117 protein-coding genes, 2 tRNA genes and 1 riboswitch (1 of these 120 cut by a window edge) are annotated in these 115,343 nt (G+C 41.2%); of the genes, 31 read left to right on the forward strand and 88 right to left on the reverse strand.

Features of this window, described 5'->3' with window-relative positions; translation table 11 throughout:
• Positions 1-184: 184 nt before the first annotated feature.
• The 5 genes from lysS to xerD form a co-directional block, all read right to left on the reverse strand.
• Positions 185-1,726, reverse strand: coding sequence for a lysine--tRNA ligase (lysS, locus tag PAUR_RS15900; RefSeq protein ID WP_192508731.1), 1,542 nt, complete (start codon positions 1,724-1,726; stop codon positions 185-187).
• Between the two features lie 27 nt (positions 1,727-1,753).
• Positions 1,754-2,852 (reverse strand): peptide chain release factor 2 gene (gene prfB / locus PAUR_RS15905; RefSeq protein ID WP_192508732.1). Its coding sequence is split into 2 segments (ribosomal slippage): positions 1,754-2,776 and positions 2,778-2,852, totalling 1,098 coding nucleotides; the frame shifts between segments, so codons are not numbered across the junction.
• 121 nt (positions 2,853-2,973) lie between these two features.
• Positions 2,974-4,698: a single-stranded-DNA-specific exonuclease RecJ gene (gene recJ, locus PAUR_RS15910; RefSeq protein ID WP_192508733.1), complete on the reverse strand. Its 1,725-nt coding sequence runs from the start codon at positions 4,696-4,698 to the stop codon at positions 2,974-2,976.
• Between the two features lie 74 nt (positions 4,699-4,772).
• Positions 4,773-5,507 carry a bifunctional protein-disulfide isomerase/oxidoreductase DsbC gene (gene dsbC, locus PAUR_RS15915; RefSeq protein ID WP_192508734.1) on the reverse strand — a complete coding sequence of 245 codons (735 nt, stop codon included), beginning with the start codon at positions 5,505-5,507 and terminating at the stop codon, positions 4,773-4,775.
• A 62-nt stretch (positions 5,508-5,569) separates the two neighbouring features.
• A complete protein-coding gene (gene xerD, locus PAUR_RS15920) occupies positions 5,570-6,496 on the reverse strand; it encodes a site-specific tyrosine recombinase XerD (RefSeq protein WP_192508735.1) in 927 nt (308 codons plus the stop codon).
• An 80-nt stretch (positions 6,497-6,576) separates the two neighbouring features.
• Here xerD and fldB point away from each other — a divergent pair, with 80 nt between their 5' ends.
• The gene (fldB, locus tag PAUR_RS15925; RefSeq protein WP_192508736.1) at positions 6,577-7,098 is read left to right on the forward strand and encodes a flavodoxin FldB; all 522 of its coding nucleotides are present in this window, start codon (positions 6,577-6,579) and stop codon (positions 7,096-7,098) included.
• Between the two features lie 69 nt (positions 7,099-7,167).
• Here the strand turns inward: fldB and PAUR_RS15930 are convergent, their stop codons facing one another.
• On the reverse strand, positions 7,168-7,674 hold the full coding sequence (locus PAUR_RS15930; protein ID WP_192508737.1) for a hypothetical protein: 507 nt from the start codon (positions 7,672-7,674) through the stop codon (positions 7,168-7,170).
• A gap of 176 nt (positions 7,675-7,850) precedes the next feature.
• Positions 7,851-8,552, reverse strand: a complete 702-nt coding sequence (locus tag PAUR_RS15935) for a tRNA1(Val) (adenine(37)-N6)-methyltransferase (RefSeq protein WP_192508738.1) — start codon at positions 8,550-8,552, stop codon at positions 7,851-7,853.
• 68 nt (positions 8,553-8,620) lie between these two features.
• On the opposite strand from PAUR_RS15935, the gene srmB reads away from it, so the two are divergent.
• Complete coding sequence (gene srmB / locus PAUR_RS15940; RefSeq protein ID WP_192508739.1) at positions 8,621-9,853, forward strand: ATP-dependent RNA helicase SrmB; 1,233 nt, start codon at positions 8,621-8,623, stop codon at positions 9,851-9,853.
• A gap of 27 nt (positions 9,854-9,880) precedes the next feature.
• On the opposite strand, the gene PAUR_RS15945 is transcribed toward srmB, so the two are convergent.
• Genes PAUR_RS15945 through PAUR_RS15955 form a run of 3 tightly spaced genes read right to left on the reverse strand, consistent with a single transcriptional unit; the run spans position 9,881 to position 12,794 of the window.
• Positions 9,881-11,095 (reverse strand): NAD(P)/FAD-dependent oxidoreductase, encoded by a 1,215-nt coding sequence (locus PAUR_RS15945; RefSeq protein WP_192508740.1) that lies wholly within the window; start codon positions 11,093-11,095, stop codon positions 9,881-9,883.
• Positions 11,092-12,483, reverse strand: coding sequence for an FAD/NAD(P)-dependent oxidoreductase (locus PAUR_RS15950; RefSeq protein WP_192508741.1), 1,392 nt, complete (start codon positions 12,481-12,483; stop codon positions 11,092-11,094). Before PAUR_RS15950 ends, PAUR_RS15945 begins: the two co-directional genes overlap by 4 nt.
• Positions 12,480-12,794 carry a 2Fe-2S iron-sulfur cluster-binding protein gene (locus tag PAUR_RS15955; RefSeq protein ID WP_192508742.1) on the reverse strand — a complete coding sequence of 105 codons (315 nt, stop codon included), beginning with the start codon at positions 12,792-12,794 and terminating at the stop codon, positions 12,480-12,482. The genes PAUR_RS15950 and PAUR_RS15955 overlap by 4 nt, the downstream gene beginning before the upstream one ends.
• A 221-nt stretch (positions 12,795-13,015) precedes the next feature.
• Here PAUR_RS15955 and PAUR_RS15960 point away from each other — a divergent pair, with 221 nt between their 5' ends.
• On the forward strand, positions 13,016-13,804 hold the full coding sequence (locus tag PAUR_RS15960) for a hypothetical protein (RefSeq protein WP_192508743.1): 789 nt from the start codon (positions 13,016-13,018) through the stop codon (positions 13,802-13,804).
• Here PAUR_RS15960 and PAUR_RS15965 read toward each other — a convergent pair.
• Genes PAUR_RS15965 through yaaA form a run of 3 tightly spaced genes read right to left on the reverse strand, consistent with a single transcriptional unit; the run spans position 13,801 to position 16,037 of the window.
• Entirely contained in the window at positions 13,801-14,970 is a 1,170-nt protein-coding gene (locus PAUR_RS15965; RefSeq protein ID WP_192508744.1) for an MFS transporter, read from the reverse strand. The genes PAUR_RS15960 and PAUR_RS15965 overlap by 4 nt on opposite strands.
• Positions 14,971-15,000: 30 nt before the next feature.
• Positions 15,001-15,261 (reverse strand): hypothetical protein, encoded by a 261-nt coding sequence (locus tag PAUR_RS15970; RefSeq protein WP_192508745.1) that lies wholly within the window; start codon positions 15,259-15,261, stop codon positions 15,001-15,003.
• Positions 15,258-16,037, reverse strand: a complete 780-nt coding sequence (gene yaaA / locus PAUR_RS15975) for a peroxide stress protein YaaA (protein ID WP_192508746.1) — start codon at positions 16,035-16,037, stop codon at positions 15,258-15,260. The genes PAUR_RS15970 and yaaA overlap by 4 nt, the downstream gene beginning before the upstream one ends.
• Positions 16,038-16,295: 258 nt before the next feature.
• Here yaaA and tal point away from each other — a divergent pair, with 258 nt between their 5' ends.
• A complete protein-coding gene (gene tal, locus PAUR_RS15980; protein WP_192508747.1) occupies positions 16,296-17,246 on the forward strand; it encodes a transaldolase in 951 nt (316 codons plus the stop codon).
• 214 nt (positions 17,247-17,460) lie between these two features.
• Positions 17,461-17,652, forward strand: a complete 192-nt coding sequence (locus tag PAUR_RS15985) for a DUF3545 family protein (protein WP_192508748.1) — start codon at positions 17,461-17,463, stop codon at positions 17,650-17,652.
• Positions 17,653-17,723: 71 nt separating this feature from the next.
• On the opposite strand, the gene ung is transcribed toward PAUR_RS15985, so the two are convergent.
• The 21 genes from ung to PAUR_RS16090 all read right to left on the reverse strand — a co-directional run bounded on the left by ung (position 17,724) and on the right by PAUR_RS16090 (position 36,370).
• Positions 17,724-18,383 (reverse strand): uracil-DNA glycosylase, encoded by a 660-nt coding sequence (ung, locus tag PAUR_RS15990; RefSeq protein WP_192508749.1) that lies wholly within the window; start codon positions 18,381-18,383, stop codon positions 17,724-17,726.
• 45 nt (positions 18,384-18,428) lie between these two features.
• Positions 18,429-19,277, reverse strand: a complete 849-nt coding sequence (locus tag PAUR_RS15995; protein WP_192508750.1) for a cobalamin-binding protein — start codon at positions 19,275-19,277, stop codon at positions 18,429-18,431.
• A complete protein-coding gene (gene cobO / locus PAUR_RS16000; RefSeq protein WP_192508751.1) occupies positions 19,277-19,909 on the reverse strand; it encodes a cob(I)yrinic acid a,c-diamide adenosyltransferase in 633 nt (210 codons plus the stop codon). The genes PAUR_RS15995 and cobO overlap by 1 nt, the downstream gene beginning before the upstream one ends.
• A gap of 8 nt (positions 19,910-19,917) precedes the next feature.
• Positions 19,918-21,393 (reverse strand): cobyric acid synthase, encoded by a 1,476-nt coding sequence (locus tag PAUR_RS16005; protein WP_192508752.1) that lies wholly within the window; start codon positions 21,391-21,393, stop codon positions 19,918-19,920.
• 11 nt (positions 21,394-21,404) lie between these two features.
• Complete coding sequence (gene cobU, locus PAUR_RS16010; RefSeq protein WP_192508753.1) at positions 21,405-21,935, reverse strand: bifunctional adenosylcobinamide kinase/adenosylcobinamide-phosphate guanylyltransferase; 531 nt, start codon at positions 21,933-21,935, stop codon at positions 21,405-21,407.
• Positions 21,932-22,753, reverse strand: a complete 822-nt coding sequence (locus PAUR_RS16015) for an adenosylcobinamide-GDP ribazoletransferase (protein ID WP_192508754.1) — start codon at positions 22,751-22,753, stop codon at positions 21,932-21,934. Before PAUR_RS16015 ends, cobU begins: the two co-directional genes overlap by 4 nt.
• Positions 22,698-23,762 (reverse strand): nicotinate-nucleotide--dimethylbenzimidazole phosphoribosyltransferase, encoded by a 1,065-nt coding sequence (cobT, locus tag PAUR_RS16020; RefSeq protein ID WP_192508755.1) that lies wholly within the window; start codon positions 23,760-23,762, stop codon positions 22,698-22,700. The genes PAUR_RS16015 and cobT overlap by 56 nt, the downstream gene beginning before the upstream one ends.
• 33 nt (positions 23,763-23,795) lie before the next feature.
• Positions 23,796-24,785, reverse strand: a complete 990-nt coding sequence (locus PAUR_RS16025) for a FecCD family ABC transporter permease (protein WP_192508756.1) — start codon at positions 24,783-24,785, stop codon at positions 23,796-23,798.
• A complete protein-coding gene (locus tag PAUR_RS16030) occupies positions 24,782-25,597 on the reverse strand; it encodes an ABC transporter ATP-binding protein (protein ID WP_192508757.1) in 816 nt (271 codons plus the stop codon). Before PAUR_RS16030 ends, PAUR_RS16025 begins: the two co-directional genes overlap by 4 nt.
• A gap of 153 nt (positions 25,598-25,750) precedes the next feature.
• Positions 25,751-25,870, reverse strand: a riboswitch (cobalamin riboswitch).
• Positions 25,871-25,883: 13 nt separating this feature from the next.
• On the reverse strand, positions 25,884-26,483 hold the full coding sequence (locus PAUR_RS16035) for a histidine phosphatase family protein (protein ID WP_192508758.1): 600 nt from the start codon (positions 26,481-26,483) through the stop codon (positions 25,884-25,886).
• Between the two features lie 94 nt (positions 26,484-26,577).
• Complete coding sequence (gene nqrM, locus PAUR_RS16040; RefSeq protein ID WP_192508759.1) at positions 26,578-26,790, reverse strand: (Na+)-NQR maturation NqrM; 213 nt, start codon at positions 26,788-26,790, stop codon at positions 26,578-26,580.
• 92 nt (positions 26,791-26,882) lie between these two features.
• On the reverse strand, positions 26,883-27,902 hold the full coding sequence (locus tag PAUR_RS16045) for an FAD:protein FMN transferase (protein WP_192508760.1): 1,020 nt from the start codon (positions 27,900-27,902) through the stop codon (positions 26,883-26,885).
• Positions 27,903-27,998: 96 nt separating this feature from the next.
• Positions 27,999-29,225 (reverse strand): NADH:ubiquinone reductase (Na(+)-transporting) subunit F, encoded by a 1,227-nt coding sequence (gene nqrF / locus PAUR_RS16050; RefSeq protein ID WP_192508761.1) that lies wholly within the window; start codon positions 29,223-29,225, stop codon positions 27,999-28,001.
• Positions 29,226-29,242: 17 nt separating this feature from the next.
• A complete protein-coding gene (gene nqrE / locus PAUR_RS16055; protein ID WP_192508762.1) occupies positions 29,243-29,851 on the reverse strand; it encodes an NADH:ubiquinone reductase (Na(+)-transporting) subunit E in 609 nt (202 codons plus the stop codon).
• A gap of 10 nt (positions 29,852-29,861) precedes the next feature.
• Positions 29,862-30,494, reverse strand: a complete 633-nt coding sequence (locus PAUR_RS16060) for an NADH:ubiquinone reductase (Na(+)-transporting) subunit D (protein ID WP_192508763.1) — start codon at positions 30,492-30,494, stop codon at positions 29,862-29,864.
• Entirely contained in the window at positions 30,494-31,240 is a 747-nt protein-coding gene (locus PAUR_RS16065) for a Na(+)-translocating NADH-quinone reductase subunit C (protein WP_192508764.1), read from the reverse strand. Before PAUR_RS16065 ends, PAUR_RS16060 begins: the two co-directional genes overlap by 1 nt.
• Positions 31,233-32,432, reverse strand: coding sequence for an NADH:ubiquinone reductase (Na(+)-transporting) subunit B (locus PAUR_RS16070; RefSeq protein ID WP_192508765.1), 1,200 nt, complete (start codon positions 32,430-32,432; stop codon positions 31,233-31,235). Before PAUR_RS16070 ends, PAUR_RS16065 begins: the two co-directional genes overlap by 8 nt.
• A gap of 1 nt (position 32,433) precedes the next feature.
• Positions 32,434-33,777 (reverse strand): Na(+)-translocating NADH-quinone reductase subunit A, encoded by a 1,344-nt coding sequence (locus PAUR_RS16075; protein ID WP_192508766.1) that lies wholly within the window; start codon positions 33,775-33,777, stop codon positions 32,434-32,436.
• A gap of 376 nt (positions 33,778-34,153) precedes the next feature.
• On the reverse strand, positions 34,154-35,344 hold the full coding sequence (gene fabV / locus PAUR_RS16080; protein WP_192508767.1) for an enoyl-ACP reductase FabV: 1,191 nt from the start codon (positions 35,342-35,344) through the stop codon (positions 34,154-34,156).
• 71 nt (positions 35,345-35,415) lie between these two features.
• Positions 35,416-35,730 carry a BolA family protein gene (locus PAUR_RS16085; RefSeq protein ID WP_192508768.1) on the reverse strand — a complete coding sequence of 105 codons (315 nt, stop codon included), beginning with the start codon at positions 35,728-35,730 and terminating at the stop codon, positions 35,416-35,418.
• A gap of 52 nt (positions 35,731-35,782) precedes the next feature.
• Positions 35,783-36,370 (reverse strand): alpha-ketoglutarate-dependent dioxygenase AlkB family protein, encoded by a 588-nt coding sequence (locus PAUR_RS16090; RefSeq protein WP_192508769.1) that lies wholly within the window; start codon positions 36,368-36,370, stop codon positions 35,783-35,785.
• A 43-nt stretch (positions 36,371-36,413) separates the two neighbouring features.
• On the opposite strand from PAUR_RS16090, the gene PAUR_RS16095 reads away from it, so the two are divergent.
• From PAUR_RS16095 to PAUR_RS16110, 4 genes are read left to right on the forward strand one after another with little or no spacing between them, the layout of a single operon-like run.
• Positions 36,414-37,556: a methyltransferase gene (locus PAUR_RS16095; protein ID WP_192508770.1), complete on the forward strand. Its 1,143-nt coding sequence runs from the start codon at positions 36,414-36,416 to the stop codon at positions 37,554-37,556.
• Positions 37,557-37,559: 3 nt separating this feature from the next.
• Positions 37,560-38,117, forward strand: a complete 558-nt coding sequence (locus PAUR_RS16100; RefSeq protein ID WP_192508771.1) for a YajG family lipoprotein — start codon at positions 37,560-37,562, stop codon at positions 38,115-38,117.
• A 1-nt stretch (position 38,118) separates the two neighbouring features.
• On the forward strand, positions 38,119-38,742 hold the full coding sequence (locus tag PAUR_RS16105) for a peptidylprolyl isomerase (RefSeq protein WP_192508772.1): 624 nt from the start codon (positions 38,119-38,121) through the stop codon (positions 38,740-38,742).
• Positions 38,743-38,761: 19 nt separating this feature from the next.
• The gene (locus PAUR_RS16110; protein ID WP_192508773.1) at positions 38,762-40,144 is read left to right on the forward strand and encodes an AmpG family muropeptide MFS transporter; all 1,383 of its coding nucleotides are present in this window, start codon (positions 38,762-38,764) and stop codon (positions 40,142-40,144) included.
• Positions 40,145-40,197: 53 nt separating this feature from the next.
• Here the strand turns inward: PAUR_RS16110 and PAUR_RS16115 are convergent, their stop codons facing one another.
• Together PAUR_RS16115 and erpA are read right to left on the reverse strand one after the other, a co-directional pair.
• Complete coding sequence (locus tag PAUR_RS16115) at positions 40,198-40,440, reverse strand: helix-turn-helix domain-containing protein (RefSeq protein ID WP_192508774.1); 243 nt, start codon at positions 40,438-40,440, stop codon at positions 40,198-40,200.
• Positions 40,441-40,982: 542 nt separating this feature from the next.
• Positions 40,983-41,321: an iron-sulfur cluster insertion protein ErpA gene (gene erpA, locus PAUR_RS16120; RefSeq protein WP_010362831.1), complete on the reverse strand. Its 339-nt coding sequence runs from the start codon at positions 41,319-41,321 to the stop codon at positions 40,983-40,985.
• Between the two features lie 259 nt (positions 41,322-41,580).
• On the opposite strand from erpA, the gene PAUR_RS16125 reads away from it, so the two are divergent.
• The 5 genes from PAUR_RS16125 to PAUR_RS16145 all read left to right on the forward strand — a co-directional run bounded on the left by PAUR_RS16125 (position 41,581) and on the right by PAUR_RS16145 (position 48,117).
• Positions 41,581-43,263 (forward strand): chloride channel protein, encoded by a 1,683-nt coding sequence (locus tag PAUR_RS16125; protein WP_192508775.1) that lies wholly within the window; start codon positions 41,581-41,583, stop codon positions 43,261-43,263.
• Between the two features lie 13 nt (positions 43,264-43,276).
• Complete coding sequence (locus tag PAUR_RS16130) at positions 43,277-43,711, forward strand: CopD family protein (RefSeq protein WP_192508776.1); 435 nt, start codon at positions 43,277-43,279, stop codon at positions 43,709-43,711.
• Between the two features lie 105 nt (positions 43,712-43,816).
• The gene (locus PAUR_RS16135; RefSeq protein ID WP_192508777.1) at positions 43,817-44,833 is read left to right on the forward strand and encodes an aspartate carbamoyltransferase; all 1,017 of its coding nucleotides are present in this window, start codon (positions 43,817-43,819) and stop codon (positions 44,831-44,833) included.
• 16 nt (positions 44,834-44,849) lie between these two features.
• Complete coding sequence (gene hemL, locus PAUR_RS16140; protein WP_192508778.1) at positions 44,850-46,130, forward strand: glutamate-1-semialdehyde 2,1-aminomutase; 1,281 nt, start codon at positions 44,850-44,852, stop codon at positions 46,128-46,130.
• 145 nt (positions 46,131-46,275) lie between these two features.
• Positions 46,276-48,117: a methyl-accepting chemotaxis protein gene (locus PAUR_RS16145; RefSeq protein WP_192508779.1), complete on the forward strand. Its 1,842-nt coding sequence runs from the start codon at positions 46,276-46,278 to the stop codon at positions 48,115-48,117.
• A 24-nt stretch (positions 48,118-48,141) separates the two neighbouring features.
• On the opposite strand, the gene mrcB is transcribed toward PAUR_RS16145, so the two are convergent.
• The 4 genes from mrcB to PAUR_RS16165 all read right to left on the reverse strand — a co-directional run bounded on the left by mrcB (position 48,142) and on the right by PAUR_RS16165 (position 53,606).
• The gene (mrcB, locus tag PAUR_RS16150) at positions 48,142-50,502 is read right to left on the reverse strand and encodes a penicillin-binding protein 1B (protein ID WP_192508780.1); all 2,361 of its coding nucleotides are present in this window, start codon (positions 50,500-50,502) and stop codon (positions 48,142-48,144) included.
• Between the two features lie 119 nt (positions 50,503-50,621).
• On the reverse strand, positions 50,622-51,851 hold the full coding sequence (locus tag PAUR_RS16155) for an ammonium transporter (RefSeq protein ID WP_192508781.1): 1,230 nt from the start codon (positions 51,849-51,851) through the stop codon (positions 50,622-50,624).
• A 10-nt stretch (positions 51,852-51,861) separates the two neighbouring features.
• Complete coding sequence (locus PAUR_RS16160) at positions 51,862-52,200, reverse strand: P-II family nitrogen regulator (RefSeq protein ID WP_192508782.1); 339 nt, start codon at positions 52,198-52,200, stop codon at positions 51,862-51,864.
• Positions 52,201-52,373: 173 nt separating this feature from the next.
• Complete coding sequence (locus PAUR_RS16165; protein WP_192508783.1) at positions 52,374-53,606, reverse strand: GGDEF domain-containing response regulator; 1,233 nt, start codon at positions 53,604-53,606, stop codon at positions 52,374-52,376.
• A 275-nt stretch (positions 53,607-53,881) separates the two neighbouring features.
• Between PAUR_RS16165 and PAUR_RS16170 the strand changes: the two genes are divergently transcribed.
• On the forward strand, positions 53,882-55,390 hold the full coding sequence (locus PAUR_RS16170; protein WP_192508784.1) for a S10 family peptidase: 1,509 nt from the start codon (positions 53,882-53,884) through the stop codon (positions 55,388-55,390).
• A 129-nt stretch (positions 55,391-55,519) separates the two neighbouring features.
• Positions 55,520-56,335: a DUF2797 domain-containing protein gene (locus PAUR_RS16175; RefSeq protein ID WP_192508785.1), complete on the forward strand. Its 816-nt coding sequence runs from the start codon at positions 55,520-55,522 to the stop codon at positions 56,333-56,335.
• Here the strand turns inward: PAUR_RS16175 and PAUR_RS16180 are convergent.
• Positions 56,308-58,824: an EAL domain-containing protein gene (locus tag PAUR_RS16180; protein WP_192508786.1), complete on the reverse strand. Its 2,517-nt coding sequence runs from the start codon at positions 58,822-58,824 to the stop codon at positions 56,308-56,310. The two genes, PAUR_RS16175 and PAUR_RS16180, sit on opposite strands and share 28 nt — an antisense overlap.
• 76 nt (positions 58,825-58,900) lie before the next feature.
• On the opposite strand from PAUR_RS16180, the gene PAUR_RS24000 reads away from it, so the two are divergent.
• Entirely contained in the window at positions 58,901-59,203 is a 303-nt protein-coding gene (locus PAUR_RS24000) for a DUF4144 family protein (protein ID WP_192508787.1), read from the forward strand.
• Positions 59,204-59,218: 15 nt separating this feature from the next.
• Here the strand turns inward: PAUR_RS24000 and PAUR_RS16190 are convergent, their stop codons facing one another.
• The 6 genes from PAUR_RS16190 to PAUR_RS16215 form a co-directional block, all read right to left on the reverse strand.
• Positions 59,219-60,136, reverse strand: a complete 918-nt coding sequence (locus tag PAUR_RS16190; RefSeq protein WP_192508788.1) for a histone deacetylase family protein — start codon at positions 60,134-60,136, stop codon at positions 59,219-59,221.
• A gap of 102 nt (positions 60,137-60,238) precedes the next feature.
• Positions 60,239-61,795 carry a serine hydrolase gene (locus PAUR_RS16195; protein WP_192508789.1) on the reverse strand — a complete coding sequence of 519 codons (1,557 nt, stop codon included), beginning with the start codon at positions 61,793-61,795 and terminating at the stop codon, positions 60,239-60,241.
• Positions 61,782-62,312: a gamma-glutamylcyclotransferase family protein gene (locus tag PAUR_RS16200; RefSeq protein WP_192508790.1), complete on the reverse strand. Its 531-nt coding sequence runs from the start codon at positions 62,310-62,312 to the stop codon at positions 61,782-61,784. Before PAUR_RS16200 ends, PAUR_RS16195 begins: the two co-directional genes overlap by 14 nt.
• A gap of 13 nt (positions 62,313-62,325) precedes the next feature.
• Positions 62,326-62,949: a LysE family translocator gene (locus PAUR_RS16205; protein WP_192508791.1), complete on the reverse strand. Its 624-nt coding sequence runs from the start codon at positions 62,947-62,949 to the stop codon at positions 62,326-62,328.
• On the reverse strand, positions 62,933-63,727 hold the full coding sequence (locus tag PAUR_RS16210; RefSeq protein WP_192508792.1) for a hypothetical protein: 795 nt from the start codon (positions 63,725-63,727) through the stop codon (positions 62,933-62,935). The genes PAUR_RS16205 and PAUR_RS16210 overlap by 17 nt, the downstream gene beginning before the upstream one ends.
• A gap of 3 nt (positions 63,728-63,730) precedes the next feature.
• Complete coding sequence (locus PAUR_RS16215) at positions 63,731-64,201, reverse strand: CreA family protein (protein WP_192508793.1); 471 nt, start codon at positions 64,199-64,201, stop codon at positions 63,731-63,733.
• Between the two features lie 66 nt (positions 64,202-64,267).
• On the opposite strand from PAUR_RS16215, the gene PAUR_RS16220 reads away from it, so the two are divergent.
• From PAUR_RS16220 to PAUR_RS16235, 4 genes are all read left to right on the forward strand, one after another.
• Positions 64,268-64,597, forward strand: a complete 330-nt coding sequence (locus PAUR_RS16220; RefSeq protein ID WP_192508794.1) for a 5-carboxymethyl-2-hydroxymuconate Delta-isomerase — start codon at positions 64,268-64,270, stop codon at positions 64,595-64,597.
• A 57-nt stretch (positions 64,598-64,654) separates the two neighbouring features.
• Complete coding sequence (locus tag PAUR_RS16225) at positions 64,655-65,365, forward strand: pseudouridine synthase (protein WP_192508795.1); 711 nt, start codon at positions 64,655-64,657, stop codon at positions 65,363-65,365.
• Between the two features lie 125 nt (positions 65,366-65,490).
• On the forward strand, positions 65,491-67,122 hold the full coding sequence (locus PAUR_RS16230; protein WP_192508796.1) for a methyl-accepting chemotaxis protein: 1,632 nt from the start codon (positions 65,491-65,493) through the stop codon (positions 67,120-67,122).
• 462 nt (positions 67,123-67,584) lie between these two features.
• A complete protein-coding gene (locus PAUR_RS16235) occupies positions 67,585-68,217 on the forward strand; it encodes a hypothetical protein (protein ID WP_192508797.1) in 633 nt (210 codons plus the stop codon).
• Positions 68,218-68,261: 44 nt separating this feature from the next.
• Here the strand turns inward: PAUR_RS16235 and PAUR_RS16240 are convergent, their stop codons facing one another.
• From PAUR_RS16240 to PAUR_RS16255, 4 genes are all read right to left on the reverse strand, one after another.
• Positions 68,262-69,437, reverse strand: coding sequence for a mandelate racemase/muconate lactonizing enzyme family protein (locus PAUR_RS16240; protein WP_192508798.1), 1,176 nt, complete (start codon positions 69,435-69,437; stop codon positions 68,262-68,264).
• A gap of 8 nt (positions 69,438-69,445) precedes the next feature.
• On the reverse strand, positions 69,446-70,213 hold the full coding sequence (locus PAUR_RS16245; protein WP_192508799.1) for a class II aldolase/adducin family protein: 768 nt from the start codon (positions 70,211-70,213) through the stop codon (positions 69,446-69,448).
• Between the two features lie 133 nt (positions 70,214-70,346).
• Positions 70,347-70,670, reverse strand: coding sequence for a c-type cytochrome (locus tag PAUR_RS16250; RefSeq protein WP_192508800.1), 324 nt, complete (start codon positions 70,668-70,670; stop codon positions 70,347-70,349).
• 204 nt (positions 70,671-70,874) lie between these two features.
• Positions 70,875-71,414, reverse strand: coding sequence for a DUF2058 domain-containing protein (locus PAUR_RS16255; RefSeq protein WP_192508801.1), 540 nt, complete (start codon positions 71,412-71,414; stop codon positions 70,875-70,877).
• A 244-nt stretch (positions 71,415-71,658) separates the two neighbouring features.
• On the opposite strand from PAUR_RS16255, the gene PAUR_RS16260 reads away from it, so the two are divergent.
• Entirely contained in the window at positions 71,659-72,804 is a 1,146-nt protein-coding gene (locus PAUR_RS16260) for an MFS transporter (RefSeq protein ID WP_192508802.1), read from the forward strand.
• On the opposite strand, the gene PAUR_RS16265 is transcribed toward PAUR_RS16260, so the two are convergent.
• Entirely contained in the window at positions 72,771-73,271 is a 501-nt protein-coding gene (locus PAUR_RS16265) for a prolyl-tRNA synthetase associated domain-containing protein (protein ID WP_192508803.1), read from the reverse strand. The genes PAUR_RS16260 and PAUR_RS16265 overlap by 34 nt on opposite strands.
• On the reverse strand, positions 73,268-73,660 hold the full coding sequence (locus tag PAUR_RS16270; protein WP_225738460.1) for a hypothetical protein: 393 nt from the start codon (positions 73,658-73,660) through the stop codon (positions 73,268-73,270). The genes PAUR_RS16265 and PAUR_RS16270 overlap by 4 nt, the downstream gene beginning before the upstream one ends.
• Positions 73,661-73,793: 133 nt before the next feature.
• Here PAUR_RS16270 and PAUR_RS16275 point away from each other — a divergent pair.
• Positions 73,794-73,869, forward strand: a tRNA-Ala gene (locus tag PAUR_RS16275).
• Positions 73,870-73,921: 52 nt separating this feature from the next.
• Here the strand turns inward: PAUR_RS16275 and PAUR_RS16280 are convergent.
• Complete coding sequence (locus PAUR_RS16280) at positions 73,922-75,169, reverse strand: glutamate-5-semialdehyde dehydrogenase (RefSeq protein WP_192508804.1); 1,248 nt, start codon at positions 75,167-75,169, stop codon at positions 73,922-73,924.
• Positions 75,170-75,671: 502 nt separating this feature from the next.
• Here PAUR_RS16280 and PAUR_RS16285 point away from each other — a divergent pair.
• Complete coding sequence (locus PAUR_RS16285; protein ID WP_192508805.1) at positions 75,672-77,531, forward strand: cation:proton antiporter; 1,860 nt, start codon at positions 75,672-75,674, stop codon at positions 77,529-77,531.
• A gap of 53 nt (positions 77,532-77,584) precedes the next feature.
• Here the strand turns inward: PAUR_RS16285 and PAUR_RS16290 are convergent, their stop codons facing one another.
• From PAUR_RS16290 to PAUR_RS16340, 11 genes are all read right to left on the reverse strand, one after another.
• On the reverse strand, positions 77,585-78,199 hold the full coding sequence (locus tag PAUR_RS16290) for a tetratricopeptide repeat protein (RefSeq protein ID WP_192508806.1): 615 nt from the start codon (positions 78,197-78,199) through the stop codon (positions 77,585-77,587).
• Positions 78,200-78,313: 114 nt separating this feature from the next.
• A complete protein-coding gene (locus PAUR_RS16295) occupies positions 78,314-79,630 on the reverse strand; it encodes an adenylosuccinate synthase (protein WP_192508807.1) in 1,317 nt (438 codons plus the stop codon).
• A 171-nt stretch (positions 79,631-79,801) separates the two neighbouring features.
• Positions 79,802-80,680 carry a protease modulator HflC gene (gene hflC / locus PAUR_RS16300; RefSeq protein WP_192508808.1) on the reverse strand — a complete coding sequence of 293 codons (879 nt, stop codon included), beginning with the start codon at positions 80,678-80,680 and terminating at the stop codon, positions 79,802-79,804.
• A 5-nt stretch (positions 80,681-80,685) separates the two neighbouring features.
• Positions 80,686-81,852: an FtsH protease activity modulator HflK gene (hflK, locus tag PAUR_RS16305; protein ID WP_192508809.1), complete on the reverse strand. Its 1,167-nt coding sequence runs from the start codon at positions 81,850-81,852 to the stop codon at positions 80,686-80,688.
• 103 nt (positions 81,853-81,955) lie between these two features.
• Positions 81,956-83,242 carry a ribosome rescue GTPase HflX gene (gene hflX, locus PAUR_RS16310; protein ID WP_192508810.1) on the reverse strand — a complete coding sequence of 429 codons (1,287 nt, stop codon included), beginning with the start codon at positions 83,240-83,242 and terminating at the stop codon, positions 81,956-81,958.
• Positions 83,243-83,260: 18 nt separating this feature from the next.
• Positions 83,261-83,527, reverse strand: a complete 267-nt coding sequence (hfq, locus tag PAUR_RS16315) for an RNA chaperone Hfq (protein ID WP_192508811.1) — start codon at positions 83,525-83,527, stop codon at positions 83,261-83,263.
• 76 nt (positions 83,528-83,603) lie between these two features.
• Positions 83,604-84,494 carry a tRNA (adenosine(37)-N6)-dimethylallyltransferase MiaA gene (gene miaA / locus PAUR_RS16320; RefSeq protein ID WP_225738473.1) on the reverse strand — a complete coding sequence of 297 codons (891 nt, stop codon included), beginning with the start codon at positions 84,492-84,494 and terminating at the stop codon, positions 83,604-83,606.
• Positions 84,495-84,513: 19 nt separating this feature from the next.
• Complete coding sequence (mutL, locus tag PAUR_RS16325; protein WP_192508813.1) at positions 84,514-86,433, reverse strand: DNA mismatch repair endonuclease MutL; 1,920 nt, start codon at positions 86,431-86,433, stop codon at positions 84,514-84,516.
• A 3-nt stretch (positions 86,434-86,436) separates the two neighbouring features.
• Positions 86,437-87,729 carry an N-acetylmuramoyl-L-alanine amidase gene (locus PAUR_RS16330; RefSeq protein WP_247670926.1) on the reverse strand — a complete coding sequence of 431 codons (1,293 nt, stop codon included), beginning with the start codon at positions 87,727-87,729 and terminating at the stop codon, positions 86,437-86,439.
• Between the two features lie 55 nt (positions 87,730-87,784).
• Positions 87,785-88,246, reverse strand: a complete 462-nt coding sequence (gene tsaE / locus PAUR_RS16335) for a tRNA (adenosine(37)-N6)-threonylcarbamoyltransferase complex ATPase subunit type 1 TsaE (protein ID WP_192508815.1) — start codon at positions 88,244-88,246, stop codon at positions 87,785-87,787.
• A gap of 2 nt (positions 88,247-88,248) precedes the next feature.
• On the reverse strand, positions 88,249-89,745 hold the full coding sequence (locus PAUR_RS16340) for an NAD(P)H-hydrate dehydratase (RefSeq protein ID WP_192508816.1): 1,497 nt from the start codon (positions 89,743-89,745) through the stop codon (positions 88,249-88,251).
• Between PAUR_RS16340 and queG the strand changes: the two genes are divergently transcribed.
• On the forward strand, positions 89,728-90,891 hold the full coding sequence (queG, locus tag PAUR_RS16345; protein WP_192508817.1) for a tRNA epoxyqueuosine(34) reductase QueG: 1,164 nt from the start codon (positions 89,728-89,730) through the stop codon (positions 90,889-90,891). The genes PAUR_RS16340 and queG overlap by 18 nt on opposite strands.
• Before the next feature lie 2 nt (positions 90,892-90,893).
• On the opposite strand, the gene PAUR_RS16350 is transcribed toward queG, so the two are convergent.
• The 3 genes from PAUR_RS16350 to PAUR_RS16360 all read right to left on the reverse strand — a co-directional run bounded on the left by PAUR_RS16350 (position 90,894) and on the right by PAUR_RS16360 (position 94,868).
• Entirely contained in the window at positions 90,894-92,021 is a 1,128-nt protein-coding gene (locus tag PAUR_RS16350) for a response regulator (protein WP_192508818.1), read from the reverse strand.
• Positions 92,022-92,099: 78 nt separating this feature from the next.
• Positions 92,100-94,046, reverse strand: coding sequence for an ATP-binding protein (locus PAUR_RS16355; RefSeq protein WP_192508819.1), 1,947 nt, complete (start codon positions 94,044-94,046; stop codon positions 92,100-92,102).
• Positions 94,047-94,373: 327 nt separating this feature from the next.
• Positions 94,374-94,868, reverse strand: a complete 495-nt coding sequence (locus PAUR_RS16360) for a GNAT family N-acetyltransferase (protein ID WP_192508820.1) — start codon at positions 94,866-94,868, stop codon at positions 94,374-94,376.
• A gap of 72 nt (positions 94,869-94,940) precedes the next feature.
• On the opposite strand from PAUR_RS16360, the gene PAUR_RS16365 reads away from it, so the two are divergent.
• From PAUR_RS16365 to PAUR_RS16380, 4 genes are all read left to right on the forward strand, one after another.
• Positions 94,941-95,486, forward strand: a complete 546-nt coding sequence (locus tag PAUR_RS16365) for a glutathione peroxidase (RefSeq protein ID WP_192508821.1) — start codon at positions 94,941-94,943, stop codon at positions 95,484-95,486.
• Positions 95,487-95,563: 77 nt separating this feature from the next.
• Entirely contained in the window at positions 95,564-95,845 is a 282-nt protein-coding gene (locus PAUR_RS16370; RefSeq protein ID WP_010362781.1) for a peptidylprolyl isomerase, read from the forward strand.
• A gap of 68 nt (positions 95,846-95,913) precedes the next feature.
• Positions 95,914-96,492 carry a glutathione S-transferase family protein gene (locus PAUR_RS16375; protein WP_192508822.1) on the forward strand — a complete coding sequence of 193 codons (579 nt, stop codon included), beginning with the start codon at positions 95,914-95,916 and terminating at the stop codon, positions 96,490-96,492.
• Between the two features lie 27 nt (positions 96,493-96,519).
• Positions 96,520-96,870, forward strand: coding sequence for a DUF2750 domain-containing protein (locus PAUR_RS16380; RefSeq protein WP_192508823.1), 351 nt, complete (start codon positions 96,520-96,522; stop codon positions 96,868-96,870).
• Here the strand turns inward: PAUR_RS16380 and PAUR_RS16385 are convergent.
• Both PAUR_RS16385 and PAUR_RS16390 read right to left on the reverse strand, forming a co-directional pair.
• Complete coding sequence (locus PAUR_RS16385) at positions 96,847-97,236, reverse strand: VOC family protein (RefSeq protein ID WP_192508824.1); 390 nt, start codon at positions 97,234-97,236, stop codon at positions 96,847-96,849. The two genes, PAUR_RS16380 and PAUR_RS16385, sit on opposite strands and share 24 nt — an antisense overlap.
• Positions 97,237-97,695: 459 nt before the next feature.
• A tRNA-Arg gene (locus PAUR_RS16390) sits at positions 97,696-97,770 on the reverse strand.
• A 259-nt stretch (positions 97,771-98,029) separates the two neighbouring features.
• On the opposite strand from PAUR_RS16390, the gene PAUR_RS16395 reads away from it, so the two are divergent.
• Positions 98,030-98,212 carry a helix-turn-helix domain-containing protein gene (locus tag PAUR_RS16395; RefSeq protein ID WP_192508825.1) on the forward strand — a complete coding sequence of 61 codons (183 nt, stop codon included), beginning with the start codon at positions 98,030-98,032 and terminating at the stop codon, positions 98,210-98,212.
• On the opposite strand, the gene PAUR_RS16400 is transcribed toward PAUR_RS16395, so the two are convergent.
• The 16 genes from PAUR_RS16400 to trmJ form a co-directional block, all read right to left on the reverse strand.
• On the reverse strand, positions 98,209-99,000 hold the full coding sequence (locus PAUR_RS16400) for a phosphotransferase (RefSeq protein WP_192508826.1): 792 nt from the start codon (positions 98,998-99,000) through the stop codon (positions 98,209-98,211). The two genes, PAUR_RS16395 and PAUR_RS16400, sit on opposite strands and share 4 nt — an antisense overlap.
• Complete coding sequence (pnuC, locus tag PAUR_RS16405) at positions 98,993-99,622, reverse strand: nicotinamide riboside transporter PnuC (RefSeq protein WP_192508971.1); 630 nt, start codon at positions 99,620-99,622, stop codon at positions 98,993-98,995. Before pnuC ends, PAUR_RS16400 begins: the two co-directional genes overlap by 8 nt.
• Positions 99,618-99,872, reverse strand: coding sequence for a YkoF family thiamine/hydroxymethylpyrimidine-binding protein (locus PAUR_RS16410; protein WP_192508827.1), 255 nt, complete (start codon positions 99,870-99,872; stop codon positions 99,618-99,620). The genes pnuC and PAUR_RS16410 overlap by 5 nt, the downstream gene beginning before the upstream one ends.
• 63 nt (positions 99,873-99,935) lie before the next feature.
• Entirely contained in the window at positions 99,936-100,436 is a 501-nt protein-coding gene (locus tag PAUR_RS16415; protein ID WP_192508828.1) for a nuclear transport factor 2 family protein, read from the reverse strand.
• Positions 100,437-100,458: 22 nt separating this feature from the next.
• Complete coding sequence (locus PAUR_RS16420; RefSeq protein WP_192508829.1) at positions 100,459-101,832, reverse strand: Gfo/Idh/MocA family protein; 1,374 nt, start codon at positions 101,830-101,832, stop codon at positions 100,459-100,461.
• A 106-nt stretch (positions 101,833-101,938) separates the two neighbouring features.
• Positions 101,939-103,012, reverse strand: coding sequence for a phosphotransferase enzyme family protein (locus PAUR_RS16425; protein ID WP_192508972.1), 1,074 nt, complete (start codon positions 103,010-103,012; stop codon positions 101,939-101,941).
• 46 nt (positions 103,013-103,058) lie between these two features.
• Positions 103,059-103,964, reverse strand: a complete 906-nt coding sequence (locus PAUR_RS16430) for an NTP transferase domain-containing protein (protein WP_192508830.1) — start codon at positions 103,962-103,964, stop codon at positions 103,059-103,061.
• A 77-nt stretch (positions 103,965-104,041) separates the two neighbouring features.
• Positions 104,042-105,475 (reverse strand): NAD-dependent succinate-semialdehyde dehydrogenase, encoded by a 1,434-nt coding sequence (locus PAUR_RS16435; RefSeq protein WP_192508831.1) that lies wholly within the window; start codon positions 105,473-105,475, stop codon positions 104,042-104,044.
• 259 nt (positions 105,476-105,734) lie between these two features.
• Positions 105,735-106,073, reverse strand: a complete 339-nt coding sequence (gene fdx / locus PAUR_RS16440) for an ISC system 2Fe-2S type ferredoxin (protein WP_010362769.1) — start codon at positions 106,071-106,073, stop codon at positions 105,735-105,737.
• Position 106,074: 1 nt separating this feature from the next.
• Entirely contained in the window at positions 106,075-107,937 is a 1,863-nt protein-coding gene (hscA, locus tag PAUR_RS16445; protein WP_192508832.1) for a Fe-S protein assembly chaperone HscA, read from the reverse strand.
• A gap of 48 nt (positions 107,938-107,985) precedes the next feature.
• Entirely contained in the window at positions 107,986-108,513 is a 528-nt protein-coding gene (hscB, locus tag PAUR_RS16450) for a co-chaperone HscB (protein WP_192508833.1), read from the reverse strand.
• A gap of 113 nt (positions 108,514-108,626) precedes the next feature.
• Positions 108,627-108,950, reverse strand: a complete 324-nt coding sequence (gene iscA, locus PAUR_RS16455; RefSeq protein WP_010362766.1) for an iron-sulfur cluster assembly protein IscA — start codon at positions 108,948-108,950, stop codon at positions 108,627-108,629.
• Positions 108,951-108,962: 12 nt separating this feature from the next.
• On the reverse strand, positions 108,963-109,346 hold the full coding sequence (iscU, locus tag PAUR_RS16460) for a Fe-S cluster assembly scaffold IscU (protein ID WP_010362765.1): 384 nt from the start codon (positions 109,344-109,346) through the stop codon (positions 108,963-108,965).
• A 58-nt stretch (positions 109,347-109,404) separates the two neighbouring features.
• Positions 109,405-110,628 (reverse strand): IscS subfamily cysteine desulfurase, encoded by a 1,224-nt coding sequence (locus tag PAUR_RS16465; RefSeq protein ID WP_192508834.1) that lies wholly within the window; start codon positions 110,626-110,628, stop codon positions 109,405-109,407.
• Positions 110,629-110,652: 24 nt separating this feature from the next.
• A complete protein-coding gene (iscR, locus tag PAUR_RS16470) occupies positions 110,653-111,144 on the reverse strand; it encodes a Fe-S cluster assembly transcriptional regulator IscR (protein ID WP_010362763.1) in 492 nt (163 codons plus the stop codon).
• Between the two features lie 212 nt (positions 111,145-111,356).
• Complete coding sequence (gene trmJ, locus PAUR_RS16475; protein WP_192508835.1) at positions 111,357-112,082, reverse strand: tRNA (cytosine(32)/uridine(32)-2'-O)-methyltransferase TrmJ; 726 nt, start codon at positions 112,080-112,082, stop codon at positions 111,357-111,359.
• Between the two features lie 215 nt (positions 112,083-112,297).
• Here trmJ and suhB point away from each other — a divergent pair, with 215 nt between their 5' ends.
• Positions 112,298-113,101, forward strand: a complete 804-nt coding sequence (gene suhB / locus PAUR_RS16480) for an inositol-1-monophosphatase (protein ID WP_192508836.1) — start codon at positions 112,298-112,300, stop codon at positions 113,099-113,101.
• Between the two features lie 62 nt (positions 113,102-113,163).
• Here suhB and PAUR_RS16485 read toward each other — a convergent pair whose 3' ends face one another.
• The gene (locus tag PAUR_RS16485; protein WP_192508837.1) at positions 113,164-113,967 is read right to left on the reverse strand and encodes a substrate-binding periplasmic protein; all 804 of its coding nucleotides are present in this window, start codon (positions 113,965-113,967) and stop codon (positions 113,164-113,166) included.
• 146 nt (positions 113,968-114,113) lie between these two features.
• Positions 114,114-115,343, reverse strand: partial view of a GGDEF domain-containing protein gene (locus tag PAUR_RS16490; RefSeq protein WP_192508838.1) — the 3' portion only. It continues 585 nt past the right edge of the window; only the last 1,230 of its 1,815 coding nucleotides appear in the window; the start codon falls outside the window, past its right edge; its stop codon occupies positions 114,114-114,116.

Here is a 115,343-nt window from a genome sequence, read left to right on the forward strand (position 1 = left end):
GCCAGTTCTAGATTTAATGGCATATGCAGTACGTATTTCATCTGCATAGACTAGCCAGTTGTTTTATTTGAGTAATTCATCTAATTAGCATTAGACTAAAGTCGCATACTGAGATATATCGCACGCAAATAACAGAAAAGCGCCATGAAGGCGCTTTTCTCAATCGTATCACTCTCTGGTGTACTTAGTCCGTTTGCGGTCTCATATGAGGAAACAAGATCACATCTTTAATCGTTGATGAATCAGTAAATAGCATCACTAAACGGTCAATACCAATACCTTCACCTGCCGTAGGCGGTAATCCATACTCTAATGCACGAATGTAATCTTCGTCATAATGCATTGCTTCATCATCACCCGCATCTTTCTCTTCAACCTGACGTGCAAAGCGTGCAGCTTGATCTTCAGCATCATTTAGCTCAGAAAATCCGTTTGCCAATTCACGTCCACCAACGAAGAATTCAAAACGGTCAGTAATGAATGCGTTGTCGTCATTACGACGCGCAAGTGGAGACACTTCCCACGGGTATGCCGTAATGAAAGTCGGTTGAATAAGTTTATGCTCTGCCACTTCTTCAAAAATTTCACATAAAAACTTACCAGGTCCCCATACACAGTTTTCAGGGATTTTAACGTGTACTTGTTTAGCAAACGCTTTTAGCGCGTCAAAATGATTTTCAGGGTCTTGGAAAATTTCAGCTTGCTTAGCCGCTTCTTCACTGTGCTCAATAATCGCATCGGCCATTGTTAAACGCACAAACGGCTGACCAAAGTCATACTCAACGCTATCAGTAACTTCACCTTCCGCATTCTTAGTGGTATTCACAACCGTCGTCGTACCCAGCACATCTTGTGCCACAGTACGTAGCATATCTTCAGTTAAATTCATCAAGTCATTGTAATCAGCATACGCTTGATAAAATTCAATCATGGTGAATTCAGGGTTATGGCGTGTTGATAAACCTTCGTTACGAAAGTTACGGTTTATTTCAAATACACGGTCAAAGCCACCCACAACTAAACGCTTTAAGTAAAGTTCAGGCGCAATACGCAAGTACATATCAATGTCGAGTGCATTATGGTGTGTCGCAAACGGGCGAGCTGTCGCACCACCAGGAATAACCTGTAACATAGGCGTTTCAACTTCCATAAACTCACGTTCAGCAAGGAAGCGGCGAATACCTTCAATCACTTTTGAACGAATGCGGAATGTTTCACGCGTATCAGTATTGGTGATCAAATCAACATAGCGCTGACGGTATTTGGCTTCTTGGTCTGTTAAACCATGAAACTTCTCGGGTAGCGGGCGCAATGATTTAGTCAACAATTCATATTGAACCATATCAACGTATAAATCGCCTTTGCCTGACTTGTGTACAGGCCCCGTTACACCAATAATATCGCCAATATCAAGCTGACCATATTTTGCTTTTAGATCTTTTTGAACATCTTTAGACGCATACGCTTGAATACGGCCTTTCATGTCTTGCAGCACTAAGAAAGGGCCACGCTTTGCTAAGACACGCCCAGCAATTGACGCCTGCTGGTTTAATTCAACAAGTTCTTCTTTCGATTTATCACCAAACTTAGCTTGTAGATCAGCCGTATAATCTTCACGGCGGAAGCTGTTAGGGTGGCCATTGGCACTGCAATTCTCGCGAATCGCATCCAACTTAGTACGACGCTCAGCAATGAGTTTATTTTCGTCTTGGATTTGATCTGTCATTTTATAGCTCTTAGTTTAGCTTGTTGATTAAAGGCCTGATTTCAGGCTAGCTTCGATAAATCTATCTAGGTCACCATCAAGTACGGCTTGCGTATTTCGATTTTCGACACCAGTACGTAAATCCTTAATTCGAGAGTCATCCAATACATAAGAACGTATTTGACTGCCCCAACCTATGTCTGACTTGGCGTCTTCTTGTGACTGCTTTTCTGCGTTCTGAGCTTGCATTTCAAGCTCAAACAACTTGGCTTTTAATTGCTTCATCGCTTGCGCTTTGTTTTTATGCTGCGAACGCTCATTTTGACACTGTACAACAGTATTTGTTGGTAAGTGCGTAATACGTACTGCTGATTCAGTGGTATTTACGTGCTGACCACCCGCGCCTGACGCTCTGTATACATCAATGCGCAATTCAGCAGGGTTAATATCTATTTCAATATTGTCATCAACTTCCGGATAAACAAACGCTGACGCAAATGAAGTATGGCGACGACCACTTGAGTCAAATGGACTTTTACGAACCAAACGATGTACGCCTGTTTCTGTGCGTAACCAGCCATAGGCATATTCACCACTGAAACGTACCGTGGCGCCTTTAATACCGGCAACATCACCATCGGTGGCTTCTACGAGCTCCACTTTAAAACCTTTTGCTTCACCCCAACGTAAATACATACGTAGTAGCATATTACACCAGTCTTGTGCTTCAGTACCGCCTGAACCGGATTGCAAATCGAGATATGCATCATTGTCATCGTGTGGGCCTGAGAACATTCTACGAAACTCTAGCTTTTCAAGGCTTGCAACCAAACCTGCAAGCTCCTGCTCTGCTTCATCAAAAGTTTCTTGATCTTCCGCTTCAACGGCCAACTCAACTAACCCTTCCACATCATCAGCACCGGCCACCAAAGTGTCAATGGTTTCAACCACAATTTCTAAAGCCGATTTTTCACGGCCTAGCGCCTGTGCTCTTTCTGGTTCATTCCATACTGCCGAGTCTTCAAGTTCAGCGTTAACTTCTTCTAAACGCTCTTGTTTAAGAGCATAGTCAAAGGTACCCCCGAAGCAGCTCAGTACGTTCGCGAATGTCCTTGATTTGGTTAATCACAGGATTCACTTCAAACATGCACATTACTCCAAAAATTTCACTACAATGATTGGTTATTGCACTCACCCAGCGGTAATCTGCAACAGCCTAATTGTTAAACGCGCCATACTAACAAAATTTGTTCCTGCTATAAATGTCTTTATGCCGTTATTGCGCTGATTTCTCGCACGATTAACTGTAATGTAAATTTACCGCGAAACTCATTGATATCTAATTGATACGCAACTTGTGCCAATTGCGCTTGATTATTAGGCCAAGCCCTTACATCAACATTAAATGCAATTGCATCGACTAATTTTCCTGATGAATGCTTCAACACCAATTTAAGGTGTTTTTCTCCAACAATACGTTGTTGAATTAATTCAAATTCTCCACAAAAAACAGGCTCTGGGAAATGCTGCCCCCAAGGGCCTGCTTGTTGTAAAAGCTGTGCGAAATCCATGGTAAAACACTCAGCAGGCAAGGCCCCATCGGTCAACAATACGCTCTGTTTATGCTCTTCAGACAACAATTTACTGACTGTGGCTTCAAAGACAAGTTTAAACTGCGCAAAACTGTCTTCATATATCGTCAAACCTGCAGCCATTGCATGACCACCAAACTTTAAAATTAAACCTGGATGTTGGGTGTTAAGCTGTTCCAATAAATCTCGCATATGTAATCCATCGATTGAACGACACGAGCCTTTTATTTCGCCATTATCACCTTGAGCAAAAATCACAGCGGGACGATGATACTGCTCTTTTAATCGACCTGCCAAAATACCTATTACGCCTTGATGCCAATCATCTTGATACAAACAAACTGCATCAGGAACCCCCTGACTACTTAACACTAAGCGTTCGAGCACCGAGTGTGCTTCTTGTTGCATACCTTGCTCTATTTCACGACGCTCATGGTTTAAACCATCAAGTTCACCCGCGATACGACGGGCTTGATTCATATCTTTTGATAACAAACACGCTATACCCAAACTCATATCATCTAATCGACCTGCAGCATTCAGTCTCGGCGCAAGTGAAAAACCAAAATCGCTTGCACTTAAACGCGCGGCATTACGATTGGCAACTTCAATCAATGCTTGAATGCCAGGCCTGGTTTTACCACTTCGGATCCGTGCAAGCCCCTGATATACCAACGTACGATTATTTGCATCAAGTGCGACCACATCCGCAACGGTCCCTAACGCAACAATGTCCAATAATGCGGCCAAATTAGGTTCAGTGTTTGTTGTAAAATAACCCTGCTCTCTCAACTTATTACGCAGCGCAATTAATAAATAGAAGGCAACTCCCACACCGGCGATTGATTTAGATGGAAATCCACAGTCATGTTGATTTGGGTTCACAATGGCATCTGCATTAGGCAAGTGCGCTCCCTGTAAGTGATGATCCGTTACGATCACGGTGATCCCTGCTTGTTTAACAAGATCAATACCTGCAATACACGAAATACCATTATCAACTGTGATCACTAAATTAGGTTTAAGCGCCACGATTTGCTCTGCTAAAGCAGGACTTAATCCGTACCCTAAACTAAATCTATCTGGTACCAAGTAATCGACATGCGTAAAACCAAATTGGGGAAGCCCTTCCATCAATACTGCGGTGCTTGTTGCGCCATCCGCATCAAAATCCCCCACAATCAATACGGTCGCGTTTCTAGCCAACATCTCTACAAGGATATTGCTGGCCTTATCCATATCTTTAAATAACTTAAAATCAAGTAACGTTTTTGCACTGTTATCTAATTCACTTGCGTCTAAAACGCCTCTCGTTGCATAAATTTGTTTGATAACAGGATGTAAGTGGGCGGGTAAATGACTATCTTCTACAAATGGGCGAGTACGGATCTCTGTGTTCATTTAACATCTCAAATTTTTTAGGCAACAAAAAAGGCCTTACGGCCTTTTCTAATTATAGAATGAGTATACCAAACTTAAGATTTTTTGCTGTTCTCTTCTAACGCTTTAGACAGTGCTGCTGCAGGCTGATAGCCTGGGATCAACGAGCCATCTTCTAAAATAATCGCAGGCGTACCTGTGATACCAAAGCTTTGGCCTAGTTCATAATGCTCCGAAACCGGCGCACTACAGTTTTCAACTTTAGCAACTGTTTGTCCTGCTTTAGCATCTGTCAGTGCTTGTGCTGCATCTTTTGCACACCAAACATTGCGTAAGTCTTCATAACCTGACCCACGTAAGCCTCCCCGTGGGAACGCCATATATTTAACCGTAATACCTGCGGCCAAATAATCATCTAGCTCACGGTGTAACTTACGACAATAGCCACATGTAATGTCTGTAAATACCGTTATTTGGTGTTTTTCATTTTCAGCTTTATATACAATCATCGAATCTTGATAATCGGCAACACCTTCTTTGCGTAATCCACTCAACGCCCCTTCCGTCAAGTTCTCACGGTTTTCAAGGTCAATCACCGTACCCTGAATAAGGTACTTACCATCCGCGCTCGCATATAAAACACCTTTATCGGTGATCACTGTTTTAATACTTGGGATTGGGCTATCTGATATACTTTTAACTGTCACACCTAAACCAGAAAACTGCTCAATAATAGGGTCAGCCAACAATGGGGTTGGTGTTTCTGGTATCGTATTCGCTAAAGTTGAAAAGCTACACGCCAATGCGGCAGCTAAAATTAGTTTTTTCATATTCTGCTCATTAATTATTATGCGGTTACCCACTAAGACCGGAAAACCTCTAAAAAATTCCACTATGCTCTGGGATGATGTTGCTGATGTAACGATTTTAACCGTTCACTGGCAACATGGGTATAAATTTGTGTCGTCGATAAATCACTGTGACCTAGCATCATTTGGACGACACGTAAGTCCGCACCATGATTAAGCAAATGTGTTGCAAAAGCATGACGCAACGTGTGTGGTGATAATGGCGACGTTACATTAGCCAAAATAGCATAGTGTTTAATACGATGCCAAAAGGTTTGTCGAGTCATACCAACTCCTCGCTTTGATGGAAAAACGAAGTCAGTCGCATGTTTTATCATTTGCGGTCGACCCAGCTTCAAAAACTGTTCGATCCAATGCAATGCTTCTTCGCCCATAGGTACCAATCGTTCTTTACCGCCTTTTCCTCGAACCAAGACAACGGCTTGTCGCAAATTCACTTGTTCAATACGCAACCCGACCAATTCAGTTACGCGTAATCCCGTAGCATATAAGAGCTCCAGCATCGCTTTATCCCTGAGACCCAAAGGTTCATCAACCTCAGGAGCATCAAGCAAAGCTTCCACTTCTAGCTCTGTTAATGTTTTAGGTAGCGACTGTATTATTTTGGGTTGCGCAATACTGAGCAATGGCGTCGCTGTTATTTTTTGTTCTTTTACCCAATATAAAAAAAATCGTTTTAGTGCACTAATTGACCGTGCTGTGCTACGTGACTTCAGCCCTAGGTCAACTCGATACGCTAAATATGCTTCAATATCGCTACTTTGCACCTCCATCAAAGAAATGTCTCGCTGCGACTTTATCAAAAACTCGGTAAACTTGCCTAAGTCAGATCGGTATGCTGCTAAAGTATTGTCACTCAGCCCCTGTTCTAAAAACAAAGTATCTAAGAATGCCTCTATATAGTCATCATTACTCGATATATGGGTATTGTCGTTGGGAAATTCGCTCACAGGCTTCCTGTATCAATTTTTAACATCATAGGGTAGACTTCGCGCCTATCATAACAGTCAATTAGAAAGTGATAAATACAATGCAAATAGCGTTATTTTATGGTTCAACAACCTGCTATACAGAAATGGCAGCTGAAAAGATTCGTGACATTATTGGTGAAGATACAATTTCATTACATAACATCAAAGATGAGCCATTAATAAATGCAGAGCAATATGACTTTTTAATTTTAGGCATTTCTACATGGGATTTCGGAGAACTTCAAGAAGATTGGGAGTCTAGCTGGGATGACATTGAAAGTGTGAACCTTACAGGCAAAACCATTGCGTTATTCGGTATGGGTGATCAACAAGGCTATGGTCAATGGTTTCAAGACGCTTTAGGCATGCTACATGATAAAATACAGCCTCAAGGTGTTAATTTTATTGGTTATTGGCCCAATACAGCTGACTATGAATTCGAAGCATCAAAAGCACTCACTGAAGATGCGAGTCACTTTGTAGGATTGGCACTCGATGAAGACAGTCAGTATGAAAAAAGCGATGAACGAATCGCCAGCTGGATAGAACTGATAATGACCCAATACGGCGATTCACTATAGCTCTCTCACTGAATGGTTTTTCATTCTGTCATACATTCGGGCCATTTTATGTAACGTCTCCCAATGCAGTTAAACCGTAGCGGGATCCGCCCATGATACTTCTCGGATCCAAGTCTTGAGTGCCGGAAAGTCTTCAATAGAATCAATCATCTCCCATGCGGCTAACAATGGTTGGCCGTACAATTCATTCTTTTCAAAAACCATAATCAGATTCTCACTGGACCCTTTGTAACCACCTGGGTGTAATACGACACTGGTTGGCAGACCGATATGTTGAATAGCAGCCACGGACCATGCGATTGCCGCAATTTCCTCACCCTTCATCCAGTTTTTATTACTGCGACTTTTGTATACATCACCACTTAACAAGTGGCGCTCAGTCGGCTCACATACGGCGATATGGCCAGCCTCATGTAATATATCACCGGCATAACTCAATTTTTCAACATCAATCAGTAATACACCTTGCTGTAACTTCAAACCGGGTAAAAACGTATCACTTGTTAAACGACTCAGCTGAAAGGGTACCTCAATAGTTTCTAAAAATGTCAAAATCTTGCGTATGGTCTGATCCATCAAATATCCCCTTCACGTTATCAATCAAAATTCGCATTCTATGCTATTTTGAAGCACTTCCTCTTATAAATAAAGTCATTGTAAGATCCTGTAATTTTAGATAATAATAAGTTATCTATAATTATTTCTCCTATATTTACTCAGTGTTATTGATGATAAATAGAATAGCGTTGTCATTACATCTTCAAGTAAAAATCCCGACATAATGCAATATACTCCGGTGTATAGGTATTATTGCTATTACGCACACATAGCGCACTCATCAGTGTTGTATCACACGACGTTAATGAAAATTCCATAAGGCGACGACTCACTGGTTTATTTGGTGTCATTTTTACATTGCAGACTCTGTGTAAATATAAGCCCATCACACGGCCACATTCGATAAAAATATCAGCTTCAGAACAAGGTAAAATGACCGTCAAAGTACTCTTTGCATGGCTCACTTGAATATAAGCGCTGAGTAATTCACTGAAACTCAAGCCATCAGTATGTCGCGCTTTATTTCTTTGCTTATCAGGGCTTTTTAGACTGTTGTTAAAATATGGAGGGTTGCTAATAACGCAATCAAATGTATGATTTGATTCAAATACTTGAATTGCACATTGATGAACCATAATATCAGGCCATGGACTCTGTGAGATGTTATGCCGCGCATCATTAACTGCCTCCGCATCAATTTCAACAGCATCAATGATTAAGTCTTGATTACGCTGTTTACACATCAGCGCCAATAACCCAGTGCCTGTTCCTATGTCTAATAAACGCTGTGCACCTACTAAATTAGCCCATGCCCCCAACAAAATACCATCAGTTGATACCTTCATGGCGCTCTTGTTCTGTTGAACCTTAAACTGTTTAAATGCAAAGCTAGTCATTATTCACCTTTTCGAAAATCACCATCACGCGTATAATTGAGACCATTGTCCTTTATTTATGATGTGCTATGCAATTTTCTGAATTTGATCTTGATACCAAAGTGTTGAACGCGATTGACAAAATGGGTTATCAATCCGCTACCAGTATACAACAGCTGGCAATTCCTGAAGCGTTAATCGGGCGTGATATATTAGCCTCCGCCCCAACTGGTACAGGGAAAACCGCTGCATTTTTAATCCCTGCAATTCAGCATTTGCTTGACTTTCCTCGTAAAGACCCTGGTTTTGCACGTGTGTTAATAATGACACCAACACGAGAACTTGCTTATCAAATACATGAACAATGCCAGTTACTCGCTGCAAACACACACTTGAAGATTGGTGTGGTAACGGGAGGCATTAACTATGGTACACATAAAGAGATCTTTGAAAAGAACAATGACATTTTGATCTCAACACCTGGTCGGTTGATGGAATACCTTGAAACAGAAAACTTCCACGCAGAAAATGTTGAACTGTTGATTCTAGACGAAGCTGACCGCATGCTTGACCTTGGTTTCAAAAAAGAAATGCTCCGTATTTGTGAAGAAGCCAAAAACCGTCGTCAGTGCTTTTTATTCTCTGCAACATTAGAAGGCGATAGCGTTGAATTATTTGCTGAACGTATTTTAAATGATCCGGCTTTACTGGAGGCAGAATCATCTCGCAAAGAAAAAGCCAAAATACACCAATGGGTGCACTTAGCGGATAACTATACCCATAAACTAGAATTACTACTGCATTTATTACAAAGTGAAACTGAAGTACAAAAAGCCATCGTATTTGTAAAGACCCGAGAACGCTTAGAACAACTTGTTGGAGAGCTCTATACGCATGGCGTAAAAACCACATGGCTACGCGGTGAAATGCCGCAAGATAAGCGTATGACCGCCATGGCCAATTTCCAAAGTGGCCGCACGCGTATTTTGATTGCAACCGATGTTGCAGCCCGTGGTATTGATGTTCCTGACATTACGCATGTTATTAACTTTGATTTGCCACGCACAGCAGATGTGTACGTTCACCGCATTGGTCGTACTGCTAGAGCTGGTAAAAAAGGCACAGCCATCTCATTTGTCGAAGCCCATGACGTAGCCATTTTAGCCAAAATTGAGCGTTATATTGACTTAGGCCTTAAACGAAGAGTGATAAAAGGCTTAGAAGCACAAAATAAAGAAGCGCGCCCACCGAAGAAGAAGAAAGATCCGCTCAAAATGAAAGCGAAAAAGAAAGCAAAAGCCAAGATCAAGAAAAAGAAATAAATATGAAAGGCCTCTATGAGGCCTTTTTTATTCTGCAGTAAAAAAACGCGTCACACTAAATGGCGTTAAATCTAATGTAGTGTCTTGTCCTGTTACCAGCTCGGTGATCAACTGACCTGTGATAGCTGAAGTCACAATGCCTGTTCGAAAATGCCCACATGCATTAATGTATCCTGCAATGCCAGGGACATGACCTAATATCGGCAACTCATCTGGCGTACCAGGGCGTAACCCAGCCCAACAGCGCTTTATATTACTTTCTTTTAAGATAGGTAAACATTTTAATGCCCCTTGGGACAGTTCGGTAATTTTATCCAAACTATTTGTCGTATCAAAGCCCTTTTCTTCCGTGGAGGAGCCAATTAAAATTTCACCATTATCTTTTTGCGCAATGTAGCAGTCACTGGTACTGATACAACCATTGAGTACTTTCGGTAAACGTTCAGACAAAACAATTTGTCCTTTCACTGGGTATACTGGCATGTGCAACCCAGTTGCCTGATTAAACAACGTATCAGCCCATGCACCAGCAGCATTAATGAGCGTGTCACATAGATACGTTTCTTCATTGGTCGTCACACCAGTGACACGATTTCCCTCGCGTAAAACCGATGTCACTTCATTGTTTAAAACCAGTTCAACACCATTTTGTCTTGCCCCTTCGATGTACGCATCCACTAGCCGATAAGGATTAACTTGATGATCACAAATAAAATCTATTGCACCAATCGCATCCGGTGTGACATAAGGCTCTTCGGCTTTTAACTGTGCTGCATCTAACCACCGAACTTGATCAGCAAGATGAGGAATACCGCTGGTAATTTGGTCAGCATAAATACGATCATCTTCGTTATACATGATGAACTTTAGCCCCGTGCGCTCAAACTTAAAATCGACACCATGTCGCTCAAGCATTTCTTGATGAAGTGCCGGATACATAGCGTTTGAAGTTAAGGCGAACTCAAAGAAACAATCTGGCAACTGGTGAGGCCGCATAACAGGGATCTCTTTGCCTTTTGCTTCACTTTGCAACTTAGATAAAGTTTTGAAAAAAATAACGCCACAACCTAACCCAACAGATTCACCAATAGCCCATAATCCACCAGCAGAAGCTCGCGACGCGTTCCCCGGTTTTTTTATATCGATGAGTGCAATCTTCAAATCCGTATCTCGACTTAAAAAATAGGCACACGCGGCACCAATCACACCGCCTCCTGCAATAACAATATCGAATTTTTTCATTCGTGCTCTTCCAAAAAAGTAAATGGGATTGGATCTAATGGGAAACGTGGTTTAATAGTCCCAATATCATCTATACACCCTGCTTGATGTAATCTATCTACCGCATAACTTGAACACGTTTTACCTTGGCAATCTCCCATGCCAATGCGCGTACGCATTTTCAAGCTTGTAATATCTTTAACACCTTGAGCGAGTGCAATATCGACTTGTGCACGTGTTGTTTTTTCACATCGACACACAATCGTTTCCGGTTGGGCAAGTGCCATTAAACCTTTTTGCCGCGCTGAGAATCGATCAAAACCATACCGAAATCGCTTAATTCGATCTAACTTCCTCATCACCTTTCCAGCATGCTGTGCCGCCTGTTTCGCATTGAGCACCCCTCTGCGTTCAGCAATGCGTATGGCTGCGATTTGTCCTTCACAAATCGCGGCATCAGCACCCAATAACCCACTGCTATCACCAGCGATATATACATTTTTTACATTACTATGTTGCCAGCGATCTAGAATCGGAATACTGCCACTGACATTACTATATTCATGCTCAACACCCAATAACATCGCCAATTGACTACGCGCCACAAACCCATAGCCAACCCCAACAGCGTCGACTTCTATGGTTTTAGTATTTTGCAAATCGGCTTGCCACTGAGCATTGTAAGGCGCAACAACCACGCTACTAACTGAATGGTCTCCTAGTGCTTTAACAACCCCCCAGCCATAGTGAAAAGGAATATCGTGCTTTTTCAAATACCCCATCATGCTTAAACCAGATAAAGTGAGCTTGGGTTTATTGAGTAAAGCAACGGCTTCTTTGGCTAATTTACCAAATTGACTTGCTTCATAGACACCAGCGACTTCAACCCCTGACTTATGTAATTGACACGCAACTAACGGTAATAGAGGCCCCGTTCCCACCAATGCCATTTTACTCCCTGGCTTTACCAACCCACTTTTGAGTTGTAACTGCACTCCTCCCATCAACATCACCCCCGGTAGCTGCCACCCTTGAAACGGAATACTCCTTTCATGACAGCCCGTGGCTACCACAAGCTCTTCGTAGGCTAAATTTTCTAACCTCTCATCTTTGCTTACCAGTAAGTTTTTCTTACCTTCAGGCCCCAAAACTCGTGTATTCGTCAATAACCTAATATGTTTCACATTATTATCATAACGCCTTTGTAAGGCCGCCATGGCGCGTTTTAAATTATCGTCTAGATGCGGCAATGTTAGTGTGCTACGTAATGGCCCTCGATAAATCACCCCGCCAATTTTTGATGCTTCATCCACGACTGTACTCGTAATACCAAACTTTCCTAGGTGAGCAGCTGTCGCGGTACCAGCGGGGCCGCCGCCGACAATGACCACAGGGTGATTATGTGTCATTTTATCCCCTCTTCGAAAAATCGATTCACCAGCGTCTCGACTGTCATTTGTGGCTGAACAACCGTTTGACAAGCACGCTTTTTAAATCGTTTGTTCACTTTTACATGACAGCAATGGCATACGCCCATGCCACAATACGCCCCTGAAACACCTTGATGGTCATTCACCATCAACTCCTTATGCTCCGTTGCGAGCAAAACCGATAAAATAGTTTCCCCTTCGCTTACCGCAACCTTTTGATGATTTACGGTTATTTCAAATGACGGTGATGTGATGGGCGTAATGTCCTTTGTTCGCCTTAAACATTTCATAACTTGCCTCTGCTAAATAAATTATCTTGAATAAATTTTAATTTACTCTTCGATGCGCAGATTAATAACAATAAAAACAAAAAACAAACACATTAATTACGTAAAATTAACTTTGTTGCGATTTGTTGATCTAGATCTTGATTTACTATTATTTATCACTGTTTACGCGGTATATTAACCAGCTGAAATGATGATACAAAATCCTAAGGACAACATAAAATATGGAAATTTCTAGCCACCAATTAAATTTACTGTGTGGTGCGCTTGCACAGTTACGTTTACAGGCTGATTTAATCTTAGCGCCCAAATACCCTACATTTGCAGGCAAACCATACCCACTTGGTCGCTGTAAAGAAATTCGTGATGAAGTATATTTGTTGTTAAAAGACCAGAATAGCTACAAAAAACATCCCGTTTTAAACCTCCTCAAAACACAGGGGCAAGCGTATCCAAACATAAAAAAAGTGTGGGGTTCACTGCGTGACGAGTATTTTCAAAATGCCATGATAATTGAGCAATGGTATATAGATGTGGCCAATGATACGGTCGATGCAAATAAGCCAAGAGTCGAAATGGTTCTGTCATCTCATGCTGGATTTGGCCCCATCACCAGCTTTACCCAATTTGCCAATATTGCCCGGCCATACTGGCAAGTAGATTTATATCGAAATGACGTTTGCCCTGCATTGGCTCCTTTTCTGCCTATCGTATGTGTCGGAAAGAATAACGTAAGTTGGCTTGCCGCTGCCAATGACGACATGCTCAATTTAGCAATGCAAAGCGAATTTAAAGCATCTGAAGATATTTTAAATAACCTGCCTCAGCTACCTATGAATATTCGTAACAAATGGCAAGCACTATTGACAAAACACGCTGCAACACAACTACTTACATCAGAAGGTCAAGCTGTGACTTTTTGTCAAAAATATAGGGCACAGTCATTACATTTAGACCTGTCATTTAGAGACAACATTGTTATTGCATATAGCCAATTACCAAAAGGTGTTTAAGCTACCTCAAGCACCTTTTGCTGCACAGTACTAAACCAATATATAATACCAAGCGCTAATATCATGATAGGAATTGTCCACATATTTAGCGTTTGCCATCCCACGACAGCTTCTAGCCATCCCGCACCTAAAGATGATATTGCCACCATACTAAATACCAAAAATTCATTACTTGCTTGTGCCTTTGCTCGCTCACAAGGGTGATATGTCTCACTGACCATCTGTGTGGCAGAAATAAACATAAAGTTCCATCCTATTCCCAGTAAACACAAGGCAAACAGAAAATGTTCATGGCTCACACCTTGTAAATTAACTATACAACACAGCAAAATAATCAATGCACCCACCGCCATTATTTTGGCTTGACCAAATCGCTCAATTAACTTACCAGTGAAAAATGAAGGTACAAACATCCCCAATACGTGCCACTCGATAACCAATGCAGACTCAGCCAAATCAAACCCGTGGCGATGCATCGCCAACGGCGTAGCCGTCATCAATAAATTCATGATGGTATAACTCAACATGGCAATCACGACCGCAGTAATAAATTGTGGTTGAGCCACTATCTCTTTCAATGATCGCGCGCTTGCGTTACTACTTGTTTTTGCCACCTCATTAAATGTCACGACTTGTAATAAACACAGAGCTAATAAATACAAGCCACTCAATGAGATAAAGACATTAGCATAATTTAGGCTCGGGAAGTTATTTGTCACCCATACGGCTAAATTGGGCCCCAGTATTGCGGCAATAACGCCACTGGCCATTATTGTAGATATTGCCGTTGCGGGATTATCGCTCGCTTCAATTGCTGCAAAACGATATAAGGTTGCAAATCCAATACCTACCCCGATTAACAACGTCGCCGCACAAAATAGTAAAAATGCACTTTGGCTCAATGCGACATAACCCAAAAATGTGCCAATAAGCCCAATGAAATTACCAAAGCTAAATCCCCAGCGACGGCCTATTTTCGCCATCAGCAACGATGCTGGAATCGTCGCGATTAATAACCCGAACATTTGTGTAGCAACAGGCAAAGTTGTTAATGCTGCTGACGGACTCAGAGCTTGCCCCACTAAAGCTGCAATGGTGACTAACAAAATATTACCCGTCGTAATTAACCCTTGGCACATAGCCAATAACAACACATTCTTATTCATTGCATTCTTTACCGTTGTTAAGCAAGTATTTTACCACCCCATACTGGGTGTTGGCTGGCTATTTGGATCATTTGGCGATACACGGCAACGATTTAATGCTTCGAAACACTTATCTAGGCAGCTATTCTGCTGTGCACCCGGTATCGATGTATCATCACGGCAGTAATTCGCACAATTTGCATGTGCTTGCTCACAGCTAACCGTACCATTTGTGACCGATGTGCCAAATTGAGCACTACACCCTATTGCCGTTAATACAATAAATATCACTATGACACTTTGTTTTATCATGCTTGCTCCGCTCTTAGAAATACAGGTTCATTGGCTTTCATTGTCGCTTCTTCACTGAAGTAGTACCCTGCTACATTAAACGCTTTTAGTGCTTCTAAGCTCGTAATATTTTGTTCGATTATGTAGCGTGCCATCATGCCTCGTGCTTTCTTTGCATAAAAGCTAATCACTTTAAATTGGCCGTTTTTGCAATCTTTAAAAATAGGCGTAATAATTTCCGCGTTGAGCACTTTTTTATTGACGGCTTTAAAATATTCATTGGATGCTAAATTGACCAACTGAGAAGCTTGCTGCGCTGCCAATGTTGCATTTAAATTTTCAGCAATGGTCGTGCCCCAAAACTCATACAGGTTCTTACCTCGGCTATTCTCTAATTTTGTGCCCATTTCTAAACGATACGGCTGCATTAAATCCAGTGGCCGCAATACTCCATATAAGCCAGACAATATACGGAGAGTGTTTTGCGCATAATTAAGCGCGTCATCACTCAAACTCGTCGCATCTAATCCGGTATAAACATCACCGTTAAATGCCAGTACAGCCTGTTTCGCATTATTTGCAGTAAATGGTTGCGACCATTCACTAAATCGCGCGGCATTTAACCCTGATAGCTTGTCGCTAATTTTCATTAAGCTGCCTATCTGCTGCGGTGACAAGGTTCGACATACTGCCATTAATTCTTCGCTATGATCGAGTAATTGCCCTTGTGTATGGCGTGAAATATGCGCAGGAGTATCGAAATCTAAATTTTTTGCAGGAGATATTACCGTGATCATGGCTAGCCTATTGACTTGAAAATTGTTTAGTGTCAATTTCAACACTATCCCCGCAGGACTTCAAGCTTTGAATAACCCTTGAATCTCTAAGGGATAGCCCTAAATTCGTGTAATGACCCGCTAGCTCCTTCTGGTTGCGCTTACCTTGGTCTGTATCTGTTTAGATACGGACAATTGACCTATTAAAGCTAATCACAGTATTGCAACATAGCGGAATTACACTTTTATATTTGCTGCAAATAGGAATGAGGACAGCTAATGACATCAGCACTAGATAGGCTTAAACAGCATTCATCCATTGTTGCCGACACCGGCGACATCGAAGCCATACGTAAGCATCAGCCTGAAGATGCAACGACCAACCCATCGCTATTACTCAAAGCAAGTGAAATGCCTGCATACCAAGCTTATTTACAAAAAGCATGGGACTTTGCCAAAAGTAACGAAGTAAACCCAGAGCAACAAGTAGAACTCGCCTGTGATTATTTTGCTGTACTCATTGGTAAAGAGATTGCCGAGATTGTGCCAGGCTATATATCTACCGAAGTGGATGCTCGCTTGTCTTTCGATGCACAAGCTATGGTTGCTAAAGCAAAAACATTGCTTAAGCTCTATGAGCAAGAAGGTGTGAGTAAAGACAAAATACTCATTAAAATTGCTTCAACTTGGGAAGGCATAAAAGCCGCGGAGCAACTTGAAAAAGAAGGTATTAAGTGTAACTTAACCTTACTATTCAGCCAAGCACAAGCGCGTGCCTGTGCCGATGCAAATGTATTTTTGATTTCACCGTTCGTTGGCCGAATCTTAGATTGGCATGTGGCGAATGGTCTTGAGAAGCCTACCGATCCACTTAACGATCCTGGTGTACAATCTGTTTGTAGTATTTATGAGTTCTATAAACGCCATGATTATAAAACCGTGGTTATGGGGGCGAGTTTCCGTAATACTGGCGAAATCATTGCGCTTACCGGGTGCGACAAGCTCACCATCAGCCCTGGACTACTTGAAGAACTTGGCAACCTAACCGATGCACAAGAATACTTGCTAGAAAGCAATTACCCTGTGGAAGCTAAACCTGCGCCGCTAACTGAAGCCCAATTCCGCTGGTTGCATAACCAAGATGCCATGGCGACTGAAAAACTGGCTGAAGGCATTCGTTCATTCGCAGATGCCCAAGAAACACTTGAGACACGCTTTAAAGCGCTATAAACCACCCAGTTTATCTACCTCAAAAAAACGCTGCCTATGCAGCGTTTTTTTATTCTACCATTTTGACCTTCATCAAACTGTCACTTTATTTTAACCTAGATGACACATAGTTGTTTTATTTTTAGCCGTGTTGTGATATACCAAAGTTGCTTGTAGTGCAGGCATGCACACTGAGCTCGCGTTATTGAGGTTAATAATCAATTAGGAGATATTCATGGATAGCCTAGACGATATGATTGAACTACTAGAAGGTCCTGAAACAAAAAAACGTGCCTCTCAAAAAAGTAAAAAACGAAAGTGGCGTGAAATCGAAGCGCTGAAAGACAAACAGCGTCTTCGCAAAGAACTACAGGAATTAGACTACTTTGCAGACAACCTAAACTTAGACGACTTAGATTTGGTCTAAGTCCATAAAAAAGGCTCCGATGGAGCCTTTTTAAATACTAAAAACCTAAAAAATCAGCCTATCTAGCTTCTTCATACTTGCCAATCAATCACTTTTTTACCCATCTTTATCAACAATTGATTCGTTTTAGAAAAGTGGCTACACCCGAAAAAGCCTCGATGTGCAGACAAAGGGGATGGATGAGGCGCATGCAGTACATGATGACGGTCAGTATCAATTTTTTTGCCCTTTTTCTGGGCATGTGCACCCCATAATAAGAAAATTGTACCTTGAGTGTGTTCATCAAGGTGTGCGATAACTGCATCTGTGAAACGCTCCCACCCTAGCTTTTTGTGAGAATGCGCAGCACCTTGCTCAACGGTTAATACGGTATTGAGTAACAATACCCCCTGCTCTGCCCAAGGTAATAAGTAACCATGTTGGGGAATCGTAAAGCCATTAATATCTTGCGCGAGTTCTTTATACATATTCGCCAATGAAGGTGGCGGCTTTATACCTGGCAGTACTGAGAAGCATAAGCCATGTGCTTGATCCGGTCCATGGTAAGGGTCTTGCCCAAGAATAACGACTTTGACTTGCTCTAGTGCGGTGGCATTTAACGCCTCAAAAACATGCTGCTCCTGCGGATAAACAATCACACCTTCCGCACGACGCTGAGCCACATAGTCCAACGTCTCTTGCAAATAAGGTTGCGCCTGTTCATGTGCCAGTAACGCTTGCCAGCTATTCATTAATACCCCCTTCTTTTATAAAGTGTACAACCAAAGCTGATCACCTTATTTCACCTGTGCTTGATAAAAAGCCTTTGATGCCAAAATTTTATCACACATATCTGTCACCCCATCAAGCACACGCGTGCTATAACGGTGTAATAAGTCGGCATTCACCGTTATAAATTGGTCATACGCTACTGCGGGGATCTCCGGCCACTTATACCAATCCACCATTTCAACCTGCTTCTTGGTTTTTTCATCAGGGACAATGATCACTTGAGGGCTTGCTTTAATCACATTCTCGATACTGATTTGTGGGTAATCAGTGGCATTATTTGCAAATGCATTCTCTACACTGCACACCGTCAATAATTGATGGATCCAAGTGTTTTTATTCACCGTCATCATAGGCTCAGGCCAAAGTTGATAAAACACTTTAAGAGAAGGTGTGTCTGCGTAGCGCCCTTTTATCGCATTAAATTGCGCTGTAAAAGCACGTGCCGCCCCCTCTGCCTGTTGAACGTTTCCCGTCAACTGACCAAATAAACGCAGTTCGTCTGCGACCTTATTGATGTCTTTGGCTTCGCTATACACCACTTTAATGCCCAGCTTTTCTACTTTCTCTAAATCAATTTTTTTACTGCCTGTTTGCCAAGCAATGACTAGGTCAGGTTTAAGCGCCAATAACTTTTCAAGTTGAATACCATTATAACCACCAATTCGCGGGATCTTGTTTGCTTGCGCAGGAAAGTCAGCGTAGTCAACAGTCCCCACGATTAAATCACCCGCGCCTACCGTGAATAAGTTTTCAACAATATGAGGTGCTAAAGCGACGATACGCTTTGCCTCAGCAGCTTGGCTATTAACGCTGATGAGTAATAGCATCAAAAGTAAAGAGCTGTAACGTCGCATTAAAAATCAAACCCTTTTTGCGCTTTGATTCCTGCTTCAAAAGCATGCTTTACGTTGCGAACTTCACTGACCGTATCAGCAAGCTCTGTTAAACGCCGATGTGCCGCTCTACCTGTGATTATCACTGACTGCATTTTAGGACGATTTTCAATTGCAGTAATGACCTCATCTAAATCAATATATTCGTAGGTCACCATATAGGTCAATTCATCAAGTAAAACCAGATCTATACTGTCATCTGCTAACCAAGCTTTCGCTTGAATCCAGGTGTCTTGTGCTGCTTTCGTGTCGGTAACACGGTTTTGCGTTTCCCAAGTAAACCCTGTTTTCATCACCGAAAATGGCACCCCCGCTTTTTCCAGTAAATTGCGCTCTCCACACTCCCACATACCTTTAATAAATTGTGCTACTGCCGCATTCATACCATGGCCAACACAACGGGCTACCGTACCAAACCCAGAAGTCGACTTGCCTTTCCCATTGCCAGTAATCACTTGAAATATACCTTGCTCTGTTTGTGCAGCCGCCACTTTTGCATCAACACTTTCTTTTACTTTCTGCTGACGTTTCTGGTGCTTATCATGCCTTTCCTGTTGCGACTGTTGTGTATTCTCTTGCTTATTTGTACTCATAAAGCCCTCTATTGACCATATGTTATGGCGGTGATTTTTGGTATATCTAAATATTGTTCACATACATCGGCAAGACGCTCTAGTTGTGCCTCGCGATGCGTATTGAGATCAAACATTGTATTTTGTAATTGGCCATTGCTCGCCCAGCCTAATATTGACTGGGCAGCGCAGGCACTGTCGAACAAGCCATGTAAGTAAGTACCCGCCATCTGATTATCATCAGAAATAAAACCATCATGCTCGTAACCATTGGGATGATCTGTAAAAGATAAAAGAGGCTGACACATCGCAGGGCCAGTACTGTACCCACAATGGATTTCATAACCCGAAATACTCACCTTTTCGTCATCTAGATGACATTTTCCGCTGACTTGCGTCAACACTTTATCCGCGGTTAATACCGTTTTGAACTGTGCTAACCCTAGTCCCTGAATTTCTGTTACGCTTGATTCTATCCCTAACGGATCACTGATGGACTCACCCAACATTTGCAACCCGCCGCACACCCCGAGCACTTTACCACCATAGCGTAAATGGCGCTTAATCTCCTGTGACCAAGTTTCTGACTGTAAAAAAGCCAAATCACTGATCACGTTCTTGCTACCTGGAAGAATGATCAGATCAACATTACCAATCTGTTGAGTATGACGTATATAGCGCAAATCCACATTGGGGTGTAGACGCAGTGCGTCAAAGTCAGTGTGATTGCTAATATGAGGGAATAATAATACAGCAATAGTGAGCTGTTTCTCTTCGACGACATTATCCATAGCAACCGCATCTTCGGCATCTAAATTTAATGCATGTAAATACGGCAATACCCCTAACACTGGTTTTCCTGTACGCGCTTCTAACCAATCAAGGCCAGATTGCAACAAACTGAGATCTCCACGAAAGCGATTAATGACAAACCCTTTTACGAGGGATTGCTCTTGCTCACTGAGTAACATTAGCGTGCCTACCAAATGTGCAAATACGCCCCCTTTATCGATATCTGCGATAATAATAACTGGGCAATGAACCTCAGTAGCAAACCCCATATTTGCAATATCATTTTCTCGTAAATTGATTTCTGCGGGGCTCCCTGCACCTTCCACCATAATCATATCGAATGAGGTCATTAAGCGAGTATGCGATTGTAAAACAGCCTGCATAGCCACTTTTTTATAATCATGATATTTCGTGGCTTCCATATTACTAATGGCTTTGCCGTGAATAATCACTTGTGCGCCAGTATCGCTGTTGGGCTTCAGTAAGATTGGATTAAAATCCGTATCAAGCGGAACTTTCGCTGCTACAGCTTGCAGTGCTTGTGCTCGACCGATTTCCCCACCGCATGGCGTCACTGCACTATTTAGTGCCATATTCTGCGGCTTAAAAGGTGCGACTTTACGATGTTTCCTAGCAAAAACACGACATAACCCCGCGACAAGGGTACTTTTACCAGCATCGGATGTGGTGCCTTGCACCATCAAAGTTTTCAATCGTTTTATCTCTATTTAATGCGTAAGGCACAGCCGGCCATAATAAATTCAACTCTATCCGCTAACTGTGCAATATCTTGGTGTAACCACCCAGACTGATCGACAAATACACGACTCAGCTCACCTAAGGGAACAATGCCATGTCCTACCTCGTTGCTCACTAAAATAATGCGCGCTTGGCTTTTCTCCAGCGCTGTTAAAAGCGCGGATTTTTGTTGCAAAAAAGCGTCTACCCCCTGTTCGCATAAACCATACGTTAACCAAAGTGTTAAGCAATCTACTAAAATACAGGTGTTCTTATCTGCATCCGTTATAACTTCAGGTAATGACCATGGTTCTTCAACCACTGACCAATTCTCAGACCTTGAAACGCGGTGGTGTTTAACCCGTTGCGCCATTTCTTCATCTTTTACTTGTGCCGTGGCAACATACACTAACTGGGATACCAAATTACTATGCAGCCATTGCTCTGCTTGGCGCTCGGCCAAACGGCTCTTTCCTGAACGGGCTCCGCCTAACATCAATACTATTTTTTCATTCATAACCATACCTGAACGCAAAAACCGTAAATAACCAATTCAGCGATTTGCTGTGCTGCACCGAGACAATCTCCGGTGTAGCCTCTTAATTGACTTTTAAACCAGGTAATACACAGAAAACGAGTAAGCCATAACACACAGACCAACAACAAGCACTCGATAAAAGAAAACAACTGAGTTAACCACATCAACAATAAAAGGCTACCAGCGCTATAATATAAAACCTTTAGGCTTTGCCGAGATAAAGCTTTTGCAACCGGTTTAACCTTACTTTGTGCATCTTCTTGTACATACGCTAACCTGCCAATAATACTGGTCGCCATTGCTCTGCTTAACGTATGAGCACAAATCAGTGCTGCGCTAACCCATAGCCAATGATCGGCCAACAACATAAGTAGTTCATATTTAGCTAATAACAGTAACACCAGCGATGTTGCACCGTAGGTACCTAAGCGACTATCTTTCATAATGGTCAGTTTTTGTGAGACAGACCAACCACCACCAAAACCATCCCATACATCCGCAAAGCCATCCTCATGGAAGGCCCCTGTTAATATTAACCCGCTCGCAAGCACGATGATAATCGCCATTGAATCAGGAAATAAAAACTGTAACCCACAATACAATAACGCCAATGCCGCACCAATAGCGCCACCCACAATGGCAAAATAGCGACTCGCTTCGTTCAACGCATTATCAGCAATCGGCATCTCAATGCTTACCGGTATTCGCGTTAAAAAACTCACCGCTAATAACAATCCTCGCCTATTCACCTTGTACAACCTGAGTAACTTGCGCGTCTTCAAAACTGGCCATGTCATTATATAAAGCCAGTGCACTTTGCATAATGGGTAAAGTGAGGGCGGCGCCGCTACCTTCACCTAAACGCAGGCCTAAATTGAGTAACGGTTTTACATTTAAATACTCCAGCATTTTTGCATGAGCTTGCTCACCTGAGCAATGTGCAAAAATCATATATTGCTGAGCATTAGGTGATAGCGCAATAACAATCATGGCCGCAGCAGTGGCAATAAACCCATCGACCACAATGACAGCTTGCAACCGTGCTGCCTGCTGCATAGCGCCCACCATTTGACAGATTTCAAAGCCACCTAAACAACGTAAAATGTTACGCGCATTGGTGAGCTTCGATTCATGAAGCACCAGCGCCTGTGCCAGTAGCTGTTGCTTTTTAATAACAACTTCGCCGCTCACCCCAGTTCCTTTTCCTACCGTTTCTTCTGGAGACAATCCCGAAAGCGCGGAAAAAATAGCAGCCGCTGAGCTAGTATTGCCAATCCCCATCTCTCCAAATGCATATACATTTGCACCTTTTTGACTTTGTAATGTCAGTATTCGCGCGCCAAGGGTAAGACCTTGCTCAAGCTGTGCTTCACTCATAGCTTCATATTCATGGAATGCTTGAGTTATATTGCCCAATCGTTGAGAAATCACCCCTAAATCAGCTTCTGGTACATTCAAAATACCACAATCTACAACACTCAATTGCCAACCAAATTGGCGGCACAAAACGTTAATCGCCGCGCCACCAGCTGCAAAATTAGCCACCATTTGCCCCGTCACCTCACTCGGTGCTATAGATACGCCTTGTGAGGCAATACCATGATCCCCTGCAAATACGATTAACTGGGGTGCTATAACAACCCATTTTTTTGATAAAAACTCAGCATCTGATGTGTGTTGAGAAAAAATATTCACCAACTGAAAAGCAACACATTCTAACTGCCCTAATGCGCCGAGTGGTTTGGTTTTTAAATCAATCTTTTGTTTTATTTGTGCTGAAAATTTATTATCTAATGGCTTTACCATATGTTTATTCTCATGATGTATTTCACAACCCAACTAGGCTGACCGCTTTCGAAACATCAGCAGACCTAAGAAAAAGACACTGCCAATTGCTGAAGTGATCACGCCAATCGGTAACTCTTGATTTTCTAATGCGACCCGTGCAATAACGTCAACCCAAATCATTAACAACCCACCACTCAACGCTGTTGCGAACAGCCCTAAAGTGGTCGCTTGAGACACAAAAAAACGTACAATATGTGGGATCATCAATCCTACAAACCCGACGCCACCACACATTGCGACTAACACAGCCGTTAACAACGAACTCAACAGCAACATACCTAAACGTAGCTTTTCAACGCTCACACCCAGAGTCGTGGCACTTTCATCACCCAGTAAAAGGGCGTTGATTGAACGACGTAACAGCAGCATCACCAACATGCAAGCACAAACCACAAAAGAGGGTAACCATAGCCACTGCCAATCTGCTCTGCTAAAACTGCCTAAGTTCCAAAATAAAATAGCGCTGATCGCCTGAGGATCGCTCCAATACAATAATAAACTTGTAAACGCACTGAACAGGAAGGACAACGCAACCCCAGCCAATAACATCGCCTCTACTTGAGCGGAGCCTCGCCCTTTTGCAATCAACAACAAGAGCGTCATGGCCAACAAGCTACCGGCAAACGCTGCCCCAGAAAACGCAAGACCAGCTTGAATGCCTGTCAGTGCGAACAGTAATACAACCCCAAAAGATGCGCCAGATGAAATACCAAAAAGATAAGGATCAGCCAAAGGGTTACGAGTCACCGTCTGTAAAATGAGCCCAGCCAACGCTAAGCCACTACCTGCAATAAATGCGAGAATAACGCGTGGCAAACGTAGCTCAAACACAATTTTTTGTGAGAAGTCATTTGCTTGATATTGCCAAAGTGCATTAAAGACATGCTCCCCCGTAATATCAATTGCTCCCAACTTCAACGCCATAAAAAAACTGAATACACAACCAAAGAACAGTACGCATATTGTAACGATACGCTTCATAATGCATATCCGTAATGATACCGAATATGTGGGACTTGCTCGATGCCTTCATAAGGGCATGACACAGAACTTACCGATGCACATACGCCATAAACATCCGCCAACAATTGTGCATTGAACACGTCGAGTGGTTTTCCATCAGCAACTAAAGCACCTTCCTTTAAAACGAGTATTTCATCGCACAATGCACCAGCAAGATTTAAGTCATGAAAAGAAGCGAGTACTGTGATGTTGAGTGATTTAGCAAGCTCCATTATTTGAATTTGATACTTCACATCAAGGTGGCTCGTTGGCTCATCCATAATCAAAAACACAGGCTGCTGTACTATCGCTCGTGCAATTAATACCCGCTGCTTTTCACCACCGGAAAGATAAGAAAATGGCTGGCGAGTTTTATCACTGAGACCTACTTTATCGATAGCACTGGCTACAGCCAATTTATCTTGTAAACTCACAGCACTAAATAATGACTTGTGAGGTAATACCCCCATTGCCACTACATCAAAAACACTCAAATTAAAATGGTCTGGGATCTCTTGTAACACCACTGCGACTTGCCTTGCGTAGTCTTGTCTTGAGTAATGGCATAAAGACTTACCTAAAAAGACAATTTCCCCCGTCGTTGGGGTTGTATATCGATATAGGCTTCGTAACAACGAAGATTTTCCAGCTCCATTAGGGCCAATTAAGCCAACAAACTTGCCTGTATCAATCGAGAAGTTAATATCACTGAGTATCTGATGATCATCAATTTTCAGCGCAAGATCACGTACTTCAATAACTTTCGTTTGGGACTTTTTAGCGTCTTCCACAGTGCCCCTTTAGCATCAGTTAAGCTTTAACAAGCGATTGAATAAATCAGCAGTGTACGCGTTATATTAAGGTGAGCAATATAAAGGAAAACCCATCATATCATTTGAAATATGGGTATTATGAAGCATATTGAACAACTCAGAGTACGCCCGCTCATGAGAAAGTTGTTGGTCTTGGTATCTGACTTTCGTACTCACAGTACTTTACAGTTGCGGGGACAGTTGAACATTTTCAGTTCATTCCCAAGAAATACCAACAAACAACCGTATTATGCTGTCTAGACGTCTAAAATACAACTTTAGGCCAAGCGACACCTTGTTCATCATAGTACACCTGCACTTTTATTACGCTAGCATACCCAACATCAAAAATACTAAGCTGTTTCACGCTATTACTAGGAAACTGCAGAATCATAGCCAACAACTGTTTAATAACACCTGCGTGGGTTATTACCAAGCTACACTCATCGTTTGGGATCGCTAGCTGTGATTGCCACCAAGTTTGAACTCGTAAATGAAAATTCGTCATAGACTCTGCACCTTGTGGCGTATGTGACCAAGGATCAGCCCAAAAATCACCGATGCTCGGTTTATCTGTATTGCACCATAACCACTCAAAAGGCTTGCCATCCCACAGGCCGAAGTCCATTTCTTGCAAATCATCAACTATCTCAACAGATAATTGCCTTTGTTCGCTGATTTTTGTCGCAAACTTACTGCATCTAACTAGTGGGGAACTGAAGATTTGCGTTACTGCGGTAATACCTTTCGTTACATCTTCTAGTTGCTGCCAACCGAGAGGGCTGAGATTTATATCAGAACGACCACATAATATACCTTGCTCGACGATTTCACCATGACGCAAAAAATACCATGTGCTCTGCATAACCTCCCTCCCAAAATTCAGATACAAAAATGCGAGCCTATAGCTCGCATTAAAATTAGCAACAACCTGCTACTAACGTCATTTTATTAGCATATTATAAAATTTGGTTTTCTTTCCAAATTTGCTCTTTAGCTAAGCGCTTTTTGCGTCGATCACATGGATCATCGCAGTCACATGCTTTATCAATACCAACAGAACCAAGGCCACCACAACTACTTGCCATAGATTTCTTCTGAACAATCACACCGATTGCCATTGCCGTAACAATTAAAATCAGTAAACCAAATGTAAGTAAAAACAGCGACATTGCACAGGCCTCTTAAAATGCAAAAAAACAACTCAACTATTGAGCTGACGACGGTATAAAACACCCCTCATTATAACGCGGTTATTCCTTACTCACAAATAAGGTTTAAACTGTTCACTGGCATAAGTAACTAATCCAGTATCACTTTTGCTTATCAAATATACAGCCAAGTTATATTTTTCTGCGTAAGCCTTAGCTCGTTCTGTTCCCATTACAGTGAGTGCGGTTGCCAATCCATCAGCGGTCATTGCTGAAGGGTGCAGCACAGTAACAGATACCAATTCATGCTTCACTGGCATCCCTGTCGCTGGATCAATCAAATGCGTAAACGTTTCGCCGTCCATTTCATAAAAAATACGGTAATCACCAGAAGTCGCTATACCATTATTTCCAGGTTCAATAGCTTTATGTATTTGCCTTTGACCCATAGGTGCATCAGGCTGCTCAATGGCAATTACCCACGGCTTATTATAGGCTTTAGTACCTGAAATTCTCAGCTCTCCACCAATTTCCACCATATAATTACTCAAGCCTTGCCGCTCTAATAACGTCGCGACTTTATCAATACCATACCCTTTCGCCGTTGCCGAAAACGACAGTTCTAAACCAGGTAATGTTTTGGCAAGGCCTTGCTCATTAAGCACGAGTTTTTCAACACCAATACGTGCACGCATCTCATCGAGTTGTTCCCGACTTGGTCTTTTTGTTGGTCGTTTATCGGGGCCAAACCCCCATAAGTCAATGAGCGGTCCCATGGTGACATCGAGTGTCTTTGTGGATTGGCCTAACCGAATAGATTCAGCTGCAACCGCTCGAAAATCATCACTGATCACCATAAATTGATTGGCTTCCAAGCCATTAAACTGATTAATTTCAGAGTTTTCAACCCAAGGAGACATCGATGCATTTACAGCAATGAGCGTGTCGTCTACTTGCTGCTGTAAAGCCCCCGCTTCAATTTCTTTTCCACTAGTAAACACTTTTATATTATACGTTGTACCCATCGTATTCCCGTGCAACGTAAGCGGTTCGACTGAGCGACTTGCTGAATTATCACAACCAGCTAAAAATAATCCCAACGATAATACAAATATCCCACTTATACTTTTCATTAAATTACAGCTCCCTAATAAACAAAAAGCCCTCAAGTGCATGACTTGAGGGCTAACATATATTTCAACATATGCTTATAGAATTGAGTGTGCTAATTAGCCACCGAAGTCATCTAGTAAGATGTTTTCTTCTTCTACACCCAAATCTTTCAACAAGTTGATAACTGCTGCGTTCATCATTGGAGGACCACACATATAGTACTCACAATCTTCAGGCGCTTCATGGTCACGTAAATAGTTTTCAAACAATACATTGTGAATGAAACCTGTGTAACCTTCCCAGTTATCTTCTGGTTGTGGATCAGACAATGCGGTGTGCCATACGAAGTTTTCATTATCAGCTGCTAAGCCATCAAAATCTTCTACGTAGAACATTTCACGTTTAGAACGTGCACCATACCAGAAAGACATCTTACGCTTAGAGTTAAGACGTTTAAGTTGGTCAAAAATGTGTGAACGCATTGGCGCCATACCAGCACCACCACCAACAAATACCATTTCAGCATCTGTGTCTTTTGCAAAAAACTCACCGAATGGACCTGAAATAGTTACCTTATCACCCGCTTTTAATGACCAAATGTAAGATGACATCTTACCACAAGGCAGTGTTAGGTTATTTGGCGGCGGAGAAGCAATACGTACATTGAGCATGATGATACCCTCTTCTTCAGGGTAGTTAGCCATTGAGTATGCACGAATTGTTTCATCATCAACCTTAGACTCAAGGTTAAAGAAACCAAAACGTTCCCAATCGCCACGATACTCATCAGGTACATCAAAGTCAGCATATTTAACATGGTGAGCTGGGGCTTCAATTTGGATATAACCTCCAGCACGAAACGGTACAGACTCGCCATCAGGGATACCTAATTTAAGCTCCTTGATGAAAGTTGCTTTATTATCATTAGAGATAACTTCACATTCCCATTTCTTAACACCAAAAATTGACTCTTCTAACTCAATATCCATGTCTGTCTTCACATTCACTTGACATGCTAAACGACACCCTTCTCGCGCTTCACCTTTTGAAATATGGTCAAGTTCGGTAGGCAGGATATCACCACCGCCGTTATGAATATGTACGCGACACTGGCCACATGAACCACCGCCACCACATGCAGATGATACGAAAATACCCGCGTCTGAAAGCGCGCCAAGTAGTTTAGTACCAGCTGATGTTTTGATGCCCTTTTCAGGATCACCATTAATATTAATTAATATATCACCGCTCGCTACTAGCTTAGATTTAGCCGCAATTATGACTAAAACAAGTAGTACAACGATAGCAATGAACATTCCTACGCCTAAATATACCTCAAGCATGATTTTTCCTCGCTACCTTACAGTGAAATACCAGAGAATGACATGAAGCCAAGACCCATCAAACCTACAGTAATAAAGGTAATACCTAAACCACGTAGACCATCTGGTACATCTGAATACTTCATTTTCTCACGAATACCAGCAAGCAATACAATTGCTAACGCCCAACCTACACCTGAACCAATACCAAACACCACTGATTCAGTGAAATTTAAGTTACGTTCAACCATAAAGGCTACCGCACCGAAAATTGCACAGTTTACAGTGATCAAAGGTAAGAATATGCCCAGAGCATTGTAAAGCGCAGGGAAAAACTTATCCAAAGCCATTTCTAGGATCTGTACAAGTGCTGCAATTACGCCGATGAACGTCAAAAACTTCAAGAAGCTTAAATCTGCTTCAGGAAAACCAAGCCATTCTAATGCACCTGGTGCTAATACTGCGCTATATACTAATTGGTTTACTGGAACAGCAACACCCAATACAAATACAACAGCAACACCTAAACCAAGTGAAGTGGTTACTTTCTTAGATACTGCTAAGAATGTACACATACCTAAGAAGAAAGATAATGCTAAGTTTTCAATGAAAACCGCTTTAACGAATAAACTAATATAATGTTCCATCTCTCTCCCCTTACGCCTTTGCTTCTACTTGGTCTTTCTTATAAGTACGCAGTACCCAAATGAAGAAACCAATAATGAAGAAAGAACTTGGCGGCAGGATCAGTAGACCCATAGGCTGGTACCAACCACCCTCAGAAACCAAAGGTAAAATCTCAGCACCAAACAATGTACCTGAACCACCTAACTCACGGATAAAGCCAACGGTAAGTAACACGACTGAATACCCTAAACCATTACCAATACCATCCAAAAATGACATAAGTGGTGGAGACTTCATTGCATATGCTTCTGCACGACCCATTACAATACAGTTTGTAATAATTAGGCCAACGAATACAGACAACTCTTTCGCTGTTGCATAAACAAACGCTTGTAATGTTTGATCAACAACGATAACCAAAGAAGCAATGATGGTCATTTGCACAATAATACGTACGCTTGAAGGAATATGGTTACGAATTATTGAGATAAACAGACTTGAGAATGCTGTCACTAGCGTCAAAGCTATTGACATTATTAACGCATTTTTAAGGCTTGAAGTTACAGCTAACGCAGAACAAATACCCAACACTTGCAGTGCAATTGGGTTGTTAGCGAATACTGGTCCAAACAAGACGTCTTTCATTTCTTTTGTATTAGCCATTAGTTCAATGCTCCATTACGTACATTCGCAAGGAATGGGCCAAAACCTTTGTTGCTTGTCCAAAAATCGACTGTGTTACCTACACCTACCGAAGTCAGTGTGGCACCAGATAAACCATCAACTTTATGCTTGTCAGTGCCGGCTGTACCTTTCACTAACGTAATTGGTAAAGACTTACCAACCCAAGTTGCAGTCCATTTTGGATTTTCAATTTCACCACCAAGACCCGGCGTTTCATTGTGCTTATAAAACTTGATAGCTTTAACTGTTTCAGTATCTTTATCTAATGCGATAAAACCATACATAATACCCCACAAGCCATAGCCTTGAATGGGTAAAATAATAGTCGATACTTGGCCACTTGCATCTTTAGATAAGTAAACAGGTGAATGATCAGTCATACGTTGAATGCCGGCTTTATCGTCTGCTTTGTCTAATTTAAAGCTGCGCTTTGCATCAAACTTTGTGCTTTCAAAGTCAAACGTTGTATGGTCTTGCTCAACGAACTCACCCGTTTCCATATTGACAACACGTGCTTCGATGTTTTGACCAAACATTTCTTCAACATTGGTTACATCATTAAAACCAGCAGCGGCAAGAATATTACGCTGTACATCTTGCGCTTTGTTTGCTTTTTGTAATGGACGTAATTGTACTGAAGCTACCGATACAACAACCGCACATACCAAACATAAACCAACAACAACGCCTAACGTTTTACCTATAGATTCATTGTTACTAGACACGTGCTAATCTCCTCTTAACGTTTGACTGCACAACAAAGTGGTCAAATAGTGGCGCAAATAAATTAGCGAAAAGAATTGCTAACATCATGCCTTCTGGGTAAGCAGGGTTAACCACACGGACTAACACAACCATCACACCAATCAATGCACCGTATGCGAATTTACCTTTATTTGTGAAAGACGCAGAAACTGGGTCAGTCGCCATAAAGAACATACCGAATGCAAAACCACCTAATACTAAGTGCCAGTACCAAGGCATAGCAAATGCAGGATTTGTTGTTGAGCCAATTAAGTTAAGTAACAACGACATGATAACCATACCTAGGAAAACACCTAGAACAATACGCCATGACGCAATACGCACATAAATTAAGAATAAACCACCTAGCATCAGAGCCAGTGTCGATGTTTCACCCATAGAACCTTGGATGAAGCCATAAAATGCATCCCACCAAAGAACCATATTGTTGAAATCAACAGCACCTTGTGCTACCTGGCCTAAGTAAGTTGCACCCGAGAATGAATCTACGGCTGTCCATACTGTGTCACCCGAAATATCAGCAGGGTAAGCAAAGAATAAAAATGCACGGCCAGCTAAAGCAGGGTTTAAGAAGTTACGACCTGTACCACCAAACACTTCTTTAGCAACAACAACACCGAAAGTAATACCTAACGCGGCTTGCCATAACGGAATGGTTGAAGGAAGAATAAGTGAAAATAATACTGATGTAACAAAGAAGCCTTCGTTTACTTCATGCTTACGAATAGAAGCAAACAAAACTTCCCAAAAACCACCCACTAAAAAGACGGTTCCGTAGATAGGTAAGTAGAAACATGCTCCGTAGAACATCTTCGCACCCCAACCTGCTTGTGCAGTTAACTCACCGCCTAGCGCTTGGAAAATTGCGACTTGCCATGTGTTGGCTATTTCAAAACCGTTACCAAGCGCTAATGCTGCTTGATGACCGATGTTAAACATACCAAAAAACATAGCTGGGAAAGTAGCCATCCACACTAAAATCATGATGCGTTTTAGGTCGATGTTATCACGCACATGCGTGCCGCCTTTGTTAACATAACCAGGCGTATAGAAAACAGTTGCTATCGCTTCATACAAAGCGTACCACTTTTCGTGTTTACCACCCGCTTCAAAGTGAGGTTCAATGTCTTCTAAAAATTTCTTTAAGGCCATTTTAACCTTCCTTCTCGATAGTATTCAGGCAATCACGAAGGATTGAACCGTACTCATACTTGCCAGGACACACAAAAGTACACAATGCTAAATCTTCTTCATCTAGCTCTAGCGCACCTAAGGTAATCGCACCATCTAAGTCACCTGAAATAAGGTCACGTAGCAAAGGTGTTGGTAAGATATCGAGTGGCATAACACGTTCATAGTTACCGATTGGCACCATGGCACGTTTAGAACCACCCGTAGACGTTGTCATTTTAAATAAACGACTCGGTGCAAAGTGAGAAATAAACATTCGAGTTACAGAAAACTTATTACTACCAGGGGCAATCCAACCAAATAGTTCTTTTTCGCGACCTTCAAGTAAAACAGATACTTGAACATGGTAGCGGCCTAAGAAAGCATGAGGTCCGGCTGCTGTTTTACCAGCTAACACAGAGCCAGAAATGACTCGGTTATCACCGTCTTCAAGCTCACCGGCAACTAGATCAGTTAGCGATGCTCCTAATTGAGTTTTCACTAAACGCGGGTTTTTCACACGAGGGCCAGCAAGGGCAACAACACGATCTGCATTTATCTCGCCAGTTAAAAATAACTGACCAAAGGCAATAACGTCTTGGTAGCCTAAATGCCATACCTGCTTGCTTGCAGAAACCGCGTCTAGATGATGAATATGAGTACCAACCAGTCCCGCAGGATGTAAACCACCAAACTCGTGCACTTCTACTTGAGAAAGCGACGAACTAGGTACTTGACTACCAGCTTGCTTACAAACGAATACTTTACCATCTGTTAAGCGAGATACCACAGCAAGACCCGCTTCAAATGCTTCCACATTTTCAGCGATGACCACAGCAGGATCAGCAGCTAACGGATTAGTATCCATTGCAGTTACAAACACAGAGCTAGGGTTAGCCTCTAATGCCGCAACTTTGCTAAAAGGACGAACACGAAGCGCTGGCCATTGACCAGACTCAACAAGCACCTCTTTGACTTTATCACGCTTAAGGTTGCTTAATTCAGCAGCCGAAAACTTGTCAAAAGTGATTTGCTCATTGCCTTGCACTTCAATCACGACGGATTGCAGTACACGCTTAGCACCACGGTTGATTTCTTTAACTACACCAGCAGCTGGTGCAGTAAACTTGACGCCAGGATTCTTTTTATCTACAAAAAGAACTTGGCCTTTTTTGACTTGGTCATCCACACGAACATGCATGGTTGGACGCATACCAATAAACTCTTCACCTAGCACAGCTACTCGTTTGACGGCAGAGCCATCATGAATAACTTGCTGAGGTGCGCCCTCTATGGGTAAGTCCAGACCTTTTTTTATGTTGATCATACGCACTTGCATTACATTAACGGAAAGAAATTGAAAAATCTTTAATTACCACGGCGCTTGTTGCCTCATATTCGTCAGGTATAAAAGAGCCACCTGTCCAAGTACTGAAACAAGCATCGTAGTCGTGTTCTCACATATTGCCGAGATTTTAACATTAATCCTACGGACTATGCGAGGAGAAATATTAAATTAATACGTCTTTACAATGGTTTTTATGTAGTTATGGGTCTTGTGATTATCTCAACATAGACCAAAGTCGAATTGATGAAAAATATAGAAGGGTTTTGTGCAAAAATAAAGCTAGATATTATTAAAAGTGTAGAATAAGTGAACTAGGCCTATAAAAAATAGCGCCTAGCCCTCATTAATCATGCCATTACAATAGGTGATTAATCGCTACGATTGAGTCAACTTCTTGATCATAATCAAGCGTTTCTATGCCAAAACCAAACAAACGCAGAAACTCATTATGATAACCAACATAGTCAGTTAATTCGTCAATTGTCTCTGTGGTAACTGAATCCCAAATGCCTTGGATCCGAGCTTGAACATCATCTTCCAGTTCTTTGTAATTTTGAAATAAGTGACCGCCGTCATCAAAACGTGGAGTTTCACCATACAAACTTTCACGGAATAAACCATTAATTTGCTCAATAGTACCTTCATAAGTACCATCCGCTTTCATCACTTTGAATAATGCAGAAATATAAAGCGGCATAATTGGAATAGCAGAACTGGCTTGTGTCACAACAGCATTTAAAGACGAAACATAAGCTTCACCGTTTATCGAAGCCGTAGACGCTTTTATCGCTGCAGTTGCTCTGTCTAAATCTTCCTTCGCTTTGCCAATCGTTGCATGACCGTATATCGGCCACGTCAGCTCCTTACCAATATATGTATAAGCGGTTGTTTTAAAGTTCTCGGCGAGTACATCTGCCTCTTTAAGCGCATCGACCCATAGTTCCCAATCTTCACCACCCATTACCTTTACGGTATTCGCGATTTCTTCCTCGTTTGCCGCTTCAACAGTAATATCACCAATTGCACGTTGAGAGGTATTGAGGTTCTTCGTCGTAACATCTTTGCCGATTGGCTTTAATGTTGAAGAGAACACCTCCCCAGTTTTTGGATCTGTACGACGTGGTGATGCCAAACTATAAATAACAAGGTCGACTTTACCCATTTCAGCTTTTATTGCTGCAATCGTTTTTTGCTTAATTTCCTCAGAGAACGCGTCGCCATTAATGTTTTTTGACCATAAACCTGCATCATCCGCGGCCTGCTGAAAAGCAGCGGTATTATACCACCCAGCTGAAGCTGTTTTCCTCTCAGTACCTTCTTTCTCAAAGAAAATCCCCAAAGTTTTTGCACCAGCACCAAAAGCTGCTGTAATTCGGGACGCCAACCCATACCCTGTTGAAGCACCAATAACTAATACATTTTTAGGGCCATTTGCAATGGGACCTTGTGCTTTTACATAATCAATTTGCTCTTGAACATGAGCAGCACAACCAGCTGAATGTGCATTGGTACAAATAAAACCACGAATTTTCGGCTTAACGACCATGATAAATCCTATTTATTTTTCAAAAACTGCCATAGTTTAATAGCTGATCAGACAAATACAGGTCTGATCAGCTAGTTATCAAACTTCGAACCACCTAAACAACTTGGTGAATCAGGTGTTTGTCCATTCTTTTCGCTATACTCATCAGGGGTGTAAGCATGAATTGATAACGCATGAATATGATTAGCAAGTTCATCTTTTAGCACTTCATTGATAAGGCGGTGACGAGGCAACAAACGCTTGCCTAAAAACGTCTCACTGACAATCACCACCTTGAAGTGAGATTCCTCACCTCGGCTGTGCATATGACTTTCATTCACGACGTTTAGGTGCTTACAAACAATTGCGTCGGCTAATTTGCTGTGGATCTGCTGCTGCATGGACATGCTAAGCCCTTCATTTAAGTTGCGATTAGAGGCTACTATACGCTTTTGCTTGCTATTGACCAACTGTGCGAAAGGTTAAATTTATACGCCCGCTATTCACTTTCATTTGTTTAGGTAGAGCATGTTGGTAATGACTTTGGCTCTGTCCATGCATTAATAAGCAGCTACCATTGTCTAGCATCAGATTTTGTGTTTGTTTAGAATGCGAATTTCGAATTGTAAATTTTCGGGATGCGCCAAGTGAAATAGACACAATAAATGGTTGACACCCGAGTTCTTTTTCATCATCACTGTGCCACCCCATACTGTCATGACCATTTCTATACCAATTAACTAACAAAGCATTAAAGCTATATCCGTAATGCACCTGCAACCGTCGACGCATCGCCTTTAAAGGTTCTGGCCAGCTTTCAACAACTAAAGGGTGATTAGAGTAGCTGTAATTAACCTGCTTATCAGCAATAAAGCACTGCAAACGCGGGATTTTATGATGCTTGCCAAAAATGTTGACTTCAGGTTGTTGCCAATTCAAAATCTCAGTCAAATACGTATAGAGGGACATTGCTTTGGAGTGACTCATTACTTGCTCAATATAGTCAAATCCATTCGGTAACAGCTGTTCAGGGTTTTGCAATGTCATGATACCATCTCTTTATTCTCTTTGACTGCTACTATTTATTGATATGACCACAGAAGCTTTTTTGGGTACTCACCCTCTGACATTACACCGTTTTCCTTTAGATCAAAAAAATCGCAGTCTACAAGCTTGGGATGCCGCTGATGAATACTTAATAGAGTATACCTTCGCCAATTATGAAACACCAAAGCATGCACTTATTTTCAACGATAGTTTCGGCGGATTGGCTGCAGCATTAATAGCACAGCATCCAACCATAAAAGTGACAACGGTGTCAGACTCTTTTGTAAGTCATCAAGCCTGCCAGTATAATTTAGCTGAAAATACGCTATCAAAGACGCACCTCACCCTGCAAAATAGTTTGGCGCCATTACCTTTGGATTGTGACTTAATTCTAATGAAAGTCCCTAAAAATGCGGGCTTTTTGCAACATCAGCTCGCACAGTTAAGTCATTTACCAGCCAATATCCCAGTCATTCTTGCTGGAAAAGTAAAAGAAATACACAGCTCAACATTAAAAAGCGTTGCACACTTTTTATCAGCACCCACAACCAGTTTGGCAGTAAAAAAGTCACGGCTCATCTTTACACACACCACTTGCAAACCGGTCGATGATAAATTTCCTACAGATTGGCCATTAGAAAAAACCGACTTCACAATTTCTAATCACGCCAATGTGTTCTCTCGTGACTCGCTCGATATCGGAGCTCGATTTTTTGCTAACTATTTACCTCAAGGTAAAAAACCAATTAAAGTCATCGACCTTGGCTGTGGAAATGGCGTGATTGGCTTACTTACTCTAGCAAAAATGCCCAATGCCAAACTTATTTTTGTTGATGAATCTGCGATGGCAGTAGCAAGTGCAAAACAAAATATTCAGCACAATTTACCTGAACAGATAGATAATTGTGAATTTCACCAAAATGACTGCCTAACCAACTTCACCCCAGGTTCAGTTGACTTGGTGTTATGTAACCCCCCATTTCATCAAGCTCAGGCGATCACTGATCACATTGCTTGGCAAATGTTTATACAAGCAAAGCATACGCTAAAGCAAGGTGGTGAATTGCGTATTATCGGTAACCGACATTTGGATTATCAAGACAAGCTACATCGTCTATTTGGCAATTGTAAAATTATCGGCAACAACAAAAAATTTACCGTACTGAGTGCCACAAAAAGAGGTTAATTCATGCTAAAAACTTACTTTATATCCATTGGTGTTTTTATACTATCGGGATGTACAGCACAGCCTAAGTCTGTCATTTTGAATCCAACTTACTCAGCTCAGGCAGTCAGCCATTTCAATACGCACATAAACGCACGAGTCTCTGATCATCGAACAACCAATTTTGTCATTAAAGTGCTCAATCAAGAGCCAGCTGTTTATTTACCTGATGCCAGTTTACCAATAAAAATAGAACGTATTTTTTTTGATGCTTTACGCAGTAATGGTGCAACGCTTGATACTACAGAAAACAAAAAAGTAGCTCTACAAATCAATACCTTTTATAGCAAGATTACTGAAAGCATTACCCAACATGAAAGTAACGCAACCGCTGATTTTCAGATCTTTGCATCACACAATGAACGTACTTTTGAAAAACGTTACACCGGCACATCACAATTGAAAGGGCCTTTAAAACACGAACAAGCAAAAGTGGAAGGCCAATTGAATAACTTGACGCAGAAAATAATCACTCGCATTGTATCTGATCAAGAACTTATCAATTTTTTACAAGGACAATAATATGAATCGAGTAATCATTGCTTGCGCCATTTTTATTTTTTCAAACCTATCTTTTGCTGCAAATAAGGAAGGCCGCTTTGTACAAAAAGACAACTTATTCCCTAGAGTTGAAATCACAACGAGCTTAGGGGTAATCACTCTTGAGTTAGATAGATCTAGAGCACCGATTACCGTGAATAACTTTCTCACCTACGTTGTTAATGGTGACTATAAAGGCTCTGTATTTCATCGTGTTGAACGTGATGAGGCCAATGAACAAGACTTTGTCATTCAAGGTGGTGGCTATGACAAAGAGTACGATGGCATGTTTGAACGCCCTCCTATATTCAATGAAAGTGGTAACGGCATGAAAAACGACATATACAGTGTCGCTATGGCATATCAAGATAGCAAGCCGCATTCTGGAACAAGACAATTCTTTTTTAATATGGATAACAATAAACACTTGAATCCGGGACGTGACTGGGGTTTTGCTGTATTTGGTAATGTGATTGAAGGGTACGAAACACTTGATAAAATAATGCAGGTAGAAACGGGGTTCAATGAGAAACTGGGCTATACATTTATTCCAAAGAAACCAGTTATTATATACGATGTGGCAATCTTAAAAGCGATAGAACTCTAATTTAAAAGAAGCATAAAACATGATCCTCAAAGCGAGTTTAAGTGACTACTTAAGTTATTATAAAGATCGACGTTTGATTACTATTTTCATGCTAGGGATCAGCAGTGGCTTCCCTTGGGTTCTGATCGGTTCAGTCATGTCCGCATGGCTAAAAGACGAAGGTTTAAGCCGAAGTATGATCGGTCTATTTGGGATTGTATTTGGTGCGTACACCATTAACTTTCTATGGTCTCCTTTGCTCGATCGTGTCAAGCTCCCCTTTCTAACGACACAATTAGGTCAACGCCGAAGTTGGATTGCCTTATGCCAAGTTATTACCGCACTGGCCACCATCGCAATGTCATATATTGTTATAAAAGATAACTTGTTCAGTGCCGCCCTATTGTGTTTTTTAATAGCAGCAGCATCTGCTACACATGACATCGCTATAGACGCATATAGAATTGACATATTACCTGAAAATGAGAGTGAAAAAGCCACCGCAGCTGCTGCAATGGCCACCTCTGGTTGGTGGACAGGATATGCTTTACTGGGCGCTATTCCATTTTTCCTTGCTGACTCTCCCTATTTTGATTGGCCAAAAATTTACTTACTGCTTGGCATTATTATGGGCTTATTAGTGTTGGTTACACTGTTTGCAAAAGAACCTAGCTCACAAAGAGATCATGTTCATAAACAGTTGGAATTGGCATATCAAGCAAGACTTGGCAACTCACAAAGTGTATTTAATCGAGTATTCGCTTGGTTTGCGGTGACATTGGTCGAGCCCTTTAGAAGCTTTTTTACCAAAAATGGCGTTAAAACAGCGCTCGCTTTATTGTTATTCATATTCTTATTTAAAATAGGTGAGTCATTTTTAGCGAGAATGTCCATCGTCTTTTATAAAGAGATTGGTTTCAGCAACACCCAAATTGGTCAATACTCAAAACTGGGGACGGGTGTCATTACCATTATTTTTGCATTTTTAGGCAGTATTTTTAATCATAAATACGGTATTGTAAAAGGGTTATTCATCAGTGGGATCGCAATGGCAGCATCCAACTTAATGTTCTCATGGATTGCCATAGCAGGCCCCCAAGAACATCTTTATGCGATGGCAGTTGTCATCGATGGTTTTACGCAAGCTTGGTCATTAGTCGCAATGGTTGCATTCATTTCTATGCTATGTGACCGTGCATTTAGCGCAACACATTATGCCTTATTAGCATCGCTTGGGAGTTTAGGACGAACGGTGATGTCGAGTTATAGCGGCGTGGTCATTGATGATTGGTTGCATGGTAATTGGGCTATATTCTTTGCTATTACTGCATTAATGGTATTACCGTCGCTATTATTGCTTTATATAATACGTAATAAATTGTTTCAGATCGAAATGTCTTATCATGCATCAAAAAATAGGTAAGAATGAGAGAGTTGAGGTGCAGTTCCTTGCACCCTCTTACGCTATGTTAAATGTTAGTCTTCTTCTTTAACTAAGTTCAACCCTTCATAAGGGTCAACTTCTAATGCTTCGCAGTAGCGTAAAAACTCTATCACATCAAGGCGACGTTCTTGGTTTTCAATTTTACCAATAAAAGAATGTGGCGTACCCAGAACTTGAGCTAAGCTACGCATTGTATGGCCTTTTTCGTGACGCTTCGATTTTAACCACTTAGTTAACTTACCGTTTTCTTCAGAAGAAACAGTTTTACCCATCATATTAAACATCTCCTACTCGATGATTTCTTTAATTAATACCAATATGAAATTTGCCCGTCTCACATCAGCGGTGTACTGTATACCATAGGCTTGATACGAAAATCTATCATTTGTTCCTATGTACCAAATTAGGTATAGACTATATTTCTGTTAACACCTAATTAAAATTTAACTTTTTACCGACTTTTTATCCAAGCGTTAACAGGCATTAACTTTAACAAATTTTTTATAAAATGCACCAGAAAATGAAATAATTTATTTTTACTTTTAAAACAATCACTTACAAAATCAGATTAAGGAATAAATTGATGATAGAGAATTATTTATGATTAGACTACTGTTTTTAATACCTATTTTATTATGTGCTGGTTGGTTTTGGTTTTTAAGAAGCAACCATATTCCTCTGAAAAAAGGAAGGCGAGGATTTATCTACATACTAACATTTAGCACTTTTGTATTAGCATTCTTTGCATTAATGATCTACGTGACAAAAAAATAAAAAAGCCACGTATTAACGTGGCTTCTTCTCTAACTTAGAAAAGCTAAACACTAAAACTCGCACCGCAACCGCATGTTGTAGTTGCATTTGGGTTACTCACAAAAAAGCGTGCTCCCTCTAAGCCCTCTGTGTAATCCACTACACCATCAATTAAATATTGAATACTCATGGGATCAACAACCATAACCACACCATTTTTCTCAATTTCTAAATCACCTGGGTTGGCTTTTTCATCAAAAGTAAATCCATATTGAAAGCCAGAGCAACCGCCTCCTGTTACATAAACACGCAGTTTTAACTCAGGATTCTCTTCTTCTTCGATTAACTCTTTTACGCGATGTGCCGCAGCATCACTAAATTGAATTGGTAACTGTTCAGACATACTATTCGACCCTTGTACATTTTATAGCTGGATTATCTAATACCCGAGTATTTTAATCAAGTATAGTCATCGTACCTTAATTGATTAAAATTACACCACATCAATGTAGACTCAAAGGCAATGTCTAACTTAAGTCTTAAGGTGAATATTTATAACAAGCATAATATATAAATTCCCCCTCAAAATTTGGGTTTGCCACTAAGACGAAGTGACATTTTTTTGATAGACTTAAGTCTTTAATATGACATGGAATTAAGATATGTCGCTGGATACATTACGGCGTAGGTTAGCCAAACCCAAAACATCTGTACAATTGTGTTTACTCGGCGTATGTGCTGGTTTAATTGCGGCTATTCTGATCATCTTATTTCGTCTGACCATCATATTCATACAGTCTACTTTCTTAGACTCCCCAGATCACTTCTCGCAACTCCCTGAATTTCAACGCGTTGCACTACCGGTGTTTGCTGCATTACTCATTGCTTTGTTTGCTAATTTGACTGGCTTTAGACATTACCGGCTAGGTATTCCTTTCGTGATACACCGTATTAAACATCACTATGGACAAATGCCAATTTGGAACACAGCAAATCAATTTTTTGGCGGTGCCGTCGCACTTATTAGTGGATTTTCTGTTGGTCGTGAAGGCCCTTCCGTTCATATGGGAGCCACTGGTGCAAGTATTTTAGCTGAACGACTGCATTTACCAATGAATGCATCTCGTACCCTTGCGGGGTGTGGTGTAGCAGCGGGTATTGCCGCATCATTTAATACGCCACTTGCTGCTGTAATTTTTGTCATGGAAGTCGTTTTAAGGGAATACAAAATACATATTTTCGTACCCATTATGCTCGCGGCTGTCACAGGCGCCTTAGCCACTCAGTTTGTATTTGGCGCCAGCTCTGAGTTGGCGCTTATCAACATCACGCCATTGAGCTTTTGGCACTATCCCTATTTAATTATATGTGGTGTAATACTTGGTGCTGTAGCCTTTAGTTTCAATCAAAACCTCATGCTCATAATAAAAACATTTAAACCTCTAAGCATGTTACCAAGGTTACTTTTAGCAGGGTTAATTGCTGGCCTTATTGGTTATATGGTCCCCCAAGCCATGGGCTCTGGGATGAGTGCTATTACCATTGCTGTTGATGCACCTGAGAATATTCAGCTACTCACAACCATACTCATCGCCAAATTACTTGCAACATTATTTGCTATTGGGCTGGGCATACCAGGGGGATTAATCGGCCCTGTCATAGGACTTGGTGTTGTCATGGGGACTTTGATGTCGTTTTTTGCACAATTTATTACTCCAGGCGTCGATGTCAGTGGCACGTATGGCGTTTTAGGCATGGCTGGACTATTAGCTGCCACATTACACGCGCCATTGGCCGCTTTAACCGCGGTGATGGAGTTAACATCAAGCCATGAAATCATTGTACCAGCCATGCTGGTGATTTCCGCCGCCTATGTCACTGCACTACAAGTGTTTGGCAATCGCTCCATCTTTTTACAGCAGCTTGACTTCCAAGGCTTACCGTATCAAGTTTCACCTGCCAGTGAAGCACTACAAAAAGTCGGAATTATGGATGACATGGATGAGCACTTTAAATTACTCTACTCTGATGACAAAGATCAGATAAAAGAAACGCTTGGCGCAGTAAATAGTCAAACCCCTCTCATTGTATTTGATGAAGAAAATGGTTACCGGTTAGCTGAGTACGACCTCAATCTAATGAGCGACCAAAACATGAATATCTCTTACATTCCTCTGCAAGGGTTAAGCAGTCAAGCGACGTTATCAGATGCATTTGATGTCCTAAAAGACAAACGCAGTGGCGCTGTATACATTTATAACCAAAAAGACAATCGACAAATTATGGGGATATTACGATGGGATCATATCCGCCATATTTTAACCACTCGAAACAGCTTACTTTAAATTTGAGGGCACAATGAGCTTACTTTTGACTTATAAGGCACTACACCTTTTTTTCATGATCGCATGGTTTGCAGGTATTTTTTATCTACCGAGATTGTTTGTGTATCACGCTATGACACAAGAGAAGTCATGCAGCGCTATGCTCAAAATAATGGAACGTCGCCTCTTATTTTTTGTGACACCGTTCGCCATACTGACGCTCGTTTTTGGCGTACTCACCATTGTTGAATATGGACGAGAATGGTTTCGTCATAGCATGTGGTTACATTACAAATTGGTCTTTGTGATCGTGCTATACCTTTATCATGGTCTGTGCTTTAAATTACTCGCAGACTTTAAACATGATAGAAATAAACGTAGCGATCGCTTTTATCGCTATTTTAACGAGTTCCCTGTGCTCATGTTACTTGCGATTGTATTACTCGCAGTACTCAAACCAAGCCTTTAATTATGTTACAATGGCGCGCCAAATAACCATGCGACTGCATGCCCGTTATCATGGTGGTTTGCTGTGCCGCAAGCCCGTTGTCAATCTGTGATTAGGAACCACCCCATGTTAAGTTTCCAAGGTGAAAACATTCTTTCCGTGAATCAATTGGATCGAGAAGCAATTGAACATATTTTTGCTGTCGCAAAACAAATGGAACCTTATGCCAAAAAGCATAAGCGAACGCGTGTTTTAGAGGGCGCTATATTAGCCAACCTATTCTTTGAGCCAAGTACTCGTACCCGAGTGAGCTTTGGTACTGCATTTAACTTACTCGGTGGCATTGTCCGAGAGACAACAGGCATGCAAAGCTCTGCATTGGCAAAGGGTGAGTCTTTATACGACACTGCTCGTGTGATATCTGCTTACGCCGATGCCGTTGCAATGCGTCATCCTGACGCTGGTTCAGTGTCAGAATTTGCAACAGGTTCAGACGTCCCCGTAATTAATGGTGGTGATGGCCCCAATGAGCACCCAACCCAAGCATTATTAGACTTACTAACTATCGATAGAGAGCTTGGACGTTTTGAGCGTGGTATTGATGGGATGCATATTGCGTTAGTGGGGGACTTAAAATACGGTCGTACCGTACACTCCTTATCAAAATTATTATGTCATTATAAAGATATCCACTTTAGCATGGTTGCTCCAGATGGATTGCAAATGCCCGATTACATTTTAGATAGTGTCAGTAATGCAGGTCATAAAATAGAAATCGTGTCAAAAATGGAAGGTAACTTAGCTGCTGATATCGTCTATCAAACGCGTATTCAAGAAGAACGCTTTCCTTCTCAAGAAGAAGCAAACAAATACCGCGGTGGCTTTAGGATCAGCCAGGCCATTTATAACGCGCACTGTAAACCTAACTCAGTATTAATGCATCCACTACCGCGTGATAGCCGCAGTGATGCAAATGAGTTAGACAACGATCTCAATAATAACGACAACCTCGCTATATTCCGTCAAGTACAAAACGGTGTCTTGATCAGAATGGCGTTGTTTGCGTTAACGCTCGGTGTTGAAAACCAAATTACCAAGTATGAAGCCGATGTACCTTGGTTTAGCCGCAAGCGTAATAGTTAAATAATAGGAACTAAAAATGACCATTAGCCAAGATTTATTTTCCCGTGCACAAGCTTCTATTCCTGGCGGTGTAAATTCACCTGTGCGTGCATTTAATGGCGTAGGTGGTACGCCTTTATTTATTACCAAAGCCGAAGGCCCGTTTACATTTGATGCTGACGGTAATCGTTACATCGATTACGTTGGTTCATGGGGACCCATGATTTTGGGACACAACCACCCTGAAATTAAACGCTCAGTACTGGAAGCGGTCGAAAACGGTTTAAGTTATGGTGCGCCGACTGAAACCGAAATACTCATGGCCGAAAAAGTAAAAGCGCTTGTACCGTCTATTGAAAAAGTTCGTATGGTAAGTTCTGGTACCGAAGCTACCATGAGTGCGATCCGCCTTGCTAGAGGGTACACACAACGTGATAAAATCTTAAAGTTTGAAGGTTGCTATCATGGCCACGCAGATTCTTTACTTGTTAAGGCTGGATCTGGCGCTTTGACAATGGGAGTACCCAATTCACCAGGTATACCTGAGGACTTTGCTAAACATACACTTACGGTCTCTTTTAATGATTTAGAAGAAGTAAAAGCCATTTTTTCTGAATATAAAGATGAAATCGCGTGTATCATTGTGGAGCCTGTCGCAGGTAATATGAACTGCATTCCACCACAAGCTGGCTTTTTAGAAGGCTTACGTGAGGTATGTGATACCCACGGTGCGGTATTGATCTTTGATGAAGTTATGACCGGGTTCCGTGTCGCACTCGGGGGTGCGCAAGCATATTACAACATCCAGCCTGATTTAACTTGCCTAGGAAAAGTGATTGGTGGCGGTATGCCAGTAGGTGCTTTTGGTGGTAAACAGGCAATTATGGATTATATTGCCCCAGTCGGCCCCGTGTATCAAGCCGGTACGTTGTCTGGTAACCCTATCGCGATGGCTGCGGGTCTAAAAGCGCTGGAGCTATTATCTGTAGATGGCTTGCATGACGAGCTAGAAGCGAAAAGTAAAGCGTTATGCGAGGGTTTTCAGCAAGCTGCTGATGCCGCTGGTATTCCACTCACAACAAACTTTGCAGGTGGTATGTATGGCTTTTTCTTTACCGATTCGGAAACTGTCACGAGCTATCAACAAGCGACACAGTGTGATCTAGAGCGTTTTAAACAGTTCTTTCATCTAATGCTTGAAGAAGGCGTGTATTTAGCACCTTCAGCGTTTGAAGCTGGCTTTGTAAGTACAATGCATTCAGATGAAGATATTAAAAATACCATTTCAGCAGCTGAACGCGTATTTGCAAAACTCTAACTGTGCATGAGTTAAAGTCGTAATAAATCACTAAATTAAAGCCCATTAGGGCTTTTTTTATGTCTACTTACTTTATTTTGAACTAATATAAACATTTACACGGTCTACTATTCTCGAATATTTTTAACATTCAAAAGTGAACAATATGCAAGGATTAAGAACGCTCAGCGCGCCTGCAACACAATTTATGGCGCAATTAAAATATAAAACAAAAATTAGCTTAGTTTTCGGTATTTTGCTGGTTCCATTGAGTTTAAGCCTATTCTTTTTGACAAATATATTGTCAGACTCAATTCGGGTCAGTAAAGAACAACAACATGGTTTAAGCATTTACCCCAAATTACTCTCAAATATAATGCAAGAGCGTACTGAAAATAACCGACGCGTTGCTACTGCGGCTGGCTTTAAAATTGCAGCTCAAGAAAATTCATCGGTTTTAGAGCTCGTATCAATCCAGTCAAAATTGGCAATTGATGATAATTTAACTCGCTCGTATATAAATAGAACTTTAGTTGAATCAACGCCTCGATTACTGTCACAAATTAATGCAGTAGCAGAGCAAGCAAACAAAGTCATCAGCGCAGGACGATTCACTCCTGATAGTTTTATTGCACTATCGAATCTCAATAAAGGGCTCCCCACCTTTAATGAACAATTACAAAGTAAATTACAAGTTGCACTGCGAGCTATGCCAAGTACAAGAACAATATTACAACGACATATTGATGCTCTTGAGAAAAGCTTAGATGAATATAAAGCCGCTGTGACAGATAAACTCCTAGAACCAGATGATTTACAATTATCTCAAAATCAGTTTAGGCGCTTTCATCAAACCGTTCTTGATGATGTCAGCTCACTCGTTAACTCAGCAACACCTCAGTTAAAAGAATTACTCACGCACAAGCTCGATCAACAGCGAATGATACGAAACACCGTTGCTGTTGCTGCGCTAGTTAGCTTATTAATGGCTGTTTACTTAATGCTTGGTTTTTATTTTGCTGTTTCCGATAGCATTTCTAATTTTTCCCACACAGCAGCCAGAGCAGCCAATGGTGATTTAAGCGCGAAAGCAACAGCTCATGGTAAAGATGAAATGTCTATCATCGTAGAACAATACAATAAAGTGATTGATGCGTTTGTACATATACTAGAAGATGTTAATACTACCAGCAGTGATTTACATACAGCCACAAATCAGCTAAGCCAAATCAGTCAAGATACCCGTGATGATGTGGACCAACAGCAAAATAAGATCCAAACAATTCACGGAGCACTAAGTGAAATGGCGCACTCTGCTGATTCTGTTGAAACATCGGCACTACATGCAACTGAATTAGCCTCAACCGCAGCCCAACATGTCAAACAAGGGACAAAGAATACGACTGAATTAGCGCAACATATGACTGAACTACAACAAGAGTTTGAAGAAAGTCGCGGAGCACTCGATAAGCTCGCACAAGATAGTCAAAACATTAGTAAAGTCAGCGCTGCAATTAGCGAAATAGCTGAGCAAACAAATTTACTGGCATTGAATGCAGCCATTGAAGCAGCACGAGCAGGTGAACAAGGCCGTGGATTTGCAGTTGTCGCTGATGAGGTGCGTACACTTGCCAAGCGAACACAACAACAAACTGAAGAGATCCACAGCATTATTAGCTCCCTACAAAGTGCTTCTAACGACACGCAAAGTAAAATGCGCAACAGTGTTGAAAAAATGGAACTTGGTGTGAGCGCTGCTAACCAAACTAATCAAGTCCTGCAAGCTGCGGAACAGAGCATGATAGATATAGATAAACAAGGTCATTTAATTTCTGATCTAGTTAAACAACAATCCAACGCGACCCAACAAGCGCTTGCTGATTCTAGTGAAATTAGTAGCTTAGCGGAGCATACACTTACTTCTGCAGAAGCAACACAAGATGGCGCACACAAATTATCGACCATGGCAACTCACTTGCAAAGTGCTATGAGCCAATTTAAAACATAAGCACATTTATTTAGCCCAACAGAGCTAACACTTAGGTCTTGGCTCAAATTCACTCACTCGCACCGGTAACTGAATGACTTTCCCACAACTTGGCGGTGCTTGTTTCCCTGTCTGTTCATTGACAAAAGCCCAACGTATATCACTTGGTCGATTGTCAGCAATGGCTTGTGGGTTAAGCGGTTTTAAATAACGTATATACAATTCAAGTGCACCACTGGCTCCCGTTAAACCCGTTGGTCGGTTATCATCTCGGCCTAACCACGTCACTGTCACTGTATTATGGTCAAATCCAGCAAACCAACTGTCTCGCAAGTCATTGCTTGTACCTGTTTTCCCTGCAAGTTGAATGGAAGGAAAATGCGCGTTGAGGCGTCGAGCCGTGCCATCTTTTGTTACTCTCTTCAGACCATACTTCGTCATATAACTCGCATCATCAGAAAAACGTTTCTCGGCATCTACTTGATGTTCATAAATCACTTTACCTAATGCATTCGTCATCGCCGAGATACTGGTTAACTTGCTATATTCGCCATTACGGGCAAGCGTGCTATATATTTGTGCTACATCAAAGCTTGATAACTCTAGGGCACCCAATAGCAAAGACGGATACCGGCTAACATGACCTTCAAAGCCGAGTTTTGTAAGTGAGTTCGCCACATTATGAACGCCAATATCAAGTCCTAAATTAACAACGGGGATATTGATACTACGACTAAATGCTCTAAACAGCGGCATACTACCACGAAATTTATGATCGAAATTCTCAGGTGTCCACGTATCCCCGGCTTCATCTGTGACTTGTAATGGCGCATCCTCTAATAAGGTACCTAAGTTGTACTGGGGTTGTTCTAATGCCGTTAAGTAGACAGCAGGCTTCACCAGCGAACCAATATTTCGTTTAGTGTCTAAAACCCGATTAAAGCCACTAAAACGCACGTCTCGACCCGCAGCAAGAGCTGATACACCGCCCTTCTCTACATTAACTGCCACCATAGCCGTTTCAAGTTGCTTTGTTTTAAAACGTCGCTCTAAATAAGGCAAACCTTCACGAATAGCATCTTCCATTGCGGTTTGTTTTTGTAGATCAAAATAAGTAAAGATCCGCACTCCAGCATGAATAATTTCTTGGTTTGGAAGTAACCTTTTGAGCTCTCGATCCACTAACTCTAAATAACCAGGGTAGCTTTTGTGCAAACTATTTTTTAATGATTGAATCTTTATTGGCCTGGCGAGTGCCGCTCGAAATTCATTTGTCGTGATATGGCCTGATTCAACCAGCAAACGCAGCACTAAATCTCTACGTTCTCGAACCCTTTCAGGGTAACGTCTTGGATTATAATATGAAGGTCCTTTCACCATCGCAATCAATAAGGCTATTTGATCAAACTCAAGTTCATCCACTGGTTTAGCAAAGTAAAACTCCGCCGCCAACCCCATACCATGAACGCCTTGGTTATATGCTTGACCTAAATATACTTCATTTAAATACGCCTCTAAAATTTCATCTTTGCTGTAGCGATAATCTAAGATCAGCGCAATAAAAGCCTCATTGATTTTGCGGACTATCGAGCGCTCTCGAGTTAAGTAAAAATTTTTAGCTAACTGCTGCGTTAACGTACTGCCCCCTTGTACCGTCCGGCCAACTTTAATATTGGTATAAAATGCCCGCATAATAGACCACAATGACACACCGTGATGCTCATAAAAGTCTCGGTCTTCGACTACAAGTAATGCTTGCTTCAATATATTTGGGAACTTATCTAAAGGAACAAACTCTCGATCTTGATTACTTTCATTACCAATGCGTGCTATTTGAACTGGCTCTAATCTGGCCGATTTCACTCTACGACCATCTTGACCAACAATACTCGCAAGCTTTTTACCTGCAAAGTTTAAAGTAAATATTTGTGCTTGCTCAGCACCATCATGGAAGTTAAACGTTCGTCGATGTACTTTAATCGTGCGGCCTTGCTGCACATACTGCCCAGTTCGATTGAGTCGATTAACATGCGAATAGTTAAGGCGCTTTAACTCCCATAAAACTTCGTCCTCTGATAAGTATTGGTCGGGATAAAACGTCATTGAACGCGCATAAACTTGCACCGGCAATTGCCATTTGTTCCCCTCGAACTGACGTGTAATCTTGGCATCTAAATACACGACATAAAACGCAACCATCACAATACACGCCAAACTGCCTTTCCAAAATAGATTCCAGATTGTTTTCAAAATGCGCTGTTTAATACGCTGTAATGTTGAGAGTTTAGAGGGCATTTTTGCCGCTTTTTTTCGGGGCTTTGCTTTTGTCGTTTTTACATTTCTTTTACTAGGTGGTTTAACTGTTTTATCAGTACTTTTTTTAGAACCCGCGCTTTTGTCTGCCATGCCTACCGTACTAGAGGGAGCGTTAAATAGTGGATAAGCCTAGAGTACCTCAGATTAACCTGACCTGAAAGATACTACGGGCCTAAAAGGCCCGTTATCTTGAGATATCGTGATGCAAGTTACTGTGAGCGAACACTCACAAACTCTGGGTAGGCGTCAATACCACAGTCATGCTGATCCATTCCATTGATTTCTTCTTCCTCTCCAACACGAATTCCTATCGTGCTCTTTAGTAAAGCCCATACTAAATACGACACAATAAATACAAACCCTAAAATACTTATTAAGCCAATAAACTGAATTCCAAACGTCGCATCTGAATTAGAAAGAGGAACTAACATAATACCTAACATGCCACATGTACCATGAACTGATATTGCACCAACTGGGTCGTCTACTTTCGCCTTATCTAAAAACACAATACTGAATACCACTAATGAACCACCCAATGCGCCTAACAGACAAGCCAGTAAAGGGGTCGGCGATGCTGGCTCGGCGGTAATAACAACCAAACCTGCCAAGGCACCATTTAACACCATCGTTAGGTCCGCTTTTCGCCATAATGCCTTACACACTAGTAGTGCTGCAATCGCGCCAGTTGCAGCAGCTGCATTTGTATTAAGCAAAATTTGGCTAACCGCAATCGCATTATTTTTATCTGCGATGAATAACTGTGAGCCACCATTAAAACCAAACCAACCCATCCATAAAATAAAGGTACCCAATGTTGCTAGTGGCATATTTGAGCCCGGTATAGGGTAAATCTCACCGTTTTTACCATATTTACCTTTTCTTGCGCCTAACAATAATACCCCCGCTAATGCAGCTGCTGCTCCGGCTCCATGAACAATAGCCGAGCCAGCAAAATCTACGAACCCTAAGTTAGATAAAAACCCTCCCCCCCAAGTCCAATAGCCTTCAATAGGATAGATAAAGCCTGTCAGCACCACCGTAAATGCAAGAAATGCCCATAATTTCATACGTTCAGCAACAGCACCCGATACAATAGACATCGCGGTCGCAACAAACACCACCTGAAAAAAGAAGTCGGCCTCTAAAGCATGATCTGCTTCAGCGCTCGCAGCACCAATTAAAGCACCAAAGCTAGGCACTACCCCACCCTCCGTGTTACCGACATACATAATATTGTACCCAATCAATAAAAACATGGTGCATGCTATGGCATATAATGCAATATTCTTGGTCAAGATCTCTGTGGTGTTCTTAGAGCGGACTAAGCCAGCTTCGAGCATGGCAAAGCCAGCAGCCATCCACATCACCAGTACCCCTGAAATTAAAAAGTAAAATGTATTTAGCGAAAATTTAAGTTCTATAATTGCGTTTTCCATAATTTGGTCCTCAAATAGCTTCTTCGTCTAATTCACCAGTACGGATCCGCACAATCTGATCTAGTTCGTATACAAATATTTTTCCATCACCTATTTTCCCTGTATGAGCAGCCCGTGTAAGTACATCAACAACACGTTGTGTATTTTCGCTGTGTGTTGCAATCTCTAGTTTAATTTTAGGAATAAAATCAACCTGATATTCAGCACCTCGATAGAGCTCAGTATGTCCTCGCTGTCGGCCAAAGCCTTTTACATCAATGACAGTCATCCCTTCCACCCCCAGATCTGCCAGCGCTTCTCGTACTTCATCCAATTTAAATGGTTTTATTATTGCACTTATCATTTTCATTGTTAGTCCCCTTAGGACAGGCTTATCCTGTAGTGACAACAATCCAACCTTCATGCCAATAATTTTTTGTTTTTTATTTCATTAAGTTAACTATCGAGGGAATATGAATTGCATAAAAAATGCACCAGTAAGGTGCATTATTAAGATAGCTGGGCTGAACTGGTGCGTACAGATTAACTGTTCACTACAACACAATTACGCTGCTGGGCTTTGGCTTGATACAAGGCTTTATCCGCAGCACGCATAATTTGACTTAATGAGCCATAATTACAAAAAGCCAAACCTATACTGACAGTACAAAATAGAGTTTCATCATTAATGTCAAACTCTGTTTTTGCCAACCTATGACGAAAATCATTCATCGCTTGCTCTGCAACTTGCATATTATTCCCAGGTAAAACAACAGCAAACTCCTCTCCACCAATTCGCGCCACCGTACAATGGTTAAATGCGCTTTTTAATAAGTCTGCAACTTGAGTTAAAACTGAATCTCCGCCCTCATGACCATATTTATCATTAATACTTTTAAATAAGTCTAAATCAAGTAACGCTAAAATATATTGCTCAGGTTTAGATTTAAATAACTTTTCCGCTTGTTGACAAAAAAACCGACGGTTATAAAGCCCAGTTAAATAATCACGGTGTGCATATTCTTTTATCTCAGCAATTAAATTTAGCTGCTCCATTGTTTGCATAATGCGGCAATGAAACTCTTCATTCATAAAAGGTTTTGCTAAGAAATCATTAGCACCAAATTTAATAAATTTAGCCGAGAGACCATGACTGCCCGCACCTGATAAACCGATTATGGCCAATTCATCACGTCCGCGGCTATTACGAATAGCTTTCACTAATTCAAAACCATCCATCGTTGGCATCGCATAATCAGTAAGCAATAACTTAATGTCATAGTCTTCTTTAAGCATATGCAAAGCTTGCTCACCATCTTGAGCTTCGAGTACAGTAAACAGTTGCTTTTCCAGCATCTGCCTCATAACTGCCCGGCTGATCATTGAATCATCAGCGACCAGCGCCTTGCATCCTTGATTACGTAACAAGCGCGAAACCAGTTTAACCGCGTAAAGGTATGAATCTCGGTTATCTTTGATTACATAATCAACCACACCCAGTTCTAGCATTTGTTGGCGACTATATTCGTCAATTTTAGACGTTAAAACCACGGTAGGTACATTTTGTCTTAATGTCAGTTGAACAACCTCTCCATCCATCGCATCTGGTAATGTGAGATCCACTAACGCCAATGTATATTGATGTTGGTTTAAATATTCTTGGCTTTCTTTTAAAGACCAAGCAAAATCTATCTCAACCTCTAAATATAGGCTGGCCAAATGACGCAGAACTTGCTGCACCACTTTACTGTCTTCAACAATTAACACTCTTTGCATGGGAATGAGGCTCTATTACTACTAAGAGAAACTTAACGGATCAAGAATTTAAGAAAATAAATACTTTAATACGACATAATTAAGTCGTAAATATACGCGATTTTTGTTACAAAAAAAACCACAAATACGTTACAAACTACAATCAATTGAGCATTTTTAACTAGTCTTATTTTATTACTTACAACAATCTCATTGAGCACACCATTAAACTCAAATCCTTTGCAATAATGGCCCAAACCTTATTTAATAGATCAATTGTGAAAAGTAGGACTGATATGAAACTCATTAAAGCATTGGTGCTTATCGTCACCTTTATTAGCACAGTGGCATCAGCCACTGAAAATAGCAGAGCTATTGATGTTGATAGCCATATTATTACTAAACATAAAGCGACTATTAATAATCAAAAAATAAATTATACGGTTAACACTGGCACCCAGCCAGTGTGGAATACACAAGGTCATCCCATTGCAACATTACATTATACCTACTACAAAAAAGACAAGGTAAAAGATGACAGTAAACGCCCGCTATTAATTTCATTCAACGGCGGGCCGGGCTCTGCATCTGTTTGGATGCACATCGCTTATACAGGGCCAAGAGTTCTAAAAATAGATAATGAAGGGTACCCAGTGCAGCCATATGGCTTACAAGACAACCCTTTTTCAGTGCTGGATGTTGCAGATATTGTGTTCGTAAACCCAGTCAACACCGGATACTCTCGCGTACTCCCCAATAAAGATGGCACTATGCCCAGCAAAGCGGACCAGAAAAAATGGTTTTTTGGGGTCAATGCTGACATTAAATACCTCAGTGAATGGTTAAACACCTTTGTCACTCGTCATAATCGTTTTCGCTCACCTAAATTTCTCATTGGTGAAAGCTATGGCACAACCCGTGTTTCTGGGTTAGCTCATGCATTACAAAATCAACAATGGATGTATATTAATGGCGTCGTTTTAGTATCACCAACTGACATTGGCATCAAACGCGAAGGCCCCATGAAAACCGCTAACCGCCTACCGTATTTTGCCGCAGCCGCGTGGTATCACAAAGCATTGGAGCCCAGCTTACAAAATAAAGATTTATTAGAAGTATTAGCTGAGGTAGAGACTTATACTATTAATCAATATTTACCAGCTTTGGCCAAAGGCGCTTTTATTGGTACCAAAGAGAAAACAAGCACCATTGCACAGGTAGCCAAATACAGTGGCCTATCTGAAAAGTTCGTAGCACAAAATAACCTAGACATCCCCACTGACGCTTTTTGGAAAGAGTTATTAAGGAGCAAAGGATTTACCTTAGGCCGATTAGATTCGCGCTATTTAGGTATTGATAAACGAGATGCTGGTGACAGTCCAGACTATTGGCCAGAGCTGACATCGTGGTTGCATTCATTTACACCAGCCATTAATTATTACTTAAGAGAAGAGCTCAATTATAAAACTGACGTTAAATATAATATGTTTGGAGATGTCTACCCTTGGGACCGCAGTAATAATGAAACAGGTGAACAACTTAGATTAGCGATGGCTCAAAACCCTTACTTGAATGTGATGATTCAAGCTGGCTATTATGATGGCGCTACTAATTATTTTGATGCTAAATACACTCTTTGGCAACTAGACCCCAGTGGAAAAATGCGGGATAGATTAAGTTTTAAAGGGTATCGTTCAGGGCATATGATGTACTTACGTCGTGCCGACCTTAAAAAATCAAATCAAGAATTGCGCGAGTTTATTCAATCTTCATTACCTAATCCTGATGAAGCTGCAAAATATTGATATATACAAGTGTGAAGATGTTAGCTAATGCATTTTCACACTGGCTCCGATAATAACTAACTGAAAGTTGGCCCTCCCTCCTGTGCTTTGATAATATTGCTTTTTTATAACATCTTTAGGGGCGTAAAGATGCAAGGTACCTTGAGCAAGTTAAAAGCACAACTCACTGATCCTATTCAGTATCAATTACCTGTTGGTGATGCACTAATAGATCTTAACCCGTTTATCGGCAAGCATATTACATTAACTCACACAGGCAATATATTTTGTAGCAACTGCGGTAAAAAAACCAAAAAGAGCTATTCTCAGGGGCATTGCTTTGTATGTATGAAAAAGCTCGCAAGTTGTGACATGTGTATCATGAAGCCTGAAACTTGTCATTATGATCAGGGAACCTGCCGAGAGCCTGAGTGGGGCGAAAACAATTGTTTCACTCCTCACTATGTATATTTGGCCAACACATCAGGTTTAAAAGTGGGTATTACTCGACACACCCAGATCCCTACTCGTTGGATAGATCAAGGCGCAACACAAGCACTCCCTATTTTTAAAGTACAAACCCGATTACAATCAGGACTGGTAGAAGTTGCACTTGCAGAGTTCATTGCGGACAAAACAAATTGGCGCAACATGCTCAAAGGCATTAGTGTTGATGCCGATCTCAAAGCTGCAGCGGAACAGTTAATTCCACAAATCCAGAAAAAGCTCAGTGAACTTGCCGAGTTGTTTGGTGCAACCGCCATTGAATTGCTCGACGAAGAGGTCGTAGATCTCTCATTTCCTGTTGACGTATACCCAAAAAAAGTGAGCTCATTCAACTTTGACAAAAACCCCGAGGTCAGTGGGACGTTACAAGGGATCAAAGGACAGTACTTAATCTTTGACACTGGGGTGATCAATATTCGAAAGTTCACCTCTTATGAAGTCAACTTTGCGCAATTATAAAAATTAATCCAATTAGTCGCAGCCAGAGGCTTACAAAACAAGAAGCCTTGTAGTGTATGACAACCCAGTTTTTGTAGAAATTGACGTTGCTCTGGCTTTTCTACTCCTTCTGCAACAACATGTAAATTCAGTGCTTTCGCCATCGCAATGATCGCGCTTACAATTTCACTATTGCCATATTCATCGGGGATTTTTGCAATAAAACTGGCATCAATTTTTAAGATATCTATTGGTAGCTTGGTCAGATAACTTAACGCCGAATAGCCTGTTCCAAAGTCATCTAAAGCAATTGATACCCCCAAATTTTTCAGTTTTTTTAACTCTGCTTTGGCATCATGTAAGTTGCTAATAAAGCTGCTCTCTGTCAGCTCAAGTTCCACGTAACGACCGTTTAAACTATGCTTATTTAACGCATGTGCAACTGTCATTGTAAGGTCCCCTTGACACAAATGCTGTGCGGAAACATTGATTGCAATACGTCGAATATCTACCCCCTGATATCGCCAAAACGCCATTTGCTCACATGCTCGATTAATCACCCATTTATCCAACTGTATGATAAGGCCCAACTCTTCGGCAAGCGGAATAAACTGCGCTGGTGAGATCATACCCAAGTTAGGATCATGCCAACGCAGTAAACACTCTACACTGCTGATCCTGTTACTTGTTAAGCATTGCAATGGTTGAAAATATAATTCAAACTCATTGTTATCAAGTCCGCTCTGGAACCGGCTAAGCATTGATAAGCGTTCCAACGAACGTGCATTCATTGAGGCCCTATATAATTGAAAAGAGTTTCGACCAATTTCTTTTGAACGGTACATAGCAACATCAGCATGTTTCAGTAGCGCTTCACTGTCCAACCCATCTTCGGGGTAAATTGCAGCGCCGATAGATGCGGTAGCAGTAACACATATTTCCCCCAGTTCAAATGGCACACTCAACTGTTCTAAAATCTTATTTGCAAACTCGACAACACTGTCAATATCACTCACTTCTGTGAGCAAAATAACAAACTCATCTCCCCCTAAACGTGCCAGAGTATCCCCTTCTCTGAGTTCTTTCTTTATACGTTCACTGACTTGGATCAATAATTGATCCCCAGCACTGTGCCCTAATGAATCATTTACTTCTTTGAAACGATCAAGATCAATAAACATAACCGCTAACGTTTGCTTATCTCGATGTGCCCCGGCTAGCGCCATAGATAAGCGGTCATGAAATAAACGCCTATTTGGTAAGCTCGTTAGCTCATCAAAATACGCCAACCTTACTATTTTTTCTTCTGCATTTTTACGCTCGGTAATATCACTAAAAATCGCCGCATATAAAACATCTTCGCTATAAGGCTCTTTGATCTCAATGATTGTTAGCCATTCAACATATACATCGCCATTTTTTTTCCGGTTACAAATTTCACCTTGCCAAACTCCTTTATCATGAAGCTGTATCCACATTTTTTCGTAATACTCTGCACCATGTATCCCAGAACTCAACAAACTCGGATTCTGACCTAATACTTCATAATCCTGATAACCTGTCAGTATGCTAAATGCAGGGTTTACTTGAATGATCTCTCCATCACATCGAGTAATCATGATGCCATCTAATGAGGCATCAATGATGCGGTTCGCTAAGTAGAGGTTCTTTTCTGATTTTTGTAATGCAACATCACGTTGTGCTAAAACCTTCTCAAGCTCACTGCAATAAGCAGTTTCAATTTCCGTTAAAACGTTCTTAAGTGCCAACAATCCAATCACTAACTCTGTTTTCGGATCTTTAACAACCAAGTGCCGAATCGATTTAGATGTCATTAACCGGTAGGCATCAAACAAACTGTCTTCCGGTGTCACAGAGTACATTGGGTAACTTGCTAGTTGCCAACAGACCATTCGCCAGTCAGGATTTAACACCATATAGGCGATATCGCGTTGTGTAATAATGCCATATTCAGCTAATGTTTCGTTAAACACTAACACCGCAGTATCACGCTTTTCTTTCATTGCATTGATGGCGACAGATATACAGTCATCGCTTTTTAGTACACTAATTTTTCGTTCAAAATGATCTGCGATCGATCGAAAGTGTAAGTAGTGATCTAAGCCCTGATTACGCACAATATCAGATAAAGACACCGCGCCTATGGCCTGATTATCTTCATCTTTCACCAAAAGGTGCCTTATCCCTAATTGGTGAAACTTGATTGTCGCTTCTCCTAAGGTTTTATTGATGCGAATGTCGTGCACAGGCGACGCCATCAATGCCCCTATCGGCGTGAGAGAAAATGTTGGATTCTCAAAATTCAATTTAACACTATCTGATTCCGTCCAAATGCCAACGATGCGCTCATTATCGGTGACAAAAATAGCACTCACTTTATCCGCTCTCATCAGTTTTACAGCATCAACCAAAGGTGTGCCTCGCCCACAAGAGAGTAACCGATTAGAAAATATATCTTTAATTTGTAATTGACGGTTATCAGTTTCCATAAGCTCAGTCTCGCTTTTTAGCAATCCGAACCAGTATAATGTTGCTCATCATTCATACTTTGATTAAGAACAAAAAATGACAATAAAATCCTACCCTTTAATATTATGCTTTCCAGGGAGTATTGACTTTATTTACAATGAAGAATGCTTAAAAACATCATTATATTACATTGATAAACAAACACTTAAAGATATAATTGTGATATACGAAAATGGCGAATGCTATAATTTATCACAGCAACTAGTTAGCCCAATCAACCTAGACACATTAACCCGATTAGTGCAGCAATCACTTATTAACGAAGGTCAGTGCTGCGTTGAAAAAATACTTTTAACTTCACCCTCTCAGGCTTTCCCTTTGTTAAAAAGTATTTCGTAATCTCTCTATTTTGACTCAACCATTAACCAACGCTTTAATATGCGTGACAGCACTGCGCCCCAATGCTGACAAATCATACCCACCTTCTAAATAAGAGATGATACCAAGTGCATGACTATCATTAACAAATTGCACTACTTGCTCTGTGAACCATTGATAATCTGACTCGATAAACTTCAAGCTACCCATCTCATCTTCTAAATGCGCATCAAAACCCGCGCTAATAAAAATGAGCTGAGGAGAGAATTCAATCAGTTTCGGCAACCATTGTTGAGTGAATAAAGCACGTAAATCATGACCATCACTGGCAATTGGCAGTGGTGAATTTAACACTGTATCTGTATTTTCAATCGCTGTATTTGGGTAAAAAGGATATTGAAACAAAGAGCAAAATAATACATTTGGATCTGCTTTAAAAATATCTTGTGTGCCATTACCGTGATGAACATCTATATCCAGAATCGCAACGCGCTCTACTCCCTGCTGTTTGGCATATGCAGCGGCTATCGCAACATTGTTAAATACACAAAACCCAGCAGATGTGTGCTGGTTAGCATGATGCCCTGGCGGGCGAACACTACAAAAAGCGGCATCCAAATTACCAGCCAACACTTCATCGACAGCTAAAAGACCAGCGCCAATAGCACGCTCAATGGCTTTAAATGAATCCGGACATAACCAAGTATCACCATCTAACTCACTCAGACCCTGTGTAGGTAATTGCGTCAACACTTTATCTATCAGCGCGCTATCATGCACCAAGCCTATATGTGCAAGCGTTGCCGCAGGTGCTTGTTTTTGTGCAACAGCAATATCTAATCCTGACGCCAACAATCTATCAGCTATTGCATCTAACCGAGCGGGACATTCTGGATGTTCAGTTATCATCTTATGCTTACGGCAATATGGGTGACTGATCACAGCTGTACGCATGTTAGCTCCTTTTAAGTAGTTTGATAGCAACTCATATTCTAACATGCAGTGTAGCAAAGCCGCCTGCACCGGACTTTGCGACTTTGGTGTAATGACCCGAGTTTATTTCGCCTTTAACTTCAAATCGTGAAAGTCAAAGCTAAAATCCGAAATATCTGGATTCACAAATTCCATTGTAGCATGGCTGACAGCCTGCTCTTTATTCAGTTGAAAATAAATATAGGCATCAGCTTCAAGGCGCTGCTCATCCCAGCGAATAACAAACTGATTGCCTGAAACATGTTCTAATTGGCCTTTTAACATTTTGGTATGTGTAAAATCGATACGCAACTTACCGTCCAGTGATTCAACAATAACATCTCCATACCACTGGCTCGTGAGCGTCCCAGTATAATATTGCAGCGGTAATGGCGCTTGCTTTACCGCTGGCGAAACAACCCCAGCCTCCGCGTACAACTTCGCCTTCTCTGACTTATATTCAGTGGCTAATAATGTAACCCAATCTTTATCTGTTCTCCCCAAAGCATCTTCAAATACTTCATGGATTATCGCTGTCAGTGCTGGATATGCTTGTTGATTTGATAACACCACTACACCTAGTTTTTTCTCTGGGATCATCGCCACTTGTGATACCATCCCTAAGATCCCACCACCATGGCCTAGCTTTTTATAACCAAAATAATCTTCGATAGCCCAGCCAAGACCATACCCTCGAAACTGCTGACGATAGGCATCAAACGATGACTGCTTGGGCAACCTCATAATATGAGGGTGCCACATTTGCACCTGATGTTCGGCATTATACAATTGCGCTCCTTGTGGTGTTTTACCAGCGGCTAATTGCGTCAACAACCACTTGCTCATATCATCTACATTGGATGCAATTGCACCGGCACCACGAAAGTCTTGCAAATAGTCGACAAAAAAAGGCGTTAGCTTGCCATTATCAGGGATATTACCTGTCGCCCAATTCTTATTATCCTTTTCGATACGTGAGAATCCCGCTTTCGACGCTTGCATGCCTAATATTTTAAAAATGCGCCGCTCAACAAATTCACGCCAGCTTACACCAGATACTCGAGCGATCACTTCACCTGCAACAACAAACATTAAATTGTTATATGCATATTCACTACGAAAGCTGGAAGCTGGGGGAATATGCTGTAACCCTTGGATAATATCTTGCACTGATTTATCCGTATCAGGCCAAATCATCAAATCGCCAGCACCTAACCCCAACCCACTACGGTGGCTTAATAAATCTCTGATAGTCATATGTGCTGTTGCATACTCATCGTACAGACGAAACTCAGGTAAATGTTGAGTCACTTTGTCGTCCCAACTTAATTTTCCGTCATCTATGAGCATAGCAATGCTAGCAGCAGTAAATGCTTTAGAGTTTGAGGCTATACCGAACAGTGTATACTCATCTACTTTAGCGCCCGAAACGATATCTCTGACACCATAGCCTTTTGACAATACGACCTGATCATTCTCCACAACAGCAATCGCAATACCTGGAATATCAAATTGCGCCATCGCAGCATGAACAGCTTTATCGACATCGGCAACATTCACTGTTACCTGATCTTTCGCCTCTGCAAATTCGCTCTGCACTAACAGAAGAGCGGTTGCGACTAACGTTCTAAAAGGTTTCATTATTTTTTACTTCTTTATTTTTATAAATCGAAAGCTCATTCGCTGAACGGCATTTTTGCACATCAACAACACTACGCTGTTGCTGAATGCATTCTAAATAAGGTAGCGGAAAGCCATGCTCCAACGCGCCCGCATACACATGCTGAACATACCAATCAAATGGCAGCTGATCCGCAATAAACGTATTTGCAATGTAACAATATGCGCTCACCTGTTCTCCTGAGATCAGCTGCACCAAGATCTCAGTTCGGTCGTAACGAGTCCCTTCAATATTATCAAGCAACAATTGTTCCTGCGCGTTCAAGGCATAGAGCACACCAAAAACCACGCTATGCTCAGAATGGGTTCGGTGAATATTGCATTTTGCGGAACCATCTGTACTTAACATTGAAAAATTAAGTTCAAAACCATACAACTGTGCGACACCCACTTTTTTGGCCTGCGGCAAGCGCGCAAGCAGTCGTTTACTCGACATATTTGAGCCAAACGCAAAATTATAATAAGTCGCTATTTTCATTGTTGAGTACTCATTAAATAACGACTCTAATCGCCAGTGCAATTAAAATCACGCCTATTCCTCTATCAAACCAATGACCCGCTTTGTGAAAAAATGCCCGTACAGTATCTTTAGTTAGCATGACCGATAAGAAAGAAAACCACAGCCATGTGGCTATGGCCATATAGCCACCATATATCGCCTGCACATAACTGGGTGTATCTGCGGAAATAACTAACGTAAACAAAGATAAGAAAAATAAGGTTGCTTTAGGATTTAATGCATTCACTAAAAAACCGCGGCGTAATGCCATAAAGTTAGATTCAATATGTGCAGTATGCTGAGGCTGTGCAACAGAGTTCGTATTGGCTTGCGCCTGCAATGCTTGCAGCCCCATGTACGCTAAATACGCACCCGCGACATATTTTAAAACATTAAAGGCAGCCTCTGACTGAGCTAATAAAATAGCAACACCAAATAGACAGTAAGTAACATGTACAAGAATTCCCAGTGCGACCCCCGCACTAGTCCATAAAGCATTTGCGCGCCCTTGCTGGACGCTTTGTTTTAACACAAGTGCAAAATCAGGACCTGGGCTTGCTACCGCAAAAAAATGCGCTATCGCTATCAGCAAAAACTCATCAAGATAGGCGAGCATGACGCTGCTCCTCAAGGGCCAACAATATTGGGTTTGGCGTGTCATTAATATACAATTTCAACTGCTTTTGTGCTTTTTTGTAAACGCTGCGCAAGTGAGGCTTCAAATGCTTTTTACCATCAACTTGAGGTTTGAAATGACAAATTAACGCGTGCATAAAAACGGTTTGTGGTTCAGTCAACGCTGCCTGACGGTTCGCATATGGATTATAACATGACCCACATCCGCCCTTAAACTGATACACCGTATTACTCATCATGACACCAAACCCCAAAAAACAAGCCAACGCATCGCTTGCTGCGGCAATTTGCTCCTCACCTCCTGGGGGTAACACGCCTCGATGGTAAATCATCACAGTGGCGAGCGAGCCAGCAAAGCTCGCAACTAAATCTTGTGGCTGATTGATCTGATTAGGGTTATAAGACAATTGCATATTCAGTGCAGGGGGGTTAACTAATTTCGCTTTTTCACCCCGTATTTCATCAATAAAGCTAAACATAGGCATACTTTGTTGCGGCATATGTTGTTGCGGGTTAACCACACTAATTGGCCATGCTTGCATGCCCGCATAATGGCTTACTCGATTAAATACGGTACTGGCCATCTGTTCGACACTCGTTACTTGGTCTGGAAAAAATGCGCCTGTGGGCTCAATGATCTGAGTTTCAGTCATAAAATATTGGCCATCAAACTGCTCACATGCCCATACAAAAGTGTCAATTAGCCACTCAACTTCTGAGTCGCTTAATAATGGTTGTGATTTAAAAAGTGTCAACATAACTTACTTTGCCTTATTTGCCCATTCCCATGCCTGTGTGCCGTACAATGGTACAGTAGACAGGGCATGGTGGTGACTACCACTGGTCTCTTTTGTTGAATACGATAAATAAATTAAACTACGTGTCGGTGCGTCAAAAATACGTCTCACTTTGAGTGACTTAAATAAAATGCTTTTCGAGGTTTTAAATACAATTTCACCACTTTTCGACAAATCAATCTCCTGTAACTGCGCAGCAGTTATTGGGCCTGTTTGGCGGCAGGCAATAGACATATCAGAGGGGTCTGAAAAATCAAGATCTGCTTCAACATGGCTAATATGACAAGTCACGCCGCTGACCAACGGGTCTTGCTGAGCTGACACAACAACATCTTTGGTGGTGAATAATCCTAGACTTACTTTCGCTGCATCATCTGAACATGCAGATAAACTACTAATGCACAGTAATAACCCAACAAGTTTATAATTAAACATTTGGCTTTGCTCCTTAACTTCCTTAATATAATTGGCATTTACGCATAAACTACACAATAAGTCACCATGCCACACCTGATCATTGAACATTCTCATAACTTGCCCATTTGTGACAATGACCTATTAGAAAGTCTACATAATGCTGCTGCGTCAACGCTATTATTTGACCCAAGCATGATAAAGTCACGCTTGATTCAATTTCAGCAATACAAACTTGGTAATGAAAAGTGCGGTTTTGTTCATGTGCAAGCGCATATCATGACTGGTCGAACTATCGAGCAAAAGCAGCACCTCAGCGACACTTTATTTCAACAACTGCAAATACAGCTGACCGACAAATGGCAATTAAGTGTTCACATTTACGATTTAATACCACAAATATATCGAAAAAACTGAACTGAGTCGGTAGCTATCGTATAATAGAGTATTAGTTACATTTTCGAATGAGTTTATATGAAATTTCCATGTCGAATTGACAAGTTTGTCAGTCATCTAACCGAGCTTCCACGGACTAAAGTCAAAGCTGGTATCAAAAAAAATAAAGTCACCGTTAACGGCGAAACAATTACTAAGTTTGACCATTCCATCACTCAAGATGATGTCATTACTTGGCAAGGAGAGCAAATAAAGTACTTAGGAAAACGCTATTTTATGCTCAATAAACCCGCAGGTTATGTGTGTGCAAACAGTGACGAATTACATGCAACTGTGTTCGATTTATTACATGAAACAAACTTAAAAGATTTTCATGTTGCGGGTCGTCTCGATCTTGATACAACGGGACTTGTGTTACTAACAAATGACGGAGAATGGTCGCATCAGATTACGTCCCCAAAAAAACAAAAGTACAAAACCTACCTTGTTGAAACTAAAGAAGTAATAACCGAGGATTCATTACAACAGCTACGCCATGGCGTACAACTTCATAATGAAAAAATGCCAACATCACCAGCGTTGGTTGAACAACTTGCAAGTTATAGCTTACGCCTTTCTATTTATGAAGGTAAGTATCATCAAGTGAAAAGAATGTTAGCAGCTGTTGGTAATAAAGTTGTTGAATTACATAGAGAAAATATTGCAGGCATCGAGCTTGATCCAACACTCGAAGCGGGTGAATACCGATTACTTTCAGAGCATGAAGTCAACATAATCAATGCAAGGTAACCGTATTTTTATGGGATTATGAGTAAATATCATCTCATTTTCCCCAAAAATGCGTTATATCTTACTTACATGATAACGATAAACATGATAGTTGTTAAAGCTAAGCATGTTTAAAGGGGTTTTTTGTGTTTTCATCATTTACTTTAAGAATTAAAATAATATTTTTCGCAGCGGCTTTTTTTCTCTCACTGTTATTGGTCGCAATTTTAGGCTTACAATCATTACGTCACGCAAGTGAAGCCGATAATATTGCCCGCATCAATCAACTAATGAAAAGCACCGTTAATATTGTTGAGCAATTTGAGCAATACGTTAAGCGCAACGAGTTATCAGAACCTCTCGCAAAAAAGCTCGCTATCGAAATGCTACGTAATAACAAATATCATGATTCAGAATATGTATATGTTGTTGACGAAAAACTGAATTTTATCGCAACGCCACATGATCCCCAATTACACGGCACAAGCTTTAATGACTTTAAAGACGCCAAAGGGCAAAGTATTGGAAAAATGGTTGAACGCCTTGTTGGCAGAAAAACCAATCAAATAATTACCTATCACTGGGATTCTGTACGCAATAATGAAACAGTTGACCTTACCTCTGTAGTACAAAAAACAACTGAATTTGGCTGGTATATCGGTACCGGCATCAGTTATAAAGAAGTCGATGAAAGGTACTGGAATACCGCGCAATGGTTACTCACACTCTCACTCATCATTGCGGTGGTTTTGACATTTGCGTTAAGTAAATTCGGAATTGGCTTATCAAATAAGCTAGGCGGTGAACTAAATGATGTACTCACGATCGTCAATCAAGTCTCTAGGGGTAACCTTACATCACCTATCAATACGCTATCAGCGCATCGAGACAGTATGATTTCCGCGATGGATTATATGCAAAAAGGTTTACAAGGTGTCGTTGGGGGGATTGTTACTGTCAGTGATTCACTTAAAGTACAGAGCTTTGATGGTGAGAAACGCTCAGATGAACTAGAGCAGCTAACACAGAGCTTAAGCGAAGAAACACAAATGGTTGCATCTGCAATTACTGAGCTTACGGCATCGGCCCACACGGTAGTGGAACATGCTGAACAAGCTGCTAATTCTGTCCAAGAAGCTGAAAGTCAGGGACAAAATGCAGATAGATTGACATCAAATGCAGCCGAGGCAATTGAAGTGCTTGAGCAACAAATTGACAATGCCGGCAATAACATCCAATTACTAGATGAAGAAGTGAACAATATCGCCAATGTACTGAGTGTTATTCAGAGTATTGCTGAACAAACCAACTTACTTGCATTGAATGCTGCGATTGAAGCTGCCCGTGCTGGAGAACAAGGGCGAGGGTTTGCAGTCGTAGCAGATGAAGTGAGGCAACTTGCTCAAAGAACGCAAACGAGTACAGAAGAAATTCATACTATGATTGGTAAACTTCAAACCGCGACGCAAGATGCCAAGTCTTCAGTATCATTGAGTATTACCACAAGTGAGAAAACCGTAACTATGTCTAAAGAAGCCAGCGAAGAGTTACGTCGTGTTGCAAACTCATTAGGTGCAATATCACAAATGAGTCATCAAATTGCGCATGCAGCTAAAGAGCAACTTGATGCAGGGGAGGACACTGCAAGACGGATCGTGACTATTTCTGATACCGCCTCGCAAACAGCAAACGTTTCTCAGCAAGCTCACCATGCAACAGATAGCATCAAAGAGCTAACGGCTAAATTAGAACAAGAAATGGATAAATTCAGTTATTAAACCGGCGTCCCCTAACCAACTACCGACAGAATAAAAGCACTGCTAACATTGTAGTGCTTTAGCTTATTAGAAAAAAATTAAAAAAAATCAAATGATTAAATACATATTTATTAATGCTCATCAAAAAGATAGGCATTTCTAAAAAAGTTTAATTAATTCATTTTTATTTTTGTTTATTTAGTGTTAAATTCTTATAAGCTTGAAGGTCGTTGTTACATATTATTCATTTTAAAAATATCAATACTACCAGTAATTCTGATTGATTTAAGTATTTTGGGATTTTATGTAACTTAAAACCACCTTTTCGCGCTAAACTTTTTTAGAAGGAATATCGAAGATGAAAACACTATCAACAGATCTATGTAAAAAAGTCTGCGGCGCAAATATATGGGCTCCGGAGAAACCAATCGTAGCGCACAAACCAGTGAAATGTAACCTCGGTCAAAAACGTGGCTAAATACGATGAAATCTGAGAAAAGCTTGTACCGACTACTATTGATTTATGCAGTATCAATAGTTACTTTGTTTATCGTAAAGGACGACCCTGCTATTTTCACCTATTCACTATTTGCACTGGGTGTATTGGCCTTATTTCTAGCTCTTAGAATTGGTGATGTTAACATTGCCACAATTATTGTTTTAGTCGCACTATCACCACTGGCTGAACTCATTATTTTTGGCTTTGGACTAGTTGATTTAAGGTCATCGGATGGTGATCGCTTAATACAAAACAGCATTATTTTTGGTACCCACTTTGTAATTGATGTCATTGTCCTAGTACCTATGACTTATCGCGTTGAAATATCTAAAAAACTATTTCCAATAGCAAAAATTAAATACAACATTGCTGATAGCTTGTTACCGTGGGTACAACTTATTGGTATATTCGTCAGCGTTTTTGCATTAGTGGAAAATTATTTACGAAATGCAAAAGACTATGATATTGCTTTCTTCTTTTATTCTTTTTCGATATCCGGTTACATCGTGTATTCTTTCTCTGCTATTTTAATAACCATCTTGTTAGCAATGGCTTACAAAGACTATTATGGCTTTAAGACACCAACCCTACTATCAAGGTCGTCTAAGCGATTGTGATAAATAAAGGGCCTAACAGGCCCGTTATTTAAACTTTGCTATCGCTATTTAATTTCAACCCTTTGTGAACGCATGACGATTTCATCATTCAACTCAATACCAATTCCAGGCTCTTCTGATACTTTGAAAACCCCTTTCTCAGGTTGTGGGTCTTGAATACATAGCTCTCTATTCCACTTTTTAATCGCATAGGTATGGTGCTCGTGAATTAAAAAGTTTGGAATCGCTGTTTCTAAATGTAGCGATGCAGCGGTCGCAACAGGCCCACCGCATACATGCGCTTGTACACGAACATCAAAAATATCAGCATAATCACATACTTTTTTCGTTTCAGTAAAGCCACCACATAAGCCAACATCAGGCTGTAATACATCAATACTTTGATCTTCAAAGTACGGTCGAACTCCCCAGCGATTATATAGACGTTCGCCACCAGCAATTGGCACAGCAACTTTATCAGCCACTTTTGCATGTAAAGAGTGGTTAAGATAATTAACCGGCTCTTCGTAGAACATACAATCAAATTCTTGTGCAATTTCCCCAATTTGAATCGCAGAGGTTGCACCTGGTAAGCTATGACACTCAAATATTATGTCAACTTCATCACCAACAGCCTCACGTATTGCTTGCATACGCGCCCGATACAATTTCATCTCAGGACGTGAAATAAGCTTAGTACGGTCATAATACGTGTTACCCGCCTTGTCATACATAATTGGATCAACTTTAACCGCATCATACCCTTGTGCGACTGCTTTTAAAGCAGCTTCAGCATACTCTTGAGGTTGCACAAGCGCCTTGAATTCATCATCCCAATCAAACTGTAGCTGTGATGCATAGGTGCGTAACTCAGGGTTTACCTTACCGCCCAATAGTTGATATACAGGTAATTTCAATGCCTTACCTTTAATGTCCCATAGGGCGATATCAATTGCGCTCATCGCTGCATAAACGACAGGCCCCCCTCCTAATCCCCAAAAACTCTCTCGAAGCATACGTGACCAGAGTAATTCAGTTTGAAATGGGTCATGACCGATCAGAAAGGCTTCAGCCATCTCTTTAATCATACTAGCGGCAGCACTGTGTCCTAAATCATACGCGAGACCTGCCTCCCCTACTCCTGAGATACCTTCGTCTGTATGAATACGAATAAAGACAGGGGTCCAAGCAGGTCGTTCTGGACAATGAATATCAAATACTTCGACGCGATTAATTTTCATGTAAACTCCTATTTAGCAAAGCCTGAGTCAAGACGATATGCCTTTCTTAGCATAGCAGGCCAGGCTAACTGCCCTCCGGTACTGCCGCTATGTACTACGCTTGCTTGTTTATAAATATTGTCAATAATGGGCTGTGGTACTTGTACTGATTGCTGTCCAGTCGCTTGGATAGCCACTTGGATTTCACACGCTCGTTGTAAATCATAAAAACGCATAAACGCATCTCCAACAGTGGGACCAACCGTTAAACCACCATGATTGACGAGTAACATGTGGTTTGTTAGACCTAAATCATCTTGTAAGCGTTGCCTTTCATCATCATTCACTGCTAACCCTTCATAGCCATGATAAGACAATGACGGAAGAGAAAACATTGAGTGCTGACTTAAGGGCAACAGTCCTCCTTCACAGCTTGCAACAGCTATCGTTTCTTTAGTATGTAAATGAATCACGCAATGTGCATCTTCACGAACTTCATGTATCGCACTGTGAATGGTAAATCCAGCTGGGTTTATTTCAAATGGCGTGTCATCAATAATATTACCCGATAAATCAACTTTCACTAGGTTAGACGCAGTGACCTCATCAAAGCTTAAACCAAAGGCATTAACAAGATAATGATCTGTACCGGGTAATCTTGCTGACATATGCGTGTAGATTAGGTCTCCCCACCGCATGTGCTCAACCAGTCGATAACATGCAGCTAAGTCAATTCTCAACCGCCACTCTTGTTCAGTTACCTTACCTTTAAGATCAAGTTTTGGTAGCTCAAACATGTACGTTCCTTTTCGTTTAGTAATACACCCATATATATAGATGTTTAGAAGTCTAAATGACTAGCGCCTTTTGTTCAATTAAAAATAAAAACCACCGACGTGCGGTGGTTTTTATTTTTTACTAAATTAAGTGCTACTTAACTTTTGATAAATACTCTGCAATCGCGTCAATTTCTGCATCAGACACATTGGCTACCATGGCTTTCATAGCCATAGACATCCCGTTATTACGTTTTCCCGACTTGATGTCTTTCATTTGCGCAACTAAGTAATCTTTGTTTTGACCATTCAACTTTGGATACATCCCCATAATAGGTGCTTTCCCTTCTGCACCGTGACATGTTTGGCACATTTTCGCTGTATACAAAGCTGCACCGTCAGCTGCATTTACTCCCGCTGACCCCATTGTCAATATCGCTATACCAGCCCCTATAATCACTTGCTTCATCTTACTCATAACTTTACTCTTTTTATTAATAAACGGATAAATCTTTTATAGTGTAGACCAATAACTTTCACTACACATACGCACACATCAAGTTAAAAGGTCATCACAGCAGCATTAAATTACAGCCTTTTGTGTCTATAAAGAAAGGTTAAGGCCTAACAGCTCAGCATTAAAATATGTCGCTTTGAAACATAGATAAAGGGACCTAAAGCGTTACCAGACTAAATCATCTGGAATTTCGTAATCTGCATATGGGTCGTTTTCATCAGGCCCTTGACTATCATCTTCAACATGAAACACGATGTATTTCTCATCAACCTCTGCAACTTTTCTAGCAGGTTCATCTTGTAAAACAAAAAACTGCCCTTCTAAAACACAAATAGCCAGACGCCCTTTTGATAACGCATTTTTAGTTGGCTCATCAACATCGAGTTCTTTTACTTTCTTGTTGTAAGTGAAGTTAAATGTTAGCTCTCCACGGATTTTATCTTGATTATGATGCTCTAAGATTTGTTTTACCCGTGCAACTTGCTCACGCTCTTTAATTTCAGCTTTTCTCGCCTCATTTTGCTCTTCAGCTTTTTGCTGTTGTTCTAATTTTGTTTGCGCGATGTGTTTTTGTAAATCACTCGGGTCGCTGGTTGCCCCTTTCTTCTTTTTCTTTTGCGCTTTGCGCTTTTCAGACTTAGCGACTTTCGCTTTATGCTCTGATGTTAAACCTGCTTTCAAAAGCTGATCTTGTAATGAACCCATAATCCTATGCTCCATGAAAATATAATGCGCTATATTTTAACCTAGTTGATTTTTTTCACCAGACGCAAAATATAATTTTCTGCGGCTGATTTGCAATATTGGGCACAGCCAATAATTTAACAAGTTCAATGCCTGACACTATGATTTAGCGCAACTAATTGGTTACTATTTAATTTAAAGTTATCATAGCCACTCAATGCTTTTAGAGAGCACTCCCCCACCGACTTAATTGTTAGGTTTATGTATGCCCATATTACTGCTACTTTGCTGCTCAATTTTTACATTTTTTGTACTGTACGCGCCCCAACCATTACTCATGGTGTTTGCCACACAATTTGGGGTGAGTGTTGCCAGCAGTGGCAGTTTAATGTCTATTACTATGCTCCCTTTGGCAATTGCCCCTATCTTTTATGGGCTATTATTTGCCCATCACAATGCTCTACACATACTGAAATATGCAATGCTGATGCTGGCAGCCACATGCATCATATTCGTTTACGTCCCAAACTTTGAGTTACTGTTACTCACACGATTTCTTCAGGGCCTGATTTTACCTGCTATTTTAACAGCACTGACAAGCTATATTGGTCAGCAGTATCAAGGTAAAGCGCTGCATAAAAATATGACTCGTTATATTGCCAGTACGATTATAGGAGGGTATTTCGGTCGGATGCTCGCAGCAAACTTTGCTAGTTTTTACAGTTGGGAAAGTTTTTATTATGTTATTGCCACAGCTTTAACCGTGCTCGCGATAACAATCAATGTACATCTTTTTGAAAAAAACACTCATCCTATTTCATCTCCTAGAGAGTACTTAAAACCACTCAAAGAACCGACTCTATTGAGGTTGTACTTAGCTGTCTTTTGTATGTTTTTCTGTTTCTCTGCATTACTAAATTACCTCCCATTTATACTTTCAACACAGTTCAGTATTATAGATAGTCGGCTTATTGGTTGGATTTATAGCGGCTATTTTGTAGGTGCTATATTGTCACTTACTACTCCATTACTAAAACGCCACCTGTACAATAACTGGCTATTTCTAACTGTTATTTTTTCAGTATATAGTGGCTCAATTATCGTATTAGATACGACTAGCATCAGCATTTTTGTCAGCGCTTTTACACTTTTCTGCGCGTGTATGTTTATGATCCATGCTACAGCGGCGCCGTTAGCAAATGTATTGAGTACAGCGCCCGTTTCGGTAACCAATGGTGCGTATGTGTCGTTTTATTATACTGGAGGAGCGCTTGGTTCTTATTTCCCAGGGTTAGTCATAGAACATTTGGGGTATCATGCCTTTATAATCAATTTATTTGTTTTATGCCTATGTGGTCTTCTTTTGATTCATAAAAACTATAAACAAGGAATATCAACCACTTTGGGGTAATGGCCTGTATGACGCCAAAATGTATACAAATCATATTGCTGTATCACCCATGTTTTATCATTTTCTAATGGGTGACATTGCCATTCTAATTCATTCAATAAACCACTGTCTAACCACAATTCTACTGAATTGTTAATATCATTTACCAACGACAAAGCCGAGACACAACCCGGTTTAACACCTAGATATTTGTCTAACCTTTCTGGTGATGCTAACCCTAAGCGAGATAACTTCTGTTGACTAGATAACGCTTTAAGATTGACTTTCAATTGTGCTCGAGTCAAACAAAGAATATGTTGTTTACCTCGATTATCACGTAAAAATAAGTTTTTTATCTGCACTCCTGAACGCTTAAGCCCTAATCTCTGTGCGTCAGTACAAGTAGGTAGCGGTTCATGCTCATAACTTTTGAATTCAATACTCAGTGTACTCAATAAGGCTTTTAACTTGACCTGTTCTTTATTCATGAACACGCACCACGTAATTGTACACTTCTATTTCGCCAAAATACCTGATGCACTTCGTACCCTTTCTGGCAATATTGCTGCGTTTCAAGTTCAGCTTCTAGCAACGTCACGGCTTCTTCTTCAAGCGCTAACTTTAATGCTGGTGAGTCCTCTACTCGCTCATGCTCTGCGAAACGTTTTAACTCTCTACGCGTCATTGGTTTTTGGCTATTCACTTTCATCATGGGAGTTGCGGCAACAGTGACTATGAAAGCAAAGAGTTCATCACCTTGTTTAGATTTCTTAGTATGCAAAACTTGTTTTTCGATACTGTAACTTTCTTTTGGTGCACTACTACAACCCAACATTAATACAATGCAACTGAAAATAACAAAAAGATTTTTAGTCAAAATTATCTACTCCATTAACTGCTTATGGCAGTCTAACAAAGCTCACGTAAAAAATATCAATTTTTTAATATTGAAATCGCTTGACTATTATAGAGAAACGCTATAAATTTCGCTTCGTCTTTTGACGGAATGTGGGGCTATAGCTCAGCTGGGAGAGCGCCTGCCTTGCACGCAGGAGGTCAGCAGTTCGATCCTGCTTAGCTCCACCACTTTCCGTTTAAATTTCACTATCAGCTAACTCCTTTTAGCTGCTATTCAAAATTACTCTCTTATTTGCCCTGTTCCTGTCACTAAGAACTTTTCAGTTGTTAATGATTCTAGACCCATTGGTCCGTACGCATGCAATTTTGTTGTGGCAATGCCAATTTCAGCACCTAGTCCTAGCTCTGCCCCATCGGAAAAACGAGATGACGCATTAACCATCACAACCGATGCATCGACACTTCTTTGGAACAATACTGCCGCGGTATTATCTTCAGTACAAATTACTTCTGTGTGATTGCTGCCAAACTGTGCTATATGTGCAATTGCACCAGCAAAGTCTGGGACAATACGAATGGCAACTTCTAAACTTAAATACTCTTGTCCAAATTCATCATCATTAATCACTACCGCCTGTTTAAAGTACTTTGCTGCTGACGCACCAGTATTCACTTTCACCTTTTGTTTCTCAAAAGCACTGGCAAGCATTGGCATAAACTGAGTGGCGATGGCTTCATGAACAATAATCGCTTCTAATGCGTTACATACACCTGTTCTTTGCGTCTTACCATTTATAGCCAAGCTCAATGCTATTTCTAAATCAGCAGCTTTATCAATGTATAAGTGACACACCCCTTTGAAGTGTTGAATAACAGGTACTGTACTATTTTCCGTCACAAAATTTATCAACCCCTCTCCACCTCTTGGGATGATCAAGTCTATCAGTCCTTTTTGTTGCATAAGCTCCATAAGCAAGGCTCGGTCTGGGTCTGGGACAATCGAAATAAGGGCAGCAGGTAGTGCGTGTCGTACTAACACGTCATGCATTACCGATGCAATTGCTTGAGAGCTACCTAAAGCCTCTCTACCACCACGTAAAATAACGCCATTTCCAGATTTAAAGCACAGCGCACCCGCGTCAGCTGTCACATTAGGCCGAGCTTCATAAATCATACATATTACACCCAGCGGAACGCGCATTTTATTAATTTGAATACCATTTGGTCTGGTGCCAAATTCTCTTAAGCACCCAACCGGATCTTCTAATTCAGCGATCGTTTCGATACCTTGCGCCATGCTTTCTATCCGTTCAGGAGTCAGGGTGAGTCTATCTATCATGGCATTCGGTAATTGATTATCTCTTGCTCGTGATAAATCAGCTTCATTAGCAAGTAAAATAGCAGCTTGCTCCTGTCGTAGACTTACTGCCATATCTAACAAGACTGTGTTCTTTTTCTCTGTACTTAATAATGCCAATTGCTTTGCTGCCGACGCAGCCCCTGCTGATAACTCCGTAATTAAGCTCATGATTATACTTTCTCTAATTTTGAATACGCTACATCCAATACTTATCAGTTAACTGTAGCGGTTTCTTATTTGTAATGAAGACCTTATGCAAAAAAATAACGCCCAAATTAATAATGGCTTTGCACCAAAATTACGGACTATCTCCCCTAAAGCATAGGCCTGGCGACCCACTGACCTATAGTTATAACTTGGTTAACGGCTAAAATCACGAGAAACTATATCAAACTGATAAAAACTCATCTTAAAATCAGCTGTCCCTCTAGGGCTTAGTCCCTATTTATAGTTAAACCTTCGTTTCTTTATCTGCATCTGAGTTGAATATACATTCAACCCCATTTTCATTTGAATTTTCATTACTAAGTGCGAGTAAAAGGTCTATTGTTAAAGGGAGGAATCTATTCAAAAAACAATATCAAATTGTTTTCTATTCACTTAACTATGCTATAACCGCTAGTAAGTTTGATGATTAATTTTGCTGAAGTTAAAGTCAGCTGGAGAAGATATGTCAGCTATTTATATTGCTGGAATCGCATTATGTTCTGTTTTTGCGCAGTGGCTTGCATGGGTATTTAAAGTCCCAGCCATACTTTTTCTGTTACTTGTCGGCTTATTACTTGGTCCAATTTCTGGCCAACTGAGCCCCGACGACTTGCTTGGCGATTTACTGTTTCCAATTGTCTCTTTATCCGTTGCCGTTATTCTCTTCGAAGGCGCATTAACTTTACATTTTAGAGAGCTAAAAGGCATAGGAAAAATAGTGCGGAACCTTTGCTCTATCGGCATGCTTGCTACGTTTATAATAATCGCACTCAGTGGTTACTTTATACTAAATTTAGACTGGCGTGTAGCTGGTGTGTTAGGTGCAGTACTCGTAGTGACCGGGCCCACGGTTATAGCGCCAATGCTCAATGCAATGCGCCCAACTCAAGATATTGACCGAGTCCTTCGTTGGGAAGGCATTGTGATCGACCCTATTGGCGCGCTATTTGCCGTATTAGTATTTGAAGCGGTTAGCTTTGTGGGTAAAGGAGAAGTGTTAAGTCATACATTGATTGCATTGTTTACCACATTAGGCGTCGGTTTAAGCGTTGGGATAGTGAGCGGCTGGCTAACAAGTTTACTTATTAGGCGAGAGTGGCTGCCTTATGAGTTACATAAATTTGGGATCTTGGCCCTCGTACTTTTTAGCTTCTCGCTATCAAATTTTCTTAGCCATGAATCTGGATTACTCGCAGTCACCGTATTTGGGATCTGGCTTGCTAATCAAGATGACTTAGAAATCGACTCTGTATTAGAATTTAAAGAAGATCTATCGATGATCTTAATCTCTAGTTTATTTATTTTGCTTGCAGCCCGACTTCAGATCAGCGACCTTATGCTGTTAGATATCAATATTTTTATATTTTTAGCCATTGTGCTATTTATCGCACGTCCAATCTGTATTGCAATTTCAACATTTAATAGTGACTTACCATTCAAGTCTCGCCTGCTACTTTCGTGGATTGCCCCCAGAGGCATTGTTGCTGCTGCGGTCGGATCTGTTTTTGCTCTAAGCATGCACGAATCAGGTATCGCTGATGCGAATAAAATCGTACCATTGATCTTTACGGTGATTATTGTCACGGTTGTTTTACAAAGCCTCACCGCGACCCCTTTGGCTAAATTACTTGGTGTGCGACAGCCTAGCCCTAATACTTTACTCATCATTGGGGCTAATCACGTTGCAAGAGCCATAGCATGTGGTCTTAAGGATCAAAACATTGAAGTGCATCTATCAGACCCTGCCTGGGAAAACTGTAAAATGGCAAGAATGGATGGACTACCATGTTATTACGGCAACCCACAGTCAGAACATGCTGAAAGATACTTACCTCTCACTAAACTAAAATCTGTTATCGCACTTTCACCTAACAGACACCACAATGCGCTAGGAGTGCAATACTTTTCGCACCTATTAAATGAGCAAAGCGTATTTTCATTGCGCTCATCAACTAACCACGCTAAAGCAAATAAAGACAGTGCTACTTTTTTATCTCGGCAAATATTATTTGGTGAACAAGGAAATTATGCACGACTAAGTAGCCTCATTGCGAAAGGAGGTAAAGTAAGTGCCACCCGATTGTCTGAAGAGTTCACTTGGGATCAATACCTTGAGGTTAATAAAGAAGCAATCCCTCTATTTATAATTTCAGAGCGAAGTAAAGAAGATGATCCTCTGATGATCAGACCTTTTATTATGGATATGAAAAAAGCACCTGAAGAAGGAGAGAAAATTGTGGCGATGCAACCTCCAAAAATGACCATATTAAAAGAGCCAAGCATCAATAAGGAGACGAATGAACAAGCCAGTATCGAAAGCTAAAATATGACAGAAAACATCTCATAATTGCTATATTTTTCGGAGCTTACTCATACTCACATTGGTAATCGAGCTCGGCGTACAACACTCTGTGGCATTTTCTGCGCAAGCTGACTCAACGCCCGCTCAATTTTCTTGTGCTGGGCTTTATCTGCTACAGCAGAATGAAACAACCAACGGTAAGCATCTTCATAATCTCTTGGACTACCATGCCCTTGATTAAATAGCCCGACTAAACGCAATTGCGCTTTTAAATTGCCCTGTGCAGCAGCTTCTCGTAAATAGGTAATCGCCATTGCCTTATCTGCTTGAACTAACTGACCCACATCATAGTACCGACCCAGTTGCTCTAACGCAGATGCTAAACCTTGCTCAGCTGCGCTACGCATGTAATATAAACCAAGCTCCACGTCTCTATCAACACACACTGCATATGCCAGCATATCGCCATACAAGAACTGGTATGAAGGCAACGCCATTGTCTCGGCCCTTGCTTCGATATCTTGCACTAATTGGCATTCATCGCTTTTTACCCGCTGTAAATGCTGATTTTTCTTTATGAGTTCGATTAACTCAGCTTGTGTATATAAGGGCACCGCTTCAATCGGTTCTTGCGCGGCATACACTTGCCAACAGAGTAAAAAGCTCAGACTACACCACTTTTTCAACATAAGTACCTTGCCGTCAATAACCACATACTCAAATATTTATACAAAGACTATACCAACAATCAAATTTTAGGTATAAAAAAAGCTGCAAAAGCAGCTTTTTTTATTTGGTGAAGTTTATTCGCCAAATGGGTTACGTAAAACCATGGTTTCTACGCGATCTGGGCCAGTTGAAATAATATCAATTGGCACACCAGTAATTTCTTCTAAACGCTTAACATAGTTAACAGCGGCTTCTGGAAGCTGTTCAACTGACGTTGCACCGAATGTATTCTCAGTCCAACCTGGCATTTCTTCATAAACTGGCGTTACTTTGTCATAACCTTCAGCAGCCAATGGTGTGATATTTGTTACCGTACCATCTTCTAGCTGATAACCAGTACAAATCTTAATTGTTTCTAAGCCATCTAATACATCAAGCTTGGTTAAACAAAAACCGGTAATGCTATTGATTTGAATTGCACGACGCATCGCAACAGCATCAAACCAACCAGTGCGACGTAAACGACCTGTCGTTGCACCAAACTCATGGCCTTTATCACCTAAATGCTTGCCTACAGGGTCTTGCTTATCTAAACCATCATATAGTTCAGTTGGGAAAGGACCAGAACCGACACGCGTGGTATATGCTTTTACAATACCAAGTACGTAATCTAAGTTTAACGGACCAAAACCAGCGCCTGTAGCAACGCCACCAGCGGTGGTATTTGAAGACGTTACATATGGGTACGTACCATGATCGATATCTAGTAATGTACCTTGTGCACCCTCAAATAAGATGTGTTCGCCCGCAGCACGCTTTTGATCAAGTAATTCTGTTACATCAACAACCATTGCTTTTAGGATTTCAGCAACAGCCATTGCATCATCATATGTCTTTTGGAAGTCTACTGCGTCAACTTTATAGTAATTAACAAGGGCAAAGTTATGGTACTCAAGAACTTCTTTCAATTTCGAAGCGAATAGCTCTGGGTTGAATAAGTCACCAACACGTAATCCACGACGGGCAACTTTATCTTCGTATGCTGGACCGATACCACGACCAGTTGTACCAATGGCTTTCTCACCACGCGCTAATTCACGTGCTTGGTCTAAAGCTACATGGTAAGGCAAAATAAGAGGGCAAGCTTCACTGATCAACAAACGCTCACGTACTGGTACGCCACGCTCTTCTAGCATGCCAATTTCTCTCATTAACGCATCTGGCGCTAAAACTACACCGTTACCGATAACGCACTGTACATTGTCACGTAACACACCTGACGGGATCAAGTGTAAAACGGTTTTTTCACCGTTTATGACCAATGTATGGCCTGCATTGTGGCCACCTTGATAGCGTACAACAAGAGAAGCCTTATCTGTAAGTAAGTCAACAACCTTACCTTTACCTTCGTCACCCCATTGGGTGCCTAATACAACGACGTTTTTACCCATTGCAAAATCACTTAGAAAAAATTAGGCGCAGATTTTACCAGAAAACCATGGTCAAGATCACCTTGTTTAGATTATTTTTTCTTCTTTCAATTTTATATATGCAAAACTCATTGAATTAAAAACAAAAAAAGCTCTGAAAAAATCAGAGCTTTTTATTCAGGTCAGTTTGTACTACTGCACATTTGGCCCTTTTAAGTAATTAAAGAAATCACTTTTTGGTGATAACACCATCACATCATTTTTATTTCTAAAGGTATTTTTATATGCCTCTAAAGAACGGACAAAACCAAAAAATTCAGGATCTTTGTTGTACGCATCCGCATAAATTTTAGCGGCTGTGGCATCACCTTCACCACGCACGCCTCGTGCATTTCGCTCTGCGTCAGCCAGCATAACCGTCACTCGGCGATCAACCTCAGCACGAATCGTCTCCGCTTTTTCTTGACCTTCAGAGCGGTGTTCTTTTGCCACCGCAGTACGCTCTGCGCGCATACGTTGATAAATAGAGTTGCTCACTTCATTAGGTAAGTTAATTTGCTTAACGCGTACATCTAACACTTCGATACCCAGCTCTTGCGCACTTTCAGACGCTTGCACCAATGCTTCAGCCATTAGCTCACTTCGCTCACCTGAAACAATTTCACGAATTGTACGAGAACCAAAATTCGTTCTTAAGCCATTATTTACTTTTTGCTTAAGGAGGGTTTCTGCATACTGCTTATCCCCTCTAGCACGCAAGTAAAATGAGCTAAAGTCATTAACACGCCACTTAACGAACGAGTCAACGATCAAATCTTTTTTCTCACTGGTTACAAACCGATCTGGCGCACCATCAAGTGTCTGTATACGCGCATCTAAACGACGAACTTGGCTAAAGAATGGGACTTTCAAATGTAACCCTGGCCCATAAACTACCGCTGTATCATCACTGTCTTTTTGTACTTTACTAAACAACAAAACAATGGCTCGCTGTCCCTCAGTCACCACAAATACAGATGAAAAAGACATGATCACCGCTAATAGTAATAGCACAACACTAAAGTTCTTCATTGCGATTACCTCCCATTGTTGAATCTGTCTTGTGTATAGCGATCATTACTGCTATTCACGGTGCTGTTACGAGATTGACCCAAGGTCTTGCGAAGTTGATTAATATCATTCTGACTTGGTAAGGTCATTGGATTAGTGCCCGTTGATTGATTCATAATTTTATCTAGTGGTAAATACATCATGTTGTTACCCCCATCAACGTCAACCAACACCTTAGTGCTATTTCCTAAAACTTCTTCCATTGCGTCAATATACAAACGCTGGCGTGTTACGTCTTTCGCTGCAATATATTCAGGTAACAGCTTTTCAAAGCGAGCAACCTCACCCTGAGCTTCTAGAGTAATACGTTCTCTATAACCTTCAGCTTCTTGCGTCATACGTGTAACACGACCACGTGCACTTGGTTCGATCTCACGTGCGTACGCCTCCGCTTCGCGAATAAAACGTTCTTCATCTTCTTGTGCTGCGATTGCATCATCAAAAGCATCTTTCACTTCTGATGGTGGACGCGAATCTTTAAAGTTCACATCTGTGACTAAGATACCCAAGTTATAGGGTTCAATGATTTTGTTTAGCTCATCCCAAGTGCGTTGACGAACCAATTCACGACCCGTTGTTAATACTTGATCCATCCGTGAATGACCAACAACATAACGAAGCGCACTGTCTAATGATTGCTGTAAACTGTGGTCCGCGTCTGTCACACTAAATTTATATAATGTTGGATCCATCACTCGATATTGCACTTCAAACTCAACGCTCACAACATTTTCATCTTCTGTAAGCATAAAGCCGGATGCTGATAATGAACGTACCGCTTCAATATTAATCGGAATAACACGTTCAATAAATGTCATTTTCCAACGTAAACCAGGTTCAGCAATACGATCAAATTTGCCAAATTGTAACACTATGCCACGTTCAGCTTCTTTAACGGTGTACATTCCACTCAACGCCCAAACAAGCGCCGCAATAAATAAAACAAAAATAATCCCTGCACCACCAATGCCACCATTGCCGCCGCCACCGGATTTGCCACCGAATAGACCACCAAATTTATTGCTGAACTTACGGAATACTTCATCTAGGTCAGGTGGGCCCTGATCTCGTCCACCACGGTTTTTCCATGGGTCGTTATCATTGCCATTATTACCCGGTTCATTCCAGGCCATAGCTATACTCCATTGTAATTAAAATGAATTAAGATAAATCTAACAAATATAGAACGCATCTCATACAAAAATGCGTGCAAAACTGTAATTTAATGTGAAAATTTTATTTTATGATAAAATTTTCTATCTCTGAGCCTTGCTCTTTCTTGAGCTTTTCCCAGTCGACATGCGGTACTCTCACATCGATTAACCAATTTCCATGCTCATCGAAGCTCTCTTTTTGTACCGCACTGAGATTAAACAGTGCGCCACGTAGACGCCCAAAACTCGCTGGAATACATAAACTTTCTGAGAAAATCTTCTTCGCAAGTAATTCTGAAATAGCTTGCGAAAGTAGCTCAACACCAGCACCGCTGTGTGCTGATAACCATACTCGAATCGGCATGCCTTCATCATTTCGATCGATTCGAGGCCTTACATCATCCAACAAATCTATCTTGTTATATATTAATAACTGCGGGATTTCATCTGCTTCAATCTCTGTTAAAACAGATTGTACCTCTTCTATATTCTCTTTTCTTCTACTATCCGCCGCATCAATCACATGAATTTGTAAATCAGCTTCTCTCGTCTCAGTAAGTGTTGCCTTAAACGCAGCAACTAAGTCATGTGGTAAATGTCGAATAAAGCCAACGGTATCAGCTAATATCACTGAACCTATGTCATCTATATGTAGCTTCCTGAGTGTCGGATCAAGTGTTGCAAATAATTGATCCGCCGCGTAAACGTCAGCATCCGTGATATGATTAAACAAAGTCGATTTACCTGCATTGGTATAGCCTACCAAAGAGACTGTCGGCACTTCATTTCTCGTACGCGCTCTGCGTCCCTGCTCTCGAACAGTCGCAACTTTATCTAAGCGTTTACGAATACTTTTAATTCGTTCGCGTAATAATCTACGGTCCGTTTCCAGCTGAGTTTCTCCTGGCCCTCGTAAACCAATACCACCTTTTTGGCGCTCTAAGTGAGTCCACCCTCGAATTAATCGCGTGGATACATGACGAAGTTGAGCTAACTCAACTTGCAATTTACCTTCGTGCGTTCTGGCACGCTGGGCGAAAATATCTAAAATCAGCGTCGTTCTATCTAACACTCGACACTGGCAGATACGTTCTAAATTTCGTTCTTGCGAAGGGCTGAGTTGGTGGTTAAATATGATGACGTCTGCATTGTGGATTTTGACAGTTTCAGCTATTTCTTCTGCTTTACCCGTACCGACGAATAGTTTGGCATGTGGTGATTGACGGCTGCCTTGCACAACCGTCAAACTACTAACACCAGCAGAAGATACCAACATTTCCAATTCATGAAGATCTTCACGATCTCCTTCATTAGGAAATTCGATATGTACTAAAACTGCCTGTTCGCCGGCTTCATAACGGTCAAACAAGCATTACGCTCCTAGTTTTTATTGATAGCTACCTTCATCGCCTTGCTCAGCAATTTCATTGCCTTGCGCACTTTGAAAATTAACCGCGCGCGCTGGCACAACGGTAGAAATAGCGTGCTTATAAACCATTTGGTTTACTGTATTTTCAAGCAAAATTACAAACTGGTCAAACGATTGAATTTTACCCTGTAATTTAATGCCGTTAACTAAAAAAATTGAAACAGGAATGCGCTCACGACGTAAGACATTCAAAAATGGGTCTTGTAACGATTGGCCTTTTGCCATTTTCTTTTCCTTCGTTCTAGGTGTTATTATAATTTCGCTGTCATCAAATCGGAACAGATTGATTTAACAACTACTATTAGCTTAGCGAAGTTAGTACGCGTTGCAAGTTTTCTTGATCATCAGTCTCTAACCAATTCACATTTGGCCAACTTCTTAACCAAGTTAGTTGGCGCTTCGCAAGTTGTCTGGTTGCCGCAATCCCTTTGAATACCATTTCGTCATGATCGCAGTTTCCCGCTAAATGCTCCCACATCTGTCGATAGCCAACACAGCGTATCGATGGTAAATCTGGGTGTAAGTCTCCACGCTGATATAAGGTCAAAACTTCATTTTTAAACCCCTGTTCTAACATTATATTAAATCTTTTTTCTATTCGCTCGTGCAATACTTTACGATCATGTGGTGCAATCACGAATTGGTGAAATTGATACGGCAATGTAGGCTGTTTTTGCTTCTGTAAAACGGTCATCGTTTGCCCAGTTAACCTATACACTTCTAATGCACGATTAATACGCTGAGAATCATTTTCACTGATTTTTGCTGCTGCATCAGGATCAATATTGGTTAATTCTTGATGTAAAGCAGCCCATCCATGCGCTTTTGCTTGCGCTTCTAGCTCACTACGTACTGCGGTATCAGCCTCTGGCAATGGTGATAAGCCTTCAATTAATCCCTTAAAATACATCATAGTACCACCAACTAAGATAGGTACTTTTCCTTGCTTATGCAACATATCGATTTTTTCAATCGCATCACGACGAAAATCGGCCACAGAATAACTTTCGAGTGGATCTAACATATCAATCAGGTGATGTGGCGCAAGAGATAATTCGTCAGCGTTAGGTTTAGCGGTGCCAATATTCATGCCTTTATAAACCAAAGCTGAATCAACACTTATCACTTGTGTATCTAAATGTTGGCATAGTGCTATGGCCAACGCCGTTTTTCCAGCGGCGGTCGGGCCCATTAGTGTTACAACCGGTAAATTACTCACTCTCAGACCTTTGCTGTAATAACGTCAAAAATATACTGGGATCTATTTTAACTGCTTTTTCCTGAATGCGCGCCAAACATTCGGTATTTTTTTCTACTGCAGGTTGAATCTTTGCAAAATGCTCCGATTCAAAATAGCGTGTGGGTGTATGGCTATTGAGCCATTCAAGCCACTGCTCTAATGACTCAGAGCCTGCTGTACAGCCAATCAATAGCTCCGTCATAAATGTTGCGACATCAATACTGTATAAGCTCATTGGCATTTTTTTTATCATTGCATATTGCTCAAACAATGAAATTTCAAACCCCAATAAGGTTAACCATGAACTTTGGTTACGCAACTTTGCAAGGTCCGCTTTTTCCAAGTTAACTCTAACGGGTAATAACAACGCTTTCCCCAACAATGCAGCATCCTGCTCAATGACTTTTTGCCAGTAAATCGTCAAAGCATATTCAAAGTGCGAAATACAGATATCGCTACCTTGCTTAATTAACACCGCACCATTGGGCATACTCAACCAAGAAATTGGCTTAACGGAATTTACCGTTGGCTCTGCTACCTCAACGACATTATCAAAATAGCTGGCCTGTTGATGAGATAACCCCTGATAAAGCTGATTTGCATTATATTTCCGAGCGTTATGCTGTGGTTGCGTAGAATGAGCGACATAACCCGCCTCATCACTTTTTCCGCTTGCTCCTCGTTCACTACCAGAACGACAACTACCTTCTGAGCCCTTTTGGCGCATACTCATGTCTGTAGAATTGTGATTCCCCACTAAATCAGCGTAATCGCCATTCGTTTCATTAACGCTTTGCAGCGAACTACGATATGCTTGGTGCTGTTCATCCTCTTGATGCTGCGTTTGCATAGCGTAAGGTTCATCAGCCAATCCAACCTGTTCGCTTTCCAAAGACCCAGCTTGGTCAGCGGGCAATACAACTTGCTTAATCGCTTGCACAATAAAGTCATGCACTAATCTCGCCTGATGAAAACGTACTTCATGTTTGGCCGGGTGTACGTTGACATCCACCTGTCGTGGATCAATATCAACATAAATCACAAACCCCGGCAAAGCCAGCTCACCAACCACCTCTTCAAAAGCTTGTCGAATAGCATGCAGTATCAGTTTGTCGCGCATCATACGCCCATTTACATAGCTGTATTGCGTGGTATTACTACTGCCGACAGGCATAACCCAACCATTCAGTTTTAAGCCATCTGAACCTGACTCAATAAATGATGCACACTGTTCAAACTCTTTCCCAGCAACTTGCGCCACCCGTTTAACACCGTGTGCGCTCTCTCTAGCACGGTATTGCCGCACAACCTTTTGGTTATGGGTTAACGTCAATGAAATATCAAATCGACTCAGAGCTATCCGTTTGAGTAACTCGTCAATGTGGCTAAACTCTGTTTTTTCTGTTCGTAAAAATTTACGACGAGCTGGCGTATTAAAGAAAAGGTCTTTCACTTCAATGGTCGTCCCTACGGGGTGAGCCGTGGGTTGGATTTTAACCGCCATATCTCGGCCTTCAGCAAATGCTTGCCACGCCGTTTCTTGTTCCTGTGGTTTAGAGCTTAATGTCAGTCGTGAAACCGAACTAATCGATGCAAGCGCTTCTCCGCGAAAACCCAGCGATGATATACACTCTAAGTCATCAAGGCTTTTTAGCTTACTGGTTGCGTGTCGCGATAACGCTAATGTTAGCTCATCTTTCTCAATCCCTTTACCGTTATCTCTAATGCGAATAAGTTTATGGCCACCCCGTTCAATATCAATGTGAATTTTAGTGGCACCTGCATCGATGCTATTTTCAACCAGCTCTTTAACCACTGACGCTGGACGCTCAACCACCTCACCGGCGGCTATTTGGTTCGCTAAACGGGCTGGAAGGATTTCTATACTCATACTCTACGCTTTTGGGATAGTCAGAATTTGGCCAATGTATAAGGTATTTTTCTTCAAACGGTTGTGTTTTTTCAAAGCCGTCACGGTGGTGCCATAACGACTCGCCAACACACTCAAAGATTCTCCTCTTTTCACTTTATGCTTAACCGGTGTATTATTTTTTAAACTTGCAAATAAGGAATTATCTGGCGGGTTCCGTTTGTAGTAATTACGAATAGAAACAAATATAGCGCTAGCAAGCTTTTGTTGATGCTCTGCCGTATTCAACTTCCGCTCTTCTCGCGGATTAGAAATAAAACCAGTCTCGACCAAAATAGAAGGTATATCTGGTGATTTTAGTACACCAAAGTTAGCAGCTTGTGGCTTCTTTTTATGTAATTTCGAAACGCTTCTTAACTCTTTTACAACTTCATCAGCCACTTGAAATGCTGTTTTCATAGAATGATCCATCGACATATCTAACAAAGCTTTTGCCAAATATTTCTCATTAGCAGTGTCTTTAATTAGCCCAGCAGCACCTCCTAATAACTGGGAATGCTTTTCTTTATCTTCTAACCACTTACCAATTTCAGAATTCGCGCGTCGTAATGACAAAACCCATACGGAAGTGCCGTTAGGGCCTGGACTCGAAAATGCGTCTGCATGTACCGAAACAAAGAAATCAGCGCGTTTTTCTCTTGCTCGTGCCGTTCGGGTATTTAACTTTAAATAGTAATCCCCTGTACGAATTAAACGCGCTTTCATTCCTGGCTCTTTATCAACTAATCGGGCGATCCTTTTGGCAATTTGTAATGTTACATTTTTTTCATACGTGCCCGAGGGCCCTATCGAACCAGGATCTTCTCCACCATGTCCTGCATCAATCGCAATGACAATATCTCTGTCAGCAACGCGGGTACGTTTCTTTGCGTTGATTTTATCAGCACTGCGTGAAGTTGTATTTGTTGAATATAAATCGACAACTAATCTATTTTTATAAGGCCCTGTCGGTGCCAACGCAAAAATCACAGGCTTAACCGCACCACTTAGTTCAAACACCACTCGCGTACTGTTCTTTTTCTTTGGCTTACTGTAGCGTAATTTACTAATTAGCTTATGCTTTTTTGGTACAGTCGGTAAATACTTTGCCTGCTGCGTACCTTGCAAATCAACGACTAAGCGCAACGGGTTTTTCAGCATAAAATAACTAAAGTCAGGCTTAGACGACATGTCGAAAACCACTCGGGTACTATCTGGAGAGGGCCATACACGAACGCCTTCCATTTTATTTTTAGCTAACACTACCGCACTGTTCATAAAACACAGTAATAAAGCACATAGCACTACAATATGATGTACAAAGCGTCTCATTTTATTCCAAATTACTGATAATATTTTTACCGCGCTCACTCTGTGCTGTAATTGTCACGCTGCGCTGTTGATCTTGATATTTCATCTCTATATTTAAATCTGGCGTTGGAATAAAGCCGCCCCCTTTTTCAGGCCATTCAATAATACAAATTGCACTTTCAGCAAAATAATCTCGAATCCCCATATATTCCAACTCTTCTGGATCACCAAGTCGATATAGATCAAAATGATATACTGAGACATCTTTGAGCTCATAGGGTTCAACCAACGTATATGTTGGGCTTTTCACTTTACCTGTGTGACCTAAGCCCTGAACGATACCTCGACTTAGTGTGGTTTTCCCTGCACCTAAGTCACCATGGAGGAACAATACAGCCCCTTTATTTATTACTTGAGACAAGCATTGTCCCATTTTAACCGTTGCCGCTTCATCAGCTAAATGTAGGCAAAAAACATCATTCATGTTCACCCCAGTAAACGTCTAATATGCTCAAATAAATCACTGGCAAGTAGTCCTTTTTCACCATCGGTTGCCGCTTTTTCTGCTGCTAATCCATGAATATACACAGCCAAACTCGTTGCGGCAAATTTCTCCATACCTTGTGCAAGTAAGCCCGCAATTATACCAGATAACACATCCCCCATCCCAGCACTGGCCATTGCTGAACTTCCCGAACGGTTAATATTCATACGGCCACAGTGATAAACTATGCTGCCTGGACCTTTGAGTACAACCGTACTGTGATATGCATGCGCTAAAAATGACGTTGTCGTGAATCTATCCGACAGTTCGATGTCTGAATCATTTTCTATCAGTCGCTTGGCTTCGCCAATATGCGGTGTGATCACGCTATCACTAAAACGCTGCTGAGTATTTGCTAATAAGTTAAGTCCATCTGCATCGCATACAATCGTCCGCTCAAATTCGAAACACCTCTTAAACAGCGTTTGCGCCCATGCATCTTGTCCTAAACCAGGGCCTATCACCAACACATCAGCTTTGATAAATAAATTATCAATTGCTTCTTGCTCGTTGTTCAATGATCTCACTCCATGAACCATAAGTTCGTAACGTCCTTGTTGTACCAATGCGACATTATCAGCGTGTGTTAATACACTCACTAAACCTGCGCCCGCTCTTAAACATGCCTCACTGGCCAATCGAATCGCGCCACCCATCCCTTTATTCCCACCAATGAGTAAAACATGGCCGCATTGGTTTTTATAACAATCTGGGTCCCGATTTAGCCTCTGCGCCATAAAGGTTTGCTGAGCACTGTAATGAACGGCAGCTTTTACACGTGCTGAAAAAACTTCCGCAATGCCAAGGGGTGCAAATAGCAGTTTTCCACAAAAATGCTTTGCTCTCCCTGTCAACATACCTTGTTTTAACGCGATGAAAGTCATCGTAATTGTGGCTTCAAAAGCGCCCTCAGCGACCACTCCAGAAGACGCATCAATGCCACTTGGCACATCAATACTTAACCGCATTGCCGAGCTACAATTGCAATAATCAAATATCGTCTTGATTGATGCACTCAATTCACCAGAATAACCCGTGCCAAAAACACCATCAACTATCACATCATAGCTGCCTCTTTCAGCAAAGTTTGCTATAAAAGGCACTTTAGCGGATACAGCTTTCTCATAAGCACTCTGTGCATCTCCAGTTAATAACTGTGGAGAAAACAGACTCACCACCGAAACGACTCTGCCCGTCATATGAAGTAAACGCGCCAATAAATAGGCATCTCCGGCATTATTTCCTTTACCCGCAAGAATAAGAATGCGTTCAGCATTCAGCAGCTCATGATCAAATAAAGAAAATACCGCATCTGCGGCTCGCTCCATCAGGTGCGATAAGCTAATGCCTATCTCGCTGGCAGCCTGACCTTCATTGTCCTTTACTTGCTGGGCCGTATACGCAAACTGTGGTAAATTACCATGGTATTTAGCTTCCAAGATCGATTTCCTGTGACTATCACTCATATTGACTATATTGAACTCGCAAAAAAAATTAAGCAATGGGGCGTAGAGCTTGGCTTCGCTGAAGTTGGTATCACTGACATTGATCTCAGCCAACATGAAGCGCAGTTGCAGCGTTGGTTAGACAATGGGTACCACGGGGAAATGGCGTATATGGCCGCACACGGTATGAAACGAGCACGCCCTGCGGAACTTGTGCCAGATACCCAACGCGTCATCTCAGTCAAAATGAATTATCTACCTCCTGATGCCAGTTTTGCCAAGGCGCTCAGTAATAAACAAACAGCTTACATCAGCCGCTATGCACTCGGTCGCGATTATCATAAAGTAATGCGCAACAGGTTAAAAAAACTAGGCCAAAAAATTGAACGTGAAGTTGAACAACTGGGATACCGACCTTTTGTCGACTCTGCACCAGTCCTTGAACGCCAACTTGCTGAAAAAGCGGGGCTTGGCTGGCGCGGAAAAAATAGTTTACTGATCAATAAAAAAGCTGGGTCATGGTTTTTCTTAGGTGAGCTGTTTGTCAGTATTCCATTACCCATTGATAATCCCAATGAATCTGAAGGCTGTGGAAAGTGTAATGCCTGCATCACTTTATGCCCAACAGGCGCAATCGTTGAACCTTATGTGGTTGACGCACGAAAATGTATTTCTTATCTTACAATTGAGCTACAAGGCGCAATCCCAGAACAGTATAGAGCACTATTAGGTAATCGAATTTATGGCTGTGATGACTGTCAATTAGTTTGTCCGTGGAACCGCTTTGGCCAACTCACTGATGAACAAGACTTTCACCCTCGTCAAAGTATCAAAGACCAAGATCTAATAACCTTATTCTCTTGGGACGAAGCAACATTCTTAAAAAATACTGAAGGCAGCCCAATCAGACGTATTGGGCATGAACGCTGGCTCCGTAATATTGCAGTAGGGTTGGGTAATGCAGACTACAACCCCGCTATCATTCAGCTACTAACTGAGCGGCATCAGCATACATCGCCGCTCGTACAAGAACATATTGAGTGGGCTATTTCCCAGCAGAATGAAAAACAAATTAATACCGAGCGAAAACAAGCACGCCTGATAAGGATTATTGAAAAAGGCCTGCCTCGAGACGCATAGCGCTAAGACTTATCAGTTAATAATGATAAGTCCCCTTCAATCTCTTTAAAAGCGCTTTGCACCATTTCAATCGCTTCCTCACGCGCCACTGAATTTTGAATTGCCTCATCTACATTACTAAAAATGAAAATTTCTTGGTCCTCGTCTAAACCCATTGTCGGGATCTTAGATTCAAAGCGCTCTTGTAGTGATCTAAACACAGATTCATTTTGTCGCCGATTTGTGTTAAGCATCCCCATAAGACTTTTAAATTTACCATTGATCATTGTGAGGGCATTATCTAAATTGTCTTTTTGTGTGTTAAGTTCTTTACGCGTCATAATTGCAAGTAGCTGCTGCTCTGTCACACTGACCAAAAAACAAATATGGTCACGAATACGCCCATGCTTATTTTCATCGTTAGGCATATTTAGAATCAAAACACTCACCAAATCGTAGTTTACCAGTATACGACTGGTGAATTCATGAAGGCGTCCTTTTGACTTTAATATATCAAATAGCTCCACCACAATTGGTGAACATAAGCCACTGGTGGCAAAGTGGAGACGTTGTGTATCAACTCGCACCTCAACATTGCAGTTCAAGCCAAAACTAGATAAGCATTTTATCATCGCATTAATTAATGTGGAAACATCATCAACCTGTGAAATTTGTTCGATATAATTAACGATTTGCCCCATTTCACTACTGGTAGCCATTGCATCAAATGCGGTTGATGTCGCATCTTCTACTTGCTGTTCCAATATGTCTTTATCTAATAACATTTGACTTAAGTTCATCAGCTTACTTTTGAGCTCGCCTTGGCCAAACGGCTTAACGATATAATCTTCAGCACCAACAGCATACCCCTCCATACGCTCTTCGACAGAACCCCTTGCAGAAACAAACATAACCACAATATGGTGAGTCTCCGGATTCGCTTTGATCGCCCGACAAACATCATAACCATTCATTTGGGGCATGCTCACATCGAGCAATATTACCTGAGGGTCAAATGTTTCAATGATCTCTAAACACTCAGGTCCGCTACTGGCTGTCAGCAAATCAAAATTCAGGTCTTCTAGAATTTCTTCCAGTATTTCCAAATTAAACGGTTCATCATCGACGGCTAAAATACGCTGAAGGGCCATATGTCTATTCCTTTTGTATGTTTGTCACTAACTTTAGTTATAGTCGTGATTTTCGTGATTGCTAACTACTTCAACTGTTTAATGTTGGCTTAATGGCAATTCAATAAACACAGTTGCACCGCCACATGCGTTGTTATTGACATAAATACAGCCTTTATGAAGCAACACAAACTCTTTGCATATCGCCAAGCCTAAACCTGTACCACCGGCACCACTATTCGTTTTACTACTTTGCACAAACTTAGAAAAAACCTGCTCTAATTCATCGTCAGGAATTCCCATTCCTTGATCACTAATTGCAACGTTTACCTTATGGTCTGAAAGCGTAACATCAACAATCACTTGACTGTTCTCAGGACTAAATTTCAACGCGTTTCCTAGCACATTACGGACTATTTGATTTATTTGCTCTTGATCGCAATACAATAAAATAGGTGCTTCAGGCACATTTAATTCTACCTGTATTTTCTTTGCTAAGGCGCTCCCTGCAACATCATCAATACCTGTTTTCAAAATGCCTGTGAAATTATGGTTACTAGGATTAAATGGAAAGCGCCCAGCATCTAAACGAGATAAATCCAATAAATTGTTCAACAAAAGCAGCAGTCGCTCACCGCTGGTCTCTATCCTCGACAGGTATTTCTGTAGCTTTTCAAGTGGTGCCTCTCCAGAATTTAACTTGTCTAAACCAAATCGAGCGAAACTCAAAATTGAATGCATAGGCGTGCGTAATTCATGAGACATATTCGCTAAAAACTCGGATTTACTTAAATTCGCAGCTTCGGCGGCCTCTTTTGCACTTTGCAGTTGTGCTGTGCGTGCCTGGACTTCAGCTTCTAAAACTTCTTTAGCTTCTTCAAGCACCTGTTGTTTTTTCTTTAAATGCGCAACATTTTTAAAAATAACAGCAAAAGCAATCTCTCCATGGTGGTCAATTTCATTAAACGTGCCCATCAAGGGGATATCCCCCGATGTTTGCGGCAAAACTAACTCACAATTAAAATGTCGCTGGATGCCAACTTCCTTAATTGCTACTTTTAATGTGTCAGTACAGTCTGTTGCAAACAGATCATAGATAGAACGCGCTTGTATCTCGCTTTGTGACAATTTAAGTAACCGCATCGAAGCATCATTTGCTTCAATGATGGCGCCATTTCGTTTAAATAATACAATGGGATCCGGTGTATGCTTATAAATCACCCGCAATAAGCTGTCGCGCTCAATTAATGCATCAACGGTTTCTTGCAATCGTTCAACAAGCTCTTGATTATGCCGCCGTAACAACTCAGTTTGCCAAAGCTTATGCAGTGATTGTAATAATTCACTTTCATCAAAAGGCTTAGTTAAGACATCTTCAGCCCCTTGACGAATTGCTTCCATCATATCAACTTGGCTCGCACGGGATGTAAACAGTAGGCATCGACAGTTTGGGTTCAGTGTTTTCAATTGCACGAATATCTCAACACCCGTTCCCACTTGAAGATTGAAGTCACTGATCAATAAATCAATATGTTGTTTTTCTGCGACAGCAACAGCTTCTTCTAAAGAGCGTGCTGTAAATACCACCAGTTGCGCCCCTCTTAAGCTAGTCGCTAACTCATCTAAGCGGTCATCTGCGTGATCCACCAGCAGCACAGTTGGCAAGACTAAACGCTGATTGGCCCCCACTTCTAAGACTCGCTCTAGCAAATGTGTGATTTCCTTATTCGCAAAGAACGGATAAATCACAATACCATTAGGCAAAGCTTTATTAAACTGGCTAAAGACCTCTAAATGTTCAGTATTATCAGGCTTTGGGGCTAAAAGAATTAACTTACAGTGTTCTTTTAAGGGTAATAAAACCGTTAAATAGTCACTGGGGATCCCATGAGCAATCGCAATAACATCATAACTAGAGAATTGAATACCTTCATCGAGCATATTGTAATGAATATGTTCTACTTCCCCACCTAACAGCTCAAAGAGTACTTTTAAGCGCATCGCAAGCACGCTGTTACTGTCTACAATTAGTACTTTATTCGACATAGTCTATTTCTATTTCCGTGTTCTAACACACAAAAGTGTAGTCGAATTTTAGGGGCTGCTGATCTTTCAGGTTCATTTTTGCAGCAGTTTGATTGGATTTTATACAAGGCAGAGGCTGCGTAGCATGGTTGTTCCATGTGAGTCAGCCGATAACATAGTAGAAAAGCCAATCAAACGCTGCCTACCGGTTCTTTTGTGCAGCCCTTTCTCTTTGTTGCTTAATATTCGCTTAGATCACTAGGCCACATATTAAGCGCCGCGATAAAAGCACGCTCAAAGAGAACAAAAATAGAACAGCAAAGATCAACAGCCCCTAATACTTGCGATTTAAGGTAAAGATAATTGTTTACCAAATATAGCTAAGCTATAGCGTTTTTGGTCCATTTTAGCTATATCGGGTAATTCTCCCCAACGGCTATAACCTTGTCGTTCAAACAGTTTTATACTGGGCTTATTATGAGAAAAAATAAACCCAAGTAATGTATCTACTGCAATATTCCTTGCATGCTGTTCAGCAAATTGCAGTAATGTTGTACCAAGTCCATTGCCTTGAGTATGCTCGGTAATATAAATACTCAGTTCACACGTTCCAATATAAGCAGGTCGACCATAGAATGATTTAAAGCTTAGCCAAGCTAGCACCTCTCCCGCCTCTTCATACACAAAAAGTGGACGTTCAGCATTATGACTAAAAAACCAGGCTTTACGCGCTTCAACCGTCGTAGGCTCGGTCTCAGCAGTGACCATTCGACTGGCTATTGTTTCATTATAAATTGACACAATAGCGGGTAAATCTATCTCGCGAGCAACTCGTATATTCATAGTGTAATAAAATTGATCAATTTAAGGTCTATTGACGTATCATAAGCAAGTTCAACTAACAAAGGAAAGCCAATGCTTAACAAACTACTGCAACTGAGCCTACTTGCATCCAGCCTCTTAATGAGCACCTATACGCTGTCTTCTACTTGTGATGACTTTACTAACGTTGAATTAAGAAAATTGCGTTCTAAAGAAACCCTCAATTTATGCCAGTTTAAAGACAAACCATTGCTTATCGTAAATACAGCCAGTAATTGTGGTTTTACGGGCCAATTTGAGGATTTAGAAAAGCTCCATAAAAAGTATAAAGACCAAGGTTTGGTTGTGCTTGGTTTTCCTTCGGACGATTTTTTTCAAGAAGAAGACGATGAGCAAGATACTGCAAAAGTCTGCTTTGTAAACTACGGCGTGACGTTCAATATGTTTGCAACATCTGATGTACGAGGGGATAGTGCTAACCCTATTTTTAAACATCTTGGAAACCAAACAAGTTCACCAAAATGGAACTTCTACAAGTACCTTGTCTCCGCCGATAGAAAATCAATTACTCACTTTAACAGTCGTACTAAGCCTTTATCAGACGAAATGGTGAGTGCAGTTGAAAAAGCATTACAATGATATCGTGAGTTTTTAATACATCTGTATTAGAATAAATTCTGAATAAAAACTAATCACAAGCGAAATATGGAGAAGTTATGACAGTTGCAAGCGCAAGGCACATCTTAGTAGATAGTGAAGCGGAATGTTTAGACCTAAAGTCACGAATCGCTGCCGGTGAAGACTTTGCTGAACTAGCAAAACAATACTCTAGTTGCCCGTCTGGACAAGATGGTGGAGCTCTTGGTGAATTTGGCCCTGGCATGATGGTACCTGAATTTGATACTGTGGTATTCTCGGCACCACTGAACGATGTGCAAGGTCCGGTACAGACTCAATTTGGTTACCACTTGCTAGAAGTAACCAGTCGCACTGAATAAAGCTGTTGCACATTAGAGTAAGCCGCTAAATGCGGCTTTTTTTGTGAATATTTCAAAGGAACATTATCATGCAACTTTTTGGCTCAGACTCATCTCCCTATGCCCGACGTATTCGACTCTTTATTGCCTTACATAAGCTCGATATTGAATATATCCATCTCGATATTTTTTCTGTACAAGGTAGAGCTAAACTTATCGAACATAACCCAGCTAGAAAAATCCCATTTTTAGTGAATGGTGATATCCAGGTGAGCGATTCTAACGTCATTTTTCGCTATTTAACGACACAATATGCACTGCCCACGCTTACCTGGTGGCAAGAGAATCAATTGACTAATATCAATGCATGTAATGATTCTCTCGTGGAAATTCTTATTTCTCAGCGCTCTGGGCTTGATACCAACAGTGATGTACTGTTCTTTAACTTACAGCGAGAGCGTATTCGCGAAGTATTAACTGACTTAAATGAACAATGTGTTAAAAATGAATTTTTAGACTGCCAGTACTTGCAGATCAGTTTATACTGCCTGCTAGACTGGATAATATTTAGAGATCTAACCGATCTAAATCTTTTTGCCGCCCTATTACACTTTCATAAAAATCAAAATGAGCGTGTTGGCGTACAAGAAAGCGATCCTCGCACATAAATAAACATATTTAATAAGGTATACACCATGAGCGACATTGAAATTGAATCAGAACTTGTCACCTTCGTTGAAAAAGTTCGCCTCGGCGCTCAAGTATGGGCACTTGGGGCTGACGATGGTGGCGTGGTTGTGTGTGAATCAAACCAATTTGAAACAACTGATGTGTTATTGGTTTGGGATAGCGCAGAGAAAGCACAAAGCCAATGTAAAGATGAATGGCAAGGTTATACTCCAACCCCTATCGCACTTGATGAATTTCTAGATGAGTGGGTAGAAGACTTAAATGAAGACCAAGCACTACTAGGCCTAAATTGGAACGATGAGAATGTGTGTCTTGAGATTGAGCCTACCGGCTTAGCGCGTGCACTCACTGACTAGCGCAATAAGTGTTCCGTCAATAGCACGCACATAAGCTTGTGTGTGCTCATTTTTATTGCAAGGTGGCATTAAAGGCTCCGCGCCCGCATTCACTGCTTTATCATAACTCTCACTCACATTTTTACATCGCATGGCTAATTCAAACCCCAATGCAGGCTGCTTTGGCTGAGCTCGAATATAACTTTGCTTAAATTGCGCTTGCGCAAAAGGATGACTTGCAAACCCGAGCTTGACTTCTCCGGTATTCAATTCACCATAATCAGCCGACTCAGTTAACTCCGTCGCATTTAAGCCAAACGCCTGATAATAGAAATCAAGGACCTCTTCCACATTATCCACATAAATAACTGTTTTTAAATACTGCATGTTACTCGCTCAAAAAAATGTAAACGCTTAAGAAATACCATCACATTAACTAAAGCATACATTTTGAGCTGGGTAAAATACAATCATATCAAGCGTAAAGATATTCACATGGTGACGGAAGCGTAAATAACCTCAGCTCTGGATAAGCGAATTTGCCCAATAAAGCTATTTTTCTCACTCTCGGCGTTGCTTTCATTTGTAATAGCCCGCTATTACTGCATAAAAGCGCCTTGATATTGAGCAAAATATCATCATTGGATTGTACGTAAGTTTATTTATAAAACATTTTCTATTCCAAAACCCTTATTCAAACCTGAGGTTAAATAAAAACGCAGAAAGCAGTCTTGCTTAGATAAATTAACGTATTTTCACTGGTATAGATTAAAGGGCAGGATTCAGTTACCGACTGTTTGAAACACCGATTACAAAATTTCAATGGGGGTGATACAAAAAAGACAATGGCGCTCTCGGAAGGGATCGAACCTTCAACTTAGCCTCCGGAGGGCCACGTGATATCCATTTCACCACGAGAGCAGCACAGTATTCTTTGATCGCGTTTATAATAATGCTATCGGTAGTTAAATACTAGCATTTGTGAGCTACATGCTTAATTTTTAATCTAAAAATCAAAAAAACACTATACATTGCACAAAAAACACGATATTTAACTATGCTTAGTTATACCTTCGTCGATGTAACATGCCTTTTATGTTCATCGAGCAATGTGCAATAGAGTCGTAACTCGATAACAACAACCGCATTGTGCTTAAAAAATATCAAGAGGATTATTATTATGACCCCGATGACCACTGAACAAGTTGCTGAATTTCTAGGCGTAAAAGTTGAGCGTGTAAAAAGACTTGCTAGAGAGAATTTACTTGTCGCAAAAGATAACGATGCTGATGGTCAGCCTATCTTTGATAAAACAGATGTTGAAAAATACAAAGAACTGGCGCAAAGGTTAGGCGGGATCTAATCTAGTAGACTCATTAGTTTATTCTTTAAGGGGCTTGCATGTGTGTGAGCTCCCTTGTTTTGGTACCAATTGATGCTTAATAGTAAATACGCAATTTGGTAAGCTTTTAATTTCGTACCCGCATAGTCAGGCATATGGATATTACGCAACATGTAGTATTGTTGTAGCAATGCCGCACACTCAATCTCACCTAAATCAAAACTACAACTCAATGCCGCTAAGTCAAAATAAATGTCATTGTATTGTGCATATTCAAAATCAATTATCTTCGCGCCGGTGTCTGCATTAATTAAGTTGTCATATACCAAATCATTGTGACAAAATGCCAAATCTTCTGGAAGCAAATTAATGACCGATACAGCCCTATCACATTGGTCTTTTGCATACATAAGCTGACACATATCTAGTTGCATAACTTGTTGCACTATATCCAGTTTCTCGTGATCCAAAAAGCCTTGGTACTCATGAAGTTTAACTAAACTCCTCACTATTTTTTCATCTAGATTTACAAATGGTTTTTTTTGAGTAAAGAATTCAAATATCGCAGTATGCGCCTCTGTGCTATAAGCTATCACAGCTTGCGTAATTCCTTGTGCAGCTAGCGCATGTTGTGCGTCTAACAAAGGCTGTGATAAGCCACCTCTATAACACTTCATCAGCAATGCCCCTCGGTCAGAACTGAGCAAAAAGTTATCATTGTTGAAGCCTTTATACAGGCGAACAATGTTATCAATTCTTATACCAGGTAATAACGCCTCCAGTTGGGCTCTGAGATACTTATCAGTCATATTCTAATTGATGTAGTGACTTCCCTTCACGTTGCTCGTGCTCGTCATACCAGCGCTTATAGCCCCAGCACACCATTATGGTATAAAACACAAATAACACTAACGTTGGGTAATAACCTTTCGCAAAATAAAGGTAAATCGACGCTGCATCGATCACAATCCAATAAAGGAAATTCTCAAGCACCTTTTTAGCCACCAAGTATGTTGTCACAACGGCGAAACACGTTGTAAAGCTATCTAAATATGCGAGTTCTGCATGGGTATACGTGTCTGTTAAATACCCTAGTAGAATTGCTACACTTGCCGTTACAATAATAATTTTCACGTGGCGCTGAAGCGACCAAGACACAATTGGCACCACTGATTGTTCTGCGGTTTTCTGCCACATTCGCCAACCGACTACCGCCATGATCATATAATAAAAGTTCAGTGCAGACTCCATCAATAATGCGCCATTCCAATACATGACTGTATAGATAAACGTACTAATAAACGCGGCAGGCCAACACCAACTACTCTCTTTGATGGCTAATTGCAAATAAGCCAAAGACAAAAACACCGCAATATATTCCCAGTACGACATCGCAACAAAACCTGAAAATGCTTTACTTATAAATTCAATCATTGGCTGACAAATCACCCGAAATAAATTTGCATACAAAGACTATTTTTCCGTATTCTATATATGAACGTTTCATTTCTCGTTGCAGGACTTGCATCACGTCATCGTAATCTCCGAAGACCTGCGTTGACATATTATTTGTTATCACCTTTAGTCCTGAATGTTGATTCAAGCGCTCAATAAAGTCTTTAATAAAAGGAATGTAATCGTTGTGAAGCGGGTACTTACTGATCTCAACTGACAATTTCATTGGTATTCTCTCTGGAGGCATAAACAAAGTTATTGTAGCTGCCGTAACCTTCTTTAGCGACCACTACTGTGGGTGGTTTAAATTAACACCCGTCATAAATTGCGACTTTGGCGTGTAGTTTATCCAATCTTGTTGATATAAAATTTTACCGTCAGATCCAAATTGTAATTTAATCAAAAACCGCCATGGTCCCAATTCATTCCCTTGGTAACGAAAACGGTTAAAATACCCACTCAAAATCACGTGCTTTGAATGCACATCTATAAGTTTGTCAGTTACCACCAAAACGGCTTTATTATCAAGTACTGATACTTTATTTGCTGTCCAATCAAAGAAATTTGCTATTGCTTTTCTATTGGATGCTGTATGACCATACACCATATCCTCAAATTTGGCATCCGTTGCATAAAAATCGATAAAGCGTACAAAATCAGTACGCTCTCCGTACACTTGAATATAATCGTCAACAATGACGGAAAGCGCCGAGGTGTTTGGTCGTGACGCACAAGCACTCAATAAACACATCATGACAAGACCGAAATATGCTCTGAAATGATATGTCATTGGTATTTTCACCCTACACTGTTTAAATGTTCACGATACCTAATGGCTTCGCCGTTTTCCACGCTCCCCTAGTAAAATCAGGTACATCCACTGCATTACTTCGGTCGGCTACCGATTTTGCTGATAATGGCGATATCACTGACCATGCAGCACCATCATAAACATCCTGATCTAGTGGCTCGCCATTACGCAAACAGTAAATCATGCGCCAAAACATCAGGAAATCCATACCACCATGGCCCCCATTACGCTGTGCTTCCTCACCCATTTTCAGCCACAAAGGATGATCATATTGCTCATACCATGATCCCATTTCGTGATCCCATTCATGATAACTCTTAGTGCCATTTTTTTCCAAAGCAATGCGATTAGGAAAACCCGCAAACACCCCATTCGTTCCCTGAATCAAATTATGGCGGGAATAAGGTCGCGGTGTTGTTGTATCATGTTGCACCATAATACTGCGCCCTTTAACTGTCTTGATCATCGTTGTATTCATATCTCCCGCAATATATTCCAACTGATTGCGCCGGTGATCAGCAGAAAATTCACGTTGTGCATATGCGCGGCGCCCCAATGCTGGTGAGCTCATTGAAGTTAGATAATCAAAACGATCGCCACGGTTAATATTCATATACTGTGACACAGGACCTAACCCATGTGTTGGGTACAAATTCCCATCACGTTTCGCATGCCATGCCGTACGCCATGATCCTGTTTTATGATCAATCTCTTTCATTTGCCAACGCAACTCGTGGATATAGGCCGCTTCTGCATGCAAAAGTTCGCCAAATAGGCCTTGCCTAACCATATTCAAAACCATGAGTTCATCGCGACCGTAATTGACATTTTCCATCATCATACAGTTTTTCTGCGTTCTCTCAGCTGTGTCGACTATTTGCCACATCTCTTCGACAGTCAATGCCAGGGGAACTTCAACAAATGCGTGTTTTCCGCTATTCATAGTATCTATGGCCATCGGTGCATGCCATGCCCAAGGTGTAGAAATGATCACTATATCTATATCTTCACGTTCTAGCATCTGCTGATAGGCGTGTTCAGTTCCTGTGTATAACGACGGCTTTTCCAACCCTTTCTCCTCTAAATAATGAGAAGAACGTTCCAAAACCACATCATGTGTGTCACAGATCGCAACAATTTTTGTGCCTTCAATATGGCTCATACGCTTCACATGGCCATAACCCCGCTGCCCAACACCAATAAAGCCAACTCGAACAATTGGCATTTTTGGTACAACGAGCCCCATCACTGACTGACCATGTGCTGGTGGTAATTCTGGCAAGGTATGATTTTTTTGCGCACACCCAGCCACCACACTTGCAGCGGCGGTTGCGCTCGCTGCTTTTAAAAAATCACGGCGGTTAAATTTTTTCATTATTATTATCCTTTGATATTACCACTACATTTGACCATATATTACGGGTAAGCTGATGCGACCAGCAAATCAGGTAAACATTAAAAAAAGCGCCGAAGCGCTTTTTTTAATTTTGAGTAATTATACTCTGTAATGTCAACTCTTTCGCGACCACATCTTGATAAAGCGTAAACTGATTTTGAGCCCGCTCTAAATTATGCTTTTCATGCTTCGTTGCAAAATAATTGTCGCCGTCTAGATAATCGGTTAAAAAACGAAGGCCTATCATAAATGGCATCACTTTAGCACCTAATAAAAAACTGCGTTTTTCCTGTTCAGTTATCAAGCCAGACAAAGGTGTTACATAACCCTTTACAATCGCTTCAAAAATATCTTCTCTTACCTTAACACGATTTAAATTTGTCGAATCTTCAGCTTCTGGAGAGCAAAAAGTGCGCACCATATCACCAAAATCAAACAACCAGTAACCTGGCATACAAGTATCTAAATCAATAACCGCTTTACCTGAATCATTTTGATTACAAAACAGCATGTTGTTAATTTTAGTATCGTTATGACAAGGTCGCAGCGGAATAGCACCAGAAAGTGCTTTTAGTTCATCAGCGAGGTCAAATTGGCTTTGGCAAAATACTATATCAGCTAAGCAGCTATGCGCTCGATTATGCTTGTCTCGTGCAAGCACTTCTTCAAACATCTCGATACGCTTTGCTAAATTATGAAAATCAGGGATCACATGATGCAGTTCACTCGCATTAAAGTCCTCTAAAGCTTGTGCAAATTGGCCAAATGCATTCGCTGCTGTTTGTGCTTTAAAAGCACTATTGACCACATCTTCGCTATAACTGCCACCAATAAACTCTAACGCACGCCATACGTCACCATTATGTATAACCAAATAACCTTCATCGATAGTTGGTAAGTGTTTAATTATATTTAATTGGTACTCACCCTTCTCAGATTTAATCGATAAGTGCTGTTCTATTGCTCGAGCATTTTCAACAAGCTGCTCTGGTTTTGGAAAAACCTCGGTATTGAGCTTTTGCACGACTATCGCTCGCCGCCCATCTTTTAATAACATTGTGGTATTGATATGACCGTTGCCAATCGGGTTCATGACAGCTAGCTCACTGTTCAAACCAAACTGTTGCGATAAATATTGCGCTATCGCAGTATTATTCATGCGTACCTCATTAATTAACTGCGTTTCTGAAGCGGCTGAGATACCCTCATCCTTGACGTAATTCATTTAATTTTCCTGCCACTGTGTCTAATTCTTCTTTAAATGTAATGCCATACCAATGATCCATGGCTGAATAAACCGTTACGTGAGCTTGATTCGAGGATATACAGGCTTGAATACAATCTGGCAGATAATACTCTTTTTTGACAACGTTGTCATGAATATCTAAAAACCGCGAAAACCCGTCCGCCAAATGCATCATGAGTATAGGTGTAATCCCCCAAAATGTCATGGAGGCAAGTGTACTTTTACTAATCTCGGTAACCTGACCCGCACACTCACCAATGAGTATACTACCTTGCTTGCTGATGTTAAGACATTCAACCACGGATGAAAGTGAGCCTTGATCCAGCTTGCATAAACCACGATTAACTCCGCCCTGATCCGACAGCGTGAGTCCAATCGGATATCCCACCATAGCCATATGCTGCTCATCACCACATGTGTTAGCAAAATGCGCGACTAATTGATGGTATGCTTGTGGCCCGTAATAATCATCCGCAGTTATTACAATCGCAGGCTTGGTAATATAGGCTCTGGCTGCTAACAAAGCATGGCCGGTACCCCAAGGCTTTTTTCGTTTATCGGCTAATTCCAAGTACTGAGTAGGTACATCGGTAATGCACTGTTCAACTAAGTGGATTGTTAATGATTGCGGCAAGCGCGGGACAATATCCGCCTGTACAATAGGTTTAATTGCAGCATTGATCACTAATACAATTTCAGAGATCCCAGCATTATGTGCATCGATAATGCTGAGTTCCATGATAGATCGCCCTAATCCAGGAATTTCTGCAATCTGCTTGTTACCACCAAAACGACTGCCTAAACCACCTGCAAGTACAACGAGTAGCGGTAAGTGCCCTTTTTTTCTTGTATTCCCAACAACCATATGTGACCACAAAATATAAACAGGCGAACAAGTTTACAGCGCTTTTAAAATAATAGAAAGTCATTGCAAAATTTGCGTTAATCAAACTTTTGGCTAAGATATTTCACTTCTAAGTATTCATCTAATCCTTGTTTTGCACCTTCACGCCCTAATCCAGACTGCTTTATACCACCAAACGGTGTGGCTGAATTAGAGATCATCCCTTCATTAATACCTATCATGCCATACTCAAGCACCCGTGACACTCGGTGGATCTGCGCAACATCTTGTGAGTAAAAATACGCCGCGAGCCCCTCCTCTACATTGTTCGCCAATGTCACACTTTGCTGTTCATCTACGAATGACATCACTGTTACAACAGGTCCAAAAATTTCCTGTCGCGCAATATCCATCTCTGGCAATACATCTGTCAAAATAATAGGTGGCATAAACAAGCCGCCTAGTTCCTCTCCTTTATAATGTAATTTCGCTCCTTGGCCAAGAGCAGCCTCAACCAGTGCCATGACTTTATTTTTCGCTTTTAAAGTAATTAAAGGGCCTAAATCTGTAGCTGGGTCCATACCCTCACCTACCCGTAGCCTCTTAGTCGCCTCAGTTAACTCCTCTATAAAGGGCACCATACAACTTTGTTCAACTAACACCCGATTGGCTGCCACACATGCCTGTCCGTTATTGCGAAACTTCGCAGTCATTAAGCCAGACACAGCACTTTTAATATTTGCTGTTTTATATACAATAAAAGGCGCATTACCACCTAGCTCCATGGATGTTCGTTTTACCGTTGCTGCAGATTGTGCCAATAAGATTCGCCCGACTGTGGTTGAGCCAGTAAAGGTTAACTTACGAACCGCTGTGTGCTGGCAGTATTTAGCGATAAGCGCTGCAGGTTCTTGCGTTAATAAAACCTGCAAAGCACCAGCTTCCATACCAGCCTGATTTGCGAGCTTAGCTAACGCTATCGCACTTAATGGCGTTTCTTCCGAAGGCTTTAATATAAAACTACACCCCGCAGCATACGCTGGCGCGACTTTACGGGTGATCATTGCTAACGGAAAGTTCCAAGGCGTTACGCCCAGTACCACGCCCACCGCTTCCTTTATCGTCATCAATTGGTGCTTACCATCCTGTGCAGGGATAACTTCACCGTAACTGCGCGTTGCTTCTTGTGCAAACCAATCCACAAAACTCGCCGCATAACGTACTTCACCTATGGCTTCATGCAAAGGTTTGCCTTGCTCAGATACCATTAACTCAGCCAAAGCTTGTTCATGAGACAAAATTAAGGCGTACCATTTCTTCAAAACCTCAGCGCGCTGTATAGCTGACGTACGCCGCAATTGCCTCAGTGCTTGCTGTGCACCGTGCAAAGCTGATTGACTGCCTTTCTCATCCACTGACGAGACCACTTTCACGACATTTTGATTCGCCGGATTTAATACGGTAAATGTATTAGTCGTTTGATAAGATGTACCATTGATAAAAGAATGTTCATGTTCAAGAAGCAATTGCATTCGGGTATTCCTTCAATCTACCTATGACCGTCAATATGCCATAGTTATAGTGCTACAAACAAAAAACCGCAGCTCATGGGCTACGGTTTTCATCATAATAAATGACAGAGACTAAGGGCTGTTGATCTTTGCTGTTCTATTTTTGTTCTCTTTGAGCGTGCTTTTATCACGGCGCTTAATGTGTAGCCTAGTAATCTAAGCGAATATTAAGCAACAAAGAGAACAAAAATGAACCTAAAAGATCAACAGCCCCTAACTATTAATGATCTTCATTTACGATGTTCAAATTATACTTGGGAATTTCAACCACCAGATCTTCATCCGTGATAATAGCCTGACACCCTAAGCGAGATTCGGGCTCTAATCCCCATGCTTTATCCAGCATGTCATCTTCTAATTCGTCACTTTCATCTAATGAGTCAAACCCTTCACGTACCACAATGTGGCAAGTGGTACATGCACACGATTTCTCACATGCATGGGGAATGCTAATGCCATTTTTCAATGCCACGTTTAATACAGTTTCCCCTTTAGGTGCTTCAATAGCCGCGCCTTCAGGACATAATTCTTCATGGGGTAAAAAGATGATTTGTGGCATATTACACCTCGTCTACAGACTGCCCTTGCAGTGCTTGTTTAATTGATACATCCATACGACGTGATGCAAATTCGCTACTTGCGGCATCAACATGTTCAATGGCACTCTTAATTTGATCCGGTGACGTTGCTTGCTCACGCATGTGTGTCAACTTCGTCATCGCTTCACGTAAATCAGCAAGTTCTTGCTCATTTAATAAATTATTGTCTGTTAGCAAAGAGGCTTCCAAAGCTTCAAGTACTCTGAGCGCTTCTACTTGCTGCTCTTTGAGCATACGCGCTTGCATATCTTCTTTAGCGTTACTCATTGAGTCTTTGAGCATTTGAGCAACTTGATCATCAGATAAACCAAACGATGGCTTAACCTGAATATCAGCTTGAACACCGGTTGATTTTTCTGTGGCAGAGACGCTCAGTAAGCCATCCGCATCCACTTTAAAAGTAACACGAATGTGAGCTGCACCCGCAGCCATTGGCGGTATGCCTTTTAAGCTGAATTTAGCCAAAGAGCGGCAATCATCAACTAATTCACGCTCACCTTGAAGTACATGCAACGACATCGCCGTTTGACCATCTTTAAAGGTGGTGAACTCTTGCGCTCTCGCGACTGGAATTGTGGTATTTCGCGGGATTATCTTCTCAACTAAGCCACCCATCGTTTCTAGACCAAGCGACAAGGGTAATACATCCAATAGCAACATATCTGAGTCAGGCTTGTTACCGACTAAAATATCAGCTTGAATAGCCGCGCCCAATGCAACCACCCTGTCTGGATCGATAGAGGTCAATGGCTGTTTTGCAAAAAAGCTTTCCACGTTTTCACGAATAACCGGCATCCGTGTCGAGCCACCCACCATGACAACTTGTAACACTTCTTCGTTAGTCACACCGGCATCTTTAACAGCACGACGACAAGCACGTAAGGTTTTCTTCACCAACGGCATTACTAATTCTGCAAATTCGCCTTGTGTCACTGCTACGGTGTGAGTTTGCTGTCTAATATCTAATTTAACGTTAACCGTTTTATAACCACTAAGCGCTTCTTTGCATGCTTTGGCTTTGTTCATAAATAAGCGTAATTCGTGCGCGTCTAAATCATCAATACCCACTTTTGATTTAAACAATGACACCAGCATAGAGTCAAAATCATCGCCACCTAAACTAGAATCACCGCCCGTTGCCAAGACTTCAAAAACGCCTTGGTTTAAGCGCAAAATAGAAATATCAAACGTTCCACCGCCTAAATCATAAACCGCAATAACGCCTTCTTGGCCTGAATCTAAGCCATAAGCCACTGCAGCTGCCGTAGGTTCATTTAGTAGCCTTAATACATTGAGCCCAGCAAGTTCAGCTGCATCTTTGGTACTTTGACGTTGTGCATCATCAAAATAGGCCGGCACCGTGATCACTGCGCCCAGAATATCTTGACCAGCAAAACTTTCAACTGCACGTTGATTCAATGTTTTGAGTATTTCTGCTGATGCTTGAACTGGGTTAACTGCACCGGCGACAGTATTAATAGCAACAGTGCCGCTTTGCTCAATAAACTCATAAGGCAACTGACCGTAACTTTGCTCGATTTCTGCTAACGTTTTACCTAAAAAACGCTTCACTGAAATTAAGGTATTGGTTGGATCTTCAACAGATGCCTGCTGAGCCTGCTGACCAACAACGATCTGCTGCTGGTCATACCTAACCACAGAAGGTAACATAGCTGCACCTGATACATCAGTCAGCGTTTTAGCTTCACCGCTTTGTACCGTAGCAACTAATGAGTTAGTAGTTCCTAAATCTATACCAATCGCGAGTTTATGTTCATGTGGTGCCGCGCTCTGCCCCGGCTCAGCAATTTGCAATAAGGCCATTATGCTCTTCACTTTGCAGCTCACCTTCGAAAAGGTCAGCCTGTAAAATTAATCAAATAAACTGTCTTCAATACGTGCGAGTTCATCACGTAATTTAAATACAAACTTAAGTTTACGAATGTTGTCAGCAGCTTCCTGTAATGCACTTTCATTAGCGTCATCGGCTAATTGCGTAAATAACTGCGCACTATATTGTTTATCTAATGCGTCAATTTCAGCTTCGAAGTCTTCAATGGCTTGTTCAACATCACAGCTATCAGGTAACTCTGAGAGCGTTTCACGTAATTCCATTTGCTGCATTAAAAAGAGCGGGTCTTGCAATGTTTGTTGTTCCGCTCGAATATCAACGCCACGCTCGCTAAGCATATATTCAGCACGCTTCAGAGGATGTTTTAACACAGCCAATGCATCGTTAATTTCAGCTGTTTTTTGCACTGCAAGTAGCTTTTCACGTTCGCTCTTTCCGGCAAATTTGTCAGGATGTATAACACGCTGTAAATCTAAATACTGCTTATTAATTTTAACTAAATCAACATCGTAGGCTACTGGAATATCGAACAACTCAAAGTAACGCATATCACTTATTCACTTATAAAAGGCTTTGCTAAAATACAATAAAGCCCCACTAAAGCAGGGCCCTATACCCAAAAGTATTTCTTTAGGTATGTTACATCCGTAAAACGAATAAGTTAAACAGTAAAGCTTTCTCCACAACCACACTCATCTTTCTGGTTTGGGTTAATAAATTTAAACCCTTCGTTCAAACCTTCTTTTGTGTAGTCTAGTTCTGTACCATCAATATACACTAAGCTCTTAGCATCAATGATGACTTTCACATCTTGGTGTTCAAAAACTTCATCACCTTCACTTAACTCATCAACAAATTCGAGTACATAAGCAAGACCTGAACAGCCCGTGGTTTTTATGCCAACACGCAAACCTAGCCCTTTGCCGCGATTGTCTAAAAAGGTTCTAACTCGATCTGCTGCCGCGTCTGTTAATGTCACTGCCATAACTATTTACTCTTACTTTGCTTGTTTACTTTTGTAATCAGCAATTGCTGCTTGAATTGCATCTTCTGCTAGGATTGAACAGTGTATTTTCACTGGTGGTAATTCTAATTCTGCGGTGATATCGGTATTTTTAATTTCAGCAGCTTCATCTAGCGATTTACCTTTAACCCATTCAGTCACCAATGATGAAGACGCAATGGCGCTACCACAGCCATACGTTTTGAACTTAGCATCTTCAATAATACCGCCATCAGATACTTTGATTTGCAATTTCATTACGTCACCACATGCTGGTGCACCAACCATACCAGTTGCAACATTTGGATCATTTTTGTCTAAAGAACCTACGTTACGTGGGTTCTCTACGTGGTCAATTACTTTATCACTATACGCCATAATACTTTCCTCACTATATGCTCATAGCACTAGGCTACAAACAAAAATTGCTTAATGCTTAATGGTGTGCCCATTCAACGCTGTCTAGATCTATGCCCTCTTGATGCATTTCCCAAAGCGGTGACATTTCACGTAGGCGGCCAATCGACTCTTTCATTAGCTTGACGGTATAGTCGATTTCTTCTTCTGTTGTGAAGCGGCCAATACTGAAACGAATTGAACTATGTGCAAGTTCATCGTTACGACCTAATGCTCTTAATACATATGAAGGCTCAAGGCTCGCTGAAGTACAGGCTGATCCTGATGATACCGCAATATCTTTAACGGCCATTAACAAAGACTCACCTTCAACAAAGTTAAAGCTGATGTTTACGATACCTGGTACCGACTGTTCAATACAGCCATTGAAGTAAACTTCATCCATGCCATCTTCACCCATCACACCATCAATCAAACGCTGACGAAGCGTACTGATGTGTGCGTGATCTTTTTCGAAATCTTGTTTTGCAATACGAAATGCTGTGCCCATTCCAACTAACTGGTGTGTTGCCAAAGTACCAGATCGCATACCGCGTTCATGGCCACCACCATGCATTTGTGCTTCAAGACGAGCACGTGGTTTACGGCGAACATACAGTGCACCAACACCTTTAGGCCCGTATACTTTGTGACCAGAGAAAGACATAAAATCAACTTTCAACTCTTTCAGGTCAATTTTAACTTTACCTGCACTTTGTGCACCATCAACATGGAACATAATCTTGCGTTCACGGCACATATCACCAATAGTGGCAATGTCTTGAATAACACCTAGCTCGTTATTTACATGCATTACGCTCACTAAAATAGTGTCTTCGCGCATTGTCGCTTCTAACTTTTTAAGGTCAAGCAAGCCATTTTCTTCAACTTCCATATAGGTTACTTCAAACCCTTGTCGCTCAAGCTCGCGACATGTATCAATAACCGCTTTATGCTCGGTTTTTACCGTGATGACATGCTTACCTTTTTTCTGATAAAAGTTAGCTGCACCTTTAATTGCAAGGTTGTTTGACTCTGTAGCGCCAGAAGTGAATACAATTTCACGCGGATCTGCGTTAATTAAATCAGCGATATCATTACGCGCTTGGTCAACAAGTTCTTCTGCCTGCCACCCAAAACGGTGCGAGCGAGATGCTGGGTTGCCAAAATTCCCTTCCATTGTCAGGCATTGCATCATTTCATCGGCAACACGCTGATCAACCGGAGTGGTTGCTGCATAATCTAAATAAATCGGTAACTTCATTTGTTTCTCCGCTTGACGCCAACCTTAAAGTTGACAGCTCACTTGAATATTGTCTAATTGCTTCATCGCACTATTGACGCTGTTATCCTGACGTAATGCAACAGATTGCACCTCAGAATTCGCGACTAATTCGGCAAGGGAAATGTTTTTTAAAAAATCTTCGATACGCTGGCTTAAATCAGACCACAGTGTGTGCGTTAAACATCGCATCCCACTTTGGCAACCGCCCCCTTCTCCGTGACAACGTGTCGCGTCGACTGACTCATCGACCGCATTTATCACATCCCCTACAGAGATTGCTTGCGCATCACGACCAAGTAAATAGCCGCCGCCCGGACCTCGTACTGAGCTCACTAACCCATGTTTACGTAATCGAGCAAATAATTGTTCTAGGTAAGATAAAGATATTTCCTGACGACCAGAAATATCAGCAAGAGGGACTGGACCAGCTTTAGTATGCAACGCAACGTCTAACATTGCTGTTACCGCATATCTGCCTTTCGATGTTAATTTCATAAAGCCCCCGAGCTTGATTACCAAAGCGCAAATTTTAATTACCTGACTAAGATAGTCAAGTATTACTCACTTGTAATACCAGTCTAATCACAGATATTGCCCAAATACCCGACTAAACTACTCAAGTATTATCACATTGTAATTACCCGAGTAATTTAGTCAAGTATTATCTTGAGCAAATCGTGTCCGACTGAACAGCCTACTCACAATGATTATTTTTGTGTCGATTTATTTATCGAGGTTAAAATACCGCGCAAAATATTAAGCTCTTGATCTTCAGGACGTGCACGATTAAACAAACGCTTCAATTTAGTCATAACCATACCTGGGTGCTGCTTTACAATAAAATTAGTTTCATTGAGCGTACTTTCTAAATGCTCATAAAATAGTTCCATTTGCTTTGCGCTCGGATAAACTACGTCGTCCTCTTCAACTACCGCATTTTGTGTGGCAAGAAATGCCATGCGTGTTTCATATGTTAACGTTTGCACTGCCATAGCTAAGTTTAAAGAGCTGTACTCTGGGTTTGCTGGAATACACACATGGAAGTTACATAGCTGTAGCTCTTCATTTGTTAAGCCACTGTTCTCTCGACCAAAAACCAAAGCGACAGGGCCTGTATTTGACTCTTGAACTAGTTTCTCAGCGCATTCACGAGGGTTAACCATTGGCCATGAAAGTGTCCGCGAACGTGCACTGGTACCAATCGTTAATGCACAACCATCAATGGCTTCTGATAACGTACTGACGGTTTTTGCAGCACCAAGCACATCAGTTGCCCCCGCAGCTAAAGCACTCGCATGACTATCAACTTCACAAGCAGGGTCTACCAAATAGAGTTTGGATAATCCCATTGTTTTCATCGCCCGTGCGACTGAGCCAATATTGCCTGAGTGAGATGTATTTACTAATACAATGCGAATGTCTTCTAATGCCATGTTAATAAGCCCTGAGAAAAATAATGCGGGAGTTTATCACAGCTTGTGAACAGCCCCATAGTAAAACCCGCAGTAAAAAAATTAGTTCCACAAGATCATAGGTGTACAAAAAACCCTCAATTTAATTTCACAATTATTGTTTACTTTGTATCAAAAGTCGCTAAAATACGCCGGCTTGAAATAATACTGTTCTTTTACAACCCAAAGGTAATGCTATGCATCCAATGTTAAACATTGCGGTACGCGCTGCGCGTAATGCAGGTAAAGTGATCTTACGTGCATGTGAAGATTTATCAAAAGTCGAAGCCCAACAAAAAGGCAGCAATGACTTTGTAACTAACGTAGACAAAGACGCTGAAGCGATCATCCGCGATACGATTTTAAAAGCCTTCCCTGATCACTCTTTAGTGGGTGAAGAATTAGGTGTAATTACAGGCTCTGATGCAGATTACCAATGGGTTATCGATCCACTTGATGGCACAACTAACTTCATCAAGGGTATTCCTCACTTTGCAGTCTCAATTGCATTAAAAGTAAAAGGTCGCGTAGACCAAGCTGTTATCTACGATCCTATTCGTAGTGAATTATTCACAGCATCACGTGGACAAGGCGCACAATTAAACAATACCCGCATCCGCGTTACTAAAAGTAACGAAATTGCAGGTTCTGTATTAGCCACTGGCTTCCCATTCAAACAAAAGCATCACCTAGACGCATACACAGAAGCGTTCAAAACATTGTTCATTCATACAGCTGACATTCGTCGTGCAGGTTCACCTGCATTAGATATGGCTTATGTTGCAGCAGGTCGTGTTGATGGTTTCTTTGAACTAGGCTTAAAGCCGTGGAACACCGCTGCAGGTGAACTACTCGTTAAAGAAGCGGGAGGCATGGTAATGGACTTCGCTGGTGGTGCAGGTTATAACCAAAGTGGTAACGTTATTTGTGGCTCACCTAAGCTTTGCCAACTAGTGGTTAAAGAAATTCGTCCAGTACTGACAGAATCACTACTGTGCTAATGAAATAGATATTCAAAAAAGGAGGCAATTGCCTCTTTTTTATTGTCTTTAATATGGCACGTTTAATTATTTTCAAAGTACGGGTTTTTCAACGTTATTACTCGTGCATCTTGCATTGGTAATGCGTTAAATTTAGCGGCAAAATACTGCTCAAATAGCATGTCAAATTCACCATTTTGTTGCATCAACGCCAATCCTTTTTTCAAGGCGTCGGCAACTTCAGGTTTCTTTTTACTTACAAAAAAATAAAATGCACTAGGGTAGTACAAATATAAATTGGGCAATATAACGAGGTCACCACTCTGTCGCTCAGCAAGCTCAGATCCTACTTCAATAAAAGAGCGTGGAAAATAATCAACTTTACCACGCGCTACCATCGCAAACATAGCTTGGTATTTAGACATCGGTCGTACTGGTAAATCATTAAATGCCAGTATTTTCGTATCAGGCCAGTCATGCCCTTGAACAGCGGTCAATTTTGCTAACTGAGCCTTTGTTTGTATTTTTTCAAAGCGTGGCAAATGCGCACGGTTCACCAATAGCGCTCGTTTACCAATAAAACCTTTAAATAACGGGACCTGTATAGCAATCGCCAGTTGCTCTCGTTCAGGACTAGTCATACTCCAATGTAAATCCACCTCCCCTCGGCTTAAAGCAAGTAAAGTTCGCTGCTGATGCGGATGAACTTGAATATGCTCTACTTTCGTGTCAAATTGCGCTGCAATTAATGCTCTATCAAGTAACTCATACAAATATAAATCGCGGTCATAAAGCACGCGCTGCTCTTTCGCTACATATAAAGTCGACACCGCATAAGATGTATTAGCCCAACTACACAATAGGCAAAGCCATATGAATCTCCCCATATGCTCGCTCCAAAATTGTTTTCATTTAAGCTACACGTTAGGTCACATTTACTCAAGGCTTATCGACTGCATTGAATAAAAAATCGAATTTACCTACTAAAGTATACATCAACTGTCATCATGAATTCTAAGGACGACACAGCTATTTAAACGGAACACTCGTGTACTGTCGTTTTTATTCTCACTATCGGGGCCGCTGGTTTACGACGATTGCAAACAAACAAATAACTATTGCGGTAGCGTTTCGCTTCTTTTTTGGCATCCGTCGCCAATGCAGCTACCTGATGGCTGTTATTACAACTTTCTAAATCAGGTCTGACTAACCCGATTGACAGTGTTAATAAAGGCACAAACTGCTTTTGACCTTCCCTATTTGTCGCCCAATACCCCCCCGCTTCAACATGCTCAGATGTAAAAAATGCTTTCGACTGCAACTCAAACTGATTAATTATCTGATGACATAAGCGCTCAGCATCATCACCATCAAATACCACCATAAAGTCGTCACCCCCTATATGCCCCACAAAACAGCTGCTTTGATCGCACACTTGAACCGTCACATCGGCCAATAACTTGATCACACTATCACCGCTTGCATAACCATATAAATCATTGAATTGCTTAAAATGATTTAAATCCACATAGGCCAATGAAAAGGTATTTTGTCTGCGTAAACGTTGTTCAATTGCTTCATTAATGGCTACGTTGCCTGGTAGCATAGTCAGAGGGTTTGCATGTTGAGCATGACGTATTTTTTCTTCGGTTATGTGCTTTAAAATATCTCGCAGCGGTGCAAGTCCTAGGTACTTGAGATCTCTCGTAACAATAATATGGCGTCGAATATCAAATTCTTGTTCTGTGATCTGCTGACTTACGACATCAAGCTTGGCGTTTTCATCGACAACAAGGGGCTGCTTATCCATCAGTTCAACAACCGACTTTTTAGCATACAATGCGTGACCATAAGGCGCAGCAAAAACTTCTGTCAGCTGATCTCGATGCAACAACCCAACAGGCTGTTGTTTCGCATTGATAACTGCTAGGCTCATCAGTGATTTATTCTGTTCAAACCGTTTATGAGCGTCTTTACAGCGCGTACTTTGCCCTATTGCATCTTCAATTTGCGCTAAACACCCAACCGACATCGACATTTCGTTATGATTACTTTGAGAACGTAAGTTCAATTGAGTGACTTGACTGGCTTCTAATGCACGTGGGGGTTGGCGAGCGGGTTTTGCCAACAGAAAACCTTGTGCATGCACTATGCCCAGTTTTTCGAGTAGAGTGAGCTCTTCTAACCGCTCAATACCCTCTGCAATCACTGATGTTTTAGTGACTTTTGCCAGCTCAATAATTGATTTTAAAAACTCTTTCTT

Source organism: Pseudoalteromonas aurantia 208, from assembly GCF_014858725.1.
Lineage (GTDB): Bacteria > Pseudomonadota > Gammaproteobacteria > Enterobacterales > Alteromonadaceae > Pseudoalteromonas > Pseudoalteromonas aurantia.

What these genes read in the sequence shown, in the direction of transcription:
- yaaA (WP_192508746.1), bottom strand. Translation starts at nt 16,037, where the DNA reads ATGATCACGGTAATATCTCCTGCAAAAAATTTAGATTTCGATACTCCT.
- hemL (WP_192508778.1), top strand. Translation starts at nt 44,850, where the DNA reads ATGACCATTAGCCAAGATTTATTTTCCCGTGCACAAGCTTCTATTCCT.
- PAUR_RS16135 (WP_192508777.1), top strand. Translation starts at nt 43,817, where the DNA reads ATGTTAAGTTTCCAAGGTGAAAACATTCTTTCCGTGAATCAATTGGAT.
- PAUR_RS16090 (WP_192508769.1), bottom strand. Translation starts at nt 36,370, where the DNA reads ATGACATTGCAAAACCCTGAACAGCTGTTACCGAATGGATTTGACTAT.
- PAUR_RS16465 (WP_192508834.1), bottom strand. Translation starts at nt 110,628, where the DNA reads ATGAAGTTACCGATTTATTTAGATTATGCAGCAACCACTCCGGTTGAT.
- cobU (WP_192508753.1), bottom strand. Translation starts at nt 21,935, where the DNA reads ATGAATGAAAAAATAGTATTGATGTTAGGCGGAGCCCGTTCAGGAAAG.
- PAUR_RS16025 (WP_192508756.1), bottom strand. Translation starts at nt 24,785, where the DNA reads ATGAAGCGTATCGTTACAATATGCGTACTGTTCTTTGGTTGTGTATTC.
- PAUR_RS16130 (WP_192508776.1), top strand. Translation starts at nt 43,277, where the DNA reads ATGAGCTTACTTTTGACTTATAAGGCACTACACCTTTTTTTCATGATC.
- PAUR_RS16420 (WP_192508829.1), bottom strand. Translation starts at nt 101,832, where the DNA reads ATGAAAAAATTTAACCGCCGTGATTTTTTAAAAGCAGCGAGCGCAACC.
- PAUR_RS16365 (WP_192508821.1), top strand. Translation starts at nt 94,941, where the DNA reads ATGCTTAACAAACTACTGCAACTGAGCCTACTTGCATCCAGCCTCTTA.
- mrcB (WP_192508780.1), bottom strand. Translation starts at nt 50,502, where the DNA reads ATGGCAGACAAAAGCGCGGGTTCTAAAAAAAGTACTGATAAAACAGTT.
- PAUR_RS16370 (WP_010362781.1), top strand. Translation starts at nt 95,564, where the DNA reads ATGACAGTTGCAAGCGCAAGGCACATCTTAGTAGATAGTGAAGCGGAA.
- PAUR_RS16255 (WP_192508801.1), bottom strand. Translation starts at nt 71,414, where the DNA reads ATGGGTTCATTACAAGATCAGCTTTTGAAAGCAGGTTTAACATCAGAG.
- PAUR_RS16235 (WP_192508797.1), top strand. Translation starts at nt 67,585, where the DNA reads ATGAAATCTGAGAAAAGCTTGTACCGACTACTATTGATTTATGCAGTA.
- miaA (WP_225738473.1), bottom strand. Translation starts at nt 84,494, where the DNA reads ATGGGCCCGACCGCCGCTGGAAAAACGGCGTTGGCCATAGCACTATGC.
- PAUR_RS16290 (WP_192508806.1), bottom strand. Translation starts at nt 78,199, where the DNA reads ATGTTGAAAAAGTGGTGTAGTCTGAGCTTTTTACTCTGTTGGCAAGTG.
- PAUR_RS16330 (WP_247670926.1), bottom strand. Translation starts at nt 87,729, where the DNA reads ATGAACAGTGCGGTAGTGTTAGCTAAAAATAAAATGGAAGGCGTTCGT.
- PAUR_RS16225 (WP_192508795.1), top strand. Translation starts at nt 64,655, where the DNA reads ATGAAATTTCCATGTCGAATTGACAAGTTTGTCAGTCATCTAACCGAG.
- ung (WP_192508749.1), bottom strand. Translation starts at nt 18,383, where the DNA reads ATGAATAGCTGGCAAGCGTTACTGGCACATGAACAGGCGCAACCTTAT.
- PAUR_RS16195 (WP_192508789.1), bottom strand. Translation starts at nt 61,795, where the DNA reads ATGAAACCTTTTAGAACGTTAGTCGCAACCGCTCTTCTGTTAGTGCAG.
- PAUR_RS15985 (WP_192508748.1), top strand. Translation starts at nt 17,461, where the DNA reads ATGGATAGCCTAGACGATATGATTGAACTACTAGAAGGTCCTGAAACA.
- PAUR_RS16180 (WP_192508786.1), bottom strand. Translation starts at nt 58,824, where the DNA reads ATGGAAACTGATAACCGTCAATTACAAATTAAAGATATATTTTCTAAT.
- erpA (WP_010362831.1), bottom strand. Translation starts at nt 41,321, where the DNA reads ATGTCTGAACAGTTACCAATTCAATTTAGTGATGCTGCGGCACATCGC.
- PAUR_RS16125 (WP_192508775.1), top strand. Translation starts at nt 41,581, where the DNA reads ATGTCGCTGGATACATTACGGCGTAGGTTAGCCAAACCCAAAACATCT.
- hfq (WP_192508811.1), bottom strand. Translation starts at nt 83,527, where the DNA reads ATGGCAAAAGGCCAATCGTTACAAGACCCATTTTTGAATGTCTTACGT.
- lysS (WP_192508731.1), bottom strand. Translation starts at nt 1,726, where the DNA reads ATGACAGATCAAATCCAAGACGAAAATAAACTCATTGCTGAGCGTCGT.
- PAUR_RS16075 (WP_192508766.1), bottom strand. Translation starts at nt 33,777, where the DNA reads ATGATCAACATAAAAAAAGGTCTGGACTTACCCATAGAGGGCGCACCT.
- queG (WP_192508817.1), top strand. Translation starts at nt 89,728, where the DNA reads ATGGTATTTAGCTTCCAAGATCGATTTCCTGTGACTATCACTCATATT.
- PAUR_RS15935 (WP_192508738.1), bottom strand. Translation starts at nt 8,552, where the DNA reads ATGACTAGCTTTGCATTTAAACAGTTTAAGGTTCAACAGAACAAGAGC.
- PAUR_RS16160 (WP_192508782.1), bottom strand. Translation starts at nt 52,200, where the DNA reads ATGAAAATGATAAGTGCAATAATAAAACCATTTAAATTGGATGAAGTA.
- dsbC (WP_192508734.1), bottom strand. Translation starts at nt 5,507, where the DNA reads ATGAAAAAACTAATTTTAGCTGCCGCATTGGCGTGTAGCTTTTCAACT.
- PAUR_RS16105 (WP_192508772.1), top strand. Translation starts at nt 38,119, where the DNA reads ATGAATCGAGTAATCATTGCTTGCGCCATTTTTATTTTTTCAAACCTA.
- PAUR_RS16280 (WP_192508804.1), bottom strand. Translation starts at nt 75,169, where the DNA reads ATGAGCTTAATTACGGAGTTATCAGCAGGGGCTGCGTCGGCAGCAAAG.
- cobT (WP_192508755.1), bottom strand. Translation starts at nt 23,762, where the DNA reads ATGGTAAAGCCATTAGATAATAAATTTTCAGCACAAATAAAACAAAAG.
- PAUR_RS16220 (WP_192508794.1), top strand. Translation starts at nt 64,268, where the DNA reads ATGCCACACCTGATCATTGAACATTCTCATAACTTGCCCATTTGTGAC.
- nqrE (WP_192508762.1), bottom strand. Translation starts at nt 29,851, where the DNA reads ATGGAACATTATATTAGTTTATTCGTTAAAGCGGTTTTCATTGAAAAC.
- PAUR_RS16085 (WP_192508768.1), bottom strand. Translation starts at nt 35,730, where the DNA reads ATGTCCATGCAGCAGCAGATCCACAGCAAATTAGCCGACGCAATTGTT.
- PAUR_RS16380 (WP_192508823.1), top strand. Translation starts at nt 96,520, where the DNA reads ATGAGCGACATTGAAATTGAATCAGAACTTGTCACCTTCGTTGAAAAA.
- PAUR_RS15955 (WP_192508742.1), bottom strand. Translation starts at nt 12,794, where the DNA reads ATGAAATGTTTAAGGCGAACAAAGGACATTACGCCCATCACATCACCG.
- PAUR_RS16375 (WP_192508822.1), top strand. Translation starts at nt 95,914, where the DNA reads ATGCAACTTTTTGGCTCAGACTCATCTCCCTATGCCCGACGTATTCGA.
- PAUR_RS16110 (WP_192508773.1), top strand. Translation starts at nt 38,762, where the DNA reads ATGATCCTCAAAGCGAGTTTAAGTGACTACTTAAGTTATTATAAAGAT.
- PAUR_RS24000 (WP_192508787.1), top strand. Translation starts at nt 58,901, where the DNA reads ATGACAATAAAATCCTACCCTTTAATATTATGCTTTCCAGGGAGTATT.
- PAUR_RS16295 (WP_192508807.1), bottom strand. Translation starts at nt 79,630, where the DNA reads ATGGGTAAAAACGTCGTTGTATTAGGCACCCAATGGGGTGACGAAGGT.
- PAUR_RS16355 (WP_192508819.1), bottom strand. Translation starts at nt 94,046, where the DNA reads ATGTCGAATAAAGTACTAATTGTAGACAGTAACAGCGTGCTTGCGATG.
- nqrF (WP_192508761.1), bottom strand. Translation starts at nt 29,225, where the DNA reads ATGCTTGAGGTATATTTAGGCGTAGGAATGTTCATTGCTATCGTTGTA.
- PAUR_RS16245 (WP_192508799.1), bottom strand. Translation starts at nt 70,213, where the DNA reads ATGTTTGAGCTACCAAAACTTGATCTTAAAGGTAAGGTAACTGAACAA.
- mutL (WP_192508813.1), bottom strand. Translation starts at nt 86,433, where the DNA reads ATGAGTATAGAAATCCTTCCAGCCCGTTTAGCGAACCAAATAGCCGCC.
- PAUR_RS16095 (WP_192508770.1), top strand. Translation starts at nt 36,414, where the DNA reads ATGACCACAGAAGCTTTTTTGGGTACTCACCCTCTGACATTACACCGT.
- PAUR_RS16100 (WP_192508771.1), top strand. Translation starts at nt 37,560, where the DNA reads ATGCTAAAAACTTACTTTATATCCATTGGTGTTTTTATACTATCGGGA.
- srmB (WP_192508739.1), top strand. Translation starts at nt 8,621, where the DNA reads ATGCAATTTTCTGAATTTGATCTTGATACCAAAGTGTTGAACGCGATT.
- PAUR_RS16060 (WP_192508763.1), bottom strand. Translation starts at nt 30,494, where the DNA reads ATGGCTAATACAAAAGAAATGAAAGACGTCTTGTTTGGACCAGTATTC.
- PAUR_RS16145 (WP_192508779.1), top strand. Translation starts at nt 46,276, where the DNA reads ATGCAAGGATTAAGAACGCTCAGCGCGCCTGCAACACAATTTATGGCG.
- PAUR_RS15945 (WP_192508740.1), bottom strand. Translation starts at nt 11,095, where the DNA reads ATGAAAAAATTCGATATTGTTATTGCAGGAGGCGGTGTGATTGGTGCC.
- PAUR_RS16385 (WP_192508824.1), bottom strand. Translation starts at nt 97,236, where the DNA reads ATGCAGTATTTAAAAACAGTTATTTATGTGGATAATGTGGAAGAGGTC.
- hflK (WP_192508809.1), bottom strand. Translation starts at nt 81,852, where the DNA reads ATGGCCTGGAATGAACCGGGTAATAATGGCAATGATAACGACCCATGG.
- suhB (WP_192508836.1), top strand. Translation starts at nt 112,298, where the DNA reads ATGCATCCAATGTTAAACATTGCGGTACGCGCTGCGCGTAATGCAGGT.
- fdx (WP_010362769.1), bottom strand. Translation starts at nt 106,073, where the DNA reads ATGCCACAAATCATCTTTTTACCCCATGAAGAATTATGTCCTGAAGGC.
- PAUR_RS15970 (WP_192508745.1), bottom strand. Translation starts at nt 15,261, where the DNA reads ATGATAAAACAAAGTGTCATAGTGATATTTATTGTATTAACGGCAATA.
- PAUR_RS16215 (WP_192508793.1), bottom strand. Translation starts at nt 64,201, where the DNA reads ATGTTTAATTATAAACTTGTTGGGTTATTACTGTGCATTAGTAGTTTA.
- iscU (WP_010362765.1), bottom strand. Translation starts at nt 109,346, where the DNA reads ATGGCGTATAGTGATAAAGTAATTGACCACGTAGAGAACCCACGTAAC.
- PAUR_RS16265 (WP_192508803.1), bottom strand. Translation starts at nt 73,271, where the DNA reads ATGAATAAAGAACAGGTCAAGTTAAAAGCCTTATTGAGTACACTGAGT.
- PAUR_RS16190 (WP_192508788.1), bottom strand. Translation starts at nt 60,136, where the DNA reads ATGCGTACAGCTGTGATCAGTCACCCATATTGCCGTAAGCATAAGATG.
- PAUR_RS16400 (WP_192508826.1), bottom strand. Translation starts at nt 99,000, where the DNA reads ATGACTGATAAGTATCTCAGAGCCCAACTGGAGGCGTTATTACCTGGT.
- PAUR_RS16260 (WP_192508802.1), top strand. Translation starts at nt 71,659, where the DNA reads ATGCCCATATTACTGCTACTTTGCTGCTCAATTTTTACATTTTTTGTA.
- PAUR_RS16395 (WP_192508825.1), top strand. Translation starts at nt 98,030, where the DNA reads ATGACCCCGATGACCACTGAACAAGTTGCTGAATTTCTAGGCGTAAAA.
- PAUR_RS16425 (WP_192508972.1), bottom strand. Translation starts at nt 103,012, where the DNA reads ATGAATAATACTGCGATAGCGCAATATTTATCGCAACAGTTTGGTTTG.
- PAUR_RS16035 (WP_192508758.1), bottom strand. Translation starts at nt 26,483, where the DNA reads ATGCAGAGCACATGGTATTTTTTGCGTCATGGTGAAATCGTCGAGCAA.
- PAUR_RS15965 (WP_192508744.1), bottom strand. Translation starts at nt 14,970, where the DNA reads ATGAATAAGAATGTGTTGTTATTGGCTATGTGCCAAGGGTTAATTACG.
- fldB (WP_192508736.1), top strand. Translation starts at nt 6,577, where the DNA reads ATGCAAATAGCGTTATTTTATGGTTCAACAACCTGCTATACAGAAATG.
- PAUR_RS16205 (WP_192508791.1), bottom strand. Translation starts at nt 62,949, where the DNA reads ATGCTCGCCTATCTTGATGAGTTTTTGCTGATAGCGATAGCGCATTTT.
- hflC (WP_192508808.1), bottom strand. Translation starts at nt 80,680, where the DNA reads ATGAAGAACTTTAGTGTTGTGCTATTACTATTAGCGGTGATCATGTCT.
- PAUR_RS16360 (WP_192508820.1), bottom strand. Translation starts at nt 94,868, where the DNA reads ATGAATATACGAGTTGCTCGCGAGATAGATTTACCCGCTATTGTGTCA.
- PAUR_RS16200 (WP_192508790.1), bottom strand. Translation starts at nt 62,312, where the DNA reads ATGAAAATAGCGACTTATTATAATTTTGCGTTTGGCTCAAATATGTCG.
- PAUR_RS16250 (WP_192508800.1), bottom strand. Translation starts at nt 70,670, where the DNA reads ATGAGTAAGATGAAGCAAGTGATTATAGGGGCTGGTATAGCGATATTG.
- fabV (WP_192508767.1), bottom strand. Translation starts at nt 35,344, where the DNA reads ATGGTCGTTAAGCCGAAAATTCGTGGTTTTATTTGTACCAATGCACAT.
- PAUR_RS16485 (WP_192508837.1), bottom strand. Translation starts at nt 113,967, where the DNA reads ATGGGGAGATTCATATGGCTTTGCCTATTGTGTAGTTGGGCTAATACA.
- hscA (WP_192508832.1), bottom strand. Translation starts at nt 107,937, where the DNA reads ATGGCCTTATTGCAAATTGCTGAGCCGGGGCAGAGCGCGGCACCACAT.
- PAUR_RS16285 (WP_192508805.1), top strand. Translation starts at nt 75,672, where the DNA reads ATGTCAGCTATTTATATTGCTGGAATCGCATTATGTTCTGTTTTTGCG.
- PAUR_RS16350 (WP_192508818.1), bottom strand. Translation starts at nt 92,021, where the DNA reads ATGGCCCTTCAGCGTATTTTAGCCGTCGATGATGAACCGTTTAATTTG.
- PAUR_RS16170 (WP_192508784.1), top strand. Translation starts at nt 53,882, where the DNA reads ATGAAACTCATTAAAGCATTGGTGCTTATCGTCACCTTTATTAGCACA.
- PAUR_RS16165 (WP_192508783.1), bottom strand. Translation starts at nt 53,606, where the DNA reads ATGCAAAGAGTGTTAATTGTTGAAGACAGTAAAGTGGTGCAGCAAGTT.
- nqrM (WP_192508759.1), bottom strand. Translation starts at nt 26,790, where the DNA reads ATGTCGCTGTTTTTACTTACATTTGGTTTACTGATTTTAATTGTTACG.
- tal (WP_192508747.1), top strand. Translation starts at nt 16,296, where the DNA reads ATGACATCAGCACTAGATAGGCTTAAACAGCATTCATCCATTGTTGCC.
- PAUR_RS15950 (WP_192508741.1), bottom strand. Translation starts at nt 12,483, where the DNA reads ATGACACATAATCACCCTGTGGTCATTGTCGGCGGCGGCCCCGCTGGT.
- PAUR_RS16070 (WP_192508765.1), bottom strand. Translation starts at nt 32,432, where the DNA reads ATGGCCTTAAAGAAATTTTTAGAAGACATTGAACCTCACTTTGAAGCG.
- PAUR_RS16045 (WP_192508760.1), bottom strand. Translation starts at nt 27,902, where the DNA reads ATGAAAAGTATAAGTGGGATATTTGTATTATCGTTGGGATTATTTTTA.
- PAUR_RS16430 (WP_192508830.1), bottom strand. Translation starts at nt 103,964, where the DNA reads ATGGTTGTTGGGAATACAAGAAAAAAAGGGCACTTACCGCTACTCGTT.
- recJ (WP_192508733.1), bottom strand. Translation starts at nt 4,698, where the DNA reads ATGAACACAGAGATCCGTACTCGCCCATTTGTAGAAGATAGTCATTTA.
- PAUR_RS15995 (WP_192508750.1), bottom strand. Translation starts at nt 19,277, where the DNA reads ATGCGACGTTACAGCTCTTTACTTTTGATGCTATTACTCATCAGCGTT.
- iscR (WP_010362763.1), bottom strand. Translation starts at nt 111,144, where the DNA reads ATGAAATTAACATCGAAAGGCAGATATGCGGTAACAGCAATGTTAGAC.
- PAUR_RS16015 (WP_192508754.1), bottom strand. Translation starts at nt 22,753, where the DNA reads ATGACATGGCCAGTTTTGAAGACGCGCAAGTTACTCAGGTTGTACAAG.
- PAUR_RS16435 (WP_192508831.1), bottom strand. Translation starts at nt 105,475, where the DNA reads ATGCAATTGCTTCTTGAACATGAACATTCTTTTATCAATGGTACATCT.
- PAUR_RS16175 (WP_192508785.1), top strand. Translation starts at nt 55,520, where the DNA reads ATGCAAGGTACCTTGAGCAAGTTAAAAGCACAACTCACTGATCCTATT.
- PAUR_RS15960 (WP_192508743.1), top strand. Translation starts at nt 13,016, where the DNA reads ATGGAAATTTCTAGCCACCAATTAAATTTACTGTGTGGTGCGCTTGCA.
- cobO (WP_192508751.1), bottom strand. Translation starts at nt 19,909, where the DNA reads ATGAGTACAAATAAGCAAGAGAATACACAACAGTCGCAACAGGAAAGG.
- PAUR_RS16415 (WP_192508828.1), bottom strand. Translation starts at nt 100,436, where the DNA reads ATGACATATCATTTCAGAGCATATTTCGGTCTTGTCATGATGTGTTTA.
- hscB (WP_192508833.1), bottom strand. Translation starts at nt 108,513, where the DNA reads ATGCGTTACTTTGAGTTGTTCGATATTCCAGTAGCCTACGATGTTGAT.
- trmJ (WP_192508835.1), bottom strand. Translation starts at nt 112,082, where the DNA reads ATGGCATTAGAAGACATTCGCATTGTATTAGTAAATACATCTCACTCA.
- PAUR_RS15930 (WP_192508737.1), bottom strand. Translation starts at nt 7,674, where the DNA reads ATGGATCAGACCATACGCAAGATTTTGACATTTTTAGAAACTATTGAG.
- iscA (WP_010362766.1), bottom strand. Translation starts at nt 108,950, where the DNA reads ATGGCAGTGACATTAACAGACGCGGCAGCAGATCGAGTTAGAACCTTT.
- PAUR_RS16240 (WP_192508798.1), bottom strand. Translation starts at nt 69,437, where the DNA reads ATGAAAATTAATCGCGTCGAAGTATTTGATATTCATTGTCCAGAACGA.
- PAUR_RS16155 (WP_192508781.1), bottom strand. Translation starts at nt 51,851, where the DNA reads ATGGAAAACGCAATTATAGAACTTAAATTTTCGCTAAATACATTTTAC.
- PAUR_RS16410 (WP_192508827.1), bottom strand. Translation starts at nt 99,872, where the DNA reads ATGAAATTGTCAGTTGAGATCAGTAAGTACCCGCTTCACAACGATTAC.
- PAUR_RS16210 (WP_192508792.1), bottom strand. Translation starts at nt 63,727, where the DNA reads ATGTTGACACTTTTTAAATCACAACCATTATTAAGCGACTCAGAAGTT.
- PAUR_RS16115 (WP_192508774.1), bottom strand. Translation starts at nt 40,440, where the DNA reads ATGATGGGTAAAACTGTTTCTTCTGAAGAAAACGGTAAGTTAACTAAG.
- tsaE (WP_192508815.1), bottom strand. Translation starts at nt 88,246, where the DNA reads ATGAATGATGTTTTTTGCCTACATTTAGCTGATGAAGCGGCAACGGTT.